Source organism: Luteimonas sp. MJ250, assembly GCF_039548455.1.
Lineage (GTDB): Bacteria > Pseudomonadota > Gammaproteobacteria > Xanthomonadales > Xanthomonadaceae > Luteimonas.
This window is the reverse complement of sequence record NZ_JBCLVB010000011.1, coordinates 283,227-395,058: the sequence shown is the minus strand read 5'-3', so window position 1 is coordinate 395,058 and position 111,832 is coordinate 283,227. Positions and strand designations below refer to the sequence as shown.

Below are 111,832 nucleotides of genomic sequence, written 5' to 3'. Positions count from 1 at the left end.
CTGGCCAGGCGCAGCAGCAGCGCCTTTTCGACGGCGTCGGTTTCACTCGGCGCGGTGGCAGGGGCATGGGCGGACATCCCCGGATTATCACACCTGAGCGCCCCGGCTCCCCCACGCCTGCGTGCGCGTACGCGGGCGTTGTATGATCACGCGATACCGGTCACCGAACAGGCACCCGCCATGTCCGTCCGCGCCATCCTTGCCATCTCCCTGCTGTCCCTGACCTTCCAGGCCGGGGCTCGTGAAGCACGCATGGCCGGGGCCGGAGGCGACGGCTCGGGCTGCAGCGCCGACTACCCGGCCAGCGGCGCCCCGGATGTCGATCCCGCGCGTGCAAGCAGGCGTCCCGAGGCTGAAAAGCCGGTCACCCCCCACGGCGCCGACCCCGACGCGGCGCGGCCGCCGCGCTGGCACAGCTTCCTGCCGGGGATGTTCCGCTAGGCATGGCGTGATCAGGCGCCTGTTCCGGCGCCCGCCCGCCGAGATCGACCGGCGCAGCTGGCAGGACGTGCGCGAACGCGTGCCGTGGGTGGCCGCGCTGGACGACTCCCGCAGCGAACGCCTTCGCGCCCTGGCGGCACGCTTCCTGCACGAGAAGACCATCACCCCGCTCGGCGGGCTGGAGCTCGACCAGGTCGCCCGCACGATGCTGGCCGCGCTGTCCTGCCTGCCGCTGATGGAGTTCGGTGCCGAGGGCCTGCACGGCTGGTCGCAGCTGCTGGTCTACCCCGACGCGTTCCGGGTCGACCGCAGCCACGTCGATGCCGCCGGGGTGATGCACGAAGGCGAGGACGAATTGGCGGGCGAGGCCTGGGAGTACGGCCCGCTGGTGCTCTCATGGGCCGACATCCTCGCCGACCTCGACAATCCGCGCGACGGCTGCTGCGTGGCGGTGCACGAGATGGTGCACAAACTCGACGCGCTCGACGGCCTGCTCGACGGCACCCCGCCGCTGCCGCGCGCCTGGCAGCGCGAATGGGCGCGGGACTTCCAGCAGGCGTACGACGCGTTCGCGGCACGCGTGGATCGTGGCCTGCACACCGCGCTCGATCCCTACGCCGCCGAGGCGCCGGAGGAGTTCTTCGCGGTCTGCAGCGAGTACCACTTCAGCGATCCGGCGCTGCTCGAACGCGAGCAGCCGGTCGTGGCGACGCACCTGCGGAAGCTGTACGGTCCCTCGCCGTTCGCCGCCGGCTGAGCGCTACAGCCCGGGCGGCAGCCGCACCAGGAAGCGCGCGCCGCCAAGCTCCGGGGACGCCGTGACCTCGAGCTCGCCGCGATAGCCACGAACGATGTCCTGCACGATCGACAGCCCGATGCCGTGGCCCTGCACGCGCTCGTCGCCGCGCACGCCACGCTGCAGCACGTGCGCGATGCGTTCGGCCGGGATGCCCGGGCCGTCGTCGTCGACCGCCAGGATCAGGCCAGGGCGTCGCCGCGGCGCGCAGGCACCGACCTCGACGGTCAGCAGCACCCGCGACTTCGACCACTTGAACGCGTTTTCAAGCAGGTTGCCGAGCAGCTCCTGCAGGTCGCCTGATTCACCGTGGAAGCGGGCCGCGGGGTCGATCTCGAACTCGCACACGGTGCCCTTGCCGGCGTAGATCTTCTCCAGCCCGCGCACGATCTCCTCGGCGCAGGGCTCGATTTCAACCGGCGCGGCGAACAGCGCGTGGCCGGCCGAGGCCGCGCGGCCGAGCTGGTAGCCCACCAGCTCGTTCATCCGCCGAACCTGGGTTGCCACCTCGCCGCGAAGCTCGTCTTCGCTGGCATCGCTGTCCAGGCGCGTGCGCAGCACCGCCAGCGGCGTCTTCAGGCTGTGCGCAAGGTCGGCCATGGTGTTGCGCTGGTGCTCGAGGTTCTGGCGTTCGCTTTCCACCAGCGCGTTGATGCTCTCGGTGAGCGGTTCGAGCTCGCGCGGATGCAGTTCGCTCATGCGGTTGGCCTGGCCCAGCTGCACGCGCTTGAGTTCGGCTTCCACGCGCCGCAGCGGCAGCAGGCTCCAGCGCAGCACCAGCGCCTGCAGCAGCAGCAGGACCAGGCCGGCGATGCCGAGGTAGCCCCAAAGCGCGGCGCGGAACACCCGCACCTGCTGCGGCAGGGTGCCGGCGTCTTCCATGATGTAGATGGTGTACGGAAACTCGGCTTCGGCGCGCTGCTCCATGTCCCAGATGAAGCCCTTGCCGTAGCGCAGTACTTCGCGCGGGCTGCCGTCGGCACCGGTCATCGGCAACGGTCCCTCGAATTTTTCGACCCCGCCTGCAAGCAGCTCTGCGTCTGGCAGCTGCGGGCCCCGCGTCGATTCCGAGCCCCAGCTGCCCTGCGGCAGCACCACCTCGGCGTACAGGCCGCTGTCCGGCCGCTCGAAGCGCGGGTCGGCCTGGGTGTAGGGCGGGATCAGGTTGCCGCCTCGATCGAACTCGATGTCGCGGGCGTAGGAGGTCGCGTAGTTGCGCAGCCGGTCGTGCTGCAGCCGGCCGGCGACGTCGACGAAGGCGCGGTCAAGCGCGTAGCCGGCGGCGGCGAGGAAGGCGAGCAGGCCGAGGCTTGCGGCCAGCAGCTGGCGCGCCTGCAGCGAACGCGGGCGCCAGGCCAATCTACGATCCTTGCGCGCCTGCGCCACGCCGCCTCCCCTGCACGCCGGGCGCGCAGCGCGCGCCCGCCGGGCTCAGCCTTCGTTGCTGCGCGGAATCGCGAAGCGGTAGCCGCGGCCGCGCACGGTTTCGATCGGCTTCAGCGTACCGTCCGGGTCGAGCTTCTTGCGCAGGCGTCCGATGAAGACCTCCAGCACGTTGGAGTCGCGGTCGAAGTCCTGCTGGTAGATGTGCTCTGTGAGGTCGGCCTTCGAGACCAGCTCGCCGGCGTGCATCATCAGGTACTCGAGCACCTTGTATTCGTAGCTGGTCAGGTCGACGTTGCTGCCGTTGACGCTGACCGTCTGCGCGGCCAGGTCCAGCACCACCGCGCCGCACTCCAGCGTCGGCTTGCTCCAGCCCGCGGCTCGGCGCACCAGCGCATTGATGCGCGCCAGCAGCTCCTCGACGTGGAAGGGTTTGACCAGGTAGTCGTCGGCACCCTGCTTGAGGCCGTCGACCTTGTCCTGCCAGCTCGAGCGCGCGGTCAGGATCAGCACCGGGAACTGCTTGCCCTCGTCGCGCAGGGCCTTGATCAGCTCCATGCCCGACATCTTCGGCAGGCCAAGGTCGATGATGCCGACGTCGAACGGGACTTCGCGCCCCATGTAGAGACCCTCTTCGCCGTCCTGCGCGGCATCCACGGCATAGCCCTCGCGCTTCAGGCGCGCGGCCAGGGTCTCCCGCAGGGGAGCTTCGTCTTCGACCAGAAGGATGCGCATCGGTTTCTCCGGTATGTCCCGGCGCCGGTGTGTCGTCGCGGGAAGAGTTGCAGGCTAGGGTGCGAATTCAGTCGTCGTCGCCACGTGTAGGCGCAGGCCGCGGCGGGCGGCGCGGACGGGCGGATGGATCGTCCATGTAGACCCGGACCCGTCCGCCGTCATCCACCACCTTCACCCGGTTCAGGCTGCGGCCGTCGAACGAAACCGGCTCAGCGCTCAGCACCTGGCCACCGGTGCGCGCACGGACCCGGCGGACCGAATCGGCCAGCGAGTCCGGGCGGCGACCCGGCGCCGGCCGGCCGGACTGCTCGGCGGCGCGCGGTGGCGCAGCGCGGTCGCGCGCCTGTCGACGGCCGTCATCGGCATGCGCCGCGCCAGCCAGCATGAATGCGGCGGCCAGGCACAGCGTCGGCGACAGGTAACGAGCGGTCATGGAAACCATTTCCCAGAGAATACAGAAAGTTATGCGCGCCCACAGCGCGCGGCGGCGGGAGCGTTCAGGTGATTCTCGGAGCCGGGCGGTGAATTGCCACTTAACTTTTCCGGCGGGCGGCGGGCCCCGTTCATATCGGGCCTTTTGCAATCCGCCCGCGACTCAGTAGATCTCCGCCACGCAGCAGCGCAGCGAGCCCCCGGCGACCTCGATCGCATCCAGTGGAACCGCGCGAACCTCGAAGCCCGCGTCCGCCAGCGCGCCGCGGCTGGCCGGGTCCAGCGCATCGCAGGCCCGCCGGCTCATCCACACCACGTCATCCGACAGGCTGATGGCATTGCCCGCGAAAGCCGCCTGCCCGGCCGGGGGAAGCAGGATGGCGTGCGGCGCATACAGCGTGGCGATGGCTTCCACCACGGCGCGATCGGCGAATCCCGCAGGGCAGATGATTGCCGCGCGCCCGGCCAGCACCGCGAGCACGACGTTGGTGTGGTATTCGCCGGGCGCGAGCTCGAACAGCAGCGTGGCGCGCAGGCCCAGGGCCTCGTGCACCAGGCGCGCGCCCTCTTCGTCGCAGCGCTCGGACAGCCCGCACAGCCCGAGTCCGCAGGCGCGGTCGATGACCATCGCGCCGGTCAGTTCGCCGGGATGCGGCTGCGTGGACAGGTCGCGCACCGCGTAGCCGAGGACATCGCGGAAAAATCCGCGGATGTCGGCACGGCCCGCCTCGCGCCGTCGCACCGCGTGGCGCATGCGGCCCACCACCAGCGCACCGGGCACGGTGGCGAAGACATTGTTGGGGAACAGCGCATCCGGGGTTTCGGGGTCGCCCGGGAAGCACAGCGTTGGCAGCGTGGACGACAGCGCGCGCTGCAGCTCGCGGTGCTGCGCCGAGGCGCGCGCCGCGTCGAAGCCATCGGCCGCGGCCATGTAGCGATTGTCGGTGGCGGACTCGGCGGCATGGCCGAAGCCGTCAGGTGCGACCAGGAAGGCGGCGCGCGCGGTGGCCGGACCGAAGTCCGGGGCGCAGTCGCGGGCGAAGGCGAGGAAGCGGGCGGTGTCGCGGGTCAGCATGGACATGCTCTCGGGAGTCGGGGCGGGGCGCGCAGCGGGGTTTCAGGCCCCGGGCCGGCCATCGTCGGCAGTGACTGCGATCGCCTCCTCCACCAGCGACCAGTCGGCCCCGGGTCGGTGCGCACCCTCGCTCAGCACCTGGCGGAAGGCGCGGCCGCCGCGCTGGCCGTGGAACAGGCCGAGCAGGTGGCGGGTGATGTGCTTGAGCTGCGCCCCGCGTGCAAGCTGCGCCTCGACGTAGGGCCGCATCGAACGCAGCACGTCGGCCCGCGTTGAAAGCGCGCCGCCATACCAGGCGACGTCCAGCCGGTGCAGCAGCCACGGATCGTGATACGCGGCGCGGCCGAGCATGGCGCCGTCCACGTGCTCGAGATGGGAGGTCGCTTCGCCTTCGTCGGCAATGCCGCCGTTGACGATGATGGTCAGCTCCGGCCGCTCGCGCTTGAGCGCGTAGGCCCAGTCGTAGCGCAGCGGCGGCACCTCGCGGTTCTCCTTCGGCGACAGGCCCTTCAGCCAGGCATTGCGGGCATGGACCACGAAGCTGCGGCAGCCGGCGCCGGCCACGGTGTCGATGAAGGCGAGAAAGCGCGCGTAGTCGTGGTCGTCATCCACGCCCAGCCGGCACTTCACGGTCACCGGCACGTCGCAGGCGGCGATCATCGCGGCCACGCCGTCGGCGACCAGCGCCGGCTCGCGCATCAGGCAGGCGCCGAAGCGCCCGGCCTGGACCCGGTCGGACGGGCAGCCGCAGTTGAGATTGACCTCGTCGAAGCCGTGTTCGGCAGCGATGCGCGCGGCCTGCGCCAGCAGCGCCGGCTCGCTGCCGCCGAGCTGCAGCGCGACGGGATGTTCGACCGGGTCCATTGCCAGGAGCTTCGCCCGGTCGCCGTGGATCACGGCGTTGGCGTGCACCATCTCCGAGTACAGCCGCGCATGCGGCGCCAGCAGGCGGTGGAAGACGCGGCAATGGCTGTCGGTCCAGTCCATCATCGGCGCGACGGAGAGGCGGATGGAGGCCGCGTAGCGCGATTTATCGCGCAATTCCGGCGACTTGCCTGATTCCTGGTACTGCCCTGCTGCTTTCATCATTCGACCCTGCTGCCACCCCAGGCACCGGCGCCTGAGCTGGACCGCAACAGGGTACCGACGAACCGTTCAATGGCGATAGCCTGCAGGTCCGCTGCAACGGTTCTCGGATAGACTCGGGACAGCCGACGTGACAGGTCCTGTCCGTTTCCCGGGTTCCAGCGATGCACGCCGTTGTGACTTCGCTACGCGATGTACCCGCTCGCGATCCGGGAAACCACGGCTGCCGCACGCACTCTCCGCGCGGTGCCAACCCAACCCTTCCACACCACCTGGCCAGGCATGGCCGCGGGGCGTTCCCGACCGCGCGTGCATTCCAGCCGGGCAACAGCCGAACGAGGCATATGAACAATTCCGTCCTGCGCATGGGCGCCGTCGCCTACGCACCGAAAGTCGTCACCATCTGGGAAGGCTTCAAGGCCTGGTTCGGGGAAAACGACCTCGCCTTCGACTACGTGCTGTATTCGAACTACGAGGCCCTGGTCGAGGCCTTGATGCGCGGCGAGCTGGACTGCGCCTGGAACTCGCCGCTGGCCTTCGTGCGCGCGCAGCGCATGGCCCGCGCCCGCGGCCAGGACGTGGAAGCCATCGTCATGCGCGACACCGACATGGACCTGCAGTCGGTGCTGGTGGTGGCGGCCGGCAGCGACATCACCGATGTCCCGCAGCTCAGGGGCAGGATCGTCGGCTTCGGCGCGGTCGACTCGCCGCAGGCCACGCTGATCCCGCTGGATCACATGCGGCAGCGGGGACTGGTGAAGGAGCGCGACTACAGCGCGCGCCTGTTCGACGTGCTCGGCGGCAAGCACGGCGACCACATCGGCGGCGAGCGCGACGCGGCGCAGGCGATGGTGGCAGGCGACATCGACGCCGCGTGGATGATCGGCCAGAACTACCAGGCCTTCGCCCAGGAGGGCACGCTGCCCGCCGGCGCGACGCGGATCATCGCAACTACCGCCCCGTTCGACCACTGCAACATGACCACGGCCCCCGGCCTGGATCCATCGCTGGTGGCCCGCTTCCGCGAGCTGCTGCTGGGCATGTCCTGGGACGACCCCGAGGTCCGCCCGCTGCTGGAACTCGAAGGGCTCAAGGTCTGGCAGCCCGGCCGCACCAGCGGCTACGCGATCCTCGAGCGCGCGGTGACCGACGAAGGCTTCTACGACAATGCCGGCGCGATCACCGCGCAGGGCTACGACTACTGACCGGGGACCGCCATGAGCCATCTCGACCCGCTTGAATCCATCGTTGACACCGTCATCGCGCCGCGCGCCGCCGAGCTGGACCGCACGGCGAGCTTCCCGCGCGAGGCCATCGATGCCCTGGGCCAGGCCGGCCTGCTCGGCCTCATCAGCGCCACCGACGTCGGCGGCATGGGCCTGGGTCTGGCCGAAGCCACCCAGGTGGTGGAGCGCATCGCCCGCGACTGCCCGGCCACCGCCATGGTGGTGACCATGCATTACGCCGGTACCACGCTGGTGGAAAAGTACGGGCCTGAAGATGTCCGCCGCGACATCGCCGCCGGCCGCCACCTGACCACGCTGGCCTGGTCGGAGAGCGGCTCGCGCAGCCACTTCTGGGCGCCGGTCGGCACCGCCACCGCCGACGGCGATCATGTGCTGCTCAACGCCGGCAAGAGCATGGTCACCGCCGCCGGCGAAGCCGACTCCTACGTCTGGTCGTCGACGCCGGTGGCAGCCGAGGGCGCGAGCACGATCTGGCTGGTGGACCGCCGCCTTGACGGCCTCGGCTCACCCAGGCCTTTCGACGGCCTCGGCCTGCGCGCCAACGCCTCGGCGCCGGTGACGGCGAAGGACGTGCGGCTGCCGCTCGCACGCCGCATGGGCGAGGACGGCCAGGGCCAGGCGATCATGTTCGGCGACGAACTTCCGACCTTCGTCAACCTGATCGCCTCGGTGTCCATCGGGCTGATGGAGGGCGCACTCCAGCGCGCGGTGAAACACGTCACCGCCACCGGCTTCGCCGCCGGCGGCACGCTCGCAGACCTGCCGACGCTGCGCGCGCAGCTGGCACAGGCGCGCAACGCCGTCGACCAGGCCAAGGGCATCCGCGCGATGGCGCTGGCCAGTATCGACGGCGGCGCCGAGGACGCCTTCCTGCGCGTGCTGCAGGTCAAGGCCTGCGCCGCCGAGGCCGCGCTGTCGGTCACCGACACCGCGATGCGCGTCTGCGGCGGCGCCGCGTTCCGCAAGGACGTCGGCATCGAGCGCCTGTTCCGCGACTCGCGCGCAGCGGCGATCATGGCGCCGACCTCGGACGTACTGTTCGATCTCACCGGTCGCCTGATGTGCGGCATGCCGCTGATGGAATGACCGGCCACGGACAGAGCGCAGGCAATGAACGAAGACAGTGACGCCAGGCCGCAGCTCGATGGACGGCGTGTCAACGGACAGCGGGCGGTCGAAGGGCCGCCGGTCGACCTGGCCGCGCTCGGCTTCGACAGCGGCGCGCACCTGCTGGTCAAGCACGCGCTGCAGTCAGTGGCCGTGGGCGGCAATGTCACCGTTCGCGGCAGCGCGCCCGGCTGGCAGGCGCAGCTGGCGGCATGGTGCCGCAGCCAGGGGCACGCGGCCGCGGTGATCGAGCGCGAGCCGGCGCTGATGCGCGTGACCCGCGGCTCGGCGCAGACCGGACGCTGGCGCGACGCCATGGCCACCGGCCACAGCAGCCTCGACGAGGCCGGCGCGATCGCCCCGCATGCGCACGCGCGCTGGGGATTTGCCGCGCGGGGCGCATCGGTGGAAGCAAACGCACCCGCCTTCGACTTCCGCCTCTCCGAACGCGACCAGCTGTGGAACGAGTCGGCTGCGAATCTGTACCGGCAGGCGGTGGCCGCGCAGTGGCAGGCCGACGACATCGACTGGGACAACGCCCCCGAGCCACCCGCCGAGATCGAGGACGCGATCGTCCAGGTGATGACATTCCTGGTCGAAAACGAGAACGCCGCGCTGGTGATCCCGGCGCGCTTTCTGGGGCAGCTGCATCCGCACTACCGCGAGCTGCAGGCCGCGCTCGCGATCCAGATCGCGGACGAAGCCCGGCACATCGACGTGTTCACGCGCCGCATCCGGCGCCACGGCCGCGAGCCGGCGCTGTCCACCGCCGGGGGCCAGGCCTCGCTCAAGAGCCTGCTCGACGAGAAGGACTATTCGGTCGCAAGCTTCCTGCTGTCGGTGCTGGGCGAAGGCACGTTCGTTTCGCTGCTGAAGTTCATCCAGGCCGTGGCGCCCGATCCGCTGACGCGGCAGGTCGCGCGCTACGCGGCGATCGACGAAGCCCGGCACGTCGCGCTCGGCATGTCGCACCTGCTGTACCGCCTGCAGCGCGAACCCGACTTCATCCACCGCCTGGGGCAGGCGGTGGAGGCGCGGCATGACGCGCTGCAGGACACCGGCGGCCTGAACGAGGAAGTATTCGACGCGCTGGTGTTGATGGCGGCGGGCGAACTCACGCCCGAAGCGATCGCGCGCGGCGCGCAGCGCGTGCAGGCGCTGATGAAGGACATGGCCGACAGCCGCTACGCCAAACTGGTGCGGCTGGGCTTCGAGCCGGCGCGCGCGGAGTACCTGTCCAGCCTGCACACGCGGAATTTCATGTAGGTCCGCGCGGCGGCGACATCACTCGGCGCCAGGCAGCGGCCGGTCCCAGTGTGCGTAGCTCTGCTGGATGCCCTGGCGCAGGCGCTTGGCACGCTCGTCGCCGGGTTCGACCCCGAACCCGCGCGCGATCGCCTCCCAGCCGCCATCGCCACGGACCTGCCATGCTTCGATCACGCCGCGGCACGGACGCCCCGACACGCGGGCCAGTGCGCAGGCGTAATAGAGGTCGCCGGGCGTGCGCCCCTCGCCGAGCAACGTTTCCAGCAGCGGCCGCGGCGCGTCGAAATAGCGCTCCAGCTCATCGATGAAGGCCTCCGGGTAGCGCGCCGCGTAGGCGTTGATGTCCGCAAGCCGCGCGTCGACCACCGCGTCGCCGGTGCGCGGCGCCCACGCGGGAGCGGCTTCTGGGGCCGGGGCGGTGGCCTCGGCCGGGGCGGTGGCCTCGGCCGGGGCGGCATCCTGCGCCACCGCGGCTTCGCGCTCCGGGGCGGCAGGTTGCGCCTGGACGGCGCCGTGGGCCGCCATGGTGGCCGCCATCAGCAGGGCTGGCAGGAGGGAAGGCAACAGTACTGGCAGTCGATGGTTCACGCTGGAATCCTCGGTCAGGGCTGGCGGGCGGCGGGCAGCAGGAGATCGTGTTCGCGCCCCGGGAAGACGCGGCCGCGGAGATCGCGCACCTGCAGGACGCCGCCGTGCACCAGCGCATAGCGACGCAGGCCGCCCGTGCCCGGCTCGAGGCTGAGCATCGACCGCTCGAGCTGCCATTCGCCGGTTTCCTCGAAGCTGACGCTGCCATCCAGGGCCACGTACACCTCGACCAGTTCATAACGCTGCTCGCCACGGCGGCGCTCCAGCACCAGCCTGGTATCGATGGCTTCGCAGTCGGCGCAGGGCAGGCTGCCGCGCCATTCGACCGCGTCCTGCCCCGGGGCCAGCCCGGGCAGGCTGTCGTGGCCGGTGGCGGCATCCTCGCGCACGCAGGCGGACAGCAGGCCGGCGAGCAGTAGCGCGAAAGCGGAAGCGTGGGCGCGTGGCATGCGCTGATTGTGCAGCAGCACGGCCGCGCTCGCTGCCCGCGGCCCGGGCGGGAGGGTCAGGCGGCCACGATCAGGCGCAGCGCGGCCGGCAGCTCGCCGGCGGAGGCGAGCGTTCGCAGGCGCGGCGCGTGGGCGGTCGACACGTCGGCCTCGCGCTCGTGGACCCAGGTCAGGTGGTAGGGCACATGCACGCCCCAGCCGCCGAGCTCAAGCACCGGTGCGATGTCGGACCGCAGCGAATTGCCCACCATCACGAACTCCTCCGGCGCAATCGCGAACTCTTCAAGCAGCCGGCGATAGGTCGGCACGTCTTTCTCGCTGACGATCTCGATGCGCCGGAACAGGCTCGACATCCCGGAATCGCGCACCTTGGCCTCCTGGTGGAACAGGTCGCCCTTGGTGATCAGCACGACCGGAAGCCCGGAGGCCACCGTTTCAACGGCTTCGCGCACGCCGGGCAGCAGCTCCACCGGGTGGCGCAGCAGATCCTTGGCCAGCGCGACGATGCGGTGCAGGTCGGTGGCGGTGATGCGGCCTTCGGTGATGTCGATCGCGGCCTCGATCATCGACAGGGCCATGCCCTTCACGCCGTAGCCGAACACCGCGAGATTGGCCTTCTCCACCGCGTACAGGCGTTCGCTGCTGCGGGCTTCGCCGTTGACGTAGCCGGCGATGATGGCTTCGAAGTCAACCTGCGCACGGTCGAAATAGTCCTGGCTGCGCCAGAGGGTGTCGTCGGCGTCGAAGCCGACCATCTTGATGTTGGCCATGGGCCGATTATCCGGGAAAGGCGTGGCGGCGGGCGTCACCGCCGCCACGCACCGGCGACGGCGCGCCCCGTAGAGGCGCGCGCCGCACCGCGGCCGCTTATTCGCCGCCGGCCTTGGCGGCGTGCTCGCGGTATTCGTCGGCGGTCAGTTCACCGTCGGCGTCGGCATCGGCTTCGGCAAACACCGCTGCCAGTGCCGGCAACGCAGCCGATTCATCGCGCGAGATGGTGCCGTTGCCATCCGCATCGACGTCGGCCCAGCCGAGCTGGCGTGCCGCCGGCTGCGCGTCCACGGCCTGCGCGTCCTGCGCAGCGGTGGCCTGGGCATCGCCGGCAACGGCCGTCGGGTCAGCATCCGCCGCCTCGGTGGCGGCCTTCTGCGCATCGCGGACCTCGGGGGTCACTGCGCTCTGGGCAAGGGCCATCGGCATGGCCAGCGCAGCGCCGAGGGCGAGGATGGCGGTGAGCTGCGTGCGTGCATTGTTCATCAGGGGAATCTCCTTGCGGATGCGGGGGCATCCGTCTGTCTGTCGGGTCGGTGGCGCCCGGAGGGCCCGGGGCCACGGCGACACCCTGCCGCGGCAACCATTAACCCCGTGCCCCCCGCGATTCCGGCGTGGACACGGTCTTAACCACTTCGGGCGCGGCAGCGGTTATTGGCGGCGTGCACGCGGACATCGCCTGTCCGATACTGGCGATCCGCCCCCGTCCGGAGACCAACCCGATGAAACTGCACCGCCTTGCCGGCGCCGCCGTGCTTGCCCTGGCCATCACCGCCTGCAACGGCGAGGCGCGGCAGGCCACCGCGCCCGCGGACCTGGATGCACGCGCCACGGACTCCGTTGCTGCCACCGCGGAGCACCCTTTCGAAGTCGATGTCATCGCCGTGTTCGACGAACCCTGGGCCATGTCCTTCCTGCCCGACGGGCGCCTGCTGGTCACCGAGAAGCGGGGGCGCCTGCAGCTGGTCGATGTCGAGAGCGGTGCCACGCATGAGGTCACGGGCACTCCCGCGGTCGCCTATGGCGGCCAGGGCGGCTTCGGCGACGTGCTGCCGCATCCCGAATTCGCCGCGAACGGCATCGTCTATCTCAGCTATGCCGAGGCCGGCCGCGGCGATACGCGCGGCGCGGCGCTGGCGCGGTCGAAGCTCATCCTCGACGACGCCGGCGGCGGGCGGCTTGAAGGCCTCGAGGTGATCTGGCGCCAGGTGCCGAAGGTGTCCGGCGAGGGCCACTACGGCCATCGCATCGCCATCGACGGCGAAGGCACGCTGTGGCTGAGTTCGAGCGAGCGGCAGAAGTTCGATCCCGCCCAGGACATGGCTTCCAACATGGGCAAGATCCTGCGCCTCGCGCAAGACGGCACGCCGGCTGCCGGCAATCCATTCGCCGATGCCGGCGGCGTCGCCGCGGAGGTGTGGTCGCTGGGCCACCGCAACGTGCTTGGCCTCGCCTTCGATGGCGCCGGCCAGCTGTGGGACGTGGAGATGGGCCCCGCCGGCGGCGATGAACTCAATCTCGTCGAACGCGGCGGCAACTATGGTTACCCGACGGTCTCCGACGGCGACCACTACGACGGCCGGCCGATTCCCGACCACGCCACCCGGCCCGACTTCAACGCGCCGGCGGTGAGCTGGACGCCGGTGATCTCGCCCTCGAGCCTGGTGTTCTACAGCGGAAGCGTCTTCCCCGAGTGGCAGGGCAGCGCCTTCATCGGCGGCCTGTCGTCGCAATCGCTGGTGCGGGTCGAGGTCGAAGGCACCCGGGCACGCGAGGCCGAGCGCTTCGACATGGGGCAGCGCATCCGCGAGGTTGAGCAGGGTCCGGAAGGCGGCCTCTGGCTGCTTGAGGACGGCGCACAGGGTCGCCTGCTGAAGCTGCTCCCCGCCGCCGGCGGCTGATCAGGGAAGGACGACGCCGGAGGCGATCTCGCGGCCGTCCTCCAGCACGCGGAAGCCGCGGCTGCCATCGTCCGGCAGCCGCACGGTCTGTGTACAGACCATATGCACTTCGTTGCTGGTGCCCGGCTCGATGGCGGCGAGGCCACCGCGTTTGATACCGCACTGCGTGTTCGGCTCGTCGCCGTCGAAGTCCACTTCGCCGCGCCACGCTCCCGAGATCGCCACGGCACGGCCGCCGTCGGCGGTGGCCAACATGTCGAGCCGGACCGGGATCGAGCGCTTGGCCTGGTAGTCGAGGAGCGGTGGGGCCGGAGTCGCGGCGGCAGGCACCTGCGCCACGTCACCGCAGGCGGCGAGGGCAAGGGGCAACAGCAGCATCGCAACACGACGCGTGAAGGCCCCCGGCCCTGCCGAAGCGACAGTCCCCCAGCCCGCCGTCATGTTCATTGCACCTGCACGCATAGCTGCCATAGTACGGCGCCCCTGTTTGATCCGATACCCGATGACTGCCACTCCGTCCGCCGACCGTACCGATACCGATACCGACCTCGAACAGGCGATCGTCGGGCTCGAGGACGAAATGGCCGACCTCCAGCTCCGCCATCGCGATCTGTTCGCCTACGCCAACGCCTGGGCGGAGCGCCACGATGCGGTCATGCAGCTGGCCCCGCCGCACCTGCATGACGAAACCAGTGCGCGCCTGCGTCGCATCGCCATCCGCTGGGGACTGGCCGACGGCGTGCGCATGACCGCGCAGTTCCCGGCGCTGCGCAAGGCGTGATCGGGACGACCCGGCCGGCGCCGGGCTCGGCGCTCGGGGCTCAGAAATCGACTGCCTGCACGAAGTCGACCAGCAGCTGGCCGAAGATCTCGACCTGGCTCTGGATCTGCGCGGCGTGCTTGCCGTGCAGCACCTCGAAGTCGTAACGCAGGAACGGATCCATCTCGTCGTCCAGCGACATCCGCCCATAGCGGTAGCGGGTGTTGTAGACGTTGGCGACCTGCAGCGTGGTGCCATGTTCAAGATCAAGGCCGACCTGGAGCTGCAGCGAACCGCAACGCCCGTCGTCGCAGTCATAGAAATTGAGATAGGCGGTGAGATCGTTGATCTGGAACCTGATCATCGGATCGCCATGTTCGTCGGCCAGCAGCTCGGGCTGCAGCCCCGGCTCCATGCCCTGCAGCGTCGCCATGGCTTCTTCGCCGGTGACGCCGCGACCGGCATCGGCCAGCGCCGGCGCGGCGGCCAGTGCCAGCAGCGGTGCCAGCAGGCCCGCTCGCAATAGTTTCTTCATGGTGGTCCCCCCTCGGATGGTGCTGAATCCTAGCCTGAACGGGGCTCGGCGCGCGCGTGTCCGGGGCCATCGGCGGCGCCAACGGTGTCATAAGCGCGGCGCACCGCGTCCACGCCGTGCAGCCGCTCCAGGCGGCGGATGGTGAAGTGGCCGCGGGCCATGGCCTGGAAGTGGCGCATGAAAAGCGTATTGAGCGCGGCACCGCTCGCCGCGCCGACCACGGGCACCGCCTGCAGCGCGATCTTGTGGCCGAGGTTGACCGAGAACCGCGAAGCGATGGCCGACAGCAGCTGCACGATCAGCGGCCCGCCCTTGCCGACCAGGCCGTGCACCGCCACGTATTCGGCCGCCGCCGCCACCTGCTGCGCCAGCACTGCGCGCGCGGCGAAGTAGCCCGACTCGGCGCCATCGTCGGCGCTGGCGCGGCCACCCATGGTCAGCACTTCGAAACAGGCGAGCATGGTCGCCGGATCATCCAGCGGCTCGCCCTCGGCGCGCGCGATCCCGGCGATGGAACGCAGGATCAGGGTGGTGGTCAAAGGCAGCTCGACCGCGAGCCCGGCGAAGCCGAACGCACCGCCCACGGCGCCGCTGGTCGCCGCCGCGATGGTGTGACCGCGATTGCGCGGCGCAGACGAGGCCGCGTCCTTGCCCAGCGTCGCCACCGCCATGCGCAGGGACTGCCGCAACGCCGTGCGCACCAGCGCGTTCACCAGCCGCGTCATCGACGCCGGCAGGCGCTTTTCCATCACGTACTCGAGCGGTGCTCCCACCAGGTTGGCCAGCTGTGCCGCCAGCCCCGGGTTCTCAAGCAGCGCCCTGGCCTGCCGCAGTTCCGACAGCGCTGCGGCATCGAGCGCGGCGGGTGCAGCGGGTGCGGCGGGCGACAGGGTTGGGGTCGGCAACGGCGTGGTCATCGGCGCACGTTAGCGCAGGCGGCGTGGTCCCTGCGGCACGGACCCTGTCGCCGCGGGCAGCGCGCGTGCACTCGCGTCCGGCTTGACCCGGCTCAAGGCGCCGCCGCCGTCGCGCCGCCAAGCTGGGTTCCCTGCCAGCGTCGCGGAGCAACGCCCATGAGCCAGCGCCATGAAGTCGCCGCCACGAACCAGGCCGGGCTCCATGCCTGCTTCCTCGGCCCCTACGGCGAGAACGACCAGCTGCTCGAGTCGCTGCTGGTCGAGTTCCTGCGCGACCACGTCTACTGGCGGCGCAACCTGCATCCCGAGGACCTGCCGGCGATCCCGACGGGCGCCAACCGCCTTCCCGACTACGTCGCCTTCGAGTCGCGCCTGCGCCGCGAACTGCACCTGCTGTCGGCGGCGCTCAAGCGCAGCGTGCCCTTCCACAGCCCGCGCTACCTCGGCCACATGGTCAGCGACCTGCTGATCCCGGGCCTGGCGGCGCAGGTACTGGCACTGCCCTACAACCCCAACAACGTCAGCGCCGACGCCGCGCCGATCACCATCGACCTGGAACTCAAGGCCGGCCTGCAGCTGGCGGCGATGATCGGCTGGCCGGCCGACCCCGGGAACGACGATTGCGCCTTCGGCCACCTGACATCCGGCGGCACTCTGGCCAACGTGCAGGGCCTGCGCCTGGCGCTGGCGCTGAAGGCCTTCCCGGTGGCGCTGCGCGCGGCATCGGTGCCGCTGCCCGACCTGCCTGACGACGACTGGGACGCGTTCAACACCGGCCCCGCGGTGGCCACGTCGCTGTTCGCGCAGTGGTGTGCCTGGCGTGACGCCCTGCCGCCGCGCGAACGCGCCGCGTGGCAGCGACGGGTCGACGCCCGGCGCATCGAGACCATGGGCCTGCCCGGCTTCCTCGAGCAGCATCCGCAGCTGTCGACGCCCCGGGTGTTCGCTCCGGCCACCGCGCATTACTCCTGGAGCAAGGGCATGAAGATGCTCGGGCTCGGGCGCGCGCAGCTGGAGCTGATCCCCGGCCGGGCGATGCGCCTGGACGTCGACGCGCTGGAAGAGGCGCTTGACGATTGCCTGCGACGGCGACAGCCGGTGCTGATGGCGGTGGGCGTGCTCGGCAGCACCGAGTTCGGCACCATCGACCCGCTTGACCGCCTGGCCAGCGCACGCGAGCGCATGCAGGCGCGCGGACTTGGCCTGTCACTGCACCTGGACGCCGCCTGGGGTGGCTACCTGGCCTCGCTGTTCCGCGGCGCGGAGGGCGGATTTCGCTCGCTGGCCGAAGTGGGCGCCGGGTTCAGCACCTTCCCGCGGCCGGAAGTGCACGCCGCCTTCGCCGCGATCCCGCGCATGGACTCGGTCACCATCGACCCGCACAAACTCGGCTACCTGCCCTACGGTTCAGGCGCCTTCCTCTGCCGCGACCAGCGCGCGATCGGGCTGCTGGCGGAGGACGCCGACTACGTCTTCGACGGTGCAGCGGCCACCGACTTCTTCCAGCGCCACCGCCAGCTCGGCCGCTACATCCCCGAAGGCTCCAAGCCCGGCGCCAACGCCGCGGCGGTTTATGTCACCCATCGCGTGCTGCCGCTGGACCATGAAAACTTCGGCCGGCTGCCGGCGCAGGGCCTGCACGCGACCGAAGCGTTCATGGACGAGGCCCGCGGCTTCATCGCGCGTATTGCGCCGCTGGCCACCGCCATGGTGCCGTTCGCGCCCGACTGCAACCTGGTGTGCCTGGCGATGAACCCGCGCGGCAACCACGACGTCGCGCGCATGAACCGCTTCATGCGGGGCCTGCACGACACCCTGCGCGCCGATCCGGGGCAGCCGCTCCAGCGCGGCGAGTACTTCGGCTCGATGACCACGCTCCGGCCCGAGGCCATGGGCGCGGCCGACACCGCGCGCGTGCTGCAGGCGCTGGGACTCGCGCCCGGCGCGCTGGTCGACGGCGGCGACGACGACCGCATCGTCGTGCTGCGGCACACGCTGATGAACCCGTTCCTGCTCGATGCCGGCGCCGCCGGCGGCGGCTACATCCGCGGCTATTTCGACTATCTCGAGCGGCTGGTGTCCGCGGTGCTGGCGCCTGCCACGCGTGCGGAGTGCGCCTGAGGCGCCCCGATTGCGCGCCCGGGCAAAGCAGCTCGGCGCGGCTCAGCCGCCGCCGCGGTACTCGGCCACCACGTCCTGCGGCGACGGGTTCGCGCGGGCGCGGCCGTTGACGTAGACCACCGGGATCGGGCCGTTCATCACCGCCGTCACCCGGCGCGCGTCCTCGGCGCTCGCCAGATTGCTGTAGTTGGCGCTGCTGGAGCGGCGGTGCGGGATGCCCTGCGACTCGAGGTGCCGGACGATGGCATCCGCACGCTGGCCGGCATCTTCGGGACAGTTCGCCGGCGCAAACACGACCACGCCGCGCGACGGCAGTCCGTCGGGCATCGGGATCTCGACGAAGCCCCGCGGGCCGGCAGGCCCGGCGGACGCACCTCGCGACGCCACCTGGTCGACCACCGCGCCCAGCCCACCCTCGGGCTTGAGCGCATCCCAGAGCACGAAGGCACCGGCGGCGGCGACGACCATGGCAAGCGTCTTGACCGCGTTCATCCGCGCGGCGCCGGCCTCAGCCGCACTTCGAGTAGCCGCAGTTCAGGCAGGTCGCGCAGCCGTCCATGACCACGACCGCCTTGGTGCTGCACTTGTGGCACATGGTGGCCGACGGCGGGAAGCTGGTGCCGTCGCCGGTGACCGCCACGTCTTCGCCGCTGCGGTCGCGGCCCTGGTCGGCCAGGAGCTCGCCGATCGGGCCGGCCTCGGCGGCGGCTACGTCGGCGTCAGCGTTTTTTTTTGAGCGGGCCTCGTACTGGCGGCGCTTGTCTTCGATCAGCGCGCGCTGCTCCGGGCTCATGTCGGGGTCGTGGATCATGCCGATCGACTTCAGGTGGTCCTCGACGATCGCGCCGAGCTCGGCCACCAGCGACGGCATGTACACGCCGCCGGCCTTGAAGTAGCCGCCGCGCGGATCGAACACCGCCTTCATTTCCTCGACCAGGAAGGTCACGTCGCCGCCCTTGCGGAACACCGCCGACATGATGCGCGTGAGCGCGACGATCCACTGGAAGTGCTCCATCGACTTCGAGTTCACGAATATCTCGAACGGGCGGCGCTGCTCGTGCTCGCTGCCGGCGTTGAGCACGATGTCGTTGATGGTCACGTACATGGCGTGCTCGACCAGCGGCGACTTGATCTTGTAGGTGCTGCCGATCAGCACTTCCGGACGCTCGATGCGCTCGTGCATCTGGATGACTTCGGCCGACGGACGCGCCGCGGCGGGCTCCGGCCCGGCGGCGGCGGGCAGCGCGGCTGCGGCCTTGCGCCCGTCATCGGCGGTGGCGACGGAGTAACCGGTGATTTTCTTTTCGATCCTGACGGCCATGACGCTGTTCCCTGGTATTCGTTGATGCCCGCCTCCCAGCTGTGCTGCGGGGAGGCCGGCGGGTTACTTGCTGGTGGTCTTCCGCGGCGCCACCTTGCGGGCAGCTGCCTTCTTCACGGTGGCCTTCTTCACGGTGGTCTTCTTCACCGCGGCCTGCTTCGTGGCCGCCTTGCCGACGACGGCTTTCTTCGAAACCGTCTTCTTGGCCACCGAGGTCCTGGTCCCGGCCTTCTTTGCCACCGCCTTCTTCGCGGCGGCCTTTTTTACCGCCTTCTTCGCCGCCTTCTTGACCGAGCGCTTGCGCTTGAGCGCGGCCGCTTCGGCCTTTGCACCGGCGCTGGTGGCGGCCAGCGACTGCCTGGCCCCGGCGACGCGCTTGGCCACGGCCTTCTTCGCCGTGCCCGCCGTCTTCGCCACCGCGGTCTTCGCCTTGCCGGCCGTCCTGGTCACGGCCTTTTCGGCCTTGTCCGCGGCCTGCCTGGCCTTCGTCACCGCCGTCGATGCGCGCTTGGAGACCGCACTGCGCACCGTCTTCGCCTTGTCGGCGACGACCTCGGCGGCCGTACCGATCGTCGTCGCGACTCCATTGCCGTTGCTCATCGTTGCTCCCTCGTCGTCATGGTCGCGGGCGGGCGCCCGCAGGACGGAATGTAGCGCGCCCGGAACCTGCAGCGAGCCTTCATCAGAACTTGCCGTAGTAGCCTTCCTTCAGGGCGTCGAACAGGTTGGCCGCGGTGTGGGTCTCGCCGTCGTACTCGATCTCCTCGTTGCCCTTTACCTCCACCGTGCTGCCGTCCTCGAGCTCGAAGCGGTAGGTGGTGCCGGCCAGGTCGGACTCCTTGACCAGCACGCCCTGGAAGGCGGCCGGGTTGAAGCGGAAGGTCGTGCAGCCCTTCAGGCCCTGCGCGTGGGCGTAAAGGTAGATGTCCTTGAAATCCTCGTAGGCGAAGTCGGTCGGGACGTTCGCGGTCTTGGAGATCGATGAATCGACCCACTTCTGCGCGGCAGCCTGGACGTCGACGTGTGCCTTCGGGCTGATGTCGTCGGCGGAGATGAAGTACTCCGGCAGCTGCGTAGCGGGATCCTCGCTGAAGGGCATCGCGTCGGCGTTGACCAGGTGGCGATAGGCCAGCAGCTCGAACGAGAACACGTCCACCTTCTCCTTCGACTTCTTGCCTTCGCGGATCACGTTGCGGCTGTAGTGGTGCGCGAACGAGGGCTCGATGCCGTTGGAGGCGTTGTTGGCCAGCGACAGGCTGATGGTGCCGGTGGGCGCGATCGAACTGTGGTGGGTGAAGCGCGAGCCGCTCTCGGCCAGCTGCTCCACAAGCTCCGGCGCCACTTCAGCAACGCGCTGCATATAGCGCGAGTAGCGCGCGTGCAGCACCTTGCCGGGAACCTGCTGGCCGGGCTTCCAGCCGTCGGCGGCCATCTCCGGGCGCTTGCGCAGCATCTCGGCGGTGACCTCGAAGCGCTCCTCCATGATCGGCGCCGCGCCCTTTTCCCGCGCCAGCGCCAAGCCGGTTTCCCAGCCGGCAACCGCCATGTCGCGGGCGATGCGCTCGGTGAATTCGCAGCTCTCCTTCGAGCCGTATTTCATCTGCAGCATGGTCACGGTCGAACCCAGGCCGAGGAAGCCCATGCCGTGGCGGCGCTTGCGCATGATCTCGTCGCGCTGCTGCTTCAGCGGCAGGCCGTTGACCTCGACCACGTTGTCGAGCATGCGCGTGAACACACGCACGACCTCCTTGTACTCTTCCCAGTCGAATTCGGCCTGGTCGGTGAAGGGCTTGCGCACGAACCTGGTCAGGTTGATCGAGCCCAGCAGGCAGGCGCCATAGGGCGGCAGCGGCTGTTCGCCGCAGGGGTTGGTCGCGCGGATGGTCTCGCACCACCAGTTGTTGTTCATCTCGTTGACGCGGTCGATCAGGATGAATCCCGGCTCGGCGTAGTCATACGTCGAGACCATGATCATGTCCCACAGGTGGCGGGCACGCACCTTGCCGTAGATCCTGCAGGCGACCAGGCCGTCGTCACGGGTGATGTAGCCGTCATGCTGCGGCCAGTCGCGCCAGACCACCTGGCCGGCGTCATCGACGTCGACGTCCCCGGTTTCCTTGGCGTTGATCGGGAACACCAGCGGCCAGTCGGTATCGGACTTCACCGCTTCGATGAAATCGTCCGTGACCAGCAGCGACAGGTTGAACTGGCGCAGGCGCCCGTCCTCGCGCTTGGCGCGGATGAAGTCGCGCACGTCCGGATGGCTCACGTCGAAGGTGCCCATCTGCGCGCCGCGTCGGCCACCGGCCGAAGACACGGTGAAGCACATCTTGTCGTAGATATCCATGAAGGACATCGGGCCCGACGTATAGGCACCGGCGCCGGCGACGAACGCACCGCGCGGGCGCAGGGTCGAGAACTCGTAGCCGATGCCACAGCCGGCCTTGAGCGTCAGCCCGGCCTCGTGGACCTTCTCCAGGATGCCGTCCATCGAGTCGACGATGGTGCCGGACACCGTGCAGTTGATGGTGCTGGTGGCCGGCTTGTGCTCGAGCGCCCCGGCATTGGAGGTGATGCGCCCGGCCGGGATCGCGCCGCGGCGCAGCGCCCACAGGAAGCGCTCGTTCCAGTGCTTGCGCTGCTCCGCGGTCGTCTCGGCCTCGGCCAGGGCGCGGGCGACGCGCTGGCAGGTGCCGTCGATGTCGGCATCCAGCGGATCGCCCTGCTTGGTCTTCAGCCGGTACTTCTTGTCCCAGATATCCACCGACGCCGGCTGCATCGGGATGTCCTGGTCGGTGCCAGCCATCGTGTTCCTCACAGCCTCCAGGCGAACCGTACTCATGTTGCTTCTGTCTCCTCATGCTGCCCGGCCGCGCGCGAACCGGGTGTCTTCGTTCATGGCGTCGAGCGCGTGACCCGTGTGCGGGACCCGCCGACGGCGAATCCGCAGGCGCGCACCGCGCGCCCTGCGTCGTCATTGTTTCGTTGGCGGGTATCGAGTCCGCACATGCAAACCATCCCCTGGTTCCTGCGATCGCCTTGATCGCAAACAACTAGAACTGGGCCAAAACTGTCTGCCTGACCCCAACATGTAGTGGCGACAGGGCATTGACCGTAAGGGCTGGCGGGGGGCTAAGTCAATCGCTCTTTGAGGGCTGTCGCGGCAGCCCAGCAGTGTCGCGGTTCGCAGTCCAGGCTGAGACGCAGCGCACATCCGTCCAGCCTCGACCCACGGGGTCCGCCGCGCCACACTTCACGGTCCAAAGACCCCCGAACCCGCATAACGACAGACCGATGCAAGCACCCACCCGCACCACGCTCCTTGCCCTCGCCGCCGCCGCCGCCTTCGGTGGCGCCGCCGCGACCCTGATCCTGGACGGCCTGCAGGCTCCGGCTCGCGCCGAGCCCCTGTCCCCGGCCGCCGCGGTGCCGATGGCCGCTGGCCTGCCGGCCACCGTGGAAGGCCAGGCCCTGCCGTCGCTGGCACCGATGCTGCGCCGGGTCACCCCGGCCGTGGTCAGCGTGCACACCAAGCAGCGCGTGCGCATCAACAACCCGTTCGCGAACGACCCCTTCTTCCGGCGGATGTTCCCGGGCATTCCCGAAGAGCGGATCAACGAATCGCTGGGCTCGGGCGTGATCGTGGACGCTGTCCGCGGCTATGTGCTCACCAACCACCACGTGATCGAAGGTGCCGACGAAGTCTCGGTGACCCTGGCCGACGGCCGCACCCTGGCAGCGGAGTTCATCGGCTCCGACGCCGACACCGACGTGGCGCTGATGAAGATTCCGGTCGCGGGGAACGAAGGCGCGCTGCAGGCCATCGCGCTCGCCGACAGCAGCGCGCTGCAGGTGGGCGACTTCGTGGTCGCGGTCGGCAACCCCTTCGGCGTCGGCCAGACGGTGACCTCGGGCATCGTCTCCGCGGTCGGCCGCGCCAACGTGCCGGGCGTGGGCTACCAGAACTTCATCCAGACCGACGCCAGCATCAACCCGGGCAACTCCGGCGGCGCGCTGGTCAACCTGCGCGGCGAGCTGGTCGGCATCAACACCGCCAGCTTCAACCCGCGCGGCAGCATGGCCGGCAACATCGGCCTGGGCTTCGCCATCCCCGCCAACCTGGCGCGCGGCGTCATGCAGCAGCTCGCCGCCACCGGCGAAGTCCGCCGCGGGACGCTGGGCATCGACACCCAGGACCTCGACGATCGCCTGGCGGCCAGCCTCGGGCTTGCCGCCGGCAGCCGCGGTGCGGTGGTGACCCGCGTCCACGCGGATTCCGCCGCTGCCGCCGCCGGGCTCCGCACTGGCGACGTGATCGTGGCCGCCAACGGCGAGCGCATCGGCGACGGCGAGACCCTGCGCAACTTCCAGGGCCTGCAGCCGGCCGATGCCCGCATCACCCTCGACCTGCGCCGCGACGGCAAGGCCATGCAGGTGCAGGCCACCCTGCGCGAACAGCCACGCGCACTCGCCGGCCAACAGCTCGACCCGCGCCTGTCCGGCGCCAGCTTCGCCGAGCTGCCCGAGGCCCTGCGCCGCGGCGGCGTATCCGGCGTGCTGGTCGAGGAGGTCGAGCGCGGCAGTCGCGCGGCACGCAGCGGACTGCGCGCCGGCGACGTGGTGGTCGCCGCCGGTGGTGACCGCGCCGGCGACCTGTCGGCGCTGCGCGCGGCGCTGTCCAAAGCACCCTCGCAGCTCGTGCTGCGCATCCAGCGCGGCCGCGGCCAGGGCAACCTGTTGATGGAATGAGGTTTTTCCCCGAGACACCCCCCCAAGGAGAGCATGATGAGCCCGACCCACACCGAAAACCTGAAAGCCAACCTGTCCCAGGCCGGTAGCCACCTGAAGCAGGCGGCCTCGGATACCGCCGACGCCGTCCGCGGTGCCGCGGCTGCCGCCGGCGAAGAGGCCCGCCTGGGCAAAGCCAACCTCAAGGCCGACCTGGCCGACGGCGCCCTGGCCGGCCTTTCCGCGCTTGAAGAAGCCGCCGGCGCCGGCAGCGAGCAGGTCGATGTGCTGCTCGACAAGGGCCGCGACCTGATCGACAGCGCCGCCGACCTGATCCGCGAGCGCCCGATCGCCTCCTTCGGCGCCGCGTTCGCCGCCGGCTGGATCATCGCCAAACTGGCCCGCGGCAGCGGCAGGTAAGCGTGGAGCAACAACCGCCACCCGCATCGGGCCCCTCGTCCGGCCAAGCGCCGGGCAGGGGTGACGGCGCGCCGCCACCCGGCATCGCCGATGCGGTCCGTGAGCTGCGCGACAGCGGCGTGGCCGGCATGGGCGCTGCACGCGAGGCCGCCGGTGCGCTGCGTACCCTGGTCACCGCCGACGTGTCGCTGGCACGAAGCGCCGCGGGGCGCAGCGCGGTCTTTGCCGGCGTGGCGGTGGTGTTCGCAGCCTCGGCGTGGATGCTGTTGATGACCGCGCTGGTGGTGGCACTGAGCAATCAGCTCGGGCTGCCCTGGTGGCTGTCCCTGGCCTGCTGCGCAATCGCCAGCGGCCTCGCGGCATGGCTGGCGCTGCGCAAGGCCATGGCCTATTTCGAACATACCCGCATGAAAGCCACCCGCCGCCAGCTGGCGCGGCTGGGCATCGGCGAGCTGGCCGAGTTCATGCCGGACCCGGGCTCGGCGGACTGCGCCCACGATGCCGAGCATCGGGCGCGCCCGCGCGGCGACGGCGTGCCGGGCGATTCCACGGCCGCGGGAGTCACCCCGCCATGAGGAGCGCGGCATGAGCTTCGAAGAACTGCAGGCGAAGGTGGAGCGCGCGGAAGCCGCGCTGGAGGCGCGCGAACGCCAGACGGCGGCGGATTTCCGCGTCTTCGGCGGGATCTGGCGCTCGGGATGGACGCCGCCTCGCATCATCATCGCCGGCCTGGCCGGTGGCCTGCTGGCCGGCTGGGTGCGGCCCGGCCACGCAATCGCCGGCGCGCAGCCGGCGCGCTGGCTGCAGATGCTCGGCAGCGTGGCCGGGCTGGTCGGATCGGTCCAGGCGGCCTTCGCCGCCGGCGCGGCTGAAGAGGCTGCGGAGGACGCGGGGGCCGCGGCGCGGGACGCAAACCCGGCGCCGGAGCACGCTGCCACCGCTGCCGAAGCTCCCGCCGCGCCTTCCGGCCACCGGCACGCAGCGCCGCCCCCGGCCGCCGCCTCCCATACCGCGGAGCGCGCAAGAAGGCCCGATCCCGCCTGGGAGACCCCACCACGCCCGGCCGAAGCCGCGACCGAACTCTCCGAATCGCGCTGAGGCGAACTCCCATGGCGACGCGTGACACCCCCGCTTCAAGCGAAGCGCCCGCCGCGGCGGCCGGCACCGCCGGCGATGCCTTCCCGGCCGCACCCGACGAACCCGCGACCGAGGCACCGGTGCCGCGCCCGCGCGCACCGACGTCGGTCCTGGTGCTTGCCCTGCTGGCCGTCGGTTACACGCTCTGGGCGGCCCAGGGGGTGATCCTCCCGGTGCTGCTGGCCATGTTCCTGGCGCTGATCGGCAACCCGGTGATCCGCGCCCTGCGCAGGCTCTACCTGCCCCGCTTCCTCGCCGCGCTGCTGGTGCTGTGCGGAGGCATCGCGGGCACAGCGCTCCTCGGCCAGCAGCTGCTGGCACCGGCGATCGACTGGATGCAGGAAGCCCCGCGACAGATGCGCCAGCTCGGCAAGGAGCTCGGCGAGCTGGCCGAGCCCGTGCGCGAGGCCAACCGCGTCGCCGAGGACATCGCCCGCCAGGCCAGCGGCGACGGGCGCAAGGTCGAAGTCGTTCGCACCCAGGTCGACGACCCCTACGCAGCCCTGGCTCGGGCGCCGCGGATGGCGGGCAGCGTGCTGGCGGTGGTGCTGCTGACCTTCTTCTTCATGGTCTTCGGCGAGGACCTGCAGCGCCGCGCGATCGCCCTGCTGCCCACGCGCCAGCGGCAGCGGGTCACGGTTGAGATCATGCAGTCGATCGAGCGCGACGTGTCGCGCTACGTCTTCACCATCACCCTGATCAACGCGGGCGTGGGCGTGCTGCTTGCGGCCGTGCTGCACTGGGGCCTCGGCGTGGACATGCAGGAGGCGCTGCTCTGGGGCACGATCGCGATGCTGCTCAACTTCGCGCCCTACGTGGGCCCGGCGATCGGTGTGGTGGCGATGCTGCTGATGGGCTTCGTGACCTGGGACGACGTCGGGGCCTCGCTGCTGCCGGCGGCGATCTACCTCGGCCTGCACACGCTGGAAGGCCAGCTGGTGACGCCGCTGGTGCTTGGCCAGCGCATGCAGCTGTCGCCACTCGTCCTGATCCTGGCGCTGCTGGTGTTCGGCTGGCTGTGGGGCATCGTCGGCCTGCTGCTGGCGGTGCCGCTGCTGGTCTGCGTGAAGCGCGTGCTGGCGCGCATCGACGGACTGGAGGGCTGGGCGCGGCTGTTGGGGTAGGCCGCCGTACAATGGCGCCATGGCCTTCCCCGTCCGCGCCATCACCCTCGACCTTGACGACACCGTGTGGCCGTTCGCACCCATCGGCGTACGCATCGAACGCGTGCTCGACCAATGGATGCGGCGACACAGCCCGGCCACCGCGGACATGTTCCCGGCAGAGGCGATGCGCACGCTGCGCGAGCGCGTGGGTGCGGAGAATCCTTCGCTTGCCCACGACATGTCGGCGCTGCGGCGGATGACGCTTGAAGCGGCGCTGCGCGAGAGCGGCGGCGACGTGGCCATGGCCGACGCCGCATACGAGGCCTTCTTCGCCGAGCGCAACAAGGTCGAGTGCTATCCGGAGGCGATCCACGCGCTGGAGCGCATCAGCGCCAGGCTTCCGATCGCGGCGCTCAGCAACGGCAACGCCGACCTGGCGCGCATCGGCCTGGACCACCTCTTCAGCGCGCAGCTGAGCGCCTGCAGCTTCGGCAGTGCCAAGCCGGATCGCGCCATCTTCCTGGCCGCCTGCGCACAGCTGGGCGTGCCACCGGCCGAGGTGCTGCACGTCGGCGACCATCCCGAGGCAGACGTCGCCGGCGCCGCGCGCGCCGGGCTGCGCAGCTGCTGGATCAACCGCGCCGATGACCACGGCCGGCGCCTGCAATGGCGCCACGACGAGGTCGAGCCCGACCTTCATTTCGATTCCCTGGCCGGACTGGCCGACTGGCTCGATGCGGCCCTGCCCGCGCCGGGCGACCGCACAAGGAGCACCCACGCATGACCCTTCCCGCCTGCTACGCCCCCACCGCCGACGCCGCGCAGGCGCGGCCGCTGCATATCGTCGATCGCGACGGGTTCGCCGCGTGGCGCGCGATGCGGCCGGCCGCGGTCGGCGCCTGGCTGGACGCGCACGCCTTCGACGGCGCCGCATGCAGCTGCCTGGTGCTGCCGGCGGCCGACGGCATGCCGGCGGCCGCGGTGATCGGGGTCGGCGACAGGCTCGATCCCTGCGCCTACGCGCACGCGCCGCGCGCGCTGCCGGCCGGTGACTGGACGCCCGCCGGAGAGTTCGACAGCGATGCCCTGCACGCGCTGCAGCTGGGCTGGGGCCTGGGCAGCTACGCCTTCGACCGCTACCGCAAGCCGAAGCCGGTGCGCGCACGGTTGGCGCTGGACGCAAGCGATGCCGAAGCCTTGGACCTGCTCGCCGCCACCGCGCGCGTGCGCGACCTGGTCAACACGCCGACACAGGACATGGGTCCGGACCAGCTGGAAGGCATCGCCCGCGACATCGCCATGGCCCACGGCGCGGACTTCAGCGCGATCACCGGCGACGCCCTGCTCGAGCAGAACTTCCCCGCCATCCACGCCGTCGGCCGCGCCTCGCATCGCGCCCCGCGCCTGCTCGCGCTGCGCTGGGGCGATGACTCGCACCCGCACGTCGCCATCGTCGGCAAGGGCGTGTGCTTCGACACCGGCGGGCTCGACATCAAGCCCGCCGACGGCATGCGCAACATGAAGAAGGACATGGGCGGCGCCGCGCACGCGATCGCCCTGGCCGAGCTTGTGATGGCGCGGAAGCTTCCGCTGCGCATCACCCTGCTGGTGCCGGCGGTGGAGAACGCGATCGGCCCCGATGCCTTCCGTCCGGGCGAGGTCATCGCCACGCGCACCGGCGTCAGCGTCGAGATCGACAACACCGACGCCGAAGGCCGGGTCATCCTGGGCGATGCGCTGGCCTATGCCGGCGAACAGGCACCGGACCTGATCCTCGACTTCGCCACCCTCACCGGCGCCGCGCGCATCGCGCTGGGCCCCGACCTGCCGGCGCTCTTCAGCAACGACGACGCGCTCGCGCAGGCCTGGCTCGACGCCGGCATGCAGGTGCGCGATCCGCTGTGGCGCATGCCGCTGTGGCGTCCGTACCTGCGCTACCTCACCAGCAAGGTCGCCGACATGGCCAACGCCGGCTCGAAGATGGCCGGCAGCGTCACCGCGGCGCTGTATCTGGAGCGCTTCGTGCCCAAGGGCACGCCCTGGGCGCACCTCGACACCTACGCCTGGAACGACAGCGACCGCCCCGGCCGCCCCGCCGGCGGCGAGGCCCTGGGCCTGCGCGCCGCCTACGCGATGCTGAAGCACCGCTCAGGCTAGCTCTTCCCCGCATCGATCCCCGAGTCCTTGAGCGCGCGTCCTTGTGGGAGCGGCTACAGCCAGCCCTTCTGCCGCGCCAGACGGTAGGCCTCGATGCGGTTGCCGACGCCAAGCTTGCCGATGGCCTCCGACAGATAGTTGCGCACGGTGCCCTGCGAGAGGCCGAGCGCGGCGGCAGTCTCGCCGGCGGACTGGCCTTCGCCGGCGAGCCGCAGCACCTGGCGCTCGCGCTCGTTGAGCGGATCGACCTCCGACCAGGCCTCGAGCGCGAGCTGCGGATCGATCGCGCGACCACCGCCCTGCACCTTGCGCAGCGCCGCCGCCAGCTCTTCGGCCGGCGCATCCTTCAGCAGGTAGCCCTGCACGCCCGCATCCAGTGCGCGGCGCAGGTAGCCGGCACGCGCAAAGGTGGTGACGACAACCACCTTCGTCGCCAGGCCCTGGCGCTGGATCCGCTGCGCCAGCTCCAGGCCGGTAAGGCCCGGCATCTCGATGTCGGTCACCAGCAGGTCGGGGGCATGGCGCTGCAGCTCGCGCCAGGCTTCTTCACCGTCGCCGGCGGCACCGACGACCTCGATGTCGTCCTCCATCGCCAGCAGTGCCGCCAGCGCGCTGCGCAGCATGGCCTGGTCCTCGGCGAGCACGATGCGGATCATTGCCCGCCGTCCGTCACGCGTGGTTCGTCGTCGCAATCGCCTTCACTGTCTTCGTCGTCATTGGCCGCCAGCGGCAGCCAGACCTCGACGACAGTGCCGCGGCCCCGGACGGAATCGATGACCAGCCGGCCGCCCAGCGCCTCGACCCGCTCGCGCATCCCACCCAGGCCGTTGCCCGGCGCGAACGCGCCGCCGCGGCCGTCGTCGCTGATGCGCAGCACCACGCCATCGCTGCCTTCGGCGCGCAGCGCGATCTCCGCGCTGCGTGCGTGGGCGTGGCGCTGGATGTTGGTCACCGCCTCGCGCAGCACCAGCGCAAGCGTGGTTTCCACTCGCGATGGCAATGCGCCGCCAGCCAGGCCGCTTTCGTCCCAGTCGTGGCGAAGGGCCACGCCGTCGCACTCGAGCAGCAGCTTGGCCGAAGCCAGCTCGGCGGCGATGCCCGCCGCTCGGATGCCGCTGACCGCAGAACGCACCTGTGCCAGCGCCTCGCGCGCGACCCGGCTGACGGCATCGATTTCGCTGCGCGCCGCCACCGGATCGCGCTCGACCAGGCGCGCGGCCAGGTCGGACTTCAGCGCCACCAGCGACAGCGTGTGCCCGAGCAGGTCGTGCAGGTCGCGACCGATGCGTTCGCGCTCCGCCAGCGCGGCCAGCCGGCGGACCTCGTCGTGCGAAAGCCGCAGCGCGGCATCGGTGCGCCGGTTGGCCATGTCGACGTGGACCAGGGTGCCCACGATCAGCGTCACCAGCGGCAGCCAGGCCAGGGACTGCCACGGATAGCCCAGCCACAGCGCGTAGGCGATGAACACGGTGTTGAGCGCTGCCAGCAGCAGCACGTACCGCGGAAGCGCGCGCGCGCGCTCGCTGCGCACCATCACGCAGCCGAACACGAAATAGCTCAGGCCCGACGGATACCAGGGCGCCAGCACCATGGCCAACGCCACCATGCCCAACGCGTAGCGCCCACCCTGGCGCTCCGGCCGCACCAGCGCCAGCGCATACAGCAGTACGAACAGCGGATAGGACAGCAGGGTCAGCGCGACCCAGCGCGCGCTGTAGCCGCCGGGCATGAACGCCGGGGTGACGAACACCCAGGCCGTCCACATCAGATGCACCCATTCGGTCCACGGGGAGTGCCCCTGCCGCATCGCCGCCGCCAGCACCGAGTCCGGCGCCGGCGCCAGCCAGGCACGCCATCGGCTGGGTATCACACGAGGCATGGCGGTCGACTCCATGGATCGATGATGCACCACTCAGCGCAGCTCGACGTCGTCGATGCGCAGCTCGAATGCGCCCGCGGGCTGGCCAGCCGTGATCGCGATCGCGCGCAGCGTGGCCAGGTCGGCGCCGGTGAAGGCGGCGAGCGGGATCCGCACCTCGCGCCACGCCGCTCCGGCGGTGAAGGACTGCGTCGCCGGCATGCCCTGCATCGTGGGACCCGAGAACAGCATGGCCTGGTAGCTGCGGCCGTCGCCGCGGGCCTGGAACACGAGCTCGCTGCGCATCGACGCGTCGACCGGCTGCATCGGCTGCGCGCCGGGATGGAACATCGTGCCGGCCCAGGGGTAGGCGAAGCCGGGCCGGATCTCGCCGCTGACGCGCAGCGCGCCTCGCGAGCCACCCGCTCCATCCGCGACCCATTCCTGCGTCGCCACGGACTTGCCAGCGGCCATGGCGTCGGTGGTCACCTGCCAGCCGTGGCCGAAGCGCACGCCGGTGCCGCCGTCCTCGAAATCGGCGACCAACGCACCGCCGGCGATCACCGGCGCGGTCGCGGCAGCAGTCGCCTCGACCCGCGGGCGAGCCACCGCGTATCCGTTTTTCCAGACGCCGACGCTCGCGCGCGTGGCCTGGATGTCGGTCGTCGGATCGCCATCCACCAGCAGCAGGTCGGCGCGCATGCCCGGGGCGATGCGGCCGCGGTCGCCGAGGCCGAAGCGCCGCGCCGGCAGCGCGGTCGCGGCGGCAAGCGCTTCGACCGGCGACAGGCCCGCGCGCACCAGCAGCGCCAGCTCGCCATGCATGCTGATGCCGTGAGCAGTGCCGGGATTGCCGGCGTCGGTGCCGGCAAGGATGTCGACGCCGGCGGCGTTCAGCGCGGCGACGCTGCGCAGCGCATTGTCCAGCGCCTGCGGACGCGGCGGCCCGGGGAAGGCCGATTCGAGCGCCGCACGCTGGTCGAGGCCCGCCCACGGCGCCAGCCGTGCATCGGATGCGAGCGCGGCGCCGCTGCCGTTGCCCGAAAATCCCGCGATCACCGACAGCGTGGGCACGACGAAGCTGCCCGCGGCCTTCGCCGCGGCGACAAAGCCGGGCGAAGCGGCCACGTCGTGGAAGACATGCACCAGGCCGTCCGCGCCCGAATCCACGGCATGCAGCGCATCGGCTTGGCTTGCGGCGTGGACCACCCCGAGGCGCCCATGGGCCTGCGCTGCGGCAATCGCATCCGCCACCTGCGCCGGCGTGATCGTCGGCAGCCGCTGCGTGTCCGAATGCGTGCTGAAGTCCTCGACGATCAGCTTGATGTAGTCCGAACCCTCGGCCACCCGCGCGGCGACGAAGGCCGCGGCGTCGCCATCGGCGGCAAGCGTTGGCACCGCGACGCCGAACTGGGTCCCGTGGCCACCCTCGGTGGTGACGGTGGCGCCGGCGGTCCACAGGTCGGCCTGGCCGGTTTCGCCCAGCGACTCGCGCTGCGCGCGCAGCCCCGGAATTCGGTTCCAGTCGCCGAACATGTCCAGCTCGGTGGTGACGCCGAAGCGCAGTGCGTCGCGCTGCGCCTCGCCCCAGCTGTGGGTATGGGCATCGATGAAACCCGGCAGCAGGGTCCGGCCGGCACCGTCGACGACGTCGATGCCCTCGGGAAGGACGATGTCGGCGCCCACCGCCTCGATGCGTCCGTCACGGACGATCACGTTCGCAGCCGGCAGCACGCGGTCGCCGTCGAACACGCGCACGCCCGAGATGGCGAAGACCGCGCCTTCGCCGCCCGATGGCAGCGCGCCGACCCTGTCCGCGGGCGATGGAGCCGACGGCGTCGACGTGGGCGACGACGGCTGCGCGAAGGCGACGGCGGCGGCGATCGCGGCGGCGATGGCGCCCGCAGCGATGGATTCAGGCCAGCGTTTCATGGTGTGGTTCTCCCGGGACGAAGATGGACTCAACCGGCGCGCGCAAGCCGCGCGCGGGCAAGGACGAAGAAGCCGATGCCGACCACCGCGAGCACGCCGAGGTGCATCACCACCGGCTGGCCCGCGTCCATGCCCACGACCTTCAGCGCCAGCTGGCCGTGATGGTAGGAAGGCCACAGCGGCGCCAGCCGCGTGAACACGTCGGGCAGCATCGACAGCGGCATCCACAGGCCCGACAGGAACGACATCGGCAGGTAGACCAGGTTGACCACCGCCGGCGCGCCCGAGCCGTTGGCGACGGTGCCGATGAACAGGCCGATGGCGCAGAACGGCAGCGCGCCGGCGACGTGCACCACGAACAGCAGCCCCCACTGCGCCGGCTGCAGCTGCACGCCGGCCAGTGCGAAGGCGAGCAGCGCCAGCAGCAGCGCAAGGATCGCCGAGAACAGCAGCGCCATCGCCATCTTCGCCAGCAGGTAGGCGCCGGGCGGCATCGGCAGTGCGCGCTTGAGTGCGAGGAAACCCTGCTCGCGCTCCATCGCCACCGTGACGCCGAAGCCGAACATCGCCGCGCCCATCACGCCGAACACGCCATAGGTGGCCAGCAGGTACTGCGCGGCACCGCCGTTGCCACGGTTCATGGCGACGCCGAAGAGCAGGTAGAACATCAGCGGGAACAGCAGGGTCGGCAGCGCGAAGATCGGCGTGCGCAGCAGGCGCAGGAATTCGTACTTCGCCTCCAGCAGGTAGCTGCGCAGCAGCGGGTGCCGGCGGACCGCGATGGGGGCGTGGGCAGGCATGTTCATCATGCGGCCTCCTTCAGGGGCGTTTCGCGGGTGAGCTCGAGGAAAGCCTCGGCCAATCCGGCGCGGCTGACGTCGAGATCCGACAGCGCCGGATCGGCGTCGAGCAGGCGGCGCACGATGTCCTCGGCGGCATCGGCCACCACCTCCAGGCGCTCGCCCTCGCGATATGCCGCGCGAACCCGCGGCCAGTGCGCCACCTCCGCGGCATCGACCGTGGTCACGCAGCGGATGCGACGCTGGTCGACGCGGGCGCGCACTTCGTCAAGGCTGCCGCTGGCGACGACGCGGCCACCGGCCAGCACCACCACGCGATCGGCCAGGGCCTCGGCTTCTTCCAGGTAATGCGTGGTCAGCAGGACCGATGCGCCCTCGGCAACCAGGTCGCGCAATCCGCGCCACAGCCCCTGCCGGGCCTCGATGTCGAGACCGGTTGTGGGTTCGTCGAGGAACAGCACCTGCGGCCGGCCGCAGATCGCGAGCGCGAACTGCACGCGCCGCTGCTGTCCGCCGGACAGCTTTCCATAGCGGCGCTTGAGCAGCCCGTCCAGGCCGGCGATGGCGACGCAGTCCACGACGCTGCGCGGATCCGGGTAGTAGCTGCGGGTCAGGTCGAGCAGCTCGGCGACGGTGAGCGTGTCGGCGATCGCGCCGGACTGCAGCATCACGCCGATGCCCTGGCGCGCGACCAGTTCCTGCGGTGCACGGCCGAACAGCCGCGCCGAGCCGGCATCGGGCTCCAGCAGGCCGAGCAGCAGCGAGATCGCCGTGGTCTTGCCCGCGCCATTGGCGCCGAGCAGCGCGAGCACCTGGCCGCCGCGCAGCTCCAGGTCCACGCCGTCCAGCGCTGCAACCTTGCCGTAATGCTTGCGGGCACCTTCCAGGCTGGCCAACGGTGTGTCCAAGCGGTGGTCCATGTGTCGTCGTCCTCCGGTATAGGCACAGACTCGGAGATGGCGGCAGCCGGCGGCAGTCCATGCGATCACCCATCGGACATGACAGGCGTCAGGTGACGGCGCAGGCCGGATGCCGTCACACTCGGCCCCCTGCCACCGTCGGGGAATCCATGAACACGAAAGCAGACCTGCTGCGGGAGCTCCGCATCGACCGCCAGCCCACGCCACCGCCTTCGCGCCGCGGGCTGTGGATCGGACTTGCCGTTGCCGCGGTCGTGCTGCTTGCCGCGGGCCTGGCCTGGATGCTGCTTGGCGGCGACCGTGGCATCGAAGTGAAAACGGCCACGGCGGTCGCCACCGGCGGTGGCAGCGCGGCCACCTCGGTGCTCGATGCCAGCGGCTACGTCGTCGCGCGGCGCATGGCCACGGTGTCTTCGAAGATCACCGGACGCGTGCGCGAGGTGCTGATCGAGGAAGGCATGGCGGTGGAGGAAGGCCAGGTCATGGCCACCCTGGACCCGATCGATGCCGACGCCCAGAACGACCTCGCGCGCGCGCAGCTCGCAGCGTCGCGCAGCCAGGCCGGCGGCATCCGCGCGCAGCTGGCCGAAGCGGAAGCCAATGCCAGGCGCTTGGCCACCCTGGTCGGGCAGCAGCTGGTGTCGCGCGCCCAGTACGAACAGGCGGTGGCGCAGCGCGACACTCTCCGCGCGCAACTCGACACCGCGCAGCGCAACACCCGCGTCGCCGGCGAGCAGCTGCGCATCAGCGACATCGGCGTCGACAACACCATCGTGCGCGCGCCTTTTGCCGGCGTGGTGATCGCCAAGGCCGCACAGCCGGGCGAGATCGTCTCGCCGCTGTCCGCCGGCGGCGGCTTCACCCGCACCGGCATCGGCACCATCGTCGACATGGACTCACTGGAGGTCGAGGTCGACGTCGGCGAGGCCTATATCGGCCGCGTGCAGGCGAAGATGCCGGTCGAGGCCACGCTCAACGCCTACCAGGACTGGAAGATCCCGGCGGAAGTGATCGCGATCATCCCCACCGCCGACCGCGGCAAGGCCACCGTCAAGGTGCGCGTGGCGCTGAAGGAAAAGGATCCGCGCATCGTGCCCGACATGGGCGTGACGGTGAGCTTCCTGGAGCGCGCGCCGGAGCAGGCCGACGACGACGCGCCGCGCGGCGTGCGCGTGCCGGCGGCGGCCGTGGCCACGCGCGACGGCGGCGATGTCGTTTTCGTCGTGGCCGGCAGCGGCGACGATGCCGTGGCCGAGCGGCGCAGCGTCAGCACCGGCGGCGGCGGCGGTGCCCAGCGCACCGTGCTGTCCGGGATCGCACCGGGCGAAACCGTGGTGCTCGACCCGCCGGAAGACCTGGCCGACGGTGACAAGGTCATCGCGGCCGGCCCTTAGAAGCCCCTCAGCCCGACATCTGCAATCGACACACCCACGCACCTGCAGGAGCGAAGCACATCTCTTTGGGAGCGCGATTGCTCTGGCTTCAATCGCTCTATAGCCACTCCTGCAAGGCCTTCGGGTCCACCAATCCACTGCATCCACCGGAGCACCGTCATGACCACCCTGGTATCGATCCGAAACCTCAGCAAGTCCTACCAGCGCGGCCCGGAGAAGGTCGACGTGCTGCACGGCCTGGACCTGGACATCGCCACCGGTGATTTCGTCGCGCTGATGGGCCCCTCGGGTTCGGGCAAGACCACGCTCCTGAACCTCATCGGCGGCCTGGACGCGCCCACCAGCGGCGAGATCGAGATTGCCGGGCAGCGCATCGATCGCATGGGTGCGGGCCAACTGGCGACCTGGCGCAGCCAGAACGTCGGCTACGTATTCCAGTTCTACAACCTGATGCCCGCGCTCAGCGCGCAGAAGAACGTGGAGCTGCCGCTGCTGCTGACGAAGCTCGGCGGCGCGCAGCGCAAGCGCAACGCGCAGATCGCGCTGGAGCTGGTGGGCCTGTCGGACCGCACCTCGCACAAGCCGTCCGAACTGTCGGGCGGCCAGCAGCAGCGCGTGGCGATCGCGCGCGCCATCGTCTCCGACCCGACGCTGCTGATCTGCGACGAGCCCACCGGCGACCTCGACCGGCAGTCGGCCGAGGAGATCCTGGGCCTGCTGCAGGAGCTCAACCGCGAACACGGCAAGACCATCGTGATGGTGACGCACGACCCCAAGGCGGCCGAGCACGCCAGCCACACCCTGCATCTGGACAAGGGCGTGCTGGTCGAACAGCAGTCGCACGCGGCGTGAGCCGCGCCGGGAACCGGAGGAGGCCGAGATGAAATATTTCCACCTGGTCTGGGCGGCGCTGTTCCGGCGCAAGACCCGCACCTTCCTGACGCTGGCCTCGATCGTGGCCGCATTCCTGCTGTTCGGCCTGCTCGACGGCATCCGCACCAGCTTCGCCCAGCTCGGGCAGAACGCCGACGGCGCGCAGCGCTTGCAGACGGCGTCGAAACTGTCCTTCATCGAGACCCTGCCGCTGTCACTGCAGTCGCGCATCGTGGCCATCGACAACATCGAGGCCGTGACCCACGCGAACTGGTTCGGCGGCACCTACCAGGGGCCGCGCAACCAGCTGTTCACGCTCGCCGTGGCCTCGAACTATCTCGAGCTCTATCCCGAGGTCGAGGTCGAACCCGCGCAGCTCGAGGCCTGGAAGCGCAACCGCACCGGCATGCTCGTTGGTGAAACCATGATGGAACGCTTCGACTGGGAGGTCGGGCAGCGCGTCCCGCTGCAGTCGGCCATCTATCCCAACAGCGACGGCACGCTGGACTGGGCCTTCGACATCGTCGGCGTGCTGCGCACGAAGGACGGCGAGAGCGGCGGCTTCACCGGCGCGATGATGCTGATGCACTACGACTACTTCGAGGAGTCCACGCCCTACGTCGACGGCGACGTCGGCTGGTACATCAGCCGCGTGTCCGACGTGCGCCGCAGCGACGCGGCGGCCAAGGCGATCGACGCGCTGTCGGCGAACTCGCCGCACGAGACCAAGACCATGAACGAGCAGGCGGCGATGGCGTCCCAGCTCAAGCAGATGGCCGACATCGGCCTGATCGTGGGCTCGATCATGGGCGCGGTGTTCTTCACCCTGCTGCTGCTCACCGGCAACACCATGGCGCAGGCGGTGCGCGAACGCACCTCCGAGCTTGCGGTGCTGAAGACGATCGGCTTTTCCAGCACCAGCGTGCTGGCGATGGTGCTGGCCGAGTCGATGCTGATGGTGGTGATCGGCGGCGCGCTCGGCCTGGGCCTGGCGTCGGTGATCGGCAAGGCCGCCACCGCCGCCAGCGGCGGCGTGGTCAACCTGCCGCCCGTGGGCCTGGAGAGCTGGCTGCTGGGGCTGGGGCTGATGCTCGCCATCGGCCTGCTGGTGGGCGCGCTGCCGGCGATCCGCGCCATGCGCCTGAACATCGTCGACGCCCTTGCGGGCCGCTAGGAGCACGCCATGAAGAAGCTCAAGCCTTTCCTGCGCGGCACCGTCCTGGTGCTGCTGCTGGTCGCCTTCCTCGCAGCCTGGATCCTGCTGCCGTGGCCGGCCCTGCTCGCGGTCGCCGTGGCCTTCGCGCTGTGGATGCTGTCCACGCGCAGCGGCCGGCAGGCAGCGTCGGTCACCCGGGTCGGCGTCAGCACCCTGTCCCAGCGCCTGGGTTCGTCGTCGGTGGTGATCATCGGCATCGCCGGCGTGGTCGGCGTGCTGGTGGCGCTGCTGGCGATGGCCGAGGGCTACCAGCACACGGTGTCGAGCAGCGGCGACGAAGACACCGCAATCGTGCTTCGCGGCGGCTCGGCGGCCGAGCTGATGTCGGTGATGTCGCGCGACGCGATCACCGCGATCGAGCGCGCGCCGGAAATCGCCCGCGACGCCGAGGGCCGGCCGCTGGCTTCGCCGGAGCTCGTGGTCGCGGCCAACCTGCCGATCCGCGGCGGCGAGGCCGACGCCGACGGCAGCGTGCAGCTGCGCGGCGTGGGCGACATGGCCTGGGCCGTGCGTCCGAACGTGCAGCTGGTGGAAGGCCGGCGCTTCGAGACCGGCAAGCGCGAGCTGGTGGTCGGGACCGGCGCACGCCGCCAGTTCCTCGGCCTGGACCCGGGCAGCGAGGCCCGCCTGGGCAACCAGTCCTGGACGGTGGTGGGCGTGTTCGAGTCCGGCGATGCGATGGCCTCGGAAATGTGGGCCGACGCCGAAGTCGTCGCCACCACCTATCGCCGCGGCAGCAGCCGGGCCTCGGTCTTCGCACGCCTCACCGATGCGTCGGCATTCAACGCCTTCAAGGCCACGCTCGCCGCCGATCCGCGGCTGCAGGTCGAGGCCCAGACCACGCTGGAGTACTTCCAGGCGCAGTCGGAAGGCATCGCCAAGGTGCTGCGCATCATCGGCATCGTGGTCGGCTCGATCATGGCCATCGGCGCGGTGTTCGGCGCGCTCAACACCATGTTCGCAAGCGTCGCATCGCGCGCGCGCGAGATCGCGACCCTGCGCGCGATCGGCTTCCGCGGCATCCCGGTGGTGGTGGCGGTGATGCTGGAGACCATGCTGCTGGCGGCGATCGGCGGCGCGCTTGGCGGGCTGCTGGCGTGGCTGGTGTTCAACGGCTACACCGCATCCACGCTTGCCGGCGGCATGTCCCAACTCACCTTCGAGTTCAAGGTGTCGCCCGAGCTGCTGTGGCAGGGCCTGAAGTGGGCGCTGGCGATCGGCTTCATCGGCGGCCTGTTCCCGGCGCTGCGCGCGGCGACCATGCCGGTGACCGACGCCCTGCGCGCGGCCTGAGCAGGCGCGCGGTGCGCGAATCAGGCCTGCTGGGCCACGATCCGCCGCCGCGCGCGGATGAAGCCGTCGGCCGCGAATACCGCCAGGCCCAGCCAGATGACCGCAAAGCCGATCGCGCGGTCGCGACCGAAGGGCTCGCCCAGCACCAGCACGCCGCACAGCAGCTGCAGCGTCGGCGCCAGGTACTGCAGCACGCCCACCGTGGTCAGCGACACCTGCCGTACCGCGTAGGCGAAGCCGATCAGCGGCAGCGCGGTCAGCGCGCCGCCAAGCACCAGCAGCAGGTTGCTGCCAACGCCCCAGTCCAGGGACACAAAGCCTCCGCTGCCCTGCGTTTCAAGCCACGCCAGGGCCAGCGCCGCGGGCACCAGCAGGTACAGGTTTTCAACGCCAAGCCCCGCCACCGCATCGACCGCGGCATAGCGGCGGATCAGGCCATAGATCGCGAACGAGCCGGCCAGGAGCAGCGCGATCCAAGGGAAACTGCCGTAGTTGAAGGTCAGCCAGAGCACGCCGCAGGCCGCCAGCGCCACCGCCACCCATTGCGCCGGCGCCAGGCGCTCGCGCAGGAAAACCACCCCGATCACCACGTTGAGCAGCGGATTGATGAAATAGCCGAGGCTGGCTTCCACCACATGCCCGGCGTTGACCGCCCACACGTACAGGCTCCAGTTGAAGCCGATCAGGAGCCCCGAGGCGAGCAGCATGCCCGCCAGGCGCGGCTGCGACAGCACCGCGCGCAGCCAGCCGCGGCCACGGGTCAGCGTGAGGAACGCCGCCACCAGCACCGCCGACCACAGCGCGCGGTGCAGCACCACGTGCATCGACGGCACGGATTTGAGCAGGTGCCAGTACAGCGGCATCAGGCCCCAGATCACGAAGGCTCCGACCGCCATCCACAGGCCGCGGGTGTGCGCGCTGGCGCTCACCGGCGCGGTTCCGGCGCGTCGGCCGCCGCTGCCCGCGGCATCGCCATGTCCGGCACGGGTGCGTCCGGCAGCGACTGCTCGGCGGCGACCGCCAGTCCGGCCGCGACCACCGGCGTTGCTGCCGCGGCCGGGCGCGCGCTGCGCATGCGCCGGCGCGCGCTGGCCAGGGTGATCGCGACCACGCCGGCCAGGATCACCGCCATCGCGCCAAGGTCATGCGCGCTGAAGCGCTCGCCAGCCAGCCACGCGCCAAGCGCCACCGCGATCAGCGGATTGACGTAGGCATAGCTGCTGGCAAGGCTGGCGCGTACGTTCTGCAGCAGCCAGGCGTAGGCGGAGAACGCCAGGATCGAACCGAATACCGTCAGGTAGGCCACCGAGAACGTGCCGCGCAGCGTCGGCGCCTCCGTGAAGCGCTCGCCCAGCAGCCAGCCCGCGGCCACCATCAGCACGCCACCGCAGAGCATCTGCCCGGCCGCGGTCATGAACGGCGAAGGCAGCGCGCGGCTGCGGCTCCACACCGAGCCGAAGGCCCAGGCCAGCGGTGCCACCAGCAGCGCGATCAGGCCCTGCGGCGAAGCGGTGAGCGAGCTGCCGGCGTTGAGCCAGAGCACGCCGGCAAAGCCGACTGCGAGGCCGATGAGCTCGATCCGGGTAGGCCGCTCGCCGCGCAGCGCCGCGAACAGGCCCATCCACAGCGGGCACGAGGCCACCGCCACCGCGGCAAGCCCCGACGACACCGTCTGCTGCGCGATGCAGACCATGCCGTTGCCCAGGCCGAGCAGCAGCGTGCCCATGATCGCAAGGTCGCGCCACTGCGCGCGGGTGGGCGCCGGCATGCCGCGCAGGCGCAGAACGGCGTACAGCAGCGCACCCGCGGCCACGAAGCGCATCCCCGCCATCAGCAGCGGCGGATAGCCGCCCTCGAGCGCGAAGCGGATGCCGAGATAGGTCGAGCCCCAGACCAGATAGACCGCGCCCAGCGCGAGGACGACCGCCATCGCGCCGGGCGGCGTGCGGGCGGGAGCGGAGAACGGCGAAGCAGCACCCATTGCGGCACCCGGGCGGGAAAATTGCGGAGTGGAAGAGCGGCAGGCGTCGACCGATCTGCCGGCTGGTGATTCTACGCCGCGCCAAGGCCTCGCGGATCGCGGCCATGGCCGCTCCCACACCAGGCGCAGCTACAGCTGCTCCTGCAGGGGGTGCGATTCGACGGGTGCGATGCGCCGGGGGCGATCCGCCGGCGCGCGCGGTACCGCGGGTTCGGCCGGGCCTCCCTCAGCGCGCCCAGCGCCCAGGGCCGGTGGACTCGGGCAGCACCGCCGACGACAGCTGGCGGTCGGCGTCGAGCAGGCGCACGGCGTCGGCCAGGATCGCGGCGGACTCGCGCAGCAGCGGGTCCGGGCGCTTCTCGGCGGCGTCCTCGCGCGCGGTGTCGGCGGCGATGTCGCGCTCGTTCGCGGTCAGGCCATCGTCGGCCGAAAGCTCGGCCAGCGGATCCAGGTCGAGGCCCAGGCGCTTGCGCTCTTCCTGGCGGTCCTTGCGCTTGGCGGCCTGGCGGTCGCGCTCGGTGCGGCGTTCGGCCTCGTTGAGCGAGATGTAGTCCTTGTCGGCCTCGGCGCGGAACTCGGCCACGTCCTCCTTCCACCACTGGAACTCGCGGTCGGTCGCCACGCGACCGCCATGCAGCTCATCCAGCCGCGGCAGCAGCGGCGCGAAGTTGCCGTAGCGGGTGTGCGGCACGGCCGAAATCCGGGTCCAGGGCAGCGCATTGTCGTAGGTGCTCTCGCCGAACTCGGTGGCGTTGATCGTCGCCGGGAAGCGGATGTCGGGCACCACGCCCTTGTTCTGGGTGCTGCTGCCGCCGGGCAGGAAGAACTGCGCGATGGTCATCTTGACCTGCCCATGGCGCGTGCCCTCGTTGGCGGGCCAGCGGTCGAGGTCGAACAGGTTCTGCACCGTGCCCTTGCCAAAGGTGGTCTCGCCGATCACCAGGCCGCGGCCATAGTCCTGGATGGCACCGGCGACGATCTCGGACGCCGAGGCCGAAGCGCGGTTGACCAGCACCGCCAGCGGACCGTCCCAGGAGACGCCGGCCTTGCGGTCGGCTTCCACCGCAACCCGTCCACCGGATTCGCGCACCTGCACCACCGGGCCGGTATCGATGAAGAGGCCGGTGAGCTCGACCGCCTCGTTGAGCGAGCCGCCGCCGTTGTTGCGCAGGTCGAGCACGATGCCGTCCATGCCCTGCTCGCGGAACTCGCCGAGGATCCGGGCGACGTCGCGCGTGGCCGAGGCGTAGTCGCCATTGCGGCTGCGCCGGCCCTCGAAGTCCTGGTAGAACGCCGGCAGTTCGATCACGCCGATGCGCTTGGCATCGCCGGCCGGGCCCGCCGGGATCTCGATCAGCTTGGACTTGGCGGCCTGCTCTTCCAGGCGGATCTTGGCGCGGGTCAGGGTGATGCGCACCGGCTCGCTGTCGAGCAGCGCCTCCACCGGCACCACGTCCAGGCGCACCTGGGTGCCGGCACTGCCCTTGATCTTCTCGACCACGTCGTCGATGCGCCAGCCGATCACGTCGTCCATCGGCCCGCTCGTGCCCTGGCCGACGCCGACGATGCGGTCTCCGGGGGTGAACTTGTTGCTGGTCGCGGCGGGACCGCCGGCGATCAGCTCGCGGATCACCACCACGTCGTCCTGCTTCTGCAGCTGCGCACCGATGCCCTCCAGCGACAGCGACATGCTCTGGTTGAACAGGCCGGCAGTGCGCGGGTTGAAGTAGTCGGTATGCGGATCGATGGACGCGGTGTAGGCGTTGAGGAAGGTCTGGAACGCGTCCTCGTTGTTCAGCTGCTCGACGCTGGTGGAAATGTTGGCGTAGCGCTTGTCCAGCGTCGCGCGGATTTCGGCGGGCTCCTTGCCGGCAAGCTTCAGGCGCAGCCAGTCGTTGCGCACCGACTTCTTCCACAGCGCGTCGAGTTCGGCGCGGTCGGCAGCCCAGGGCGCGTCCTCGCGATCGTAGTACCAGCGCTCCTCGCCCTCGAAATCGAAGATGTCCTGTTCCAGCAGGCCGCGCGCGTACTCCACGCGCTCAGCCACGCGCTGCTTGTAGAGCGCGTACATCTCCATCGCCGGACCGGTGTCGCCCTGGCGGACCGCGGGGCCCATCTGCGCCTCGTAGCGCTGGAAGCGCGCAACGTCCGGGGCGTCGAAAAACAGCTTGTTGCCGTCCAGCGCCTCGAGGTAGCGCTTGAAGATCTCCTGCGACAGCGTGGCGTCGAGCCCGCGCGGGCGGTAGGCATAGCGGCTGTCGGACAGCAGCCCGTAGACCAGCCTGGACGTGGTCTCGTGGTCCCCGGTCGGCGCCGCCGGGATGGCGTCGCCGTCGGCGCGCGCCATCAGCGCCAGGGGCATGGCCAGCGCCAGGGCAACGGCGGTGACGGACAGGGCTTGGCGTGCTTTCATGCGGTCGGCTCGATGCTCACGTGGGGAGGTGCGTCGCTACCCCGCACCGTGCCGGCCAGAACAGGAACCGGACAGTGCTGGAAGTCGCGTATTGACGCCCGAAACCACTCTAACCGCGGCCGCGGGGTTGGGTGTGAACAATTCGCCACGCGGCACCGGTCCGATGCCGCGGCCGCTCAGCTGGCGAAGCCCGCGTCCGCTGCCTGGCGGTCGGCGTGATACGAGGAGCGCACCAGCGGGCCCGACGCGACGTGGGTGAAGCCCAGCGCCATGCCGTAGTCCTCGAAGGCCTTGAACTCCTCCGGCGTCCAGTAGCGCAACACCGGGTGGTGATGCGCGCTGGGCTGCAGGTACTGGCCGATGGTGATCATCTCGACGTCGTGCGCGCGCAGGTCGCGCAGCGTGGCTTCAACCTGCTCCTGCGTCTCGCCGAGGCCGAGCATGATGCCGGATTTGGAAGCGACCTCCGGGTGCTGGGCCTTGAAGCGCTGCAGCAGGGTCAGTGACCACTGGTAGTCGGCGCCCGGGCGGACGTTGCGGTACAGGTCCGGCACGGTCTCGACGTTGTGGTTGAAGACGTCCGGCGGGTTGGCGGCCAGGATCTCCAGCGCGCGGTCCATGCGGCCCTTGCCGCGGAAGTCCGGAGTCAGGATCTCGATCTTCGTGCCCGGCGTGGCCTCGCGGATGGCCGCGATGCAATCGACGAAGTGCTGGGCCCCACCGTCGCGCAGGTCGTCGCGGTCGACCGAGGTCACCACCACGTACTTCAGCCCCATGTCGGCGACGGTCTCGGCCAGGCGGCGCGGCTCGTCGGCATCGGGCGGCTTCGGCCGGCCGTGGGCGACGTCGCAGAAGCTGCAGCGGCGGGTGCAGACCTCTCCAAGGATCATGAAGGTCGCCGTGCCGTGGCCGAAGCACTCATGGATGTTCGGGCAGCTCGCGTCCTCGCAGACCGTGACCAGGCGGTTCTTGCGCAGCTTCGACTTCAGCGCCGCGACGGCGCCGTTGGACGGGATCCGCACCCGGATCCACGACGGCTTGCGCAGCACCGGCGCATCCACGAACGCCACCGGCGAGCGCCCGATCTTGTCGCCCGCCACCTGCTTCACCCCCGGCACCAGCGAAGGCGGCGGCTCGCTGCTGACGACTGCGAGCGGGATGGACTTGGCGGCGGAGGTGTCGGTCATGTTTTTTTGGCCACGGATTCACGCGAATGAACGCGGATAAAGCTGAAAAGCCCAGTTGATTGCGCTCTTGCCTGATCCGCGCCTATCCGCGTAAATCCGTGGCAAAAACTCCTTCTTCCGCGATCTCGACAGCCGCCAAACCAAACTGCGCGGCAAGCGCCGCAACCAGCGCGGGCCGGGCGGCGTCGAGGCTTGCGGGACCGCCACATTCTACCACCGAGGTCGTTTCCAGCCCGGCGTAGCCGCAGGGGTTGATGCGCTGGAAGGGGTCGCGATCCATGGCGATGTTGAACGCCAGGCCGTGGAAGGTGCAGCCGCGGCGCACGCGGATCCCGAGCGCGGCGATCTTGGCGCCGCTGTCCACGTAGACGCCCGGCGCGCCCTCGCGGCGCTGCGCATGGATGCCCCAAACGGCCAGGGTGTCGATGATCGCCTGCTCGATGCGGCAGACGTACTCGCGCACGCCGATGCCCAGGCGCCTGAGGTCGAGCAGCGGATACGCGACCAGCTGGCCGGGGCCGTGATAGGTCACCTGGCCGCCGCGGTCGACCTTGAGCACCGGGATGTCGCCCGGCGCCAGCACGTGCTCGGGCTTGCCGGCCTGGCCGAGGGTGAACACAGGGTCGTGCTCGACCAGCCACAGCGCGTCGGGAGTGTCGTCGCCGCGGGCGTCGGTGAAGGCCTGCATCGCGCGCCAGACCGGCTCGTAGGCGCGGCGGCCGAGGTCGTGGACCAGCAGCGCGCGCGTGCCGGCTACAGCGTCCACTTCACCTCTGGATGCTCGCGCAGCGCGGCGTGCGCGCTGTCGTACTCTTCGCGCGAGTTGGCGCGGAAGCTGATCCGCACCGAAACGTAGCGGCCGCCGCTGGAGGGCCTGGCGGTGAGCGTCTCATGGACCACGGCCAGGCCCGCTGCGCGCAGCAGGTTCGGGACCTCGACTTCCAGCCTGGCGGAGGCCGGACCCATGGCGGTGATCTCGAAATCACCCGGGAACTGGAAGCCGTGTTCAGGATTGTCGGACTTGATTTCCATTGCCCGATTATGGGGCCGGCGCCGGGCGATCCCAACGCCAGCGCCGCAACACCGTGGCCCGGTACCGAAACGCAGGGCGTCCGCTGGCAGGCGCGGGCCGCGTTTGACGATGGAAGGAATCCATATCCGCAAGGAGCTCCGCCATGCCCCGTACCGTTCTCGCTGCCGCCCTCGCCGCCTGCCTGCTCGCCGCGCCCGCCGTTGTCCTGGCCCAGTCCCAGCCCTCCGACGTGCCGGTCTGCGCACGCAGCCTCGGCACGATCGCGGTGATGGAGCCCAGCGGCCAGAACTGGTGGACCGGCCAACGGTTGGCGTCGCCGGCGGCGCTGATCAAGGTCTATGTGAACCGGTCGCGCTGTTTCACCCTCGTCGATCGCGGCCAGGGCATGCAGGCGATGCAGGCCGAGCGCGCGTTGGCGTCCTCGGGCGAGCTGCGCGGCGGCTCCAATATCGGCAAGGGGCAGATCCGCGCCGCGGATTACGTGCTGGTGCCCGACGTGATATCGCAGAACCGCAACGCCGGCGGCACCGATATCGGCGGCCTGGTCGGTGGCCTGCTCGGCAACCGGCGCGCCGCGGCGGTGGTCGGCGGCATCAACCTCAAGCGCAGCAGCGCCGACGTGGTGCTCACCGTCACCGACGCGCGCTCGTCGGAGCAGGTCGCCATGACCGAAGGCCACGCCACCAAGACCGATGTCGGCTGGCGCGGCGGTGGCGGCCATATCGCCGGTGCCCTGGTCGCGGGCGGTGCCTCCGGCTACGCCAACACCGAGATCGGCCAGGTGGTGGCCCAGGCGTACATCCAGGCGTATTCGGACCTGGTGGCGCAGCTCGGCGGGCTGCCGTCCGACGCATCCGCGGCCAACGCCACGCAGGCGGTGAGCATGACCCGGCCCGGGCGGCTGCTGAAGGCCGCCGACGGCCGCGGCGGCGCGGTGCGCGATCTGGATCCAGGGATGATGCTCTATCCCACCGGGCTCAAGGACGGGACGATGTGGGAGGTCGAGGACGAACTCGGCAACCGCGGCTGGGTCAACTCCACCCAGCTCTCGCTTGCCCGCTGACGCTCAGAGCGACTGCCACCACATCAGCAGTTCGTGCCACAGGCGCTTGAAGAACCCGGCTTCCGGGACTTCTTCCAGCGCCACCAGCGGCGCCTCGGCCACCAGCTTGCCGTCAAGCATCACCCGCACCTTGCCCACGGCCTGGCCAAGCGCGATCGGCGCCACCAGGGTGCGCGGCACGTCCATGCTCGGCTGCAGCTTCGCGTACTGGCCGCGCTGCATGCTGACCAGCAGCGGCTCGGCCACGCCGAGATCGAGTTCATTGGCCTGGCCCTTCCAGACCTTCTGCGTCGCCACCGGCTTGCCGGCGGCATACAGCTCGTGGGTCTCGAAGAAGCGGAAGCCCCAGTTCAGCAGCGCCTGCGAATCGGTGGCGCGCTGCGCTTCGCTGGTGGAGCCCATCACCACCGAGATCAGGCGCTGGTCGCCGCGCTTGGCCGAGGCCATCAGGCAGTAGCCGGCGCCCGAGTGATGGCCGGTCTTGATGCCGTCCACGCTCTGGTCGCGCCACAGCAGGATGTTGCGGTTGCGCTGGGTGATCGGCCCGACCGTGAATTCCTTGATCGCGTTGAAGGCGTAGTGCTCGGGGAAGTCACGCGCCAGCGCACGGCCCAGCAACGCCAGGTCGCGCGCGGTCGAATAGTGCTCCGGCGCCGAGAGGCCATGGGAATTGACGAAGTGCGAGTTCTCCATGCCGATGCGCGCGGCATAGGCGTTCATCAGCGAGGCGAACGCGTCCTCGGAGCCGGCGATATGCTCGGCCAGGGCGATCGCGGCGTCGTTGCCGGACTGCACCGTCATGCCCTTTTCCATGTCGAGCAGCTTGGCGGTCTTGTTGACCTCGAAGCCGCTGTAGCTGCCGTCGGTGCCGGCGCCGCCGGTGCGCCAGGCATTGACGCTCATCATCACGTCGTCGTCGGCGCCGACCTTGCCCGCCGCCATCTCGGCCGCGATCACGTAGCTGGTCATCACCTTGGTGATGCTGGCCGGCTCGACGCGCTCATCAACACTGTCGCCGGCCAGGATCTGGCCGGTGGCGAAGTCCATCAGCGCCCACGCCGTGCCGGTGATGGCAGGTGCCTCGGGCACCGGCAACGCCTCGCTCAGCGCGGCGGGCGCAGCGGGAGCGGGAGCGGGAGCGGGCACAGCGGGCGCGGGATCCTGGGCAAAGGCGAGGCCGAGCGTGGCGACGGATACAGCGGCGAACAGCGCGACGCGGACGGCGTGGGCTTTCATCAGGCGTGGGACTCCGGGGATTTCGGGCCATCGGCAGGCGGACGGCAGACGGCGGGGACAGACGCTCATTTTAACCGTGCGCGTCAGCCATGCACGTTCCGCATCACTCGCGGACCGGATGCGGCGCACCGAAGCCCAGGCTGGCGACGCGCGCGCCAAGCTCGGCGACGCCCGCGGGCGCCACCGGCCCCACGCGCAGGCGCCACACGGGCTTGCCCGCGGCCGTGCCGTCATGCAGGCGTGCGCCGCCGATCCCGGCACCGCGCAGCAGGGCGAGCGCACGCTCGGCGTTGTCGCGGGAGCCGAAGGCCGCGACCTGCAGGAGCACGCCCGCAGCCGATGTGGTCGGGAGCGGCGAAGACGGATCGTTCGCCCCGACAGCAGCCGGGGTGACCTTCACCGGCGCCACGGCGGGCGGGACCACGGTGACGGCGCCGGCGTCCACCGCGGAGGAGGCCGCCACGGCCGCACCGGCGGCGGCCGAGCCGTAGGGATCGGGCTTTCCCGGCCGCCCGGTCGCGACGCGCGCGCGGCGGGACTTCATCCAGGCGTCGAACTCGTCTGCGGTCATCGCGCGCCCGTCCTGGCGCATGTCGAACCGCCAGTCGCCATCTGCGGAAGCGGGCGCGGCGACCGGTGCGACCACCGCGGCGGAAGGCGTCACGGCGCGCGCTTCCGCGGCAGCGGGACCGGGGGCCACCGCCTGCGATGCCGGCAGCGCTGCGACCAGCCCGTCCAGCCCGCTCGGCGGCATGGGCTGCGGGCGACCGGTGGCCACGCGCACCCCGGGCGGCAGCCCGGTGGCCGGGTCGACCGCGGCGACGCGAGTATCGGGTTCGTGGCGCGCGTTCTCGCCGGCATCCAGCGCGCGCACCTCGACCCGCGCGGTGCCGCGCGGATGCACGCCGATCTTGACCGCGGCGGCGTAGCTCAGGTCGACCACGCGGCCTTCGTGGAAAGGCCCGCGGTCGTTCACGCGCACCACCACCGACTGGCCGTTGTCGAGGTTGGTCACCCGCGCGAAGCTCGGCAGCGGCAGCGACTTGTGGGCCGCGGTGAACGCGTACATGTCGTAGACCTCCTGGTTGGAGGTCCGGCGGCCGTGGAACTTCTGGCCGTAATAGGAGGCCTGTCCGGTCTCGACGAAGCCCGTGGCGTCTTCGAGCACCCGGTAGGACTTGCCCTGCACCTTGTACGGCGAGCGGTTGCCGTAGCGCGAACGCTCGAGGGCCACGACATCCGGCTCCGGAATCGCGTCCACGTCGGGAACGTAGTCCGGCGTCGTGTCCGCGACGCCCGGCTTGTACAGGCCGCCGGCCACGTAGTCGCCGCGCGTCGACGGGTCTTCCTGCGCCGGGGCATAGGGCGAAACCCGCGGACCCTTGCCATCAGCCGTGGCCGGAGCCGGCTCTTCCGGAGGCGCGTGCTTGCTGGGCGAGCCCGCGCAGCCGGCCAGCAGGGCGGCGGCGGCGGCGGCGGTCCACCAGCACGCGAGTCTCGCGCGCCGGCTGCTCATTGCGGTTCGCGCCCCGCGATCGCCTGCGCCAGCTGGTGCACGGCCAGCGAATACATCGGCGAGCGGTTGTAGCGGCTGATGACGTAGAAATTGCGGTAGCCAAGCCAGTATTCGGGGCCGCTGGCGCCATCGAACGAAAGCAGCGTCGCACCCTCGGCCACCGGCTGCCCGGGCAGCGGGCGATAGCCGCGTTCGGCGAGTTCGGACAGGCGATGCGCCGGCTCCAGGCCCTCGGGCTTGAAATCGGCCGCACCGCCGTCGCGGCTGGCGCGCGCCACCACCGGTGCACCGCGCTCCCAGCCGTGGATCACGAAGTAGTTGGCGATGGAAGCGAACACGTCGGGCTTGTGCGTAAGCAGGTCGCGGCGGCCATCGCCGTCACCGTCCTTCGCCCACAGGCGATAGCTGGAAGGCATGAACTGGCCCATGCCCATGGCGCCGGCATAGCTGCCCTTGAGCGCGGCGATGTCGAGCTGCGGCTCTTCGGCGTTGAGCGCGAACAGCTGCGCCAGCTCGCCGGCGAAAAACGGCGCGCGCTTGGGGAAGCCGAAGGCCAGCGTGTACAGCGCATCGACCACGCGATGGTTGCCGGTGATGCGGCCATAGCTGGTCTCGACGCCGATGATCGCGACGATGTACTCGGCCGGCACGCCGGTCTCCGCGGCAACGCGGTCCAGCGCTTCGCGGTTCTCCGCGTAGAAGGCCTTGCCGCCGCTGATGCGGGCATCGTTGATGAAGATCGGGCGGTAATCGCGCCAGGGACGCACGGCCTCGGCCGGGCGCGACATCGCATCGATGATCGACTGCTTGTGCGCGGCGCCGGCAAGCACGTCGCGGATGCGCTGGCGGTCGACGCCATAGGTCTCAGCGGTGTAGTCGACGAAGGCGGCGATGCGCTGCGCTTGCGGGATCGCCGGGTCGGTCACCGACGGCGGCGCGACGGGGCGTTCCGGCGGCTGCGGCACCGCGGGCAGCGGCGCCGGTCCGGCAGGCACCGGGCTGGCTGTGGCGGGCGTCGATGCCGCGACTGCGGACGCGGCGTCGGCGGCGGTCTCGGCCGGAGTCGCGCAGGCGAACAGCGCGAGCGACACCAGCGAGGCGGATACGAGTGCTAGGGGGCGTTTGACCATCGGTCGCGAGGTTATCACGCTGCCCGGCGGGCATGCCCTGTCGCCACGTGAACGGCCGCTGCCGGCGAGGGGCTCAACGCTTGCGCACCGGGCGATGCGCGCCGACCGCCATCACCACGCCCATGCCCGCGAGCAGCGACACCGCCGCGGTGCCACCGAAGCTCAGCAGCGGCATCGGCACGCCGACCACCGGCAGCAGTCCGGAAATCATGCCGCCGTTGACCAGCACATAGACGAACAGCGACAGGCCGAGCGCGCCGACCAGCAGGCGACCGAAGCCGTCGCGCGAGTCTGCCGCGATCCACAGGCAACGGCCCACCACCACCATGTACAGCGAGAGCACGGTCACCACGCCGACCCAGCCGAACTCTTCCGACAGCACCGCGAAGATGAAGTCGGTGGTGTGCTCGGGCACGTAGTTCAGGTGCGACTGCGAACCCTCGCCCCAGCCCTGGCCACGCAGGCCGCCGGAACCGATGGCGATCTTCGACTGGATGATGTTCCAGCCCGCGCCCAGGGGATCCGACTCGGGGTCGAGGAAGGTGAGGATGCGGTCCTTCTGGTAGGGCCGCAGCATCCAGAACCAGGCCGCTGGCGCCGCCGCCGCCGCCGCCGCGCCGGCGGCCACGAACCACCACCACGACATCCCGGCCAGGTAGATCACGAACACGCCGCTGGCCGCGACCAGCATCGCGGTGCCGAAGTCCGGCTGCAGCAGGATCAGCCCCGTGGGCAGCGCCACCAGCAGCATCGCCACCACCGTGGCCACGAAGCCCGCCGGCTGCGGGCGCGCGTTGAGGTACCAGGCCACCATCATCGGCAGGCTGAGCTTGAGCAACTCCGCAGGTTGGAAATAGAACACGCCGAGGTTGAGCCAGTGCGCGCCACTGCGCCCGGTGCCGAGGAACAGCACCGCCACCAGCGGCAGCAGCGACAGCAGGTACGCGGCCGGCGATGCATCGCGCAGGCGCAGCGGCGGCACCCGCGACAGCAGCCACAGCACGCCCAGGCCGACGCCGTAGCGCGCAGCCTGGGACGTCACCAGGGCGGGGTTCTGGCCCCCGGCGCTGTGCAGCACCGCCAGACCGATGCCCATCAGCGCCAGCAGTGCACCCAGCAGGATCCAGTCCAGGGTGCGCACGAAGCGCAGCACCAGGTCCAGCAGGAAGCGGAGGATCTCGTTCATGGCCGTGGCTCCACGGCCGCGCCCGGGGGGGCGACGTCGAATGCCGGGGGATCGACTGCCACCGGTTCCAGCAGCTGCGCCCCCGGGCCCGGGAACGCGCTGCCGACCACGTCTTCGAACAGGTCGACCGGCGGCACGGTGACGCCATCGGCCACGGCGATGGGCTCCGGCACCGCGCCCAGCAGCCATGCATCGAAGATCTTCCGCGCGATCGGTGCCGCGGTGGAGCCGCCGTAGCCGCCGTGTTCGACCACCACCACCAGGGCGATGGTCGGGTGCTCCGCAGGCGCGTAGCCCGCGAACAGCGCCTGGTGGCGGAGGTGGTAGGGCAAGGTACGGGGATCCAGGCTGACGTTGCCGCGGCGGCTGACCCGCTGCGCGGTGCCGGTCTTGCCGGCCATCCGGTACGGCGCGCCGCGGGCCATGGCCGTCGCCGTGCCGCGGCCGTGGATGGTCGCCTCCATGCCCTCCTGCACCGCGCGCACGTGCGCCGGGCTGTCGCTGATGCGCGCGGCCGGAGCGCCCGCCAGCGGCGCCCAGGGCAGGTCGTAGCCGCTGCGTCGCTCGGCCGCCAGGCGCAGCGGATGCAGGGCGCCGCCATTGGCGATCGCGGCGGTCCCACGCGCCATCTGCAGCGCCGTGGCCACCCAGTAGCCCTGGCCGATGCCGGCGATCACCGTCTCGCCGGGGTACCAGGGCTCGCGGCTGTTGCCCAGCTTCCATTCGCGCGAAGGCACGATCCCCGAGGTCTCACCGGTCAGGTCGATGCCGGTGGGCTCGCCGAAACCATAGCGGTGCATGTACTCCGCCAGGCGGTCGATGCCCATATCGTAGGCGAGCTTGTAGTAGTAATAATTGATCGAGCGCGAGATCGAGTCGCGCAGGTCGACCCAGCCGGCGCCGCGCCCGGCGTCGCGGTAGCCGCGGCTCTGCCCGGGGATGAAGAACTCGCCGGTGGAGAACACCCGGCTTTCCGGCGTGCGCAGGCCGCTGTCGAGGCCGGCCAGTGCCATGAAGGGCTTCACGATCGAGCCCGGCGGTCCGCCGCCCAGCACGTTGCGGTTGAACAGCGGACGCGCCGGGTCGTCCATCAGCCGGCGGTAATCGGTGGTGGAAATGCCGTTCACGAACAGGTTGGGGTCGTAGCTGGGCAGGCTGACCATCGCCAGCACCTGGCCCGTGGCCGGGTCCACCGCCACCGCCGAACCCTGCATCTCGCCGAAGGCCAGCACCATCGCGCGCTGCAGCTCGACGTCCAGCGACAGCTTCAGGTCGGCGCCCGCGGTCGCGGGCACCAGGCCGACCCTGCGCAGGGCCCGGCCCTCGACGTTGGTTTCGACCTGCTCATAGCCGACCCCGCCGCGCAGGGCTTCGTCGTAATACCGCTCCAGGCCGGTGCGCCCGGTATGGGTGAACACCGCATGGGCTTCACCGAAGCGCTCGATGTCGCTTTCGTCGGTGCGCCCGACGTAGCCGACCACGTGCGCCAGCAGATCGCCATAGGGGTAGCGACGGTTGAGGTAGGGCACCAGTTCGACGCCCGGGAAGCGCCAGCGCTCGACCGCGAAGCGTGCCGCCTCCTCGTCGCTGATGCGCAGCTTCAGCGGAATCGCACGGAAGGAGCGGGTGGACCTGCGCGCGGCCTCGAAGCGCTCGATGTCCTCGGGCGCGAGCTCCACCAGCTCCGACAGCGCATCCACCAGCGCGGGGATGTCGCCGGCCTCCTCGGGGGTCACGTCGAGGCGGTAGGCCGGCACGTTGTCGGCCAGGATCCGGCCTTCTCGGTCCAGGATCAGGCCGCGTCCGGGCACCACCGGCCGCGGCTTGATGCGGTTGGCGTGCGAACGCCTGGCGTAATCGTCGTGATCGAGCACCTGCAGCTTGAAGTACCAGCCGGCCAGCCCTCCCAGCGCCAGCACGACCACGGCAAAGCCGATCAGGGCACGCCCGCGGAACAGGCGCGCCTCGGCCTCGGCGTTGCGAAGCCGGCGGCCTCGCGGACCCGACATCACCGGTGCGCGCCGCGGCGGATCCGCAGCGCGTCAAGCAGCACGAACAGCGGTGCCCACAGCAGCATGCCCGGCAGCGGCGCCCACCAGTACGCCAACGGCAGCACCGGCTCGCCCAGGCCGAGATGGATCACGGTGCTGATCACGCGGTCGTTGAGCAGCAGGCCACCGATCGCCAGCGCCTGCTGTGGCATCGGGAAGAAGCGCAGCTGGGTCCGGAAGCGCTGCAGGATGAAGGTCATCACCACCAGCCGCAGGGCCTGTTCGCCGAGCAGGCCACCGAAGGCGAGATCGGCCAACAGGCCAGCGCCGAAGGCGAAGCCCAGGCCGACGCGCTCGCTGTCCTCGATCACCCAGTAGGCCAGCACCAGCGCCAGCCAGTAGGGGCGCAGCGGCTGCAGCAGGGCGGGCATCGGCAGCAGGCCGAGCAGCAGGGCCAGCAGTACGCTCACCGGCAAAACCCAGCCGCGATCACGCCCGCTCATCGCGCGGCTCCGGGAGCCGGGGAGGCGTCGGCCGGCGCGTCAGCGGCCGAAGGCGCGACATCGGCCGGCGGCGCGTCGGCGGCCGGCGGCGCGGCATCGGCTTCGGGGCCTGCGCCGGCTTCCGACTCCGACGGCGCCCTGTCCGGCAGCAAGGGTTGCTCCCGAAGCAGCAGCACGTCGCGGCCGCGGTCCAGCTGGGCCGCGGCATCGACGTCGCCGACCAGGAACGCGCGGCTGTCATCGGGGCGCAGCGCCGCGATCCGGCCCACCGGGAAGCCCGGCGGGAAGCGGCCGCCCAGCCCGGACGTGATCACGACGTCACCGGTGCGCACGTCGCTCGACAGCGGCACGTTGCGCAGCTCCAGCACGTCGCTGCGGCCGGTGCCGTAGACGATCAGGCGCACGCCGGTGCGCGCCACCGCCACCGGCACGGCGTGGTCGGGATCGGTCAGCAGCAGCACGACGGCGGTGGTCGGCGTGGCCTCGATCACCTGCCCGACCAGGCCGCCGGCATCGATCACCGCCTGCCCGCGGCGCACGCCGGCGCGGGTACCGGCGTTGAGCATCAGCCGCTGCCGGGTGGGGTCCAGGTCGACGTCGAGGATGGGCGCGAGCTGCACGTCCTGGCTGCCGCGCTCGGCGGCGCCAAGCAGGCCACGCAGGCGCGCGTTCTCCTCGGCTTCGACCTGCAGGCGCGCCTGGCGCGCGGCGCCCAGCAGCAGCTCGTTGCGCAGGTGGCGGTTCTCTTCGGACAGGCGGGTCCGGCTGGCGGCATCGTCGCGAACGCTTTCGCCCAGGCGCGCGGGCAATCCTGCCAGCCACCACACCGGCTGCACGGCCACGCTGGCATGCCCGCGCGCCTGGGCCAACCAGTCGCCGCGGTGGTCGAGCACGAGCAGCGTCACCGACAGTGCGAGGTAGGCCAGCAGCTTCAGCGTGCCGGCGACGTCACTGGATCGGGGGGCGGCGGGACCGGCGTAGTGGGACACTGTCTGGGTCGCGGTCGGTCAGGTCACTCCGACGCGAAGAACTCGTTGCCGTGCATGTCCAGGAGCTCCAGCGCACGGCCACCGCCGCGGGCCACGCAGGTCAACGGATCCTCGGCCACCTGGACGTGCAGGCCGGTCTCCTCGCTCAGCAGGCGGTCGATGTCGCGCAGCAGGGCGCCGCCACCGGTGAGCACGATGCCGCGCTCGGCGACGTCGGCGCTGAGTTCCGGCGGGGTCTGCTCCAGGGCCTGGCGCACCGCGGCCACGATGCCCATCAACGGCTCGCGCAGCGCGTCGAGCACTTCGCTGGAGCTGATCTTGACCATCTTCGGCACGCCTTCGGCCAGGTGACGGCCGGAAATCTCGGTCTCCAGGTTTTTCTCCTGCGGGTATGCGCAGCCGAGTTCGATCTTGACCCGCTCGGCCGTGGCCTCGCCGATCAGCATGCCGTGGTTGCGGCGCACGTAGTTGATGATCGACTCGTCGAAGCGGTCGCCGCCGATGCGCGCGGACTGCGAATAGACGATGCCGTTGAGCGCGATCACCGCGACTTCCGTGGTGCCGCCGCCGATGTCGACCACCATCGAGCCGCGCGCCTCGGTCACCGGCATCCCGGCGCCGATCGCGGCGGCCATTGGCTCTTCGATCAGCGAGACGTCGCGGGCACCGGCCTCCATCGCCGAATCCTTGATGGCGCGCTTCTCCACCTGGGTGGACCCGGCCGGGACGCAGATCAGCACCCGCGGGCTGGGCCGCAGGAAGCGGCCCTTGTGCACCTTGCGGATGAAGTACTTGAGCATTTCCTCGGTATAGGTGAAGTCGGCGATCACGCCGTCCTTCATCGGCCGATGGGTGGTGAGGTGGCCTGGCGTGCGGCCGAGCATCTGCTTGGCCTCGCTGCCGACCGCGGCGACCGCCCTCGGGCCGCCGTTGCGGTCCTGGCGGATGGCCACCACCGACGGCTCGTTGAGCACGATGCCCTGGCCGCGGACGAAAATGAGGGTGTTGGCCGTGCCCAGGTCGATGGACAGGTCATTGGAGAACATGCCGCGGAACTTCTTGAACATCGGGGGCGCGCGTCCGTCAGGAGGGGGCGGGAACGGGGGAATTCCCGGAGAAAACCGGATCATCAAGCGTAGCAACCACCCCCTGCCCCGGCAAGGAAAAACGCCCCGGCCGACGCCGTGCGGCTTGGCCCGGCGGGACGGCGGGGCTAACCTGTGCGGCGGCCTGGCCCCGAAGGGGTCGCGCCGACGTCGCCGCCGGTCCGCGGCATTGCGCGATATCCCCGAAAAACGCCGTCCCGCAGGGCCGGCAACAGCCCCCCGGAGCATTTCCCCGATGCCTGCACTGATCTGCGGTTCCCTGGCCTACGACACCATCATGGTGTTCCCCGACCAGTTCAAGAACCACATCCTGCCGGACAAGGTGCACATCCTGAACGTCTCGTTCCTGGTGCCGCGGATGCGCCGCGAGTTCGGCGGCTGCGCCGGCAACATCGCCTACAACCTCAAGCTGCTGGGTGGCGACCCGATCCCGATGGCGACCGTCGGCCAGGACTTCGGACCCTATCGCGAGTACTTCGCCGAGCTCGGGATCCCGCTCGGCCACGTCAGGGAAATCCCGGAGCTGTTCACGCCGCAGGCGTTCATCACCACCGACCTCGACAACAACCAGATCACCGCCTTCCACCCCGGCGCGATGATGCGCTCGTACGAGAACCACGTCCGTGACGTACCCGGCGTGACCATCGGCATCGTCAGCCCGGACGGCTACGAGGGCATGATCCAGAACTCGAAGGAATTCGCCGAGGCCGGCATCCCCTTCATCTTCGATCCGGGCCAGGCGATGCCGCTGTTCAACGGCGAGGAGCTGCGCGCCTTCATCGAACAGGCCGACTACGTCACCGTCAACGACTACGAGTCGAACCTGCTGCAGGAACGCACCGGCTGGGACGAGGTGACCATCGCCGGCAAGGTCAAGGCCTACATCACCACGCGCGGTCCCCGGGGCGTGGTGATCTACGCCAACGGCAAGACCCATGACGTGCCGCCTGCGCACGAGACCCGGGTCACCGACCCGACCGGCTGTGGCGACGCATTCCGCGCCGGCCTGCTGTTCGGCATCGAGAAAGGCTACGACTGGGAAACCATCGGCCGCATCGGCAACCTGATGGGGGCGCTGAAGGTCGAGCACCCCGGCACGCAGAACCAGCGCTTCGACTACGACGAGTTCGCGGCGCAGTTCAGGCAGCAGTTCGGCTACGCGCTTTGACCAAGCGGCTGGTCGTGGCAGCCGTGCTGGCGGTGGCCGCGCTGGCGGCGACCACATGGCAGCCGGCGCAGGCCGCGGCCCCTGGGTCGCGCTACCTGCAGCTCGAGGCCGACCGCACCCTGGACGGCGGCCCCAGGCTGCTGCTCGAAGCCACGCTCGACATGCCCCGCGCCGCGTGGATCTACCTGCAGTCCGACGGTGTCCATGCGCCGCTTGACGCGGCACAGGCCAACGCCTTTATCACCGTTGACGGCAGGCCGGTATCCAACGACAGCATCATCGACTGGCGCGGTTCGCGCGCGCCGAACCAGCACGCCTTCAACGCGATCGGCGCAGTGCGTGCCGGTCCCGGCCCGGTGCACGTCGCGCTGCACGCCCGCGCTGCAGGCGGCAAGGCCGTGGTCAAGGCCGGGGCCAATCTGTCGATCCTTGTCGAACCCGCGGCCCGCGTGGTCGAGATGCGGATGGAAGACGCGTCGCCCTGGCTGGACTTCGATACGCGCGATACGCCCGAGGGCACGCCGATCCCGGAACGCGGCCGCAGCACCCTGCTCAGCGCGGCGGCAGGCAACTCGTCCGGGCCGGTCGTTGCGATGGGGTCAGGGCACAGCTACGTCTCGCAGTCTCCAGGCGATGCGATGTGGGGGCTGTTCTTGAACGGCCGCGAATCGCCGCTGGACTCGGCCACCTGGTCCATCAACGACCTGTTCGCGCTCGGCGCCGAGGTGCAGGCGCCGATGTTCGTCCAGGCGCTGTACCCGGATCCGCCGGCCAACAGCGACGTACAGCTGGTTGCTACCGAATCGCCCTATTACCGGCCGATGATGGCCAGCACCAACGCCGCCCGCTATCGCGTGGGCCGTGGCGCACGCCTGGTGACGCTGGCCGGCGGCATGCGCGTGGTCGGCCGCGGCCTGACGCGGAAACACGATTACCAGGCGAACGGCCACCATCGCCGCTACGCCTACACCTGCATCGGCACCAACGGGTTCCGGCCGGAAAAGTGCCCGCCGCTGGGCCGCGACGTGGTCGTCGGAAAGGGCCGTGCCTGCATTCCGCAGGGGCACAACGGTGTGGTGATGTTCTCCGCCAAGACCCGCATCCAGGGCGACGAAAACGACCCCGGCGGCACCGTGTCGCTGCGTCTGCGCATCAACGGCAAGGAGGTCGGCGCGGCCAGCGAACAGACGCTGGGGCCGCTGCCGCACTCGGTCAGCACCCGCACCATCGGCGCAAGCTACCTGGCGGCCGGCAAGCGGGCGCTGCCCGAGGGTTGCCATGACGTCGAGGCCGTCGGCCGCGCGACCGGCGACTTCCGCAACATCTCGCTCAACGTCGACCTGCCCTTGCTCTGGTTCGACTGAAGGCCGCCACGTGCGGCCGTGGCGTCAGTTCCAGGCCGGCAGCTTGCCGCGGTCCAGCCCGCCCACCTCGAACACCGCCGTGCGCGTACCGCCGGCCTTGACCGGGTACTCCACGCTCAGCCGCCCGGCGGCGTCGATCATCTTCCACAGCGCTTTCTCATCATCGATGAACATGGCGATGGCCTCGTCGGTATCGGGCCGGTTGGCCGCCATCTTCTTCGGCGCCGCATCGTCCACGGTGACCGTGACCCGGCAGGCGCCGTAGCAGTCGAAGTCGCCGGCCTGCATCACCAGGTAGCTGCTGCGGCCCCAGTCCGGGTGGTCGCGGAAGATCAGGCGCACGGGCTTGGCGCCGCTGCCGTCGCTGTCCACGCCTTCGCGCGAAAAGATCGCGGCGGAGAGCTGGTTGCCGCCCTTCACCGGTTCGGTGTTGTAGGCCCAGAGCGCTTCAAGCCGGGCCTCTTCGCGGACCTGGTTGCCCTTGGCCCGCGCCTCTTCGTGCAGCGGGCGGATGCGCTCGGCCGCGGCCGTGTCCGGGTAGCGCGCCAGCAGCACGTCGCCCTGGGCGCCGGCCAGCACCCAGTTCTCCGCGGCATAGGCGGTGTCGAAGTCGGCTGCGGCCTGTTCCGCCGCGACCTCGTTGGCCTGCACCTGCGAAGCGACCCGGGCTTCGGCCTGCGCGGCCGGGTCCTGGCAAGCGGCCAGCGCCAGGAGTGCGGCGGAGAGGACCACCGCGACCATGGCGGGACGTCGTGCGCTGGCGGGACGGAACGTGCTCATGTGGAACCCTCGTCTGGCGGTTGAGCGTTGAACGGCGGCACCGGACAGGAACGTGCGCAGATGGTGGCCAGCGCCTGGGCTCCGGTCAGCCGCCAGTGGGTGCCGGGCGCGTGGGGTCGCCGTCCGCGGCCGGCATCGCCGGCGCGTCCTCGGCTTGCGGCTGCGGCTGCGGCGCGGGCTCGGCCGGCTCCACTGCCGCGGGCGCCACCGGCGTGCCCGTGCCCGGCGCCGGCTTCGCTTCGGCAATCACACGCTCCACCGAACCGGTGGTGATCGGGTGGTAGCCCGGGCGCGCGGCGGCCAGCTGCTCCTTGGCGAATGCCAGGCCGGCCTCGGTGGCGACCAGCGCCTGGTAGGTCGGCATGATCAGCTTGCGGCGGCCGATGGTGCGCAGGAAGTCGGCGATCGCCGGGTAGGCCTGCACGTAGCCGCTGCGCACCGCCAGCGGGTACCAGCGCTGCGCGATCTCGCCGTTGGGGGTGCCGGTGAAGGTATAGGCGGTGTCGAGCTGCGACAGCTGCTCGGTCGAGAGCGTCTCCGGCATGCCTTCCAGGAAATGCACCCACTCCTGCGTGCTCCACGCGTCGGTGATCACCGCCGGCGGCACCGTGCCGCTGCCCAGCCAGCCCAGGCGCGCGCTGTCGACCACGCCGAAGTTGCGCGACAGCACCTGCGGCGCGGTGGCCGGGATCCCGGGCTCGTACAGCCAGGCGTCGAATTCCTCGCGGGTCACCTTGCCGGGATACTTGCCGAGCAGGTGCTCGTCGGCGTACTCGACGAAGCGCGAGGTGGGGATGGACTGGAACGCGAAGTGATCGAAATAGCCGCGCAGGAAGGCGTCGAACTCGGCACGGCCGAAGCGCTCCTCCAGGAACTGCAGGAACCACGCGCCCTTGTCGTAGGACACCGCGCTGAGCGAGTCGTCCGGATCCTTGACCACGCCCGGGCGCACCGCCAGCGCCTGCTCCTCGGCGCTCATGTCGGCGATCTCGGCCTTCAGCCCGTTGCGCGAGATCACGTACTCCATGTCGGCGCGCTCCTTGCCGAACAGCGCCTCGATGATGCGGTTCTCGACGTAGCTGGTGAAGCCCTCGTTGAGCCAGCCGTCCTTGGCGCTGGAGTTGGTCACCAGGTTGCCCGACCAGCTGTGCGCCAGCTCGTGCGCGATCAGCGACACCAGCGACTTGTCGCCGACGATCACGGTGGGCGTGGCGAAGGTCAGGCGCGGGTTTTCCATGCCGCCGTAGGGGAACGACGGCGGCAGCACCAGGATGTCGTAGCGCTCCCAGCGGTAGGGGCCGTAGAGCGACTCGGCGGTGGCGATCATCTTCTCGGTGTCTTCGAACTCGGCCACCGCGCGGTCGACCGCGGCCGGCTCGGCCCAGACGCCGGAGCGCGCCGAGATCGGCTTGAACACCAGGTCGCCGGCGGCGATCGCCATCAGGTACGAGGGAATGCGCTGCGGCATGCTGAAGCTGTAGTCGCCGTCGCGTGGCGCCGCCGGATCGTTGTCGGCGCTCATCAGCACCATCACGTCGGCAGGCGAGGTGACGTGCGCGCTGTAGGTGTAGCGCACGCGCGGCGTGTCCTGCAGCGGCACCCACGAGCGCGCGTGGATCGCCTGCGACTGGCTGAACATGAAGGGCGTGGCCTTGCCCTGGGTCATCGCAGCGTCGAGCCACTGCAGGCCCGAGGCCTCGGGCACGGTGCGGTAGGCCACGCGGATGTGCGCGTTGCGCCCGGGCGCCTGGATGGTGAGCTTGCTGCCGAGCAGGTCGTCACGACCGGCCAGCGCGTATTCGAGCGGCTGCCAGGCACCGCCTTCGCCCTCGCCTTCCACGCGTTCGATGGTGAGGTCGCGGGTGTCGAGCACGAGCTCGGTGGCCGCCTCGTCGCGCCAGTCAAGCGTGTACGTCGCCGTGCCGCTGATGGTGCGGGCGTCGAAATCAAGCGCCAGGTCGAGCGCCAGGTCGTCGATGGCGACCTTGTCGGGCTCGGCGTAGGAGTGCTCGTCGTAGTCGTCGCCGCTGGCGGCGGCCTGCGGCTTGGGCGCCGGCGGCGCATCGGTGGGGGTCGGTTCGCGCTTGCAGGCAACAAGGGCGAACAGGACCAGCGCCGCGATGGCGGCCAGGCGGAGGGTGCGGCTCAGGGTCATGGACGGGGGTCCGGTGGTTGGAACAGCCCCCGATTCTAGCCGGTGGCCACTCCGGGTGCCCGCAGCGCGCCGCCAGGCACGCGACGGCCTGCTTAAGGGTCCGGCCGCGAGTCCGGCCTCAGGCCTTGTAGCCGTCGTGGATGGCGACGATCCCGCCCGACAGGTTGCGGTAGCGGCAGCGCGCGAAGCCCGCGGCCTCCATCATCGACTTGAGCTCTTCCTGCGGCGGATGCTTGCGGATCGACTCGGCCAGGTACTGGTAGCTGTCGGCGTCGCTGGCGAACAGCCGGCCCAGGCGCGGCAGCACCTTGAAGGAGTGGAAGTCGTACGCGGGCTTGAACCAGTCCGGCACCTCGGAGAACTCGAGCACGCGTGCCTGCCCGCCTACTTTCAGCACGCGCAGCATCTCGCGCAGGCCGGCGTCCTTGTCGGTCACGTTGCGCAGCCCGAAGGCGATCGTGACCAGGTCGAAGCTGGCGTCCGGAAACGGCAGCGACTGCGCGTTGCACTGCACATAGCTGAAGCCGCGCACGTGGCCGCGGTCGACCATGCGGTCGCGGCCCACGCGCAGCATGTTGCCGTTGATGTCGCCGAGCACAAGCTCACCGGTCTCGCCCACGCGCGGGCGCAACAGCGCGGCCACGTCGCCGGTGCCGCCGGCGAGGTCGAGCACGCGGTCGCCGCGACTGACCTGCGCGGTGGCGGTGAAATAGCGCTTCCACAGCCGGTGGATGCCGAACGACATCAGGTCGTTCATCAGGTCGTAGCTGCCGGCCACCGACGAGAACACCTCGCCGACGAGCTTCTGCTTTTCGGCCACCGGCACATCGCGGAAGCCGAAGTGGGTGGTGTCGGGGCGGGGGTCGCGGTCGGTCATGGGGCGATTATCGCATCGTGGCGGCACCGGCGCGTGCGCGTCGCGGACCGCACGCCCCGCGGCGTGGCACGATGCCGGCCCTCCCCGCCCGCCTGGAGCCCCAACATGATCGCCACCCCGGACTACCGCGCCCTGCTCGACACCGCCATCGCCGAAGCCCGCCAGGGCCTGGCCGAGGGCGGGATCCCGATCGGCGCCGCCCTGTACCACGCCGACGGCCGCCTGCTCGGCTGCGGCCACAACCGCCGCGTGCAGGAAGACGATCCGTCCATCCACGGCGAGACCGACGCCTTCCGCAAGGCCGGCCGCCAGCGCTCCTACCGCGACACGATCATGGTCACCACGCTGGCGCCGTGCTGGTACTGCAGCGGGCTGGTGCGGCAGTTCAACATCGGCACGGTGGTGGTGGGCGAGGCGGTGAACTTCGCAGGCGGGGTTGAATGGCTGCGGGACAGCGGCACCAAGGTAGTGGTGCTGGATGACCAGCGCTGCGTCGAGATGATGGGCGAGTGGATCGAGGCGAATCCGGGGTTGTGGAACGAGGATATCGGGGAGGAGTGAGGCCGCGCCGCGGCTTTTCTCAGCGCCCCTCGATCGTGAACACCCCGAATGCCACGCCCAGATCCACGCCCTCGCCGGTGCCGGCCAGGGCGAGCGAGACTTCGCCCTTGGTCATCACCTGTGCCTTGCTGGACTTCACCACGCCGGCGTGGGCTTCGCCCGAGACGTAGGTGCCAAGCACCTGGCTGATCGAGTCCACGCCGGAGAACTGGCCGCGGCCGCCGCGGATCTCGGACTTGCCGACGGTCAGGCCACCGCCGCGGGCTTCGATGGTCACGGCGCGCGACTGGCCGTTGTCGCAGCTGACCCGGCCGCTGCCCAAGCCGGTCTTGTAGAACACGGACCAGCCGGACATGTCGAAATCCAGGCGGCAGGACACGTCGCCGGCGGCGGCGGGCGCGGCGGCCAGCAGCAGCACGAGCGCGGCGCCGGTGATCGAAAGGGGACGGTGCATGGTGGCCTCGCGGAAGCAGTCCGGGGGACCAGTCTGCCAGCCGGACATGCCCGGATGCGCGCCGCCTGCTGAATGCCGCCCTCCCCCGCCCCCGCGCGGTCGCGGGAGCGGGATGCGTCCTGCCGGCGCGCGCTTACAGGATGTAGCGGCTCAGGTCCTGGTCCTGCACCAGCTCGCCAAGCTGCGCATCGACGTAGGCGCGGTCGATGCTGACGACGCCGCCGCGATCCGGCGCCTCGAAGCTCAGGCTGTCCAGCAGCCGCTCGAGCACGGTGTGCAGGCGACGCGCGCCAATGTTCTCCTGGCGCTCGTTGACGTCCGCAGCGATCTCGGCCAGGCGGTCGATTGCGTCATCGGTGAACGCGAGCTCCAGGCCTTCGGTCCTCATCAGCTCGACGTACTGCTTGGTCAGCGCCGCCTTCGGCTCGGTGAGGATGCGCACGAAGTCGTCCTTCAGCAGCGCCGAGAGCTCCACGCGAATCGGAAAGCGGCCCTGCATCTCCGGAATCAGGTCGCTGGGCTTGGCCAGGTGGAACGCGCCGGATGCGATGAACAGGATGTGGTCGGTCTTCACCGGGCCGTACTTGGTGCTGACGGTGGAGCCTTCCACCAGCGGCAGCAGGTCGCGCTGCACCCCCTCGCGGCTGACGTCGGCGCCCATGCCCTCGCTGCGCTTGGCGACCTTGTCGATTTCGTCGATGAAGACAATGCCGTGCTGCTCGCAGGCCTCGATCGCAGCCGCGCGCACTTCGTCCTCGTTGACCAGCTTGCCGGCCTCTTCCTCGACCAGCAGCGGGCGCGCGGCATGGATCGCCATGCTGCGCCTGTTGGTCTTGCCGCTGCCGAGATTGGCGAACATCTGCCGCAGCTGCTGGCCCATCTCTTCCATGCCGGGCGGGGTCATGATGTCGACACCGCCGCCGGCGGCGAGGTCGAGTTCGATCTCGCGCTTGTCGAGCTCGCCGGCGCGCAGCTGGCGACGCAGCTTCTGCCGGGTCTCGGACTCCTGCGACGACGGTTCGGCACCGATGTCGACGGTGGTGCTGCCCTGGGCGCCGGCGCCGAAGCCGAAACCTGTCGACTGCGACTGCTCGCGCTTCGGCAGCAACGCATCGAGAATCCGGTCCTCGGCGCGCTCTTCGGCCTGCGTGCGCATCTTCTGCTTGGCCTGCTCGCGGTAGAGCTTGACCGCGGTGTCGGCCAGGTCGCGGATGATCTGCTCGACGTCCTTGCCGACGTAGCCGACCTCGGTGAAGCGCGTGGCCTCCACCTTCACGAAGGGCGCGTTGGCCAGGGTCGCCAGACGCCGCGCGATCTCTGTCTTGCCGACGCCGGTGGGGCCGATCATCAGGATGTTCTTGGGCATCACTTCGTTGCGCAGCTCGTCGCCAAGCTGGGCGCGGCGCCAGCGGTTGCGCAGCGCAATGGCGACCGCGCGCTTGGCTTCCTGCTGGCCGACGATGTGGCGGTCGAGCTCCTGCACGATTTCGCGCGGGGTCATGCTTGCGTGCGAGGTGTCGATCTTCATGGCCATGCTCAGAGTTCCTCCACCACGACGTTGCGGTTGGTGTAGATGCAGATGTCGCCAGCAATGTTGAGCGCCTCGACGGCGACCGAGCGCGCGTCCATCTGCGTATGTGCCAGCAGCGCGCGCGCTGCCGACAGCGCGAAGGGGCCGCCCGACCCGATCGCGATCAACCCGTCCTCGGGCTCGATCACGTCGCCGGTGCCGCTGATGATCAGCGAGGTGTCCCTGTCGGCCACCGCGAGCAGCGCCTCGAGCTTCCCGAAGCGGCGCTCGGTGCGCCAGTCCTTGGCAAGCTCGACCGCGGCCCGGGTGAGCTGGCCGTGCTTTTCGAGCTTGGATTCGAACAGTTCGAACAGGGTGAAGGCGTCGGCGGCGGCGCCGGCGAAGCCGGCGAGGATCTGGCCGTCCTTGCCAAGGCGACGCACCTTGCGCGCGTTCGACTTCATCACCGTGTTGCCAAGGGTGACCTGGCCGTCGCCGGCGATGGCGACGCGGCCCTCGCGGCGAACCGAAACGATGGTGGTGGCGTGGAACACGTTGGGATTCTGGCTGGGATCCATTTGGCCTCCGGCGGTTGAATCCTTGACATGGGGACACGGCCTCCACGCATCAACCGCCGCCGGTGGTCGGTTCGGCGACGGGAGCCCCGGTCAGTCGAGTCGTACCGTCGCGCGCGACCGCGAGTTCAGCCGGTCCACCAGCCACAGCAGGCTGCCGCGCCAGAAGCCGTGCTTCGGAACAATGTCGCGCGTCGCTCAGCGCGCGCTCCCATCCTCGTCCACTTCCGTGGCGGGCAGCGCGAGGAAGCGCGCGGCGTTGTCATGGAAGATCGCGCGTTTCTGCGCCGGGGTGAGGAACGCAGCGCTGTCCACCCCCTCCACCGCCAGCGTGATCGCCTCCGGCCAGGCCATCTGGTCCGAGCCGAACACCAGCCGGTCGCCGAGTCCGGCGGTCATCAGCGCCTGCAGGTAATCGTGGAATTCCTGGCGCGGGATGATCCAGTTGATCACCGACACGTCGGCGTGCAACTGTGGGTACACGTACATCAGCGCCTTGGTCTCCTGCAGGTAGGGCCAGCCTGCGTGCATCAACCAGACGCGCAGCTTCGGATGGCGCTTGAGCATCGGCTCCAGCTTCTTCGGATTGCCGAGCTCGACGCTGAATTCCGGGCAGCAGCCGTAGGGCGTGCGAGGCGGACCCAGCCCGGTGTGGCCGCACTGGTCGTTTCCCCGGTAGCGGGGTTCGGCGCGCCCGGCGCGGCCGGCCCGACGTGGAGGTGGACGTCGATGATCGGACCGTCATAGGGTTGCGCGGGCACGGGCGCGGCGATGAGCAGCAGGAACGCAAGCAGCGTCAGGCGCATGGCGGGAGTTCCGGTGCGGGCCATGTGTACTACGTGGGGAGGCGCGCGCGACGGCCAGCGGACCGGCGTGCCGCCTACTCCTTCGCGCGCCGCTTCGCCCGCGGATGCGCGTCGTCGTACACCTTCGCCAGGTGCTGGAAGTCCAGGTGCGTATAGATCTGCGTGGTGGCGATGTCGGCGTGCCCCAGCAGCTCCTGCACGCCGCGCAGGTCGCCCGACGATTCCAGCATGTGGCTGGCGAAGGAGTGCCGCAGCAGGTGCGGATGCACGCGCTTGAACAGGCCCTGGCGCTGCGCAAGCAGCCGCAACCTCAGCTGCACTGCGCGCGCGCCGATGGGCGCGCCACCGCGGCCCGGAAATACCGGCGCGTCGGAGGCCGGGCGCGCGCCCGCGGCGCCCTCTGCACGCCAGTCGGCCAGCGCCCTGCAGGCATGCGAGCCCACCGGCACGGTGCGCTGCCGGCTGCCCTTGCCGAGCACGGTCACCAGGCCCTGGTCGAGGTCGATGTCACGCCAGCGCAGGAGGCGCAGCTCGGACAGGCGCAAGCCCGATGAATAGAACAGCTCGAGCAAAGCACGGTCGCGAAGACCCAGCGGCGCGTCGGTGGGCACTTCCACCAGGGCCATGGCCTCATCGACATCGAGCACCTGAGGCAGCTTGCGCGGCGCACGCGGAGCCCGCACGCCGGTGGCCGGATTTGCGGCCATGCGACCGTGCTTCAGCAACCACTGGTAGAAGCTGCGACAGCCCGACAGCCGCCGCTGCAGGCTCTTCGGCGCCAGTCCGCGGCGGTGCTCGGCGGCGACGAAGGCGCGCATCGCGGCGGTGTCGAGCGCCAGCAGATCGTGGCCCGAAGCCGCGGCCCAGCCGGCCAGCGCGCCCAGGTCGCGCCGGTAGGCATCGAGCGTATGCGGCGACATGCGGCGCTCGACTTCGAGATGGGCCAGGTAATCGGCGACCGCCGGATGCGGTCCGGCAGCCACGGCACTCTCCCCACCCGCCCCGGCCATGCCTCTTCCTCCCTTGGCGTCTTCGCGGCTTCGCGAGACTAATCGCGCTGGCGCAGCAGCGCCGCCGCGAAGGCTTCGCCCATCATCCGCAGGAACAGCGTCCCCATGCCCGGATAGAACCGGTTGGGATCCCGGCTGCCGACCGCGACCAGGCCCACGCCCTTGATCGGCAGCAATGCGGTGGAGGCGACCTCGTCGACGCGCGCGGCGTACAGCAGCGCCTGCTTGTCCGGGTGCAGCCTGCCGCACAGCGGTTCGCCATCGCGGATGCAGTCGGCAAAGGGCTGCAGGCTGCGGTCGTCACGGGGAATCACCTGCAGCCACTCCTCGTCGTGCAGGCCGGGAAGCGGCTCGAACAGCACCACGCGCACCAGGTCGCCGCTGAAGTCCTCGGCGAGCGTCGCGACCATGGCTCGGACCACGCCGGCGGCGCTGCCGGGGCGCATCAACGCCAGGGTCAGCTGGTGGGTGCGCACGGCCAGCCGCTCGTTCTCCTGCGACACCGCGTAGAGGTCCTGCAGGCGGCGCGAGAGCTCGCGGTTCTTGTCGCGCAGCACCTCCAGCTGGTAGCTGGCCAGCGACGCCGCCGGCCCGTCCTCGCGCGGGACCACCATGCTGATCGCCAGGTCCGGAAACTGCTGCAGGAACTTCGGATGCCGGCGCAGCCAGGCCGCGACGTCGTGGGCGCCGAGCTTCTCGACGGTGTCGTTCATGCGTTGAATACCCCTTCGTAGACAAATGCCGCCGGTCCGGCCATGCGCAGGCCGCCGTCGGCACCATGGTAAATGCGAAGCGTGCCGCCGGGCAGCGCGACATCCACGCCGGCCGCCGCGTCCACGCGCCCGCGCCGCGCCAGCACTGCCACCGCGGCACAGGCGCCGCTGCCGCAGGCCAGCGTCTCGCCGACGCCGCGCTCGAACACGCGCAGGCGGATGCGGTCGCGGGCGATGACCTCGGCGAAGCCGACGTTGCAGGACTCCGGGAACGCCGCGTGCCGCTGCAGCGCGCGGCCCAGCTCCGCCACCGGCGCGGCCTCGACGTCGTCGACCTCGAGCACGGCGTGCGGGTTGCCCATCGAGACCGCGCCGACGCGCAACGCCCGGCCTTCGACGTTGATCGCGTAGGCATCGGCCGCGGCGGCGAAACCGGCCACCGGGATCGCCGCGGGCGCGAACACCGGTGCGCCCATCGCGATGTCGAACATGCCGCCGCCGAGCGCGCGCGCGCGGTGGCTGGCCACGGGGCTGTCGAGAACGAAGTCGCTGGCGGCGGCGCCGTCGCGCACCAGCCAGGCAGCCACGCAGCGCGCGCCGTTGCCGCACTGCTGCGAGGGTGAGCCATCGGCGTTCCAGATGGCGTAGGACGCCACCGCGCCCGTGCTGCGCGGATCGGCGATGGTCAGGATCTGGTCGCAGCCGACGCCGCGGTGGCGGTCGGCGAGCAGCCGGCACAGCGGGGCATCCGGCGGTGGCCGGCCGTCACGCAGGTCGAGGACCACGAAGTCGTTGCCGGCGCCGTGCATCTTGCTGAAGCGCAGCGCGGCCGGTGCGGCCGCGGCCACCACGGGATCAGGCGCCGTCATCACCATCGTTGCCGGAAGTCCCGGCGGCCGGGTCGTCGCCCTCGCCATCGACGCCGGCCTCGACCTCGGGATCAGGATCGGGATCGATATCTGCGTCCGCGTCGAGGTCGGCATCCGCATCGCCGTCCACCGGCACGCCGTCGATGCTTTCCACGGCGTCAGCGTCGGCTTCGGCAGCGCGTTCAGCCGGCCAATCCTCGTCTTCCGGCGCCGGTGGCGGCAACAGCGGACCCTTGTTGCCGCAGGCGGACAGCACGAGCACGGACGACAGCAGGGCGAGCGGCAGCAGGGCGCGGATGTTCATGGCCGCAGTCTAGCGCGGCGGCGGTTCCGGCCGCATCCACAGCCACGCACCAACCGCGGCCATGCAGGCGATCGGCAGCGCGATCGCCCACCAGCGCGCGTAGCCGGTCAGCCAGGCCAGGACGAGCAGGATCGCGGCCGAGGCCGCCATGGCACCCGTGGCCATCCATTTCGAGCGCCGGGCGACAGCGCCGTACTCCTGCCAGTCCCGGATCATCGGCCCGAATCGCGGGTGCGCCAGCAGCCAGCGGTGCAGGCGCTCGGAGCCCTGCGCCGCCGCCCAGGCCGAGAGCAGGATGAAGGGCACCGTGGGCAGGCCCGGCAGCACCACGCCGAGCAGCCCGAGGCCGAGCGCGGCGTAGGCCAGCAGCCACCACGCCCAGCGGAAGCGCGCGCGGCGCGCGCCAGGCGGCCGGGCCGGGGTCGGGGCCGGCGTTGGCGTTGGCGTTGGCGTGCGGGGATTCTCATCCATCCCGTCATCATGCCTTTGGCAGCACCTGGGCGCCCGCTGTTGCAGGAGCGGCCTTTGTGTGAGCGGCTATAGCCGCTCCCACAACAGCAGGGATGGCAGGCATAGCGTCGCTGCGGGCATGTCCCACAACAGCACGGACGGGCGGTCGCAGCTGTAGCTGCTCCTACAGTGCCGGGGCGGGGTTGGCGGGGGATGCCGCAGCCGGGTTGGCGGGCGCAGTGGCGGCGACGCCCAGCTGGTCAAGCATGAAGGCGTACATCTCGGCCAGCTCGCGGTAGCGGCGGAAGCGGCCGGACTTGCCGCCGTGGCCGGCGTCCATGTTGGTGCGGAACAGCACCGGCGCGTCCGAGGTGTTGAGGTCGCGCAGGCGCGCGACGTACTTCGCCGGCTCCCAGTACTGCACCTGCGAATCCCACAGGCCGGTGCCGATGAACATCGCCGGATAGGGCTTCGCCTCAAGGTTGTCGTACGGCGAGTAGCGGATCATGTAGTCGTAGTCGGCCATGCGCTCCGGGTTGCCCCACTCGTCGTACTCGTTGGTGGTGAGCGGGATGGTCCGGTCGAGCATGGTGGTGACCACGTCCACGAACGGCACCTGCGACAGGATCAGCCGGTACTTCTCCGGCGCCATGTTGGCGATCGCGCCCACCAGCAGCCCGCCGGCGCTGCCGCCATAGGCGGCGACGCGATCCTTCGCCGCCCAGCCCTCGGCCACCAGATGGTCGGTGACGTCGATGAAGTCGGTGAAGGTGTTGATCTTGTTCTTCAGCTTGCCGTCGTCGTACCACTTGCGGCCCATCTCCTGGCCGCCGCGGATGTGGGCGATGGCGTAGACCATGCCGCGGTCCAGCAGGCTGGTGGTGGTCAGGCTGTAGCCCGGGTCCATCGACATGCCGTAGCTGCCGTAGGCGTACTGCAGGAGCGCCGCGGTGCCGTCCTTTTCGAAGCCCTTGCGGTAGACCAGCGACACCGGGATGCGGGTGCCGTCGCGGGCGGTGGCCCAGCTGCGCTCGGTCACGTACTTCGAGGGGTCGTAGCCGATCACCGGCTGCTGCTTGAGCAGGCGGCGCTCGCCGGTGGCGACGTTGAGCTCGTAGGTGGTGCCCGGCGTGGTCATCGAGGTGTAGCCGTAGCGCAGCCACTGCGTATCCGGCTCGGCGTTGACGGAGAGCCCCATCGAATACGCCGGCTCGTCGGCGGCCACGTACTCGTCGCCGCCACCGGCCTTCAGCACGCGCACCCGCTCCAGGGCATTGGAGCGCTCAGCGATCGCGGTGAAGCCGTCGAACAGCTCGTAGCCTTCCAGCAGCACGTCGTCGCGGTGCGCGATCCACTCCTTCCACTCCGCGCGCGACGTGGCGCCTGTGGGCGCGGTGGCGATGCGGTAGTTCGGCGCCTTGCTGCCGTCGGCGTCGGGGGCGTTGGTGAGGATCACCCAGCGGCCATCGAAGTGGTCGGCGTCGTATTCGACGTCGCGCTCGCGCGGCGCCAGCACGGTGAACTCGCCCGGGTCGGCGGCCGGGGTGCAGCGCAGCTCGCTGGACACCGTGCTGCCGACGCCGATGCAGATGAAGCGGTCGTCGCGGGTGCGATCCAGGCCCATGTAGAAACTGTCGTCCTTCTCTTCGTACACCAGCACGTCGTCGGCGACGGGCGTGCCGAGCACGTGCTTCTTCACGCGCACGGTCAGCAGGGTGTCCGGGTCGTTCTCGACGTAGAAGAGCGTGCGGTTGTCGTCGGCCCAGACCATGTCGGCGGACAGGCCGGCGATGGATTCCGGGAAGTCCTTGCCGGTCTCGAGATCACGGAAGCGGATCGTGTACTGGCGACGGCCGACGCTGTCATCGGCCCAGGCCAGGATGCGGTTGTCGGGGCTGACTTCGTACACGCCGACCGAGAAGTAGTCCTTGCCCTCGGCCATGGCGTTGACGTCGAGCAGCACCTGCTCCGCTGCGAAGTCGCCGGCCTCGTTCAGACGCATGATGTCCGCGGCGCCCAGGCCTTCGGCGTCCCTGCGACGGGCGTGCACGGGGTAGTCCTTGCCGGTCTCGTAGCGCGAGTAGTACCACCAGCCGCGCTCGCGGTAGGGCACGCTGGCATCGTCCTGCTTGATGCGGGCGATGAACTCGTCGTACAGCGCGTCCTCGACCGGCTCCAGCGGCGCCACCACCTGGTCGACGTAAGCGTTTTCGGCCTCGAGGTAGGCCAGCATGGCCTTGTCCTCACGGGCGTCGTCGCGCAGCCAGTAGTACTCGTCCTGGCGCACGGCGCCGTGCGGGGCGCGGACCTCGTGGGCGCGCTTCTCGACGTCGGGCGGCGTGGGCGTGGCGGCGTGGCTGGTGAGGGTCATGAGCAGGAGGCCGGCAAGTGCGATGGGCTTCATTGGATGGGGTCCACGGAGGGCGGATGCAACAGAGGCGCCCTGCGGCGCCCCCGGGATCGTTGCTGGCGGGATCAGTCGGCGTCGCGGCCGATCTGCTGCCAGAGGAAGGTCAGGTACAGCGCGTCCATGTGCGCGGCCTGCCTGTTGTTGGCCGCGCCGCCGTGTCCGCCCTCGATGTTTTCGTAATAGCGCACGTCCTTGCCGGACTCCGACATCAGCGCATGCATCTTGCGCGCGTGGCCCGGGTGCACGCGGTCATCGCGCGTCGAGGTCAGGATCAGCGTCGGCGGATAGTCCTTCGCGGCGTCGAACAGGTGATAGGGCGAGAACGTCTTGATGAACTCCCACTCCTCCGGGATGTCCGGGTTGCCGTACTCGGCCATCCACGACGCGCCCGCGAGCAGCTTGTGGTAGCGCTGCATGTCCAGCAGCGGCACCTGGATCACCACCGCACCGAACAGCTCCGGGTACCGGGTGAGCATGTTGCCGGTGAGCAGCCCGCCGTTGCTGCCGCCGCGGATGCCGAGGTGCGCGGGCGAGGTGATCTTGCGCGCGATCATGTCCTCGGCCACCGCGGCGAAGTCCTCGTAGGCCTTGTGGCGCTTGGCCTTGAGGGCGGCCTGGTGCCAGCGCGGGCCGTACTCGCCGCCGCCGCGGATGTTGGCCACGGCATAGGTGCCGCCCTTCTCCAGCCAGCCCTTGCCGACGCCGCCGGAATAGCCGGGAGTCAGCGAGATCTCGAAGCCGCCGTAGCCGTACAGGAGCGTCGGGTTGCTGCCGTCGGCCTTCGCGTCCTTCGGGCGCACCAGGAAGTAGGGCACGCGCGTGCCGTCCTTCGAAGTGGCGAAGTGCTGCTCGACCACGTGCCTGGAGGCATCGAAGAATGCGGGCTGGGTCTTCAGCACCTCCGGCGGCGCCGCGCCGGGCGCGGCACTGGCCAGCATCAGCGTAGTCGGGGTCAGGTAGTCGGTGACCGTCATCCACAGCGCGTCGGATTCGTCGCTGTCCACCGCCTGGGCGCTGACGGTGCCGAACTCGGGCACGCCGGCCAGCTCGCTGCGCGTCCAGCCGTCGGCGCCCGGGGTGAGCACCACGAGCCGGTTCTTGACGTCCTCCAGCACGTTCAGCACCAGATGGTTCTTCGTGAACGAAGAGCCGGCCAGCGAGGTGGTGTCGGTGGGTTCGAACAGCACCTCGAACTCGCGCTTGCCGGCCATGAAGTCGTCGAACTTCGCGACCAGCATCGAGCCGGCCTTGTAGGTCTTGCCCCCGACCTCCCAGGGCTCGCGCAGCTCGAGGCCGAGCCATTCGCGCTGCACGGACTTCTGCGCCGAGTTCGGCGCGTCGACTTTGGTCAAGGTGCCGTCGGCGCCGCGCAGGTAGAGCTCGTCGTTGTAGAAGGCCAGGGTGCGGCTGACGAAGTCGCGCTCGAAGCCCGGCGTGTGGTCGCGGCCGGCCGCGATGTACATGTCATCGGGCTTGCCCTCGTAGACCACCGTGGCCGAGTCGATCGGCGTGCCGCGGGTCCACTGCTTGACGATGCGCGGGTAGCCCGAGCTGGTCAGGCTGCCATCGCCGAAGTCCGTGTAGGCATAGACGGTGTCGCGGTCGATCCACACCAGCGCGCCTTTGGCTTCGTCGCGGAAGAAGCCGTCCTCGACCCAGGTCCGGGTGGACAGGTCGAACTCGCGGGTGACGTCGGCATCGGCACCGCCGCGCGACAGCGCGACCAGGCAGCGCGCGTATTCCGGACGCAGGCAGTTGGCGCCATGCCAGACCCAGTTCTCGCCCTCGGCCTTGTTGAGCGCGTCGAGGTCGAGCACGGTCTCCCACTTCGGCTGCGGCTTGCGGTATTCCTCGAGCGTGGTGCGGCGCCAGAGGCCGCGCTCGTGCTTGCTGTCCTTCCAGAAGTTGTAATACCAGTCGCCCTGCTTGTAGACGCCCGGGATCTTGTCGTCGGAGTCGTAGATGGCCAGCAGATCGGCTTCCAGCGCCTTGAAGCCGGGGGTGTCGGCCAGCTCGGCCTCGGCTTTCGCGTTCTGGCCGCGGACCCAGGCGAGCTGCTTTTCGCCTTCGACGTCCTCGAGCCACTGGTACGGATCGGTCACTTCGGCGTCCTCCTGTGCGGTCGCGCCGAAGGAGGCAACGGCAAGCGCGGCGAACAGGCAGGCATGGGGCAGCTTGGACATGCGACAGGCTCCGGCGGGTGGGCCGGCAACGCTAGCACAGGCCGCGGAGCGCGGCCCCGGGCCGAAGGTCTTGCTCAGCCGCGGCGACGAGCCACGGCCAGTGCCAGCCAGGCCGTAACGGGAAGCCCGGCCAGCCACAGCGGCACCCAGCCGAAGCTGGCGCTGTCGCCGCGCGCCTGCGGCAGCGAGAGCATGGCCACCAGGGCCAGGAACATCAGCGCCAGCACTCCGCGCGCCACCCAGTCCGGGCCGGCAGGCACGGCGGCGGCAGGGCGGGCGGAGTGGAACCGGTGGCGTGTGCGTGGTGTCATGATGGCTCTCCAGACTGTGGAGCCAAGCCTGCAACCGCCCCATCTCAAGGACTGCGACCCCGGCATTGACGCCGCCTTCGCCGGCCCGCTGGCAGCCTGCCGCGGCACCACGGACTACGTGATGACCCAGCATTCAAGACGCGTTCCCTTCCAGCCCGCTTCTTCCATCCGCGCCGTGTGCGCCCTTGTGCTGTGCCTGCTGCTGGCCGCCTGTGCCAGCGGGCCCGAGGGCAGCCGGCCCGGCGGCCGCGACGCGCGCATGCCGCCACTCGAACTGCTGATGGGCGACTGGTACGTGGCAGCGCGGGTGCCATGGTTCGGCGAACGCGGACAGGTTGCTTCCACCACCCACCTGGCGATGGCCGGCGAGGACCGGATCGAACTCGGCCGCCACTGGCGCGCGGGCTTCGACCAGCCGCTGGAATCCGCCAGCTCCACCGCCCGCCGCGACGGCCATGGCGACCGCATCTGGAAAGTGCGCGCCTACGGCGTCCTGCCCACGCGGCTGCGCATGCTGGAAATGGCCACCGACGGCAGCTGGCTGCTGATCGATTCACCCGGGCGCGACCACGCCTGGATCCTGACCCGGGCGCGGCAGGTGGAGGACGAGGCCTATCTCGAACTCGAGCGCCGGATCCGCAGCCACGGGGTCAATACCGACAGGCTGCGCCGCGTACCCCAGGTTCCGGAACAGGAGGGACGGCTCGGTTTCGAGCCTGCCGCCAGCCCGACGCCGGGCTCCTGAGGCGGTGGACCGGCTTCAGCGCTCGTAGTTCGACAGCGCCAGCTCGAGCAGCGACTTGGCCTGTTCGCGCAGCGACGGCGGCTCGAGGATCTCGGCGTCGCTGCCGTAGTGCAGCACGTCCATCAGCAGCTCGCGCGCGGCGCTGTACGGCACCTTCAATTCGTAACGGCCGTCGGCAAGGTGGCGACCCTGCTGCTGCGAGTGCCAGTGTTCGTCGGCGACCCAGCGCGCGGCCCTGGCGCTGAAGAGGATGGTCGCCACGCCCTTGGGCGCGCCCGAGAAAATGCCGTAGCTGCCGCCGAGGTGGCGGTCGAGCTCGCCCTCGTCGACATCGATCGCGGCGTCCTGCAGCCCGCGGGCGTGGGTGATGCGGTCGACCGAGAAGCTGCGCAGGCCGTCGCGCTCGTGGTCCCAGGCGTCGAGGTACCAGTTGTCGCGGTAGTGGGTGATGCGCTGCGGCGACACGGTGCGCCGGGTCTTCTCGTCGGTCGAGCGAGCACGGTATTCGAAGGCCAGGCGCTTGCGCTCGAGCACCGCCGAGCACACCGCGCGGAAGGCCTGTTCATCCAGGCGCCGGGTGCGGTGCGGGATCACGCGCACGCGCTCCATCGGCCACTGCTTGCCGCTGGCGTGCTCGCTCAGCAGCTTCTCGATGCGCGACTGCAGCGGTGCCAGCGCCGAGGACAGCACGCCGCCGCCGCTGCGCGACAGGAGCTGCTGCGCGGCCAGCAGCGCGTGCAGCTCCTCGGAGCTCAGCCACAGGCCGGGCAGTTCGAAGCGGCCGCTCTCTTCGGCGTCGTAGCGGATGCCGGCATCGTCGCCCACGATCGGCGCCATCAGCGCGTCGCGCAGGAAGGCGACGTCGCGGTAGACCGTGGCACGCGAACAGTCCAGCTCGTCCTGCAGGCGCGCGACCGTGACCGGATAGCGCGCGGAGCCGAGGATGCGGTGCAGCGAGAGGATGCGTTCGTAGCGGTCCATGGCGCGATTATGGCCCGGCCGCGTCGAGATGGGCGCGCACCGCGCCGGCGACGTCCCGGGCCTGGCCGCGCAGCTCGGGCATGGCGATGCTTTCCCAGAGGTCGCCCACCCGTAGCGCCCCCAGGGTCCAGAGCCCCGGCACCGGCGCGCCGTCGGAGCCGAGGGGAGCGCCGTCGGGCGCGGTTGCGGCACCGATGCGATGCGGTCCGGGGCGCAGCACCCCGCGCACGCACAGGCGCGCCAGCAACCCGTCGCCGACGTCGATCCTCTTGTCCACGCCGAGCGCATTCACCAGCACGTCGGCCTCCAAGCGCTCCTGGCCATCGCCACCACGGGGACGCCAGGCGATGCCGGGCCGGGGCCCGCCTTCGAACGCCACCAGCCGGCCGGCCAGCCTTTGCAGCTGCCCGGACGCCGTGGCTGCGTCCAGCTGGCGCGCGACCTCTGGAGCGATGCGGTGGCGGTGCACGTCCCAGTGGCGCACCAGATGGCGCAGGAAGCGCTGCTGACCGAGAGCATCCAGGCTGGTCCACAGCGCCTGCACGTGGGGCCTCAGCGCATCCATCACCGCCTGCCAGGGTCGACCCTGCGCCTGCTCGCGCGCGGCCATGCGGCGGACTGCGCGCAGCCTGGCGCGCAGGCCAGGCTCCGCCAGGAGGCCGGCCACGTCGACTTCGGCAGGCGGTGCCGGCTCCGCATGCGGCAGCGGCATCAGCCCGCTTCGGGACAGCGAAGTGATCCGCCCACGGTGGCCGTTGGCGCCCAGGCCCAGGACCACGTCGACCATGCTCAGCCCGGCACCGAGGATGCAGACATCGGCATCCGGCGGGATCGCCGCGACCGCGGCATAGTCCCAGGCCTCGACCACGGCCAGGTCGCTGGCGCTCCCGTCCGCCTGCGGCAGCCTCGCGGGGCGGTTGCCCACTGCCAGCACCACCGCCCGCGCCTGCAGCCGCCCTCCCGACGCCAATACCACTTCGAACCCGTCCTCCAGCGGCACCACGTCCACGGCGGCATCGGTGATCCGGCACAAGCGTTCCAGCCCCGGGCGACCTTCAGCCAGCGCAGCCAGGTAGCGCGCATAGACCATGCGCGGCATGAACCGCGCGCCGAGCGTGGCCCGATCCTGCCCGGCATGCTCGGGCAGGCCCTCCAGGAAGCTGACGAAATCCTCCGGCCTGTCGCCGAACGCGCTCATGCCGGCGGCGCGCACGTTCAGCAGATGCTCCGGGGACCGGGTGGAATACGCGACGCCTTCGGCCATCGCCGGACGCGCTTCGACCAGGGCCACTGTGTACGGGCATGCACCGTCGCCAAGCAGGTGGGTCGCGACCAGCGCGCCGCTGGCGCCACCGCCGACCACGACGACGTCGAAACGGGAAGTGTCTGGGCTGGGCAAGCGGTGCCTCGCAGGGCGGAAACAGGCCGCCAGTATCCCACCCGCGCGTGACGCGCATCCATGCCCTCGTCCGCCAGCGATGGCACCCTGTACCGTCGACATTGCACACCCACGGCCTGCGGATATCCTGACCTCCTGCGCGCCGGCTCCCGACGGGGGTGGCAATGCGCGTCCCCGGGGCCCGAGAAAATGGAATGCCTTTGAACCTGCTGGCGAGCATCGCCGCGATGACCACGCCTCCGCCGCGCGGCCCGGGAGCGCGGCGTCCATGACCCCGGACATGCTGCTCACCTTCCTGGTGCTCGCAGGCGCCATCGCGCTGTTCATCAGCGAAAAGATGCCGCCGGAAGTAGTGGCGATGCTGGTGCTGGCCGCCCTGCTCACCCTGCGCCTGGTCAGCACCGAGGAGGCGCTGTCGGGCTTCAGCAGCCCGGCCACGGTCACCGTGGCTGCGATGTTCGTGCTCAGCGCCGGGCTGCAGCGGAGCGGGTCGCTCAACCGGCTTGGCGAGACCATCGCGCGTATCCGCTGGGGCTGGCTGCTCGCACTGGTGATGATGCTGCTGAGCGCCCTGGTATCGGCGTTCATCAACAACACCGCGGCGGTCGCCGTGTTCCTGCCGCTGATCATCGCCGCGGCGGTGGCCAACAAGCTGCCGCCGTCGAAGTTCCTGATCCCGCTGTCATACGCGGCCCAGTTCGGCGGCGTGTGCACCCTGATCGGCACCTCCACCAACCTGCTGGTCGACTCCATGGCGCGGCAGGCGGGGCACGAAGGCTTCACCATCTTCGAGTTCAGCCAGCTCGGCATCATCTTCGTCGTGGTGGGCACGGTGTACCTGATGATCGCGCGCCAGTTCCTGCTGCCCGACCTCGGCGTTCCGCAGCAGGCCGACAGCGGGCATGCCGGACGCTACGTGGCCGAGCTGCTGGTGCCGGAGAAGTCCGGCGCCATCGGCAAGCGCGGCAGCGAACTGCTGCCCGACGACAGCGGCGACGTGGTGGTGCTGGAAATCTTCCGCGGTCGCGCCGCGGTGCCATCGCCACGGGGCACCGGGATCGAAGCCGGTGACCGCCTGCTGGTACGCGGCAACTGGACCGACATCGAGGCCGCGCGGCGCAAGCTCAAACTCCGCCACGACGACGTGGCCGGCGACCTCGAGGGCGACGACGAGGACGGACGCGTGCACGCCGAAGCCATGGTGGCGCCAAGCTCGCACCTCATCGGACACACCCTGGCCAGCCTGCGCTTCGCCCACACCTACCACGCCCGCGTGCAGGGCCTGCACCGCCACCGCCTGTCCACCAGGCAGCCGCTTGATCACGTGCCGCTCGCGGTCGGTGATGTGCTGTTGCTTGATGCGCCGGAAAGCGCGCTCGACCTGATGCGCGCCGACCCCGGCCTGGTGGTGCTGGGCGAGCGCGAACAGACGCGCACGTCCATTCGCCGCTCGCTGCTGGCGCTCGGGATCCTGGTGGCGGTGGTGGCGGTGGCCGCGGCCGGACTGATGAGCATCGTCGCATCGGCGATCATCGGCTGCTGCATGCTGCTGTTGCTGCGCGTGCTGGAACCGGAAGATGCGTACGCCGCCATCGACTGGCGCGTGGTGCTGCTGCTGGCCGGCGTCCTGCCGCTGGGCATCGCCCTGCAGAACAGCGGCGCGGCGGCTCTGCTCGCAAACTTCTCGATCGGCCTGTTCGGCGGCTTCGGACCGGTGGCGACCCTGGCGGTGATCTACGTGCTGACCTCGGTCCTGACCGAGACCATGAGCAACAACGCCTCGGCGGCGGTGGTGGTGCCGATCGCGATCGCCACCGCCGAATCGCTCGGCCTCGACAGCAAGCCCTTCCTGGTCGCGGTGGCCTTTGCCGCATCGACCAGCTTCGCCACGCCCATCAGCTACCAGACCAACACCATGGTCTACGCCGCCGGCGGCTACCGCTTCCGCGATTTCGTCAAGGTCGGCCTGCCCTTGAACATCATTTTCATCGTGATGGCGGTGGTGCTGATCCCGCGCTATTTCCCCTTCAGCGCTTGAGCCTGCCGTGACCGACCTGCCGCCACCATCGGATCCGCCGCACCCGCCCCTTGCGGTCATTTTTTCCACCACCCTCTCCGGCGCCGGCTACGGCCTGCTTGCCTGGACGGGGCTGACCATCGCCCTGCTGGCTCTGCGCGGCGGCCTGTCACCGGCGCTTGAAGGCGTACAGCTCGCCGGTCTCGGCCTGGGCCTGCTGCTGTCGACGATCGGCCTGCCCTGCTCGCTGGCCCAGGTGGGCGAATCCGGCCGCAGATTCAGCCGGTGGCGCAGCTTGTTGCTGTCGCGCGAGGGCGTGCTGGCAGTGGCCACGGCGCCGTTGGCGATGGCCGCGATGGCGCTGCTGCTGTGGATGCCGACTGGCGCCACGCGCGCCGCCTGGCTGGCCTGCCTTGGGCTGCTGCTGGCGGTGATGGCGCTGGGCACCGTGGCCTGCACGGCCATGGTCTACGCCTCGCTGAAGCCGGTTCCGGCCTGGCGCCACCCGCTGGTGCTGCCGGTCTACCTGCTGTTCGCGCTGCTGACCGGGCTGGCCCTGCAGCTGGTGACCATGGCGGCGATGCTGCGTGGCCAGGGTCCGGCCGGCATGCTGCCGACGCTGGTGCTGTTCGGGCTGGTGCTGGCGGTGCTCAAGTGGCTGTACTGGCGCGCCATCGATCGCGACATGGAGGTACCCGGGCTCGACGCCCCAAGGCTGCGATGGGCCGCGCTGGCAGGACTGGTCGCACTGCCGCTGCTGGCCACGCTGCTGATGGCGCTCGGCTGGATCCCGGCGCTGGCGGCCACCCTGCTGGCGGCGCTGGGGCTCCTGGCGGGCGCGTTCGTCGAACGCTGGCTGTTCTTCGCCCAGGCCCCCCACGTCGTCAGCGCCTGTTGCTGAACCCGAGCGTGGGCGCTGCCTTGGAACGGCCGCCGATGCCCGCGATAATGCCGTGTAACCGTTTCCACCGGACTCCCGATCCATGCTCGCGGCCCTCTGGCTGGCGCTCGCCGCCCCGCCCGTGTTCATCCAGCCCTTGCCGGAATCTCCCGGCGAGCCGGCGATGATCGCCCTCGCGGCGGGCCGCGCCGACCTGCGCCGTCCCTGCTATCGCCTGGTCTGCGAGGACGCCGCCTGGCAGGCGCCGACGCGGTTCACGCGCATCCAGCAGCCGAAGACGCCCGGCAGCGTCGACCCGCTGGTGCCGATGCGCCTGCCGGCGATCGCCGCGCGCCGCTATCCGCTGTACTCGCCGGCGTCACGCCGCGACTGGCGGGTGACCCACGGCAGCCACTCGCGCTTCACCGCGGGTTTCGGCTACGAGGCCGTGCGCACGCCCGACACCAACGTCAAGCTCGAATTCGGCACCGGCTACCGCCTGCAGCCCTACGCCGACTACGGCACCGCCGGCGAAGGCCTGATCGCCCGCGGCAGGCTCGAGCTGCGCCAGAGCATCGCCGACCGCGCCCTGCTGACCCAGAACCTGCTGGTCGAAACCGGCAGGTTCAACACCACCACCCGACAGGTGATCGGCCTGGACCTCAAGCTGGTGGACCAGTGGACGCTGCAGTCGAACTTCGAGCTGCGGCATGACAGTGCGGGGAATGGCGGGACGGGAGCGACGGACACCGAAGGCTCCGTGCAGGTCCGGTACCGGTTCTGACCACCCCCAACGGGGGCGGATGGGGCAAGCTCGCGGAACTGCTCGCTACGAAGCGGGCAAGAACTCCCCCGCTCCCCCGGCCATCAGCTTCCCCGCCACTTCGCGTCCCAGCGCGTCCGGCTCCGACGCCGGCCCCAGGGCCTCCGCCCGCACCGCACGCCCGTCGTTCGCCGATCCGACCAGCGCCTGCAGTTTCAATGCATCGCCATCGAGCTGCGCGATCGCCGCCACCGGCACGTGGCAGCTGCCGTGCAGCGCCAGGTTCAAGGCCCGCTCCGCCCCGGCGCAGATGCGCGTCGGCCCATGGTCGAGCACGCGGCACAGCGCCATCACCTTCTCATCGTCGCCGCGGCATTCGATCGCGATCACGCCCTGCGCCGGCGCCGGCAGCCACTCCGGCGCGTCCAGGCGCGCGCGGATGCGTCCGCCCAGGCCCAGCCGATCCAGTCCCGCACAGGCCAGCACGATCGCGTCGTATTCGCCGGCATCGAGCTTCGCCAGCCGCGTGTTGACGTTGCCGCGCAGGTCGCGGATCTCCAGGTCCGGCCGCAGCGCGCGCAGCTGCGCCTGCCGACGCAGCGACGAAGTCCCGACGCAGGCGCCCGGCGGCAGCGCGTCGAAGGTCGCGAACTGGCTGCTGATGAAGGCATCGGCGTGGTCGGCGCGTTCGAGGAAGGCCGGCAGCGCGAACGGCGCGTCGACCTCCATCGGCACGTCCTTGAGCGAATGCACCGCGCAGTCGGCGTCTCCGCGCAGCATCGCCAGCTCGAGCTCCTTCAGGAACAGGCCCTTGCCGCCGATCGCCGCTAGCGAGCGGTCCAGCACCTCGTCGCCGCGGGTGGACATGGGCACCAGTTCGACCGTGAGGCCGGGGTGGGCGGCGCGCAGCAGGTCGGCGACGTGTTCGCTCTGCCAGAGGGCGAGCGGGCTTTTGCGGGTGGCGATGCGGAGCGTGGTCATGGGGGCATTATCGCCCGCGGACGATGCGGAGGACCCGGAATGGTTCGTTGGCGCTTGCGGTACGATCACCTGCGCACGCCCGCAAACGGTCGACGTGCCACGGGGCGTCAAGTGTCGACAGGGATTTTCAAACTCGCTCACCGCAACCGGATCGTCGCCAAGCGGGCTATCGCGGCCCTCGATCGTGTGCTCCCGCGCCCGCTGGGGCGGCGGCTCCGACGGCTGACGGAGATCCTGGCCTTCCGGTTCACGCCGCATTACCAGGGCGACACGCTGCCCCCGATCTTTCATTACTGGTCGGAGCGCCATGTGCGGCCGATGCTGCAGGCACGCGGCTACGAGTCACCCGAGGACTTCTATCTCAAGTACGTGCTGGCGGAAGCCGGGCGTTTGCCGGAGCCGCTGCACATCGTGAGTCTGGGCACGGGCGCGTGTGCGCTGGAGATCGGGCTCGCGGTCACGCTCAGGGAACGCGGTGTGGACTTCCGCCTGACGTGTGTCGACATCAACCGCGGCCTGCTGGACGCCGGACGGCACGCGGCGACGGCGGCCGGCGTCGGCGCTGCCATGCGGTTCAAGGCCACCGACGCCGGCCAAGCGCTCGCGGCCCTCGACGTGGACGCAGACGTCATCATCGCCAACCAGATCTTCCATCACCTGGAGGATCTCGAGGACACAGTGGCGGGAATAGCCCGGTGCCTGGCCTCCCGCGGCGGGGAGGGCGTCCTGCTCACGTCCGACATCGTCGGCAGGAACGGCCACCTGCTCTGGCCTTCGGTGGACCGCGTCGTGCAGGAGCGCTGGAGCGAACTGCCGAAAGACAGGCGTTTCGATCGTTTCACCAACAGCGCACCAACGCACTATCGCGCCGAGAACCACGCTGCGTACTCGAATGAAGGCGTGCGTGCACAGGACATCACGCGGGTCCTGCTGGACCACCTTGATTTCGAGCTGTTCCTCACGTACGCGGGCAGCATCATTCCCTTTGTCGAGCGGCGGATCGGCTTCAATTTCGATCCCGCATCGGACGCCGATCGGGGCTTCATCGACCGCGTGGCGGACGAAGACTGCGCCGCGATCATGGGCGGCGATTACCCGGCCAGCAACATGTTGGCCGCGCTGCGGGGAAGGGGGCGCGTGGTCGCACGCGATTTCCATCCGGTGACCCCGCAAGCGCATGCGTCCATGATTGCGAGAGAGATTGCCGCGTCCGCGCATTGACCCGCGCAGGGCATTGACCCGCGCAGGACCTGAAGCTACCGCAGCATCTCGCGAAGCTGCGTCGATCCATATAATGGCGGATTCCCTGAACCCGCCCGCCACGCCGCCGCCCTTGGCCGCCCGCCCGACCGAGTCAATCCAATGCGTATCCTGATCCTGGGCTCCGGTGTGATCGGAGTGACCAGCGCGTGGTATCTGCGTCAACAGGGGCACGACGTCGTCGTCATCGACCGCGCGTCCGGGCCCGCCATGGAAACCAGCTTTGCCAATGCCGGCCAGGTCTCGCCCGGCTACGCCTCGCCCTGGCCCGCGCCGGGCATTCCGCTGAAAGCGGTGGGCTGGCTGCTGTCGCGGCACGCGCCGCTGGCGATCCGGCCGACCGCGGACCCGGCGCAATACCGCTGGATGTGGCAGATGCTGCGCAACTGCACCCATCACCGCTACGCCATCAGCAAGGCGCGGATGGTGCGGCTGGCCGAGTACAGCCGTACCTGCCTGGAGGAGCTGCGCCGCGACACCGGCATCGCGTACGAGGAGCGCACGCTCGGCACCACGCAGCTGTTCCGCACCCAGGCGCAGCTTGATGGTGCCGCCAAGGACATCGCGATCCTGCGCGATTACGGCGTGCCCTACGAACTCCTCGACCGCGCGGGAATCGTCCGCGTCGAGCCGGCGCTGGCCAGGGTTGCCGACACGCTGGCCGGCGCGCTGCGCCTGCCGGGCGATGAAACCGGCGACGGCCACCTGTTCACCACCCGGCTGGCGGCGATGGCCGAGGCCGCAGGCGTCGAGTTCCGCTACGGGCAGGACGTCGAAGCCCTGCTCGGCGACGGTGATCGCATCGCCGGCGTGCGCGTCCAGGGCCGGACCGAAACCGCCGACCGCTACGTGCTCGCACTGGGCGCGTGGTCGCCGCGCCTGCTGGCGCCGCTCGGCATCCGCCTGCCGGTGTACCCGCTCAAGGGCTATTCGCTGACGATCCCGATCACGCATCCCGGGATGGCGCCGCACTCGACGGTGCTCGACGAAAGCTACAAGGTCGCGATCACCCGCTTCGACGAGCGCATCCGCGTCGGCGGCATGGCCGAGGTCGGCGGCTATGACCTGTCGCTGCCGCAGCGCCGCCGCGACACCCTGGAGATGGTGGTGAAGAGCCTGTATCCCGACGGCGGTGACCTCGCCAAGGCCAGTTTCTGGAGCGGCCTGCGCCCGTCCACGCCCGACGGCCCGCCCGTGGTGGGCCCCACCCGGTACAGCAACCTGCTGCTCAACACCGGCCACGGCACCCTGGGCTGGACGATGGCCTGCGGCTCGGGTCGCTACCTGGCCGACCTGGTCGACGGCCGCACGCCTGCAATCGACGGCGAAGGCCTCGACATCTCCCGCTACGGGCGCCCCTGGCCCGCCGCGCCCACGGGGCTGCGCTGATGCGCCCTGCGCGCGCCACCATCGACCTCGACGCCCTGCGCCACAACTACCGCCACGCGCGAACCCTCGGCGGCGGCAAGGCGCTGGCCGTGGTCAAGGCCGACGCCTACGGGCACGGCGCCGTGGCCTGCGCGCGCGCGCTCGACGGCGAAGCCGACGGATTCGGCGTGGCCTGCATCGAGGAGGCGATCGAGCTGCGCGAGGCCGGCATCCGCGCGCCCATCCTGCTGCTGGAAGGCTTCTTCGACGCCGACGAGCTGCCGCTGATCGAACGGCATGCGCTGTGGACGGTCGTGGCCTCGCCCTGGCAGGTTGACGTGCTCGAGCGCCATCCGCTGCGGCAGCCGCTGCCGGTCTGGCTGAAGCTCGACTCCGGCATGCACCGCCTCGGCCTCGCCCCCGGGGACTATCCCGTTGCATGGCGGCGCCTGCGCGCACTGCCATGGGTGGGCGAGATGGTCGCGATGAGCCACTTCTCGCGCGCCGATGAGCTCGGCCAGGCCAGCACGCCCGCGCAGCTGGCCACCTTCAACGCGACGCTGGCGCGGCTTCCACCCGGCGCCACCACCAGCCTTGCCAACTCCGCCGCGTTGATGGCCTGGCCGGAGGCGCGCGGTGGCTGGGTGCGCCCAGGCCTGATGCTCTATGGCTCGCACATGCTCGACGCGCCGTGCGCGGAGGCCGAGCCGCTGCGCGCGGTGATGGCGCTGGCGTCCAAGGTCATCGCGGTGCGCGAGCTCGCCGCGGGCGAACCGATCGGCTACGCAGGCACCTTCACCACCTCGCGACCGACGCGCGTGGGGGTGGTGGCGATCGGCTATGCCGACGGCTATCCGCAGTACGCGACCTCGGGCACCCCGGTGATCATCGACGGCCAGCCGGGCGAGCTGATCGGGCGCGTCTCGATGGACATGCTGACCGTGGACCTGACCGACCACCCCGGCGCCGGCATCGGCAGCGATATCGAACTGTGGGGCGCGTGCCTGCCGGTCGCCGAAGTCGCGGCGCGCAGCGGGAACAGTCCGTACCGGCTGCTGACGGGGCTGAAGCGGGCGACGCGGCAGACGGTGGAGCGCTCCTGACCCCGCCGCGCAAGGGCCCAGCCTGGCGCCGCCGAAAACCTGCGGCCGCTCAGCGCTCGCGAAGCATCTCGCGCAGCGGCGCCACGCAGCGCCGGCTGACTTCCAGCGGCTGCGCGCCGTGGCGGAGGATGGCGCGGACGTGGCCTTCGGGGTCGCGGCGGAGTTCGACCAGCTCATGGCGCGCGACCAGGCAGTTGCGGTGGATGCGCAGGAAACGGTCGCCGAACTCCTCTTCCAGCGACTTCAGCGACTCCTCGATCAGGTCCTCGCCGCGGGCGTGGTGCACCACCACGTACTTCTCATCGGCCTGCAGGTAGTGGATGTCCTCGATCGGGATCAGGCGCAGGCTGCCGCGCAGGCGCGCGCAGAGGTGGGTGCGGCGCTTGCCGCCACCGTCGCCGCGGCTGCGCTCGATGCCCGCCGCAAACGTGCGCACGCGTTCGATGGCCGCCTGCAGGCGCTCGGGGCGCACGGGCTTGACGAGGTAATCGACGGCGGCGGCATCGAAGGCCGACAGCGCGTGGGCGTCGTAGGCAGTGCAGAACACCACGGCGGGGCGCGGCTCGAAGGCGGCCAGGTGGCGCGCGGCCTCGAGGCCGTCGATGCCGGGCATGGCGATGTCGAGCAGGACGAAGTCGGGTTCGTGCTCGGCGCAGGCCTGCAGCGCGGCGCGGCCGTCCCCGGCTTCGGCGACCACTTCGATGTCGGCGTGCGCGGCCAGCAGGCTGCGCAGGCGCTCGCGGGCCAGCGGCTCGTCGTCGGCGATGACCACTTTCATGGCGTCCTCCTCCCCCCCGCTCCCAGCGACAGCTCGCCCAGCGGCAGCTGCAGCTCGCAGGCATAGTAGCCCGCGTCCCAGCCGCAGGTCATGCGCGCGCGCGGGCCGAAGGCGTAGCCCAGGCGGTGCACGATGCTGCGCTGCGCGTGTCCCGCGCCGTGTACCCCCGGCGCATCCGGCGGCAGCGATGGATTGCGCACGATGATCCGCAGCATATCGTCGTCCGCGACCAGCGTGATCCCCACCGTGCCGCCCTCCGGCAGCCGCGAGATGCCGTGCAGCACCGCGTTCTCGAGCAGCGGCTGCAGCACCAGCCTCGGCATCGGCAGGTCCCAGGGCAGCGGCTCTTCGCGCCGCCACTCCACGCGCAGGCGCTCGCCCAGGCGCAGCTGCTCGATGCGCAGGTAGTGTTCGACCAGCCGCACTTCCTCGGCCAGCGAGGAGTCGCCCTCTCCGGCACCGAGCGCAGCGCGGAACAGGTCGGACAGATCGAGCACCGCGCGTTCGGCGACCTCCGGGTCGCGCTTCAGCAGGGTGGCGATCATGTTCATGCTGTTGAACAGGAAGTGCGGGCGGATGCGCGCCTGCAGCGCGTCGGCCTCGGCGCGCGCATGCGCCGCCAGCTGCGCCTGCCAGCGGTCGATGACGTAGAAGTAGCGCAGCGCCAGCGCGGTGATCAGCGTGACCACCCCGGCCGACCCGGTGACGAAGCGCATCGCCGAGGGCCAAGCCCCCGCTTCGCCGACGCTGGCGAACAGCGCATGCACCACCGCCGCCACGACGCCGGCGACGACCGCGGCAAGCGCCACGGCGACCAGCGCACCGGTGCGCCGTGGCAGTCGCGACAGCGCGCGCCGGGACACGCACAGCAGCACCGACACCGACAGCGCCAGCCACAGCGCGAAACCGCTGGTGGACAGCACTCGCGCGACGTCCCAACGGCTGCCGGCATCGGGCACCAGCACCACAACGACAACTACCAGCTGGGCGATGCCGAGCATCGCCGCCAGCCGCGGCAGCCGGCACAGGTCGGGCAGCCACGGCTCGTCGGCGCGCGCGTTGCCCACGGGCCTCAGCCCGCCGCGAACCGCCGCCCCAGCCAGTCACCGAGGTCGCGGATCTCCTCGGCGCAGACCGAATGCGGCATGGGATAGGCGTGCCAGTCGACCTTGAAGCCCAGTTCGCGCAGCAGCGCCGCGCTCTGCTGGCCGGCCTGGAACGGCACCACCGGATCCTGGCTGCCGTGGCCCACGAACACCGGCTGCTTTTCGGCACCGGCGGCCAGCGCGTCGCGGGCCTTGTTCGCGGACGGAACGTAGGTGGACAGTGCCACCAGTCCGGCAAGCGGTTCGGCGCTGCGCAGGCCTGCAGCGAGGGCAACCGCGCCGCCCTGCGAGAACCCGGCCAGCACCACGCGCGAACGCGGCACGCCGCGCTCGACCTCGCGCGCGATGAGCGCTTCGACCTGGACCATCGATTCGGCCACGCCGGTTTCGTCGGCGCGGTTGGCCAGGTCGATGTCGACGATGTCGTACCAGGCGCGCATCGGCACGCGGTTGTTGATGGTCACCGGGCGTACCGGCGCATGCGGGAACACGAAGCGCAGCGCCGGCCAGTCCGGGCGCACCAGTTCGGGCACGATCGGCACGAAGTCGCCGCCGTCGGCGCCGAGGCCGTGCAGCCAGATGATGCTCCAGGCCGGGTTGGGTCCGGTCTCGCGCTCGATGCAGTCCAGCAGCATGGCAAGCCTCAATACGGTTGGCGCGCCATTATGCATGGCGCTGCCACGGCGGCCCCGCGGGGCCGCCACCGCGGGCGATCAGGCCGCTGCGTCGGGACGCGTCGCGCGCAGCTCGGTCGCGCGCACCAGCACCTGCGGCGGCGCCAATTCTTCTGGGGTGGCGAAGATGCGTCGCCTGCGCAGCCACTGGCCGGCCGCGTACGAGGCACCCAGGGCGACGATCGGAATCGCCAGCACCAGGCCCAGGATGACCGGCGACATCCACGCCGCCAACGCCGGTGAAACCATCCAGGCGGCCACGCCGGCCACCACGCCGGCAAGCGTCAAGCCCCCGTACAGGCGCAGCAGCTCGCGCAGCGGCAGCGTGCCGTCGTCGCGGCGCTGCGATTCCCATCCCGAGTCCTTGCCGGCCAGCACCCCGGCCACGCCGCGCGACTGCACGTACATGGTCACCGGCGCCATCAGCGCAGCCAGAAGCGTTTCCAGAAGCATGCCGACGAAGGTCCGCCACGCGCCGCCACAGCCGCGGCGCATGGCCGGGTCAATCATCGTGGCGAAGTAACCCATCAGCTTCGGCGACAGCAGCATCGTCATCGTCACCACGAACACGGCGATGAAACGGTTGGCGTCCTGCTCGCGCCAGTAGGCCGTGGGCGTGAAGCCCTCCAGCGAGAACTGGCCCCAGGAAAAGCCCGCATGCAGCAGCGGGATCGAGACGCCCACGATCATCAGCATCGCCCACATCGGGGCGGTGAAATAGTGGCCGATGCCGATCAGGAGGTGCCAGCGGCTGACCCAGTGCAGGCCGCGCGCGGGCAGCACCGCGCCGTGCTGCAGGTTGCCCTGGCACCAGCGGCGGTCGCGCACCAGCATGTCGGTCAGCGAAGGCGGCCCCTCTTCGTAGCTGCCGCCCAGGCCCGGGATCATGTGCAGCGCCCAGCCGCCGCGGCGCATCAGCGCCGCCTCGACGAAGTCATGGCTGAGCACGGTGCCGGCGAAGGGCTTGACCCCGCGCAGCTCGGGCAGGCCCGCGCACTCCGCAAAGGCGCGGGTGCGCACCATCGCGTTGTGGCCCCAGTAGTTGCTCTCGGCGCCGTGCCACCAGGCCACGCCATAGGCGATCACCGGCCCGTACACGCGGCCGGCGAACTGCTGCATGCGCGCGAACAGGGTGTTGCCGTTGACGATCACCGGCAGGGTCTGGATCAGCGCGACGTCGTCGTGGCGCTCCATCGCCGCGGCCAGGCGCACCAGGGTGCCGCCATCCATCACGCTGTCGGCGTCGAGGATCAGGAACTGCGGCCAGGCGCCGCCCCAGCGCCGCACCCAGTCGGCGATGTTGCCGGCCTTGCGCTCGCTGTTGTCGTCGCGCAGGCGGTAGTACGCCCGCGCACCTGGCCCCAGGCGTTCGCACAGGGCGCGGAACGTCGCCGCTTCTTCCGCCTGGATGGCGGCGTTGCGCGTATCGCTGAGCACGAAGAAGTCGAAGCGCTCGAGCTGCCCGGTGGCCGCCAGCGACTCGTGCATGGCCTGGACGCCGGCCATCAGCCGCGCGGGATCCTCGTTGTAGATCGGCACCAGCAGCGCGGTACGCGTGGCGAGCGCCGGCAGCGGGCCGCGCGCGCTCATGCCCATGCGCAGCGGCCGCCGCTGCAGCAGCAGCACGAAGCCGGCGATCGCGCCCACGAAGGCCTGCACGATCCAGGCGAACAGGCCGACGAACAGCACCAGCATCGTGCCCTCGAGCGGATCGATGCCGTCGCCGCGCAGCAGCCACCACAGCTGGTAGGTGGCGATGGCGGTCAGCAGCACGGCGGCGGCGATCACGGCGAAGCGGCGCCAGGCCATGTTCGGCGGCGTGGTCGGGCGCAGCGGGTTGCTGATCGTGCCGCGGTCGAGCGCCTGCACCGGCATGTCCAGCGGCGCCTCGGGCGGCAGCGGTGGCAGCGCGGGATGCGGTGCGACCGCACCGCCCGGCACGGCTGCGGAAGGGCTCACGGCGTCCATCGCGACAGCCAGGTTTCGGTCAGGCGCCCGCTGTCGCCTTCAAGCCACAGCCGCATTTCAACCGCCGCTGCATCGCCGGGTTCGAGTTCGAAACCCACCCGCCAGCCGCTGCCGTGGGGGTTGCGGTAGGCCACCGCGTTGCTCAGCGCGCCGGCGCTGGCGCTGGCCTGGGCACGCACGCCGCCATCGCTCTCCGGCAGTGCCCCGCCTGCGAAGTCGATCAGGTACTGGCGGCCCGGCGCGCGGTCCAGCGCACCGCTGCGGCTGGCCACCACGCGCGCCAGGCGCGGGTTCCAGCCGTGACCGGCGGCCCAGTGCAGCCGGTAGCGCCAGCGGTGTTCGCGGCCCGCAGCCAAGGGGGCGGCCGGACGCCAGAAAGCGACGATGTTGTCGGCGTACTCGTTGGCGGTGGGGATCTCGACCAGGTGGACCTCACCCTCGCCCCAGGGGTCGAGCGGCTCGACCCAGCAGCTGGCGCGCTTTTCGTAGCCGGCCTCGAGGTCCTGGTAGTCCTCGAAGCGGCGCTTGCGCTGCATCAGGCCGAAGCCGCGCGGATCGTGATCCTGGAAGCCGCTGTGCTCGACCGTGCGCGGATTGCGCAAGGGGCGCCAGGCCTGTTCTCCGCTGCCGGTGAGCAGGGCCAGGCCGTCCGAGTCATGCACCGCCGGACGCGGATCGTCGATGCGCGCGCGATCATGGGCATCGAATTCGTACATGCTGGTCAGCGGTGCGATGCCGGCGGCGGCCAGGTCCGTGCGCGGATACAGGCGCGCGTCGACGTCGAACACGGTGTCGTCACCGGGCGTGATCGCGAAACGGTACGCGCCGGCCACGCTTGGCGAATCCAGCAGCGCGTGCACCACGACCTGCCCGGCAGCGCCTGCGGGCGTCTCCAGCCAGAAGGCGCGGAACAGCGGGAACTCCTCGGCTCCCGGATCGCCGCTGCCCAGCGCCAGGCCGCGCGCCGACAGCCCGTAACCAAGGCCGCGCGCGACGGCGCGGAAATAGCTCGCGCCAAGGAAGGACGCGATTTCGTCCAGCGCATCGCCGGCCTGCCCGGTGGCGTGCAGGCGGAAGCCGGCAAAGCCCAGGTCCGTGCCGGCGGGCGGCGGCGGCGCGCCGTGGTCGAAGCGGAACAACGAGGGCGAGTACGCGAACGGCCGGCTGCGCCCGCCTTCGACCACGTGCATCTCCACCCGGTCGCGGAACATGTAGCCGCGGTGGAAGAACTGCGCCTCGAAGCCACGTCCCTGCCCATGCCACAGCGCCTGCTCCGGCCGGTAACGATAGTCGCGGTAGCGGTCATAGCCGATAGCGTCGAGCGCGGCCGGCAGCTCGCGCGAAGGCGCGCGGTACGCCGCGGCAGCGAGGGCCGCGGCCAGCGCCGGCACCGTGCGGTCGTCGAACGCGGCGCCATCGTCGGTGGCGGCGAAGACGTGGCCGGGCAGCGTGACGGCCACCGGCAGGGCCAGGCCTGCCAGCAGGAGTTCTCGTCGATGCAAAGGTGGTCGCCGGGGAGAGGGGATGGCGCCGGAATATAGCCTGCAAGCCGTGCCCGTCTTCACGCATAGCTAACGCTTCGCAGCTTGCACGCGGACGCGTTGACGGCCTGGCAACCTGCCGCATGCAATGCTCGCCCGGCTATCTGTCTCCCGGAACCGCGATGCCGACGACCAGCCCTCTTGTGTGGGAAGCCACGATCGCGCTGATCATCGGCCTGCTTGTCTTCGACTATTTTTTCCACGTGCGCAAGGCGCACGCCCCGACTCTGCGCGAAGCCACGATCTGGTCGGCGCTCTACGTCGGAATCGCGCTGCTGTTCGGAGTCGCGGTGTGGACCTGGGGCGGTGCCGACATGGGCGCCGAATACTTCTCCGGCTACATCACCGAGAAGGCACTGTCGATCGACAACGTCTTCGTGTTCCTGGTGATCATGTCCAGCTTCAAGGTGCCGCGCGAGGACCAGCAGAAGGTGCTGCTGTTCGGCATCACCTTCGCGCTGATCGCACGCACGGTGTTCATCCTGCTGGGCGCGGCGCTGATCGAGCACTTCTCGTGGGTGTTCTACCTGTTCGGCCTGGTGTTGCTGGTCACCGCCGGCAACCTGCTCGCGCCCGACGACCACGACGACGACAAGCCCAACATCGTGGTGCGCCTGGTGCGGAAGATGTTCCACTCCAGCCCCCACTACGACGGCGACAAGCTGTTCACCACCTACCAGGGCAGGCGCGCGCTGACGCCGATGCTGCTGGTGATGCTGGCGATCGGCGGTACCGACATCCTGTTCGCGTTCGACTCGATCCCGGCGATCTTCGGCCTGACCCAGAACATCTTCATCGTGTTCACCGCCACCGCGTTCTCGCTGCTGGGCCTGCGCCAGCTGTACTTCCTGATCGGAGGGCTGCTCGAACGCCTGGTCTATCTGTCAATCGGCCTGGCGGCCGTGCTCGGCTTCATCGGCGTCAAGCTGGTGCTGCACGCCCTGCACGAGAACAACCTGCCCTTCATCAACGACGGCGAGCCGGTGCCGGTGATCGAGATCGGCACCTGGACCTCGCTGGTGGTGATCGTGGCGATCCTGCTGGTGACGGTGGTGGCGTCGCTGACCAGTCCCAAGGGCAAGGCGAAGGTGGCGGTCTCGGCGCTTCGGCAGGAGATCGCCGACTACCTGCTGCTTTCGCCCGACAGCGCGCCAGCGGCGCGGCGCGGCGCGTTCGACGACCTCCGCGCAAGCCAGGCGCGCGTCGACGCGCTGGAGCCACGCTTCAAGGCGATGGTGAAGCGGCCCGACGTGCTGCAGCATGACCTGCGGCGCGCGCACGAGGCGCATGCCGCAGCGACCGGGACGCCGCTGCGGTCGAGCAGACTCGACCTGCCGCCCACGCCGGAGGACGACGGCGACGGCGACAGCGGCCACTGAGGCGCCTCCCCAAGGCGCAGCGGCGCACATTTCCTTGTGAGCAGGCTGCACCCTTGTGGGGCAGCTACAGCAGCGTTGGCCCGGTGCTGCGCCCTTGCTGGATCGCGGCTATAGCCGCTCCCACAATCGCCGCTGTCGCCGCTTCCCCACATGGGCGTCCGGGTGCGCTGCCGGACCCCTGTGGGGAATCAGCCCTGCGGCGTTGCCGCCGGTCGTGCGCTGTCTTCGAGCCAGCCACCGCCAAGCACGCGGTACAGCGTGACGCGATTGGCCTGTTCGGCCAGGCGCGTGGCGACCAGCGCCTGCTGCGCGCTGTACAGCGTGCGCTGGGCGTCGAGTTGCGACAGGTAGCTGTCGAAGCCGGCGTCGAAGCGCGCGCGCGCCAGCGACTCGGCACGGGTGGCGGCATCGACCAGGTCCTGCTGCGCGGCAACCTGCGCCGCCAGCGTCTGCGACAGCACCAGCGCATCGGCAACTTCGCGGAAGCCGGACTGGATGGCCTGCTCGTACTGCGCAAGCGCGATGTCGCGATCGGCCGTGGCCATGCCCAGCGCCGCGCGCAGCCGGCCACCCTGGAAGATCGGCAGGTTGATGCGCGGAATGAAGCTCCAAAGCTTCGTGCCGCTATCGAACAGCCCCGACAGTTCGTCGCTGGCCGAACCGATGCTTCCGGTCAGCGTAATCGACGGAAAGAACGCCGCGCGTGCCGCGCCTATATTCGCGCTGGCGGCCGACAGCCGGTGCTCGGCCGCGATCACGTCGGGGCGACGCAGCAGCACCTCGGCGTCGAGCCCGGCCGGAACCGCGGACAGGCCGCTGACCGGACCCACCCTGGCATCGGGCAGCAGCGACGCGTCCACCTGCGCACCGGCCAGCAGGTTCAGCGCGTTGCGGTCCTGTGCCACCTGGCCGGTCAGGCGCTCGACATCGACACGCGCGCCGGCGACCTGGGTGCGCACCTGCTCCAGCTCCAACGCCGAGGTGGCGCCGTACTCGAAGCGCTTGCTGCTCAGGTCCAGCGTCTGCCGGTAGGTGTCCAGCGCGGCCTCGGCCAGCCGCAGCTGCTCCTGGTCGGCGGCAAGCGCCAGCCAGGTGCCCGCGACCTCGGCCACCAGCGACAGCTGTGCCGCGCGCTGCGCTTCTTCCGTGGCGAGGTACTGCTGCAGCGCCGACTCACTGAGGTTGCGCACGCGGCCGAACAGGTCGAGTTCGAATGCCGCAAGGCCGATGCCCGCGGTGTACTGCTCGGTGACCGGGATGTCGCCGCCCACGCGCTCGAGCATTGCTTCCGCGCCGATCGACGGCAGCCGGTCGGCGCGCTGGATCCGGTACTGCGACCGCGCACGCTCGACGTTGAGGATGGCCACGCGCAGGTCGCGGTTGTTGTCCAGCGCCAGCGCAACGACGCCTTCGAGCCGGGGGTCGGCGAAGAAGTCGCGCCAGCCGATGTCGACCATCGGCAGCGCCGCCGCCCCGTCGATGACACCGGTGCCGGGAGCAACGGCATCCGCTCCGGCCGTCACTTCGGGCATCGGCCAGGCAGCGGGGATGCCGGCCTGCGCTTCGGGCGTGGCGGGTACGAGGGTGGCGCAGCCGCTGGCGGCGAGAACCGCCGCCAGCGCCAGCGCGAGGCGTGCGTGCTTATTCATGGTCGATGGCTCCTGCGGAGGCGGGCCGTGCGTCGGCCGTGGCGCGCTGGCCGCCGAACAGCTTCTGGATCACCACGAAGAACAGCGGGATGAAGAACACGCCCAGCAGCGTACCCACCACCATGCCGCCGACCACGCCGGTACCGATCGCGCGCTGCGCGCCCGAGCCTGCGCCCGTTGCGATAGCCAGGGGCAGCACGCCGAGGCCGAAGGCGAGCGAGGTCATGATGATCGGGCGCAAGCGGTCGCGGACGGCCTGCATGGTCGCGGCGATCAACTCCATGCCACTTTCCACGTTGGCCTTGGCGAACTCCACGATCAGGATCGCGTTCTTGCTGGTCAATCCCACCGTGGTCAGCATCGCCACCTGGAAATAGACGTCACGCTCCATGCCCATCAGGGTGTTGGCCAGCACCGCGCCGAGGATGCCCAGCGGTGCGACGAGCAGCACCGCCGTCGGCACATTCCAGCTTTCATACAGCGCCGCCAGGCACAGGAAGATGATCAGCAGCGACAGCGTGTACAGCAGCGGCGTCTGCGAACCGGATTCACGCTCCTGGTAGGAAACGGCCGTCCATTCGACGGCGAAGCCGGCCGGCAACTGCGCGGCCAGACGCTCGATTTCGTCCATGGCCTCGCCCGAGGACAGGCCTGGCGCGGCCTCGCCCTGGATCTCCACCGACGGCACGCCGTCGTAGCGCTCCAGGCGCGGCGAACCGTAGTCCCAGTGCGAACTGCCGAAGGCGCTGAACGGCACCATCTCGCCCGCGCTGTTTTTCACCGACCACAGGTTGAAATCCTCCGGGGTCATGCGGAACGGTGCATCGGCCTGGATGTAGACGCGCTTGATGCGGCCACGGTCGATGAAATCGTCGATGTACTGGCCGCCCCAGGCCGCCGCGAGGGTTGCGTTGATCATGTCCTGCGACAGCCCGAGCGCACCCGCCCTGGCCACGTCCACATCGATGCGCAGCTGCGGCGTGTCCTCTTGGCCATTGGGGCGCACGTTGGCGAGCAGCGGGCTTTCTCCGGCCAGCCCGAGCAGCTGGTTGCGCGCGGCAATCAACGCGTCATGGCCCTGGGCGCCCGTGTCCTGGAGATAGAACGAATAGCCGGTGGCAATGCCCAGTTCGGGCATGGCCGGGGGAGCAATCACGAAGATGAAGGCGTCCTTGATCCCGCTGAGTGCGGCATTGCCACGCGCAGCGACTGCCTCGGCGCTGAGTTCGGCGCTGCCGCGCTCACTCCAGTCCTTGAGCTTGACGAAGGCGATGCCGGTGTTCTGGCCCATGCCCGCGAAGCTGAAGCCCTGCACCGCAAACACCGACTCGACCGCGTCCGTCTCGTTCTCGAGGAAGTGCTTTTCAAGCGCAGCGATCGACTCCAGCGTGCGCTCCTGGGTGGCACCGACCGGCGTCTGCACCATCACCATCAGCACGCCCTGGTCTTCGTTGGGCAGGAAAGAACTGGGCATGCGGGCAAACAGCAGACCCATGACCAGCGCCAGGGCCGCGAACACGGCCATGAAGCGCCAGGGGCGGTTGAGGATGCCGCGCACGCCGCGCTGGTACTTGCCGCTGGTCTTCTCGAAGCCACGGTTGAACCAGCCGAAGAAGCGCGCGAACCAGCCGGTCCCGCTGTCGTGGTGCTCGCCCTTCTTCAGCGGCTTGAGCATGGTCGCGCACAGCGCCGGGGTCAGCACGATGGCAACGATCACCGATAGCGTCATCGCCGAGACGATGGTCACGGTGAACTGCCGGTAGATCACGCCGGTCGAGCCGGACATGAAGGCCATCGGCACGAACACCGCCGACAGCACCACGCCGATGCCGACCAGGGCGCCGGTGATCTGGTCCATCGACTTGCGCGTGGCCTCGAGCGGCGACAGGCCCTCTTCGGACATGATGCGCTCGACGTTCTCCACCACCACGATGGCGTCGTCGACCAGCAGGCCGATCGCCAGCACCATCGCGAACATCGTCAGCATGTTCACCGAGAAGCCCAGCGCGGCGAGCACGCCGAAGGTGCCCAGCAGCACCACCGGCACCGCGATCGTGGGGATCAGGGTGGCGCGGAAGTTCTGCAGGAACAGGTACATCACCAGGAACACCAGCACGATGGCCTCGAGCAGGGTCACGACCACGCCCTTGATCGATACCTGCACGAAGGGCGTGGTGTCGAAGGGAACCACAACCTTCATGCCGGGCGGGAAGTAAGGCTCGATCTCCGCCAGGGCGTTCTTCACGCCCTCGGCGGTGTCCAGTGCGTTGGCGCCGGTGGCCAGCGAAATCGCGACGCCGGTGGCCTGCTGGCCGTTGTAGCGGGAGTCGAACTCGTAACTCTCGGTGCCCATCTCGACGCGCGCGATGTCGCCCAGGCGCAGCGCCGAGCCGTCGGGGTTGCTGCGCACGATGATGTCGCGGAACTGCTCCGGCGTCTGCAGCCGGTCCTGGGCGTTGATGGTGGCGTTGATCTGCTGGCCGTCGATTGCCGGCGCACCACCGAGCGAACCGATGGCGACCTGGGCGTTCTGCGCCTGGATCGCGGCCGTGACTTCGGGGATCGACAGCGCGTAGGTGTGCAGCTTGTTCGGGTCCAGCCAGATGCGCATGGCGTACTTGCCGCCGAACACCTGGATGGTGCCGACGCCCGGGACGCGGCTGAGCGGGTCGACGACGTTGGCACCGACGTAGTCGGCGATGTCGACCTTGTCCATGCTGCCGTCTTCAGACACGAAGCCGACCACCTGCAGGAAGCTCGACGTCGACTTGCTGACGTTCACGCCCTGGCGCTGCACCTCCTGCGGCAGCAGCGGCATGGCCAGCTGCAGCTTGTTCTGCACCTGCACCTGGGCGATGTCGCCGTCGGTGCCGGTTTCGAAGGTCACGGTGATGGTCGCCATGCCGTTGGACGACGACTGCGAGGAGAAGTACATCAGGCCGTCGAGGCCCTTCATGTTCTGCTCGATGATCTGGGTCACCGAGTCCTCGACCACCTTGGCCGACGCGCCCGGATACATTGCCCGGATCTCGACGCTCGGCGGTGCCACGGTGGGATACATCGAGACCGGCAGGCTGAAGATCGACAGCGCGCCGGCGAGCATGATGATGATCGCGATGACCCACGCGAAGATGGGTCGGTCAATGAAGAAACGTGCCATGGCGGTCTCCGTTACTCCTGCGCGGCCGGCGCGGGCCCGGTGGCGGCGTCGGCCGCGTCGGTCGTGGCGGTGTCCGCCGCATCAGCGGCATCGTTGGCCGGGTCGCGCGCAGCGGCTTCGTTGCCGGCGCCGGGCAGTCGCGGCGCACGCGCCTCCTCCGTCATTTCGACCGCCGCACCCGGCGCGACCTTCTGCAGGCCCTCGACGATCACGCGGTCGCCCGCGGCCAGGCCCGACTCGACCAGCCACTGGTCGCCGATGGTCTGGCTGACCACGACCGGACGCTGCTCGACCACGCCTTCGGCGTTGACCACCAGGGCGGACGTATCACCCTTGGGATCGCGGGCCACGCCCTGCTGTGGCACCAGCAGCGCGTTCTGGCGCACGCCGGCGCCGAGCTTCGCGCGCACGTACATGCCGGGCATCAGCACGTGGTCGGGGTTGGGCACCTCGACGCGCAGCGAGTAGCTGCCGGTGCTCGGATCCACGGCGACCTCGGAGAACTTGAGGCTGCCGGGATGTGTGAACGCACTGCCGTCCTCCATCAGGATCGCCACCGGCATGTCCTGGGTGCTCTCCAGGCGGCCGGCTTCCAAAGACCGGCGCAGCTCCAGCAGTTCGGTGCTGGACTGGGTGAGATCGACGTAGATCGGATCCAGCTGCTGCACCGTCGCCAGCGCCTGCGGCTGGTTCGCGGTGACCAGCGCGCCCTGGGTGACGCTGGACTTGCCGATGCGACCGCTGATCGGCGCGATGATCCGGGCATAGCCCAGGGTCACGTTGGCGGCGTCGAGCGCGGCGCGGGCGGCGCCGACATCGGCCTCGGCCTGCGCCAGCGCGGCGGTGGCGTTGTCGTGGTCCTGCTTGCTGACCGCTGACACCTTGACCAGCTCCGCGGTGCGGTTGGCGGTCAGGCGGGCGGCGGTGCGGGTGGCCTCGGCGCGCTTGAGCTGGGCGCGGGCACTGTTGGCCGCGGCGCGATAGCTGGCGTCGTCGATCTGGTACAGCGGCTCGCCGGCCTTGACCAGGCCGCCCTCGGTGAACAGGCGCTTGGCCACGATGCCGTTGACCTGCGGCCGGACCTCGGCCACCAGCCATGCATTGGTCCGCCCCGGGAGTTCGCGGGTGATGGTTACCGGACGGGTCTCGAGGGTGGCGACGGTGACTTCGGGCTTCGGGGGCTCTCCACCCTGCTGGCCGCCGCCACACGCAGCGAGCACTGCGGCAGCGAGGACGACAGCAATCGGGCGGGCACGGCGGAGGGTCGTGGTCATGTGGGGAGGGGCCTTGTGGGGATTCGAAAACATACGCCCAGCAACCGGAGTTCCGCGCTTGCGGCATCGGTGCTGGGCGTTTCAGGTGACGGGGTGTAATATACATACATGAATGTATGTTGGTCAACGGGCATAGACTGCCCGCCGGACAGGAGGCGTTAATGGCACGCAGGACCAAGGAGGACGCGCAGGCCACGCGCGAGGGCATCCTCGACGCGGCCGAGGAGTGCTTCCGCGAAAAGGGCCTGTCCGGCACCAGCCTGGAAGCCATCGCAGCACGCGCCAGCGTGACCCGCGGCGCGGTCTACTGGCACTTCAAGAACAAGGCCGAAGTGCTGGAGGCGATGATCAGCCGCGTCAGCCTGCCCTTCTTCCACGGACTGGAGCGCGTGTCGCGTCCCGACGGCATGACGCCGCTGCTGGACCTGCGCGAAATGCTGCGCCAGTCATTCGCCGACCTGGTGCACACGCCGCGGGTGCGCGCCACGCTCGAGGTGCTCGAACTGCGCTGCGAGATCCCGGCCGCCGACGACGCCCTGGCCACGCTGCGCAAGACCGGCATGCATCAGACCCTGTCGCGCATCAAGGCCGCCTTCCGCCGCGCGGAGGCGCTGGGCCAGCTGCGCGAGGACATGAGCGCTGACAGCTGCGCACGCACCCTGCACTTCATCATCGGCGGCGCCCTGCGCATGCACCTGGTGGATCCCGAGGAGATCGACCTGGAGCGCGACGGCCTGGCCGCGGTCGAACTGGCCCTGCGCGGCTGCGCACGCGATCCCTCGCAGCTCGACGCAGCGGGCTGATTCCTCCCGCTCGACGTGAGTGCCGCTCCCGGCGCAACGGGCGGCCGACCACAAAAAGGCCGCCGCACCTCGCGATGCGGCGGCCTCCCTGCACGTGACTCCGGCGCCGGACGGATCCGGCGCGCGGGCTGTGCGCTTACTCGCCCTGCTTGGGCACCGCGGCTTCGGTGGTGATGCGCAGCTGCACTTCGTCGCTGACGTAGGGCGCGTTCATGCCCAGGCCGAAGTCGGTGCGCTTGAGCGTGGCCACGGCATCGAAGCCGGCGGCCGGCTGGCTGGTCATCGGGTGGGTGTCGACCTTGTTGATGGTGGCGTCGAGCACCACCGGCTTGGTGATGTCCTTGATGGTCAGGTCACCGGTGATCCTGAGCTTGCCCTCGCCCGCGGATTCCACGGCGGTGCTCTTGAAGGTCGCCTGCGGATATTTGGCGGCATCGAAGAAATCGTCGCTGCGCAGGTGGTCGTCGAACGCCTTCACGTGCGAGGACAGACCGGCCAGCGGGAGGATGACCTCGACGCTCGATGCGGCCACGTTGTCGGCGTCATAGGTGATGGTGCCTTCGACCTGGCCGAAGTGGGCGATCGGGTTCGAGAAGCCGAGGTGGTTCCACTGCGCGACCACGTCGGTATGGGTCGGGTCGATGGTGTAGGTCACCGGCGCGGCAAAGGCGTAGGCCGACGCGGCGGCAAGGGCAAGGCCGAGGATGGTGCAGGGGATACGGTTGGACATGACAGGCTCCTGGATGAGGTGTGCTTCGCGGATGGTGGTGGGGCTCGAGAGGACCGAAGGACACGGGTCATCAACCGAGGACGACAGTCTATCGTTCTGTATTCGTGCCTAGTTGCTTAAAAATGAAACAAATGATCACAAAACTAGAACAGCAACCAGTTTGAACCATGCGCAATAGAGCGCAGCGTCCGGCCTCAATGCCTACAAAAACAGAACAATGATTGATAATTGATGCTGTTTATTCCAAACATCGAATCAATCACACTGTCTCTCCACCGCGCAGAGTCGCATTCGCAACGGAGTCCGCATCATGATCACCTACCGCCCCGCCAACGAACGTGGACATGCCCGGCATGGCTGGCTCGAGTCCTGGCACAGCTTCTCCTTCGCAGGTTACAACGATCCCGACCACGTGCACTGGGGTCCGCTGCGCGTGATCAACGAGGACCGGGTGCAGGCCGGCCAGGGGTTCGGCTCCCATAGCCACCGCGACATGGAGATCATCAGCTACGTGATCGACGGCGCGCTGGCGCACAAGGATTCGATGGGCAACAGCGCGACGATCGTGCCCGGCGAGGTGCAGCGCATGAGCGCCGGCAGCGGCGTGACCCACTCCGAGTACAACCACGATCAGGAAGGCCTGACCCACTTCCTGCAGATCTGGATCATCCCCGACACCCAGGGCATCGCGCCCGGCTACGAGCAGAAGACCTATGCCGAGGCCGAGAAGCGCGGCCGCCTGCGCCTGGTCGGCAGCCGCGACGGCAGTGAAGGTTCGGTCACCATCCATCAGGATGCGAGCATGTATGCGGGCCTGTTCGACGGCAACGAGTCGGCGACGCTCGACATCGCCGCCGGGCGCCTGGCGTATATGCACGTGGTGCGCGGTGCGGCAGTGGTCAACGGCCGCGCCGTCTCCGCCGGCGACGCGCTGCTGTACGCCGACGAGCCGCGGGTGGAGATCACCAGCGGAGACAATGCCGAGATCCTCGTGTTCGACCTGCCACGCCTTCAGTAAGGGAACAGCGCCATGCAAATCGTCAATTCCGACCATCGCTGGGGCCCGGTCAGCATGTTGCTGCACTGGGGCATCGTGGCCCTGATCGGCTGGATGGCCTGGCTGGGCCTGACCATGGTCGACCTGCCGCCGACGCCGGCGAAGATCAACGCCTATGCACTGCACAAGTCGCTGGGCCTGACCTTGCTGGCGCTGGTGATCGTGCGCGTGGCCTGGCGGCTGTTCGCCGGTGCGCCGCGTCCGGTCCCGGGCACCCCGACCTGGCAGGAGCGCATCGCAAACCTCACCCACATCGCGCTGTACGTGCTGCTGTTCGCGATCCCGCTGAGCGGCTGGGTGTTCAACTCCGCCTCCGGGTATCCGCTGCAGTGGTTCAAGCAGTTCAACCTGCCGGCAATCACCGGGCGCAGCGAAGAGCTGGCCGCGACCGCCATCCAAGTGCACGAATACGGCTTCTGGCTGCTGATCCTGCTGGTGCTGGCCCACGCCGGCGCCGCGTTTTACCACCATATTTTCCAGGGCGACGACACCCTGCGCCGCATGCTGCCCTCGCTGCGCCGCGCCGACGCCACTCCCGACCCGACTTCGGAGCACTGACATGAGCACCCGCATCCTTCGCAACCGCCTGCTTCCCCTCGCCCTTGCCGCCACGCTCACCGCGATCGCGGCCCCGGCCGCCGCCGCCGACTACGTCCAGTCTTCGGGCGCGCTGAGCTTCGCCAGCGAATACCAGGGCGAGACTTTCGTCGGACTGTTCCCCGACTTCAGGACCACGCTGAGCTTCGACCCCGCGGCGCCGCAGGACGCGAAGCTGGACGTCACCATTCCGCTGGCCACGGCCGACACGAAGAACGGCGACCGTGACGGCACGCTGAAAACCGCCGATTTCTTCAACGTCGCGAAGTTCGCCACCGCCCGCTACACCGCCAGCGGCTTCCGCAGCCTGGGCGACCACCGCTACGTCGCCGACGGCACGCTGGAGCTGCGCGGAGTAAAAAGGCCGGTGGCGCTGACGATCACCTGGACCCCGGGCCGGCAGCCGGTGCTGGTCGGCAATGCCACGGTCAAGCGCCTGGACTTCGGCGTCGGCGCCGGTGACTGGGGCGACGTATCGATCATCCCCGACGACGTCGCCATCTCCACCAAGGTCACGTTCGCACCCGCGCCCTGATCCGTGCGCCTTTTCCCTTGCGGGAGTGCTCACGACATCGGTTCGGGCTCGCGCATGCGGCCGATCTTCGGCGGCAGCGGGATGAACTCGTCATTGTCCAGGTCCGGCAGCTTCATCCGCCCCGCTGCCCAGTCGGCGCGCGCCTGCTCGATGCGCTCCTTCGACGAGGACACGAAGTTCCAGTCGATGTAGCGCGGCCCCACGGGCTCGCCGCCCAGGGCCATGACCACCGCATCACCGAGCGCGGCGATGGTCGCAGCCTTGCCGGGCACAAGGACCGCCATGCTCCCGGCCTCGACGCGCTGGCCGGCCACGTCCACCGCGCCCTTGGCAACGTAGACCGCGCGCTCGCTGTATTCCGCGGGCAGCGATGCCCGCGACCCCGCGCGCAGCTGCCAGTGCACGTAGAACTGCGGCGAATCGGCCTGCACCGGCGACCGCACGCCCGCCAGCCGGCCCGCGATCAGGCGCCCGACGATGCCATCGCCGTCGAACACCGGCAGCGCGTCGCTGGGGTAATGCCAGAAGCCCGGATCCATTTCCTCCCGCGCATCGGGCAGCGCCACCCAGGCCTGGATGCCGTCGATCGGCCCGCCTTCGCGGCGCAGGCGCTCGAAGCGTTCGGAGTGGGTGATGCCGCGGCCGGCGGTCATCCAGTTGACCTCGCCCGGGCGGATGCCCTGCTCGGAGCCGACGCTGTCGCGGTGCATGATCTCGCCGTCGAACAGGTAGGTGATGGTCGAAAGGCCGATGTGCGGGTGCGGTCGCACGTCCGCCTCGGGCGGCAGGCCCGGCGCGAGGTCCTTCGGGCCCATGCGGTCGAAGAAGATGTAGGGGCCGACCATGCGGCGCTTGGCGAAGGGCAGCACGCGGCCGACCTCGAAGCTGCCGAGGTCGCGGGCGCGCTGCTGGATGACGAGTTCGATCATCGACTGGCTCCGGTCTGATGGAAACGGGTTCGCGGATCACGTCGACTATCGCACCGGACGCGTGCGGGCGCGTCGTCCCGGGTATCGCTGCCCATGACCTACCGTCCGCGAAACCGCGAGCCGCGGGAACCATGGCGGCACGAAACTTCGACTTCGGACCAGCCCCGGGTTTCAGGCCGGTTCGGCTTCCAGCCGATAGGCGGGATAGTCGGTGTATCCGGCCGCGCCGCCGCCGTAGAAGGTGTCGTTGTCGCCATCGGCGAGCGGCCAGTCGTTGCGCAGCCGCTCCACCAGGTCGGGGTTGGCGATGAAGGGCCGGCCGAAGGCGACCAGGTCGGCGAGGCCGGCGGCAAGGTCGGATTGGGCGCCTTCGCGCGTGTAGTTGCCCGCCAGGATCAGCGTGGTTCCGGCGCAGGCCTCGCGGTACTCGCGCAGGAAGCCTTCGCCGGCATTGTCGATGATCGCGCCGCGGTTGCTGAGGTGCACGTAGGCGAGGTCGCGCGTAGCGAGTTCGCGGGCCAGCGCAAGCGCCGTATCCGCCTCGCCGTCAAACGCCGGCATGTCGAACACGCGGTTGAACGGCGACAGCCGGATGCCGACGCGATGGCTGCCGATGGCCGCAGCGACGGCGTCGACGGTTTCGAGCACGAAGCGCAGGCGGTTGGCGATGTCGGCGCCGCCGTAGCGGTCGTCGCGCACGTTCAGTCCACCGTTGATGAACTGCTCGAACAGGTAGCCGTTGGCGCCGTGGATCTCGACGCCGTCGAAGCCGGCCTCGATCGCGTTGCGCGCCGCGGCGACAAAGTCCGCGGTGATGCCCGCCAGCTCGTCGGCGGCCAGCGCGCGCGGGGTGCTGGTCGGCATCTGCCCCGGCGTTCCGTCCTCGCGGTAGACGAACGCCTGTACGCCTTCGGCCGCCTTGGCCACCGAGCTCACCGGCGCGCGTTCGCCCGGCTGCAGCGAACGGTGCGCGACGCGGCCCACGTGCCAGAGCTGCGCGAAGATCGTGCCGCGCTCGGCGTGCACCGCCGCTGTGACGGCCTTCCAGCCCTGCACCTGGGCCTTGGAATGCAGGCCGGGAGTGAAGAGGTAGCCGCGCGCCTGCTCCGAAACCTGCGCGCCTTCGGTGACGATCAGCCCGGCACCCGCGCGCTGCGCGTAGTAGGTCGCGGTGAGCGCGTCGGGCACCGTGCTGGCGGCGCGGGAGCGGGTCATGGGAGCCATGACGATGCGGTTGCGCAGGCCGAGGCCGCGCAGGTCGAAGCGGTCGAAAAGAGTGCTCATGGCGGGGGTCCGGTGTTCCAGTGACGTATGCGTCCAATCTACGTCGCCGGCACCCGCGGCGGGTGCCCTGCAGTGGAACGATGGATTCCGGACGCGCCGTGCCGCGGCGCCTTGAAGGGCCGCGCCACGGCGCTGCGCATCAGGCGCGCGCGAACACCAGGCTGCCGTTGGTGCCGCCGAAGCCGAAGCTGTTGGAGATCACCGTATCGAGCTTCGCATCGCGGCTTTCGCGCACGATCGGATAGCCCTCGGCACGCGGGTCGAGCTGGTCGATGTGCGCCGAACCGGCGATGAAGCCGTCGCGCATCATCAGCAGGCTGTAGATCGCCTCGTGCACGCTGGCCGCGCCGAGCGAATGCCCGGTGAGCGCCTTGGTCGACGACAGCGGCGGCATCGCGTCGCCGAAAGCGGTGCGGACCGCTTCGAGTTCGACGATGTCGCCCAGCGGCGTCGAGGTCCCGTGGGTGTTCAGGTAATCCACCGGCGCGTGCACCGACGCCAGCGCATTCTTCATGCAGCGCACCGCGCCCTCGCCGCTCGGCGCGACCATGTCGGCGCCATCGGAGGTCACGCCATAGCCGACCAGTTCGGCGTGGATGGTCGCGCCGCGCGCCTTCGCGTGCTCGTACTCCTCGAGCACCAGCATGCCGCCGCCACCGGCGATGACGAAGCCGTCGCGGCCGGCGTCGTAGGGACGCGAGGCCACGGCGGGCGTGTCGTTGTAGCCCGAGGACAGCGCGCCCATGGCGTCGAACATGACGCTCATCGCCCAGTGCTCTTCCTCGCCGCCGCCGGCGACGACCACGTCCTGGGCCCCGTGGCGGATCAGGTCCGCGCCGGCACCGATGCAGTGCGCCGAAGTGGCGCAGGCCGCCGAGATCGAATAGCTCAGTCCGAGGATGCCGAAGGCGGTGGCCAGCGTGGCCGACACCGTCGAGCACATCGTGCGCGGCACCATGTACGGGCCGACCTTGCGCACGCCCTTGGCCCGCAACAGGTCGGCGGTGGCGACCTGCCACTCGGCCGAGCCGCCGCCGGAACCGGCGATCACGCCCACGCGCGGGTTGCTCACCTCTTCGGCCGACAGCCCCGCGTGCGCGATCGCGTCGCGCATCGCCACCCAGGCGTAGGCCGCGGCGTCGCCCATGAAGCGCTTGCGCTTGCGGTCGATCTCGGCGTCGAGGTCGATCACCGGCACGCCGGCGACCTGGCTGCGCAGGCCGAGCTCCGCATACGCCGGCGCCGCAGTGATCCCGCTGCGGCCCTCGCGCAGTGCACGCGAGACGTCATCAAGCTTGTTGCCAAGGCAGGACACGATGCCCATGCCGGTCACGACTACGCGACGCATCAGTTGTCCTCCAGGTCCTTGAACAGGCCGACCCGCATGCTGCGGACGACGTAGATTTCCTTGTCGTCGACGAAGGTGCGGCCGTCGGCGATCACCAGCGGCACCTTGCCGCGCATCACGCGCTTGATGTCGATCTCGTAGCGCACGCGCTTCGCGCTGGGAAGCACCTGACCGGAGAACTTGAGTTCGCCGCAGCCCAGCGCCCTGCCGCGGCCGGGTTCACCCAGCCAGGGCAAGTAGAAGCCGGCGAGCTGGAACATGGCGTCAAGGCCGAGGCAACCGGGCATCACCGGATCGCCAAGGAAGTGGCATTCGAAAAACCACATGGACGGGTCTATGTCGAGTTCGGCAACGATCACACCCTTGCCGTAGGCACCGCCCTCGCTCGCGATGTGGGTGATGCGATCCATCATCAGCATCGGCGGGGCCGGCAGGCGGGCATTGCCTTCGCCGAACATTTCACCGCGACCACAGGCCAGAAGTTGCTCACGGTCGATGGAAGAAGGACGCGTCATGGGACTCCCGGGTCAGTGCGGCGCAGGCGCCGGAAAGGCCGACATTGTGCACCACGCAGGCGGCGGCGCACCTGATCCCGGTCAGCAATCCGGTGGCGGCGACGCCGGGAGTTTGGATCCGTGTGCGTATGGTGCGGTTTTCTGGTGGGCCCACCAGGATTCGAACCTGGAACCAAGGGATTCGCGTATCCCGAAGGTTTCCCTCCGGCGCGGACTATCTCTTCACCCTTCGCTTTCGCGGGTGGGGTGCGGGACGCTCGAGCCTGTGATCAAGGGCACTGCAGCCCCCAGGTAGTCTCTGCACCTTCCGGCGGTGTACCGCCGGCTTGGCTCAGGGTTGCCACCGTCCACGCCTGGGCGCGCCGCTGAGGTTTCCCTGAATTCATCCCGTTCCCGTCCGCGCATTCCTGCGCGGCGGCACCTTTTCGATGAGTCCCCTGCTCTAACCGTTGAGCTATAGGCCCGTGGGAACGATCTTACCTACTGCAGCGCACGAGCGCGCGCCCAGAAAAAAGAATCGCGCAACCGCGGCCAGACGACGAGGACTGGCCACGACTGCGCGACACGATCCCGCGACGGAACCCGTCGCAAGGTTCGTTGCAGTGGACGGCTTACATGCCGTCGGTGTTGTTCTCGCCATCGGCCGCCGCGTTGGCTTCCTCGGCCGCGTCCTGCGCCTGCTCGGCCGCATCGGCAGCCTTTTCGGCAGCGTCGGCGAGGTCATCGCGGCGGGTCATTTCGTCGCCCGTGTCCACCTGGCCGGCAATGTGCGCGGAGGCATCGGCTGCGGCATCGGCAGCATCGGCCGCGGCCTGCGCCGACTGCGCGGCGGCCATGTCGCCGGTGTTGGAGGCGTGCTGCGCGGCTTCCTGGGCTTCGGTGGCCGACTCGGCGGCTTCCTGGGCGGAATTGGCGGCCTGGTCGGTGTTGCTGCAGGCGGCCAGTGCGGTGGCGAAACCGAGGGCGAGAAGGGTCTTTGCGGTATTCATGAAGGGATCTCCTGTTCGGGCGCCGTGGTGCGCCGTGGCGGTCACATTGCATGTGCCGATGTAGCGATCATGCGAAGGCGACCGCATGCTCGCGGATGCCATTCATATTCCCGCCCACGAAAAAGCCCCGCGAGTGGCGGGGCCTTTCCTGGATCAGCCTGTCCCGGTGCTCACTCGATATCGAGGAAGCTCCGCAGCTGCTCCGAACGGCTCGGATGACGCAGCTTGCGCAGCGCCTTGGCCTCGATCTGGCGGATGCGCTCGCGGGTGACATCGAACTGCTTGCCGACTTCCTCGAGGGTGTGGTCGGTGTTCATGTCGATGCCGAAGCGCATGCGCAGCACCTTGGCCTCCCTCGGGGTGAGGCCGGCCAGCACGTCGTGCACGGTCTCGGAGAGGTTGGTGTTGGTGGTCGCGTCGATCGGGGACTCCACGTTGGTGTCCTCGATGAAGTCGCCCAGGTGCGAGTCCTCGTCGTCGCCGATCGGCGTCTCCATCGAGATCGGCTCCTTGGCGATCTTCATCACCTTGCGGATCTTGTCCTCGGGCATCTCCATCTCCTTGGCCAGCTCTTCCGGCGTGGCCTCGCGGCCGAACTGCTGGAGCATCTGGCGGGAAATGCGGTTCAACTTGTTGATCGTCTCGATCATGTGCACCGGAATGCGGATGGTGCGCGCCTGGTCGGCGATCGAGCGGGTGATGGCCTGGCGGATCCACCAGGTGGCATAGGTCGAGAACTTGTAGCCGCGGCGGTACTCGAACTTGTCGACCGCCTTCATCAGGCCGATGTTGCCCTCCTGGATCAGGTCCAGGAACTGCAGGCCGCGGTTGGTGTACTTCTTCGCGATCGAGATCACCAGGCGCAGGTTGGCCTCGACCATTTCCTTCTTGGCCTTGCGCGCCTTGGCTTCGCCGATGGCCATGGTGCGATTGATCTCGCGCAGGTCGGCCAGCGTCACCATCATGCCCTTCTCGATGGCGATGGTCGCTTCCTGGCCGGCGACGATCTGGTCCTTGACGTCACGCAGGCCGCTGGCCCACTTCTGCTTGCGCTTGAGCAGCTCGTCGACCCACTCGAGGTTGGTCTGGTTGCCGTCCCACGCACGGATGAAGTCCTTGCGCGGCATCCGGGCGACGCGCGTAGACAGGTCGAGGATGCGGCGTTCGTGGTCCTTGATCTCGCCGACCACGTCGCGCAGCTGGCGGACCAGGACATCGGTCAGCGGCAGCGGCAGCTTGAGGCTGGTGAAGGTCTCGGCCATTTCTTCGCGGAGCTTGAGCGCCGCCTTGGCGGTGGGACCACCCTTGGCCACGGCCTTTTCGAACTTGGCGTAGTTGGCGGCCATCTCTTCCATGCGGCGTGCGACCTCGGCCGGGTCGGGACCGGTGGGACCGGTCTCCTCGGCAGCGGCGTCGTCCTTCTCGTCTTCTTCGTCCGCGTCGGCATCGTCGTCGGAGGCCTTGGCATCCGGGGCTTCGTTGCTGGCGGCCGGCGCCGCGGGGGCCGGCGGCGCTGCAGGCGGCGGCACCGAATCGTCGAGGCCGTCGGTGAAGCCGACCACGATTTCGGGCAGGCGCTTCTTGCCGGCCTTGTGCAGTTCGTAGTCCCCGAGCAGGTGCGCGATCGTGCCCGGGAAGGTCGCCAGGGCGGCGGCCATCTGGTTCAGGCCTTCCTCGATGCGCTTGGCGATCGCGATCTCGCCTTCGCGGGTCAGCAGCTCGACCGTGCCCATCTCGCGCATGTACATGCGCACAGGGTCGGTGGTGCGGCCGCCCTCGCCGTCGAGTGCCGTCAGCGTGGCGGCGGCCTCCTCGGCGGCGGTGTCATCGACCTCGCGGCCACCGCTGGACTCGCCGGCCAGCAACAGCGTCTCGGCATCCGGGGTGGTTTCATGCACCTGGATGCCCATGCTGTTGATCATGCCGATGATGTCTTCGAGCTGCTCCGCATCGACGAGATCGTCGGGCAGGTGGTCGTTGACTTCGGCATAGGTGAGGTAGCCCTGCTCGAGACCCTTGGAGATCAGGATCTTGATGTCGGACTGCGGGGCTGGACGCTCGATCGCCATGTGGCGCGCACCGTAGAAAATGGGAACCCGTAATTATACCATTCCGCGCGAGGGCTCATGACCGCAGCAGGAAGGTGGTTGGCCCGTCATTGACCAGGCTTACCGTCATATGGGCCCCGAAGCGGCCAGTTTCCACCCCCCCGGCATGAAGTCGGCGGCATTCCTTGACCAGGGCGCTGAACATGGGTTCAGCTTCGGCCGGCGCTGCAGCGGTACTGAAGCCCGGCCGGAGCCCGGAGCGGGTGTCGGCAACCAGCGTGAACTGGCTTACCAGCAGCAGCCCGCCGCCGGTATCGGCCAACGAACGGTTCATGCGCCCGGCATCGTCGCCGAAGACCCGATAGGCGAGCAGCCGCGGCGCCATCTTCGCGATCTGCAGCGCACCGTCTCCGGGCTCGATGCCGGCCAGCACCAGCAGGCCCGCGCCGATGGCACCGACTTCTTCGCCGTCCACCTCGACGCTGGCCCGGGTCACGCGCTGCAGCAGCAGGAGCATCGATCGGCATCCTCGTGATGGTGGGTCCGGCGGATAGACTCTAGCGATGACCGAGCTGTCCGCAAGCCTGCTGCACGCCGCCGCTTCCGCCATCGGGCGCCTGCCATGGCCGGTGCAACGGGCGCTGGGCGACGCGCTGGGCTGGCTGGCGCGCATGCTGCGTACGCGCGAGAGCGTGGTGGCGCTGCGCAACCTGGAGCTGGCCATGCCCGCCCTGGACCACGCCGCGCGCGAGCGGCTGCACCACGAGGTGATGCGCACCACCGGCCGGCAGATGATCGAGACCCTGCGCCTGTGGACCCGGCCGCACGCCGAGAACCTGGGGCTGATCCGCGAGGCCCATGGCGAAGCGCTGTTCGATGCCGCGATGGCCACCGGGCGCGGGGTGATCGTGGCCGCGCCGCACCACGGCAACTGGGAGCTGCTCAACCAGTGGCTGGCCGCGCGCACGCCGCTGGCGATCCTGTACAAGCCGCCGGAGTCGGCGATCGGCGAGGCCTTCCTGCGCCGCGTGCGCGCCGACACCGACGCCGGCCGCATCACCCAGGTCCGCGCCGAGGGCCCGGGCATCCGCCAGCTGTTCAGGACGCTCAAGGATGGCGGCGTGGTCGGGATCCTGCCCGACCAGCAGCCCAAGGCCGGCGACGGCGCGTTTGCGCCCTTCTTCGGCGTGGAGGCGCTGACCATGACCCTGCTCTCGCGCCTGGCCGAACGCAGCGGCGCGACGGTGTTGTTCGCCTGCTGCGAGCGCCTGGAAGGCCGTGACCTGGCCTATGCGCTGCGCATCGACCCGGCACCGGCCGGCATCCACGACCGTGACACCACGGCATCCGTTGCCGCGCTCAATGCCGGCGT

General features: G+C 70.1%; 104 protein-coding genes and 2 pseudogenes (2 of these 106 only partly in view). 36 read left to right on the top strand and 70 right to left on the bottom strand.

Annotated elements, in window-relative coordinates:
* Positions 1-77, bottom strand: the beginning of a protein-coding gene (locus tag WCE37_RS08485; RefSeq protein ID WP_343278966.1) for a biotin--[acetyl-CoA-carboxylase] ligase. It extends 964 nt beyond the left edge of the window; 77 of the gene's 1,041 nt are visible here — the first part of the coding sequence; it begins with the start codon at positions 75-77; its stop codon lies off the left edge, out of view.
* 103 nt (positions 78-180) lie between these two features.
* On the opposite strand from WCE37_RS08485, the gene WCE37_RS08480 reads away from it, so the two are divergent.
* Positions 181-441, top strand: a complete 261-nt coding sequence (locus WCE37_RS08480; RefSeq protein ID WP_343278965.1) for a hypothetical protein — start codon at positions 181-183, stop codon at positions 439-441.
* A gap of 7 nt (positions 442-448) precedes the next feature.
* Entirely contained in the window at positions 449-1,198 is a 750-nt protein-coding gene (locus WCE37_RS08475) for a M90 family metallopeptidase (RefSeq protein ID WP_343278964.1), read from the top strand.
* A 3-nt stretch (positions 1,199-1,201) separates the two neighbouring features.
* Here WCE37_RS08475 and WCE37_RS08470 read toward each other — a convergent pair whose 3' ends face one another.
* From WCE37_RS08470 to dusA, 5 genes are all read right to left on the bottom strand, one after another.
* Complete coding sequence (locus tag WCE37_RS08470; protein ID WP_343278963.1) at positions 1,202-2,596, bottom strand: ATP-binding protein; 1,395 nt, start codon at positions 2,594-2,596, stop codon at positions 1,202-1,204.
* A gap of 72 nt (positions 2,597-2,668) precedes the next feature.
* The gene (locus tag WCE37_RS08465; protein ID WP_343254904.1) at positions 2,669-3,355 is read right to left on the bottom strand and encodes a response regulator transcription factor; all 687 of its coding nucleotides are present in this window, start codon (positions 3,353-3,355) and stop codon (positions 2,669-2,671) included.
* Positions 3,356-3,422: 67 nt separating this feature from the next.
* Positions 3,423-3,788, bottom strand: a complete 366-nt coding sequence (locus WCE37_RS08460) for a hypothetical protein (protein WP_343278962.1) — start codon at positions 3,786-3,788, stop codon at positions 3,423-3,425.
* A 162-nt stretch (positions 3,789-3,950) separates the two neighbouring features.
* The gene (locus WCE37_RS08455) at positions 3,951-4,868 is read right to left on the bottom strand and encodes an arginine deiminase-related protein (RefSeq protein ID WP_343278961.1); all 918 of its coding nucleotides are present in this window, start codon (positions 4,866-4,868) and stop codon (positions 3,951-3,953) included.
* A 36-nt stretch (positions 4,869-4,904) separates the two neighbouring features.
* Positions 4,905-5,948, bottom strand: coding sequence for a tRNA dihydrouridine(20/20a) synthase DusA (dusA, locus tag WCE37_RS08450; protein WP_343279177.1), 1,044 nt, complete (start codon positions 5,946-5,948; stop codon positions 4,905-4,907).
* Between the two features lie 344 nt (positions 5,949-6,292).
* Here dusA and WCE37_RS08445 point away from each other — a divergent pair, with 344 nt between their 5' ends.
* Genes WCE37_RS08445 through WCE37_RS08435 form a run of 3 tightly spaced genes read left to right on the top strand, consistent with a single transcriptional unit; the run spans position 6,293 to position 9,568 of the window.
* Positions 6,293-7,153 carry a phosphate/phosphite/phosphonate ABC transporter substrate-binding protein gene (locus tag WCE37_RS08445; RefSeq protein ID WP_343278960.1) on the top strand — a complete coding sequence of 287 codons (861 nt, stop codon included), beginning with the start codon at positions 6,293-6,295 and terminating at the stop codon, positions 7,151-7,153.
* A gap of 12 nt (positions 7,154-7,165) precedes the next feature.
* Positions 7,166-8,281, top strand: coding sequence for an acyl-CoA dehydrogenase family protein (locus WCE37_RS08440; RefSeq protein ID WP_343278959.1), 1,116 nt, complete (start codon positions 7,166-7,168; stop codon positions 8,279-8,281).
* Positions 8,282-8,305: 24 nt separating this feature from the next.
* Complete coding sequence (locus tag WCE37_RS08435; RefSeq protein WP_343278958.1) at positions 8,306-9,568, top strand: ferritin-like domain-containing protein; 1,263 nt, start codon at positions 8,306-8,308, stop codon at positions 9,566-9,568.
* A gap of 18 nt (positions 9,569-9,586) precedes the next feature.
* Here the strand turns inward: WCE37_RS08435 and WCE37_RS08430 are convergent, their stop codons facing one another.
* From WCE37_RS08430 to WCE37_RS08415, 4 genes are all read right to left on the bottom strand, one after another.
* Positions 9,587-10,156 carry a hypothetical protein gene (locus WCE37_RS08430; protein ID WP_343278957.1) on the bottom strand — a complete coding sequence of 190 codons (570 nt, stop codon included), beginning with the start codon at positions 10,154-10,156 and terminating at the stop codon, positions 9,587-9,589.
* 14 nt (positions 10,157-10,170) lie between these two features.
* Positions 10,171-10,605, bottom strand: a complete 435-nt coding sequence (locus WCE37_RS08425; protein WP_343278956.1) for a copper resistance protein NlpE N-terminal domain-containing protein — start codon at positions 10,603-10,605, stop codon at positions 10,171-10,173.
* A gap of 56 nt (positions 10,606-10,661) precedes the next feature.
* Positions 10,662-11,375, bottom strand: coding sequence for an HAD family hydrolase (locus WCE37_RS08420; RefSeq protein ID WP_343278955.1), 714 nt, complete (start codon positions 11,373-11,375; stop codon positions 10,662-10,664).
* 97 nt (positions 11,376-11,472) lie between these two features.
* Positions 11,473-11,862 (bottom strand): EF-hand domain-containing protein, encoded by a 390-nt coding sequence (locus WCE37_RS08415; RefSeq protein WP_343278953.1) that lies wholly within the window; start codon positions 11,860-11,862, stop codon positions 11,473-11,475.
* Between the two features lie 236 nt (positions 11,863-12,098).
* On the opposite strand from WCE37_RS08415, the gene WCE37_RS08410 reads away from it, so the two are divergent.
* Complete coding sequence (locus WCE37_RS08410) at positions 12,099-13,277, top strand: PQQ-dependent sugar dehydrogenase (protein ID WP_343278952.1); 1,179 nt, start codon at positions 12,099-12,101, stop codon at positions 13,275-13,277.
* On the opposite strand, the gene WCE37_RS08405 is transcribed toward WCE37_RS08410, so the two are convergent.
* A complete protein-coding gene (locus WCE37_RS08405; protein ID WP_343278951.1) occupies positions 13,278-13,655 on the bottom strand; it encodes a hypothetical protein in 378 nt (125 codons plus the stop codon).
* A 124-nt stretch (positions 13,656-13,779) separates the two neighbouring features.
* On the opposite strand from WCE37_RS08405, the gene WCE37_RS08400 reads away from it, so the two are divergent.
* Complete coding sequence (locus WCE37_RS08400) at positions 13,780-14,058, top strand: hypothetical protein (RefSeq protein ID WP_343255160.1); 279 nt, start codon at positions 13,780-13,782, stop codon at positions 14,056-14,058.
* 40 nt (positions 14,059-14,098) lie between these two features.
* Here the strand turns inward: WCE37_RS08400 and WCE37_RS08395 are convergent, their stop codons facing one another.
* Together WCE37_RS08395 and WCE37_RS08390 are read right to left on the bottom strand one after the other, a co-directional pair.
* Positions 14,099-14,572, bottom strand: coding sequence for a YbjN domain-containing protein (locus WCE37_RS08395; RefSeq protein WP_343278950.1), 474 nt, complete (start codon positions 14,570-14,572; stop codon positions 14,099-14,101).
* 29 nt (positions 14,573-14,601) lie between these two features.
* Positions 14,602-15,489, bottom strand: a complete 888-nt coding sequence (locus tag WCE37_RS08390) for an EcsC family protein (RefSeq protein ID WP_343278949.1) — start codon at positions 15,487-15,489, stop codon at positions 14,602-14,604.
* Positions 15,490-15,645: 156 nt separating this feature from the next.
* Here WCE37_RS08390 and WCE37_RS08385 point away from each other — a divergent pair, with 156 nt between their 5' ends.
* Positions 15,646-17,610: a pyridoxal-dependent decarboxylase gene (locus WCE37_RS08385; RefSeq protein WP_343278948.1), complete on the top strand. Its 1,965-nt coding sequence runs from the start codon at positions 15,646-15,648 to the stop codon at positions 17,608-17,610.
* A 42-nt stretch (positions 17,611-17,652) separates the two neighbouring features.
* On the opposite strand, the gene WCE37_RS08380 is transcribed toward WCE37_RS08385, so the two are convergent.
* The 4 genes from WCE37_RS08380 to WCE37_RS08365 all read right to left on the bottom strand — a co-directional run bounded on the left by WCE37_RS08380 (position 17,653) and on the right by WCE37_RS08365 (position 21,773).
* Positions 17,653-18,102 (bottom strand): hypothetical protein, encoded by a 450-nt coding sequence (locus WCE37_RS08380; RefSeq protein WP_343255156.1) that lies wholly within the window; start codon positions 18,100-18,102, stop codon positions 17,653-17,655.
* A gap of 16 nt (positions 18,103-18,118) precedes the next feature.
* Positions 18,119-18,931, bottom strand: a complete 813-nt coding sequence (locus WCE37_RS08375; RefSeq protein WP_343278947.1) for an NrdJb — start codon at positions 18,929-18,931, stop codon at positions 18,119-18,121.
* A 63-nt stretch (positions 18,932-18,994) separates the two neighbouring features.
* Positions 18,995-19,531: a hypothetical protein gene (locus tag WCE37_RS08370; protein WP_343278946.1), complete on the bottom strand. Its 537-nt coding sequence runs from the start codon at positions 19,529-19,531 to the stop codon at positions 18,995-18,997.
* Positions 19,532-19,613: 82 nt separating this feature from the next.
* Complete coding sequence (locus WCE37_RS08365) at positions 19,614-21,773, bottom strand: adenosylcobalamin-dependent ribonucleoside-diphosphate reductase (RefSeq protein WP_343278945.1); 2,160 nt, start codon at positions 21,771-21,773, stop codon at positions 19,614-19,616.
* 452 nt (positions 21,774-22,225) lie between these two features.
* Between WCE37_RS08365 and WCE37_RS08360 the strand changes: the two genes are divergently transcribed.
* Genes WCE37_RS08360 through WCE37_RS08330 form a run of 7 tightly spaced genes read left to right on the top strand, consistent with a single transcriptional unit; the run spans position 22,226 to position 28,479 of the window.
* On the top strand, positions 22,226-23,680 hold the full coding sequence (locus WCE37_RS08360; protein ID WP_343278944.1) for a Do family serine endopeptidase: 1,455 nt from the start codon (positions 22,226-22,228) through the stop codon (positions 23,678-23,680).
* Positions 23,681-23,716: 36 nt separating this feature from the next.
* Positions 23,717-24,079 carry a hypothetical protein gene (locus WCE37_RS08355; protein ID WP_343278943.1) on the top strand — a complete coding sequence of 121 codons (363 nt, stop codon included), beginning with the start codon at positions 23,717-23,719 and terminating at the stop codon, positions 24,077-24,079.
* Positions 24,080-24,081: 2 nt separating this feature from the next.
* Entirely contained in the window at positions 24,082-24,654 is a 573-nt protein-coding gene (locus WCE37_RS08350; RefSeq protein ID WP_343255150.1) for a phage holin family protein, read from the top strand.
* 10 nt (positions 24,655-24,664) lie between these two features.
* Positions 24,665-25,177: a protein sip-5 gene (locus tag WCE37_RS08345; RefSeq protein WP_343255149.1), complete on the top strand. Its 513-nt coding sequence runs from the start codon at positions 24,665-24,667 to the stop codon at positions 25,175-25,177.
* Between the two features lie 11 nt (positions 25,178-25,188).
* On the top strand, positions 25,189-26,340 hold the full coding sequence (locus WCE37_RS08340) for an AI-2E family transporter (RefSeq protein WP_343278942.1): 1,152 nt from the start codon (positions 25,189-25,191) through the stop codon (positions 26,338-26,340).
* Positions 26,341-26,359: 19 nt separating this feature from the next.
* Positions 26,360-27,106: an HAD-IA family hydrolase gene (locus tag WCE37_RS08335; protein ID WP_343278941.1), complete on the top strand. Its 747-nt coding sequence runs from the start codon at positions 26,360-26,362 to the stop codon at positions 27,104-27,106.
* Positions 27,103-28,479, top strand: coding sequence for a leucyl aminopeptidase family protein (locus WCE37_RS08330; protein WP_343278940.1), 1,377 nt, complete (start codon positions 27,103-27,105; stop codon positions 28,477-28,479). The genes WCE37_RS08335 and WCE37_RS08330 overlap by 4 nt, the downstream gene beginning before the upstream one ends.
* 53 nt (positions 28,480-28,532) lie before the next feature.
* On the opposite strand, the gene WCE37_RS08325 is transcribed toward WCE37_RS08330, so the two are convergent.
* From WCE37_RS08325 to WCE37_RS08305, 5 genes are read right to left on the bottom strand one after another with little or no spacing between them, the layout of a single operon-like run.
* Complete coding sequence (locus tag WCE37_RS08325; RefSeq protein WP_343278939.1) at positions 28,533-29,135, bottom strand: response regulator transcription factor; 603 nt, start codon at positions 29,133-29,135, stop codon at positions 28,533-28,535.
* Positions 29,132-30,358, bottom strand: coding sequence for a sensor histidine kinase (locus WCE37_RS08320; protein WP_343278938.1), 1,227 nt, complete (start codon positions 30,356-30,358; stop codon positions 29,132-29,134). Before WCE37_RS08320 ends, WCE37_RS08325 begins: the two co-directional genes overlap by 4 nt.
* Before the next feature lie 33 nt (positions 30,359-30,391).
* Positions 30,392-32,269 carry a CIA30 family protein gene (locus WCE37_RS08315; protein ID WP_343278937.1) on the bottom strand — a complete coding sequence of 626 codons (1,878 nt, stop codon included), beginning with the start codon at positions 32,267-32,269 and terminating at the stop codon, positions 30,392-30,394.
* Between the two features lie 29 nt (positions 32,270-32,298).
* Positions 32,299-33,075, bottom strand: coding sequence for an ABC transporter permease (locus tag WCE37_RS08310; RefSeq protein ID WP_343278936.1), 777 nt, complete (start codon positions 33,073-33,075; stop codon positions 32,299-32,301).
* Complete coding sequence (locus WCE37_RS08305; RefSeq protein ID WP_343278935.1) at positions 33,075-33,989, bottom strand: ABC transporter ATP-binding protein; 915 nt, start codon at positions 33,987-33,989, stop codon at positions 33,075-33,077. Before WCE37_RS08305 ends, WCE37_RS08310 begins: the two co-directional genes overlap by 1 nt.
* A gap of 149 nt (positions 33,990-34,138) precedes the next feature.
* Here WCE37_RS08305 and WCE37_RS08300 point away from each other — a divergent pair, with 149 nt between their 5' ends.
* The 4 genes from WCE37_RS08300 to WCE37_RS08285 all read left to right on the top strand — a co-directional run bounded on the left by WCE37_RS08300 (position 34,139) and on the right by WCE37_RS08285 (position 38,765).
* The gene (locus WCE37_RS08300) at positions 34,139-35,383 is read left to right on the top strand and encodes an efflux RND transporter periplasmic adaptor subunit (protein ID WP_343278934.1); all 1,245 of its coding nucleotides are present in this window, start codon (positions 34,139-34,141) and stop codon (positions 35,381-35,383) included.
* 159 nt (positions 35,384-35,542) lie between these two features.
* The gene (locus tag WCE37_RS08295; RefSeq protein ID WP_343278933.1) at positions 35,543-36,235 is read left to right on the top strand and encodes an ABC transporter ATP-binding protein; all 693 of its coding nucleotides are present in this window, start codon (positions 35,543-35,545) and stop codon (positions 36,233-36,235) included.
* Positions 36,236-36,263: 28 nt separating this feature from the next.
* Positions 36,264-37,430, top strand: a complete 1,167-nt coding sequence (locus WCE37_RS08290) for an ABC transporter permease (protein WP_343278932.1) — start codon at positions 36,264-36,266, stop codon at positions 37,428-37,430.
* Between the two features lie 9 nt (positions 37,431-37,439).
* Positions 37,440-38,765 (top strand): ABC transporter permease, encoded by a 1,326-nt coding sequence (locus WCE37_RS08285; RefSeq protein ID WP_343278931.1) that lies wholly within the window; start codon positions 37,440-37,442, stop codon positions 38,763-38,765.
* A 20-nt stretch (positions 38,766-38,785) separates the two neighbouring features.
* Here the strand turns inward: WCE37_RS08285 and rarD are convergent, their stop codons facing one another.
* The 6 genes and pseudogenes from rarD to WCE37_RS08255 all read right to left on the bottom strand — a co-directional run bounded on the left by rarD (position 38,786) and on the right by WCE37_RS08255 (position 45,378).
* Positions 38,786-39,661: an EamA family transporter RarD gene (rarD, locus tag WCE37_RS08280; RefSeq protein WP_343279176.1), complete on the bottom strand. Its 876-nt coding sequence runs from the start codon at positions 39,659-39,661 to the stop codon at positions 38,786-38,788.
* 182 nt (positions 39,662-39,843) lie between these two features.
* Positions 39,844-40,746, bottom strand: a pseudogene (gene yedA / locus WCE37_RS08275) (drug/metabolite exporter YedA); the annotation flags it as partial.
* Between the two features lie 226 nt (positions 40,747-40,972).
* A complete protein-coding gene (locus tag WCE37_RS08270; protein WP_343278930.1) occupies positions 40,973-43,159 on the bottom strand; it encodes a carboxy terminal-processing peptidase in 2,187 nt (728 codons plus the stop codon).
* 176 nt (positions 43,160-43,335) lie between these two features.
* Positions 43,336-44,346, bottom strand: coding sequence for a lipoyl synthase (gene lipA, locus WCE37_RS08265; protein ID WP_343278929.1), 1,011 nt, complete (start codon positions 44,344-44,346; stop codon positions 43,336-43,338).
* 82 nt (positions 44,347-44,428) lie between these two features.
* Positions 44,429-45,112 (bottom strand): lipoyl(octanoyl) transferase LipB, encoded by a 684-nt coding sequence (gene lipB, locus WCE37_RS08260; protein ID WP_343278928.1) that lies wholly within the window; start codon positions 45,110-45,112, stop codon positions 44,429-44,431.
* The gene (locus tag WCE37_RS08255) at positions 45,100-45,378 is read right to left on the bottom strand and encodes a DUF493 family protein (protein WP_343278927.1); all 279 of its coding nucleotides are present in this window, start codon (positions 45,376-45,378) and stop codon (positions 45,100-45,102) included. Before WCE37_RS08255 ends, lipB begins: the two co-directional genes overlap by 13 nt.
* Positions 45,379-45,521: 143 nt before the next feature.
* Between WCE37_RS08255 and WCE37_RS08250 the strand changes: the two genes are divergently transcribed.
* Positions 45,522-46,442, top strand: coding sequence for a CsgG/HfaB family protein (locus WCE37_RS08250; RefSeq protein ID WP_343278926.1), 921 nt, complete (start codon positions 45,522-45,524; stop codon positions 46,440-46,442).
* Between the two features lie 3 nt (positions 46,443-46,445).
* On the opposite strand, the gene WCE37_RS08245 is transcribed toward WCE37_RS08250, so the two are convergent.
* The 8 genes from WCE37_RS08245 to WCE37_RS08210 form a co-directional block, all read right to left on the bottom strand.
* Positions 46,446-47,678: a D-alanyl-D-alanine carboxypeptidase family protein gene (locus WCE37_RS08245; protein ID WP_343278925.1), complete on the bottom strand. Its 1,233-nt coding sequence runs from the start codon at positions 47,676-47,678 to the stop codon at positions 46,446-46,448.
* A 103-nt stretch (positions 47,679-47,781) separates the two neighbouring features.
* Entirely contained in the window at positions 47,782-49,194 is a 1,413-nt protein-coding gene (locus WCE37_RS08240; protein WP_343278924.1) for a septal ring lytic transglycosylase RlpA family protein, read from the bottom strand.
* A complete protein-coding gene (mltB, locus tag WCE37_RS08235) occupies positions 49,191-50,324 on the bottom strand; it encodes a lytic murein transglycosylase B (protein ID WP_343278923.1) in 1,134 nt (377 codons plus the stop codon). The genes WCE37_RS08240 and mltB overlap by 4 nt, the downstream gene beginning before the upstream one ends.
* Positions 50,325-50,397: 73 nt before the next feature.
* Entirely contained in the window at positions 50,398-51,510 is a 1,113-nt protein-coding gene (gene rodA / locus WCE37_RS08230) for a rod shape-determining protein RodA (protein WP_343278922.1), read from the bottom strand.
* Positions 51,507-53,519: a penicillin-binding protein 2 gene (gene mrdA, locus WCE37_RS08225; RefSeq protein ID WP_343278921.1), complete on the bottom strand. Its 2,013-nt coding sequence runs from the start codon at positions 53,517-53,519 to the stop codon at positions 51,507-51,509. The genes rodA and mrdA overlap by 4 nt, the downstream gene beginning before the upstream one ends.
* The gene (gene mreD, locus WCE37_RS08220) at positions 53,519-54,004 is read right to left on the bottom strand and encodes a rod shape-determining protein MreD (protein WP_343255122.1); all 486 of its coding nucleotides are present in this window, start codon (positions 54,002-54,004) and stop codon (positions 53,519-53,521) included. Before mreD ends, mrdA begins: the two co-directional genes overlap by 1 nt.
* Positions 54,001-54,993, bottom strand: coding sequence for a rod shape-determining protein MreC (mreC, locus tag WCE37_RS08215; protein WP_343278920.1), 993 nt, complete (start codon positions 54,991-54,993; stop codon positions 54,001-54,003). Before mreC ends, mreD begins: the two co-directional genes overlap by 4 nt.
* 23 nt (positions 54,994-55,016) lie before the next feature.
* Positions 55,017-56,060, bottom strand: coding sequence for a rod shape-determining protein (locus WCE37_RS08210; RefSeq protein ID WP_343255120.1), 1,044 nt, complete (start codon positions 56,058-56,060; stop codon positions 55,017-55,019).
* A 274-nt stretch (positions 56,061-56,334) separates the two neighbouring features.
* On the opposite strand from WCE37_RS08210, the gene WCE37_RS08205 reads away from it, so the two are divergent.
* Together WCE37_RS08205 and WCE37_RS08200 are read left to right on the top strand one after the other, a co-directional pair.
* The gene (locus WCE37_RS08205; RefSeq protein ID WP_343278919.1) at positions 56,335-57,267 is read left to right on the top strand and encodes a carbohydrate kinase family protein; all 933 of its coding nucleotides are present in this window, start codon (positions 56,335-56,337) and stop codon (positions 57,265-57,267) included.
* Positions 57,264-58,631, top strand: a complete 1,368-nt coding sequence (locus WCE37_RS08200; RefSeq protein ID WP_343278918.1) for a hypothetical protein — start codon at positions 57,264-57,266, stop codon at positions 58,629-58,631. Before WCE37_RS08205 ends, WCE37_RS08200 begins: the two co-directional genes overlap by 4 nt.
* Before the next feature lie 24 nt (positions 58,632-58,655).
* Here the strand turns inward: WCE37_RS08200 and WCE37_RS08195 are convergent, their stop codons facing one another.
* The 3 genes and pseudogenes from WCE37_RS08195 to ubiE form a co-directional block, all read right to left on the bottom strand.
* Positions 58,656-59,372 (bottom strand): hypothetical protein, encoded by a 717-nt coding sequence (locus WCE37_RS08195; RefSeq protein ID WP_343279175.1) that lies wholly within the window; start codon positions 59,370-59,372, stop codon positions 58,656-58,658.
* A 265-nt stretch (positions 59,373-59,637) separates the two neighbouring features.
* Positions 59,638-61,566 (bottom strand): annotated as a pseudogene (locus tag WCE37_RS08190) (M1 family metallopeptidase); the annotation flags it as partial.
* A gap of 118 nt (positions 61,567-61,684) precedes the next feature.
* Positions 61,685-62,443, bottom strand: coding sequence for a bifunctional demethylmenaquinone methyltransferase/2-methoxy-6-polyprenyl-1,4-benzoquinol methylase UbiE (gene ubiE / locus WCE37_RS08185; RefSeq protein WP_343255116.1), 759 nt, complete (start codon positions 62,441-62,443; stop codon positions 61,685-61,687).
* Between the two features lie 105 nt (positions 62,444-62,548).
* Here ubiE and WCE37_RS08180 point away from each other — a divergent pair, with 105 nt between their 5' ends.
* The gene (locus WCE37_RS08180) at positions 62,549-63,004 is read left to right on the top strand and encodes a nucleoside deaminase (protein ID WP_343278917.1); all 456 of its coding nucleotides are present in this window, start codon (positions 62,549-62,551) and stop codon (positions 63,002-63,004) included.
* A 19-nt stretch (positions 63,005-63,023) separates the two neighbouring features.
* On the opposite strand, the gene WCE37_RS08175 is transcribed toward WCE37_RS08180, so the two are convergent.
* From WCE37_RS08175 to WCE37_RS08120, 12 genes are all read right to left on the bottom strand, one after another.
* On the bottom strand, positions 63,024-63,458 hold the full coding sequence (locus WCE37_RS08175; protein WP_343278916.1) for a hypothetical protein: 435 nt from the start codon (positions 63,456-63,458) through the stop codon (positions 63,024-63,026).
* A gap of 133 nt (positions 63,459-63,591) precedes the next feature.
* The gene (gene hslU, locus WCE37_RS08170; protein ID WP_343278915.1) at positions 63,592-64,992 is read right to left on the bottom strand and encodes an ATP-dependent protease ATPase subunit HslU; all 1,401 of its coding nucleotides are present in this window, start codon (positions 64,990-64,992) and stop codon (positions 63,592-63,594) included.
* A gap of 2 nt (positions 64,993-64,994) precedes the next feature.
* Complete coding sequence (gene hslV, locus WCE37_RS08165; protein WP_343278914.1) at positions 64,995-65,546, bottom strand: ATP-dependent protease subunit HslV; 552 nt, start codon at positions 65,544-65,546, stop codon at positions 64,995-64,997.
* 195 nt (positions 65,547-65,741) lie between these two features.
* On the bottom strand, positions 65,742-66,188 hold the full coding sequence (locus tag WCE37_RS08160; RefSeq protein ID WP_343279174.1) for an amidohydrolase family protein: 447 nt from the start codon (positions 66,186-66,188) through the stop codon (positions 65,742-65,744).
* 235 nt (positions 66,189-66,423) lie between these two features.
* Entirely contained in the window at positions 66,424-67,332 is a 909-nt protein-coding gene (xerC, locus tag WCE37_RS08155; protein ID WP_343278913.1) for a tyrosine recombinase XerC, read from the bottom strand.
* A 65-nt stretch (positions 67,333-67,397) separates the two neighbouring features.
* Positions 67,398-68,072, bottom strand: coding sequence for a DUF484 family protein (locus tag WCE37_RS08150; RefSeq protein ID WP_343278912.1), 675 nt, complete (start codon positions 68,070-68,072; stop codon positions 67,398-67,400).
* On the bottom strand, positions 68,069-68,941 hold the full coding sequence (gene dapF, locus WCE37_RS08145) for a diaminopimelate epimerase (protein ID WP_343278911.1): 873 nt from the start codon (positions 68,939-68,941) through the stop codon (positions 68,069-68,071). The genes WCE37_RS08150 and dapF overlap by 4 nt, the downstream gene beginning before the upstream one ends.
* A complete protein-coding gene (locus WCE37_RS08140; RefSeq protein WP_343278910.1) occupies positions 68,928-69,245 on the bottom strand; it encodes a lipoprotein in 318 nt (105 codons plus the stop codon). Before WCE37_RS08140 ends, dapF begins: the two co-directional genes overlap by 14 nt.
* Positions 69,246-69,254: 9 nt before the next feature.
* On the bottom strand, positions 69,255-69,716 hold the full coding sequence (locus WCE37_RS08135; RefSeq protein WP_343278909.1) for a YbaN family protein: 462 nt from the start codon (positions 69,714-69,716) through the stop codon (positions 69,255-69,257).
* Between the two features lie 163 nt (positions 69,717-69,879).
* A complete protein-coding gene (locus WCE37_RS08130; RefSeq protein WP_343278908.1) occupies positions 69,880-72,099 on the bottom strand; it encodes a S9 family peptidase in 2,220 nt (739 codons plus the stop codon).
* A 71-nt stretch (positions 72,100-72,170) separates the two neighbouring features.
* Complete coding sequence (locus WCE37_RS08125) at positions 72,171-74,288, bottom strand: prolyl oligopeptidase family serine peptidase (RefSeq protein ID WP_343278907.1); 2,118 nt, start codon at positions 74,286-74,288, stop codon at positions 72,171-72,173.
* A 74-nt stretch (positions 74,289-74,362) separates the two neighbouring features.
* Positions 74,363-74,599 (bottom strand): hypothetical protein, encoded by a 237-nt coding sequence (locus WCE37_RS08120; RefSeq protein ID WP_343278906.1) that lies wholly within the window; start codon positions 74,597-74,599, stop codon positions 74,363-74,365.
* 1 nt (position 74,600) lies between these two features.
* Here WCE37_RS08120 and WCE37_RS08115 point away from each other — a divergent pair, with 1 nt between their 5' ends.
* Complete coding sequence (locus WCE37_RS08115; protein ID WP_343278905.1) at positions 74,601-75,344, top strand: lipocalin family protein; 744 nt, start codon at positions 74,601-74,603, stop codon at positions 75,342-75,344.
* Between the two features lie 15 nt (positions 75,345-75,359).
* Here the strand turns inward: WCE37_RS08115 and WCE37_RS08110 are convergent, their stop codons facing one another.
* Positions 75,360-76,325, bottom strand: coding sequence for a YafY family protein (locus WCE37_RS08110; protein WP_343278904.1), 966 nt, complete (start codon positions 76,323-76,325; stop codon positions 75,360-75,362).
* A gap of 7 nt (positions 76,326-76,332) precedes the next feature.
* Positions 76,333-77,724, bottom strand: a complete 1,392-nt coding sequence (locus WCE37_RS08105; RefSeq protein ID WP_343278903.1) for an FAD/NAD(P)-binding protein — start codon at positions 77,722-77,724, stop codon at positions 76,333-76,335.
* A gap of 268 nt (positions 77,725-77,992) precedes the next feature.
* Between WCE37_RS08105 and WCE37_RS08100 the strand changes: the two genes are divergently transcribed.
* The 3 genes from WCE37_RS08100 to WCE37_RS08090 all read left to right on the top strand — a co-directional run bounded on the left by WCE37_RS08100 (position 77,993) and on the right by WCE37_RS08090 (position 81,405).
* The gene (locus WCE37_RS08100) at positions 77,993-79,762 is read left to right on the top strand and encodes an SLC13 family permease (protein ID WP_343278902.1); all 1,770 of its coding nucleotides are present in this window, start codon (positions 77,993-77,995) and stop codon (positions 79,760-79,762) included.
* Between the two features lie 7 nt (positions 79,763-79,769).
* Positions 79,770-80,642 (top strand): hypothetical protein, encoded by an 873-nt coding sequence (locus WCE37_RS08095; protein ID WP_343278901.1) that lies wholly within the window; start codon positions 79,770-79,772, stop codon positions 80,640-80,642.
* An 82-nt stretch (positions 80,643-80,724) separates the two neighbouring features.
* Complete coding sequence (locus tag WCE37_RS08090) at positions 80,725-81,405, top strand: DUF481 domain-containing protein (protein ID WP_343278900.1); 681 nt, start codon at positions 80,725-80,727, stop codon at positions 81,403-81,405.
* A 45-nt stretch (positions 81,406-81,450) separates the two neighbouring features.
* Here WCE37_RS08090 and hemC read toward each other — a convergent pair whose 3' ends face one another.
* The gene (gene hemC, locus WCE37_RS08085; protein WP_343278899.1) at positions 81,451-82,365 is read right to left on the bottom strand and encodes a hydroxymethylbilane synthase; all 915 of its coding nucleotides are present in this window, start codon (positions 82,363-82,365) and stop codon (positions 81,451-81,453) included.
* Positions 82,366-82,476: 111 nt separating this feature from the next.
* Between hemC and WCE37_RS08080 the strand changes: the two genes are divergently transcribed.
* The 3 genes from WCE37_RS08080 (at position 82,477) to alr (ending at position 86,096) form a co-directional block, all read left to right on the top strand.
* On the top strand, positions 82,477-83,586 hold the full coding sequence (locus WCE37_RS08080; RefSeq protein WP_343278898.1) for a class I SAM-dependent methyltransferase: 1,110 nt from the start codon (positions 82,477-82,479) through the stop codon (positions 83,584-83,586).
* 141 nt (positions 83,587-83,727) lie between these two features.
* Positions 83,728-85,014: a D-amino acid dehydrogenase gene (locus tag WCE37_RS08075; RefSeq protein ID WP_343278897.1), complete on the top strand. Its 1,287-nt coding sequence runs from the start codon at positions 83,728-83,730 to the stop codon at positions 85,012-85,014.
* On the top strand, positions 85,014-86,096 hold the full coding sequence (gene alr, locus WCE37_RS08070) for an alanine racemase (protein WP_343278896.1): 1,083 nt from the start codon (positions 85,014-85,016) through the stop codon (positions 86,094-86,096). The genes WCE37_RS08075 and alr overlap by 1 nt, the downstream gene beginning before the upstream one ends.
* A 49-nt stretch (positions 86,097-86,145) precedes the next feature.
* On the opposite strand, the gene WCE37_RS08065 is transcribed toward alr, so the two are convergent.
* The 5 genes from WCE37_RS08065 to WCE37_RS08045 all read right to left on the bottom strand — a co-directional run bounded on the left by WCE37_RS08065 (position 86,146) and on the right by WCE37_RS08045 (position 92,124).
* Positions 86,146-86,874, bottom strand: a complete 729-nt coding sequence (locus tag WCE37_RS08065) for a LytTR family DNA-binding domain-containing protein (protein WP_343278895.1) — start codon at positions 86,872-86,874, stop codon at positions 86,146-86,148.
* The gene (locus WCE37_RS08060; RefSeq protein WP_343279173.1) at positions 86,871-87,875 is read right to left on the bottom strand and encodes a histidine kinase; all 1,005 of its coding nucleotides are present in this window, start codon (positions 87,873-87,875) and stop codon (positions 86,871-86,873) included. Before WCE37_RS08060 ends, WCE37_RS08065 begins: the two co-directional genes overlap by 4 nt.
* Before the next feature lie 71 nt (positions 87,876-87,946).
* Entirely contained in the window at positions 87,947-88,615 is a 669-nt protein-coding gene (locus WCE37_RS08055) for a dienelactone hydrolase family protein (RefSeq protein WP_343278894.1), read from the bottom strand.
* 78 nt (positions 88,616-88,693) lie between these two features.
* Complete coding sequence (gene mdoH, locus WCE37_RS08050; RefSeq protein WP_343278893.1) at positions 88,694-90,622, bottom strand: glucans biosynthesis glucosyltransferase MdoH; 1,929 nt, start codon at positions 90,620-90,622, stop codon at positions 88,694-88,696.
* The gene (locus tag WCE37_RS08045) at positions 90,610-92,124 is read right to left on the bottom strand and encodes a glucan biosynthesis protein G (RefSeq protein WP_343278892.1); all 1,515 of its coding nucleotides are present in this window, start codon (positions 92,122-92,124) and stop codon (positions 90,610-90,612) included. Before WCE37_RS08045 ends, mdoH begins: the two co-directional genes overlap by 13 nt.
* Positions 92,125-92,285: 161 nt before the next feature.
* On the opposite strand from WCE37_RS08045, the gene WCE37_RS08040 reads away from it, so the two are divergent.
* A complete protein-coding gene (locus WCE37_RS08040; protein WP_343278891.1) occupies positions 92,286-93,542 on the top strand; it encodes a TerC family protein in 1,257 nt (418 codons plus the stop codon).
* A 188-nt stretch (positions 93,543-93,730) separates the two neighbouring features.
* On the opposite strand, the gene WCE37_RS08035 is transcribed toward WCE37_RS08040, so the two are convergent.
* Genes WCE37_RS08035 through WCE37_RS08025 form a run of 3 tightly spaced genes read right to left on the bottom strand, consistent with a single transcriptional unit; the run spans position 93,731 to position 99,625 of the window.
* On the bottom strand, positions 93,731-95,191 hold the full coding sequence (locus WCE37_RS08035) for an efflux transporter outer membrane subunit (protein ID WP_343278890.1): 1,461 nt from the start codon (positions 95,189-95,191) through the stop codon (positions 93,731-93,733).
* On the bottom strand, positions 95,184-98,351 hold the full coding sequence (locus tag WCE37_RS08030) for an efflux RND transporter permease subunit (protein WP_343278889.1): 3,168 nt from the start codon (positions 98,349-98,351) through the stop codon (positions 95,184-95,186). Before WCE37_RS08030 ends, WCE37_RS08035 begins: the two co-directional genes overlap by 8 nt.
* A gap of 11 nt (positions 98,352-98,362) precedes the next feature.
* Positions 98,363-99,625 carry an efflux RND transporter periplasmic adaptor subunit gene (locus tag WCE37_RS08025; RefSeq protein ID WP_343278888.1) on the bottom strand — a complete coding sequence of 421 codons (1,263 nt, stop codon included), beginning with the start codon at positions 99,623-99,625 and terminating at the stop codon, positions 98,363-98,365.
* Between the two features lie 161 nt (positions 99,626-99,786).
* Here WCE37_RS08025 and WCE37_RS08020 point away from each other — a divergent pair, with 161 nt between their 5' ends.
* Complete coding sequence (locus WCE37_RS08020; protein WP_343278887.1) at positions 99,787-100,428, top strand: TetR family transcriptional regulator; 642 nt, start codon at positions 99,787-99,789, stop codon at positions 100,426-100,428.
* A gap of 136 nt (positions 100,429-100,564) precedes the next feature.
* Here the strand turns inward: WCE37_RS08020 and WCE37_RS08015 are convergent, their stop codons facing one another.
* On the bottom strand, positions 100,565-101,158 hold the full coding sequence (locus tag WCE37_RS08015; protein ID WP_343278886.1) for a YceI family protein: 594 nt from the start codon (positions 101,156-101,158) through the stop codon (positions 100,565-100,567).
* Between the two features lie 310 nt (positions 101,159-101,468).
* On the opposite strand from WCE37_RS08015, the gene WCE37_RS08010 reads away from it, so the two are divergent.
* Genes WCE37_RS08010 through WCE37_RS08000 form a run of 3 tightly spaced genes read left to right on the top strand, consistent with a single transcriptional unit; the run spans position 101,469 to position 103,347 of the window.
* Positions 101,469-102,176 carry a pirin family protein gene (locus WCE37_RS08010; RefSeq protein ID WP_343278885.1) on the top strand — a complete coding sequence of 236 codons (708 nt, stop codon included), beginning with the start codon at positions 101,469-101,471 and terminating at the stop codon, positions 102,174-102,176.
* Between the two features lie 12 nt (positions 102,177-102,188).
* Positions 102,189-102,773: a cytochrome b gene (locus WCE37_RS08005; protein ID WP_343278884.1), complete on the top strand. Its 585-nt coding sequence runs from the start codon at positions 102,189-102,191 to the stop codon at positions 102,771-102,773.
* Between the two features lies 1 nt (position 102,774).
* Positions 102,775-103,347 carry a YceI family protein gene (locus WCE37_RS08000; RefSeq protein ID WP_343278883.1) on the top strand — a complete coding sequence of 191 codons (573 nt, stop codon included), beginning with the start codon at positions 102,775-102,777 and terminating at the stop codon, positions 103,345-103,347.
* 29 nt (positions 103,348-103,376) lie between these two features.
* Here WCE37_RS08000 and WCE37_RS07995 read toward each other — a convergent pair whose 3' ends face one another.
* The 7 genes from WCE37_RS07995 to dtd all read right to left on the bottom strand — a co-directional run bounded on the left by WCE37_RS07995 (position 103,377) and on the right by dtd (position 110,977).
* Positions 103,377-104,276: a pirin family protein gene (locus tag WCE37_RS07995; RefSeq protein ID WP_343278882.1), complete on the bottom strand. Its 900-nt coding sequence runs from the start codon at positions 104,274-104,276 to the stop codon at positions 103,377-103,379.
* A 171-nt stretch (positions 104,277-104,447) separates the two neighbouring features.
* Positions 104,448-105,560: an alkene reductase gene (locus WCE37_RS07990; RefSeq protein ID WP_343278881.1), complete on the bottom strand. Its 1,113-nt coding sequence runs from the start codon at positions 105,558-105,560 to the stop codon at positions 104,448-104,450.
* A gap of 139 nt (positions 105,561-105,699) precedes the next feature.
* Positions 105,700-106,908 (bottom strand): beta-ketoacyl-ACP synthase I, encoded by a 1,209-nt coding sequence (gene fabB / locus WCE37_RS07985; RefSeq protein ID WP_343278880.1) that lies wholly within the window; start codon positions 106,906-106,908, stop codon positions 105,700-105,702.
* A complete protein-coding gene (gene fabA, locus WCE37_RS07980) occupies positions 106,908-107,423 on the bottom strand; it encodes a bifunctional 3-hydroxydecanoyl-ACP dehydratase/trans-2-decenoyl-ACP isomerase (protein ID WP_343278879.1) in 516 nt (171 codons plus the stop codon). Before fabA ends, fabB begins: the two co-directional genes overlap by 1 nt.
* Before the next feature lie 611 nt (positions 107,424-108,034).
* Positions 108,035-108,412 (bottom strand): hypothetical protein, encoded by a 378-nt coding sequence (locus WCE37_RS07975; protein WP_343255075.1) that lies wholly within the window; start codon positions 108,410-108,412, stop codon positions 108,035-108,037.
* Positions 108,413-108,582: 170 nt separating this feature from the next.
* Positions 108,583-110,481 carry an RNA polymerase sigma factor RpoD gene (gene rpoD / locus WCE37_RS07970; RefSeq protein WP_343278878.1) on the bottom strand — a complete coding sequence of 633 codons (1,899 nt, stop codon included), beginning with the start codon at positions 110,479-110,481 and terminating at the stop codon, positions 108,583-108,585.
* Between the two features lie 55 nt (positions 110,482-110,536).
* On the bottom strand, positions 110,537-110,977 hold the full coding sequence (gene dtd, locus WCE37_RS07965) for a D-aminoacyl-tRNA deacylase (RefSeq protein WP_343278877.1): 441 nt from the start codon (positions 110,975-110,977) through the stop codon (positions 110,537-110,539).
* 46 nt (positions 110,978-111,023) lie between these two features.
* On the opposite strand from dtd, the gene WCE37_RS07960 reads away from it, so the two are divergent.
* On the top strand, positions 111,024-111,832 hold the 5' portion of the coding sequence (locus WCE37_RS07960) for a lauroyl acyltransferase (protein ID WP_343278876.1). It continues 118 nt past the right edge of the window; 809 of the gene's 927 nt are visible here — the first part of the coding sequence; its start codon is at positions 111,024-111,026; the stop codon falls past the right edge of the window.

Bases quoted from the DNA above. Each gene is read 5' to 3' on its own strand.
- hemC (WP_343278899.1), bottom strand. From the start codon at position 82,365: ATGACCACGCTCCGCATCGCCACCCGCAAAAGCCCGCTCGCCCTCTGG.
- WCE37_RS08005 (WP_343278884.1), top strand. From the start codon at position 102,189: ATGCAAATCGTCAATTCCGACCATCGCTGGGGCCCGGTCAGCATGTTG.
- rarD (WP_343279176.1), bottom strand. From the start codon at position 39,661: ATGGCGGTCGGAGCCTTCGTGATCTGGGGCCTGATGCCGCTGTACTGG.
- WCE37_RS08040 (WP_343278891.1), top strand. From the start codon at position 92,286: ATGCCGACGACCAGCCCTCTTGTGTGGGAAGCCACGATCGCGCTGATC.
- WCE37_RS08245 (WP_343278925.1), bottom strand. From the start codon at position 47,678: ATGAAAGCCCACGCCGTCCGCGTCGCGCTGTTCGCCGCTGTATCCGTC.
- WCE37_RS08370 (WP_343278946.1), bottom strand. From the start codon at position 19,531: ATGAGCAACGGCAATGGAGTCGCGACGACGATCGGTACGGCCGCCGAG.
- ubiE (WP_343255116.1), bottom strand. From the start codon at position 62,443: ATGACCGACCGCGACCCCCGCCCCGACACCACCCACTTCGGCTTCCGC.
- WCE37_RS08010 (WP_343278885.1), top strand. From the start codon at position 101,469: ATGATCACCTACCGCCCCGCCAACGAACGTGGACATGCCCGGCATGGC.
- WCE37_RS08075 (WP_343278897.1), top strand. From the start codon at position 83,728: ATGCGTATCCTGATCCTGGGCTCCGGTGTGATCGGAGTGACCAGCGCG.
- WCE37_RS08135 (WP_343278909.1), bottom strand. From the start codon at position 69,716: ATGGATGAGAATCCCCGCACGCCAACGCCAACGCCAACGCCGGCCCCG.
- WCE37_RS08175 (WP_343278916.1), bottom strand. From the start codon at position 63,458: ATGCACCGTCCCCTTTCGATCACCGGCGCCGCGCTCGTGCTGCTGCTG.
- WCE37_RS08285 (WP_343278931.1), top strand. From the start codon at position 37,440: ATGAAGAAGCTCAAGCCTTTCCTGCGCGGCACCGTCCTGGTGCTGCTG.
- WCE37_RS08270 (WP_343278930.1), bottom strand. From the start codon at position 43,159: ATGAAAGCACGCCAAGCCCTGTCCGTCACCGCCGTTGCCCTGGCGCTG.
- dtd (WP_343278877.1), bottom strand. From the start codon at position 110,977: ATGCTCCTGCTGCTGCAGCGCGTGACCCGGGCCAGCGTCGAGGTGGAC.
- WCE37_RS08330 (WP_343278940.1), top strand. From the start codon at position 27,103: ATGACCCTTCCCGCCTGCTACGCCCCCACCGCCGACGCCGCGCAGGCG.
- WCE37_RS08380 (WP_343255156.1), bottom strand. From the start codon at position 18,102: ATGAACGCGGTCAAGACGCTTGCCATGGTCGTCGCCGCCGCCGGTGCC.
- hslV (WP_343278914.1), bottom strand. From the start codon at position 65,546: ATGGATCCCAGCCAGAATCCCAACGTGTTCCACGCCACCACCATCGTT.
- WCE37_RS07995 (WP_343278882.1), bottom strand. From the start codon at position 104,276: ATGATCGAACTCGTCATCCAGCAGCGCGCCCGCGACCTCGGCAGCTTC.
- WCE37_RS08205 (WP_343278919.1), top strand. From the start codon at position 56,335: ATGCCTGCACTGATCTGCGGTTCCCTGGCCTACGACACCATCATGGTG.
- mreD (WP_343255122.1), bottom strand. From the start codon at position 54,004: ATGAGCGGGCGTGATCGCGGCTGGGTTTTGCCGGTGAGCGTACTGCTG.
- WCE37_RS08480 (WP_343278965.1), top strand. From the start codon at position 181: ATGTCCGTCCGCGCCATCCTTGCCATCTCCCTGCTGTCCCTGACCTTC.
- WCE37_RS08390 (WP_343278949.1), bottom strand. From the start codon at position 15,489: ATGACCACGCCGTTGCCGACCCCAACCCTGTCGCCCGCCGCACCCGCT.
- WCE37_RS08060 (WP_343279173.1), bottom strand. From the start codon at position 87,875: ATGCTCGGCATCGCCCAGCTGGTAGTTGTCGTTGTGGTGCTGGTGCCC.
- WCE37_RS08090 (WP_343278900.1), top strand. From the start codon at position 80,725: ATGCTCGCGGCCCTCTGGCTGGCGCTCGCCGCCCCGCCCGTGTTCATC.
- WCE37_RS08300 (WP_343278934.1), top strand. From the start codon at position 34,139: ATGAACACGAAAGCAGACCTGCTGCGGGAGCTCCGCATCGACCGCCAG.
- WCE37_RS08400 (WP_343255160.1), top strand. From the start codon at position 13,780: ATGACTGCCACTCCGTCCGCCGACCGTACCGATACCGATACCGACCTC.
- WCE37_RS08415 (WP_343278953.1), bottom strand. From the start codon at position 11,862: ATGAACAATGCACGCACGCAGCTCACCGCCATCCTCGCCCTCGGCGCT.
- WCE37_RS08440 (WP_343278959.1), top strand. From the start codon at position 7,166: ATGAGCCATCTCGACCCGCTTGAATCCATCGTTGACACCGTCATCGCG.
- WCE37_RS08435 (WP_343278958.1), top strand. From the start codon at position 8,306: ATGAACGAAGACAGTGACGCCAGGCCGCAGCTCGATGGACGGCGTGTC.
- WCE37_RS08345 (WP_343255149.1), top strand. From the start codon at position 24,665: ATGAGCTTCGAAGAACTGCAGGCGAAGGTGGAGCGCGCGGAAGCCGCG.
- mltB (WP_343278923.1), bottom strand. From the start codon at position 50,324: ATGGTCAAACGCCCCCTAGCACTCGTATCCGCCTCGCTGGTGTCGCTC.
- WCE37_RS08100 (WP_343278902.1), top strand. From the start codon at position 77,993: ATGACCCCGGACATGCTGCTCACCTTCCTGGTGCTCGCAGGCGCCATC.
- WCE37_RS08290 (WP_343278932.1), top strand. From the start codon at position 36,264: ATGAAATATTTCCACCTGGTCTGGGCGGCGCTGTTCCGGCGCAAGACC.
- WCE37_RS08065 (WP_343278895.1), bottom strand. From the start codon at position 86,874: ATGAAAGTGGTCATCGCCGACGACGAGCCGCTGGCCCGCGAGCGCCTG.
- WCE37_RS08425 (WP_343278956.1), bottom strand. From the start codon at position 10,605: ATGCCACGCGCCCACGCTTCCGCTTTCGCGCTACTGCTCGCCGGCCTG.
- WCE37_RS08255 (WP_343278927.1), bottom strand. From the start codon at position 45,378: ATGGAAATCAAGTCCGACAATCCTGAACACGGCTTCCAGTTCCCGGGT.
- WCE37_RS08360 (WP_343278944.1), top strand. From the start codon at position 22,226: ATGCAAGCACCCACCCGCACCACGCTCCTTGCCCTCGCCGCCGCCGCC.
- WCE37_RS08035 (WP_343278890.1), bottom strand. From the start codon at position 95,191: ATGAATAAGCACGCACGCCTCGCGCTGGCGCTGGCGGCGGTTCTCGCC.
- mrdA (WP_343278921.1), bottom strand. From the start codon at position 53,519: ATGTCGGGTCCGCGAGGCCGCCGGCTTCGCAACGCCGAGGCCGAGGCG.
- WCE37_RS08420 (WP_343278955.1), bottom strand. From the start codon at position 11,375: ATGGCCAACATCAAGATGGTCGGCTTCGACGCCGACGACACCCTCTGG.
- WCE37_RS08140 (WP_343278910.1), bottom strand. From the start codon at position 69,245: ATGAACATCCGCGCCCTGCTGCCGCTCGCCCTGCTGTCGTCCGTGCTC.
- WCE37_RS08110 (WP_343278904.1), bottom strand. From the start codon at position 76,325: ATGGACCGCTACGAACGCATCCTCTCGCTGCACCGCATCCTCGGCTCC.
- WCE37_RS08020 (WP_343278887.1), top strand. From the start codon at position 99,787: ATGGCACGCAGGACCAAGGAGGACGCGCAGGCCACGCGCGAGGGCATC.
- WCE37_RS08055 (WP_343278894.1), bottom strand. From the start codon at position 88,615: ATGCTGCTGGACTGCATCGAGCGCGAGACCGGACCCAACCCGGCCTGG.
- WCE37_RS08115 (WP_343278905.1), top strand. From the start codon at position 74,601: ATGGCTCTCCAGACTGTGGAGCCAAGCCTGCAACCGCCCCATCTCAAG.
- WCE37_RS08340 (WP_343278942.1), top strand. From the start codon at position 25,189: ATGGCGACGCGTGACACCCCCGCTTCAAGCGAAGCGCCCGCCGCGGCG.
- fabA (WP_343278879.1), bottom strand. From the start codon at position 107,423: ATGACGCGTCCTTCTTCCATCGACCGTGAGCAACTTCTGGCCTGTGGT.
- dapF (WP_343278911.1), bottom strand. From the start codon at position 68,941: ATGACGGCGCCTGATCCCGTGGTGGCCGCGGCCGCACCGGCCGCGCTG.
- lipA (WP_343278929.1), bottom strand. From the start codon at position 44,346: ATGACCGACACCTCCGCCGCCAAGTCCATCCCGCTCGCAGTCGTCAGC.
- WCE37_RS08210 (WP_343255120.1), bottom strand. From the start codon at position 56,060: ATGTTCAAGAAGTTCCGCGGCATGTTCTCCAATGACCTGTCCATCGAC.
- WCE37_RS08325 (WP_343278939.1), bottom strand. From the start codon at position 29,135: ATGATCCGCATCGTGCTCGCCGAGGACCAGGCCATGCTGCGCAGCGCG.
- WCE37_RS08365 (WP_343278945.1), bottom strand. From the start codon at position 21,773: ATGAGTACGGTTCGCCTGGAGGCTGTGAGGAACACGATGGCTGGCACC.
- dusA (WP_343279177.1), bottom strand. From the start codon at position 5,948: ATGAAAGCAGCAGGGCAGTACCAGGAATCAGGCAAGTCGCCGGAATTG.
- mdoH (WP_343278893.1), bottom strand. From the start codon at position 90,622: ATGGACGCCGTGAGCCCTTCCGCAGCCGTGCCGGGCGGTGCGGTCGCA.
- WCE37_RS08015 (WP_343278886.1), bottom strand. From the start codon at position 101,158: ATGTCCAACCGTATCCCCTGCACCATCCTCGGCCTTGCCCTTGCCGCC.
- WCE37_RS08125 (WP_343278907.1), bottom strand. From the start codon at position 74,288: ATGTCCAAGCTGCCCCATGCCTGCCTGTTCGCCGCGCTTGCCGTTGCC.
- WCE37_RS08120 (WP_343278906.1), bottom strand. From the start codon at position 74,599: ATGACACCACGCACACGCCACCGGTTCCACTCCGCCCGCCCTGCCGCC.
- rodA (WP_343278922.1), bottom strand. From the start codon at position 51,510: ATGAACGAGATCCTCCGCTTCCTGCTGGACCTGGTGCTGCGCTTCGTG.
- WCE37_RS08295 (WP_343278933.1), top strand. From the start codon at position 35,543: ATGACCACCCTGGTATCGATCCGAAACCTCAGCAAGTCCTACCAGCGC.
- WCE37_RS08320 (WP_343278938.1), bottom strand. From the start codon at position 30,358: ATGCCTCGTGTGATACCCAGCCGATGGCGTGCCTGGCTGGCGCCGGCG.
- WCE37_RS07975 (WP_343255075.1), bottom strand. From the start codon at position 108,412: ATGAATACCGCAAAGACCCTTCTCGCCCTCGGTTTCGCCACCGCACTG.
- WCE37_RS08405 (WP_343278951.1), bottom strand. From the start codon at position 13,655: ATGCTGCTGTTGCCCCTTGCCCTCGCCGCCTGCGGTGACGTGGCGCAG.
- WCE37_RS08250 (WP_343278926.1), top strand. From the start codon at position 45,522: ATGCCCCGTACCGTTCTCGCTGCCGCCCTCGCCGCCTGCCTGCTCGCC.
- WCE37_RS08460 (WP_343278962.1), bottom strand. From the start codon at position 3,788: ATGACCGCTCGTTACCTGTCGCCGACGCTGTGCCTGGCCGCCGCATTC.
- WCE37_RS08395 (WP_343278950.1), bottom strand. From the start codon at position 14,572: ATGAAGAAACTATTGCGAGCGGGCCTGCTGGCACCGCTGCTGGCACTG.
- WCE37_RS08310 (WP_343278936.1), bottom strand. From the start codon at position 33,075: ATGAACATGCCTGCCCACGCCCCCATCGCGGTCCGCCGGCACCCGCTG.
- WCE37_RS08355 (WP_343278943.1), top strand. From the start codon at position 23,717: ATGAGCCCGACCCACACCGAAAACCTGAAAGCCAACCTGTCCCAGGCC.
- hslU (WP_343278915.1), bottom strand. From the start codon at position 64,992: ATGGCCATGAAGATCGACACCTCGCACGCAAGCATGACCCCGCGCGAA.
- WCE37_RS08240 (WP_343278924.1), bottom strand. From the start codon at position 49,194: ATGAGCAGCCGGCGCGCGAGACTCGCGTGCTGGTGGACCGCCGCCGCC.
- WCE37_RS08455 (WP_343278961.1), bottom strand. From the start codon at position 4,868: ATGTCCATGCTGACCCGCGACACCGCCCGCTTCCTCGCCTTCGCCCGC.
- WCE37_RS08195 (WP_343279175.1), bottom strand. From the start codon at position 59,372: ATGGTCGCGGTGGTCCTCTCCGCCGCACTCCTGGCGCTGGCCGCTTGC.
- WCE37_RS08130 (WP_343278908.1), bottom strand. From the start codon at position 72,099: ATGAAGCCCATCGCACTTGCCGGCCTCCTGCTCATGACCCTCACCAGC.
- WCE37_RS07990 (WP_343278881.1), bottom strand. From the start codon at position 105,560: ATGAGCACTCTTTTCGACCGCTTCGACCTGCGCGGCCTCGGCCTGCGC.
- WCE37_RS08150 (WP_343278912.1), bottom strand. From the start codon at position 68,072: ATGAACGACACCGTCGAGAAGCTCGGCGCCCACGACGTCGCGGCCTGG.
- WCE37_RS08025 (WP_343278888.1), bottom strand. From the start codon at position 99,625: ATGACCACGACCCTCCGCCGTGCCCGCCCGATTGCTGTCGTCCTCGCT.
- rpoD (WP_343278878.1), bottom strand. From the start codon at position 110,481: ATGGCGATCGAGCGTCCAGCCCCGCAGTCCGACATCAAGATCCTGATC.
- WCE37_RS08445 (WP_343278960.1), top strand. From the start codon at position 6,293: ATGAACAATTCCGTCCTGCGCATGGGCGCCGTCGCCTACGCACCGAAA.
- WCE37_RS08410 (WP_343278952.1), top strand. From the start codon at position 12,099: ATGAAACTGCACCGCCTTGCCGGCGCCGCCGTGCTTGCCCTGGCCATC.
- fabB (WP_343278880.1), bottom strand. From the start codon at position 106,908: ATGCGTCGCGTAGTCGTGACCGGCATGGGCATCGTGTCCTGCCTTGGC.
- WCE37_RS08305 (WP_343278935.1), bottom strand. From the start codon at position 33,989: ATGGACCACCGCTTGGACACACCGTTGGCCAGCCTGGAAGGTGCCCGC.
- WCE37_RS08030 (WP_343278889.1), bottom strand. From the start codon at position 98,351: ATGGCACGTTTCTTCATTGACCGACCCATCTTCGCGTGGGTCATCGCG.
- WCE37_RS08465 (WP_343254904.1), bottom strand. From the start codon at position 3,355: ATGCGCATCCTTCTGGTCGAAGACGAAGCTCCCCTGCGGGAGACCCTG.
- WCE37_RS08315 (WP_343278937.1), bottom strand. From the start codon at position 32,269: ATGAAACGCTGGCCTGAATCCATCGCTGCGGGCGCCATCGCCGCCGCG.
- WCE37_RS08375 (WP_343278947.1), bottom strand. From the start codon at position 18,931: ATGGCCGTCAGGATCGAAAAGAAAATCACCGGTTACTCCGTCGCCACC.
- alr (WP_343278896.1), top strand. From the start codon at position 85,014: ATGCGCCCTGCGCGCGCCACCATCGACCTCGACGCCCTGCGCCACAAC.
- WCE37_RS08335 (WP_343278941.1), top strand. From the start codon at position 26,360: ATGGCCTTCCCCGTCCGCGCCATCACCCTCGACCTTGACGACACCGTG.
- WCE37_RS08180 (WP_343278917.1), top strand. From the start codon at position 62,549: ATGATCGCCACCCCGGACTACCGCGCCCTGCTCGACACCGCCATCGCC.
- WCE37_RS08385 (WP_343278948.1), top strand. From the start codon at position 15,646: ATGAGCCAGCGCCATGAAGTCGCCGCCACGAACCAGGCCGGGCTCCAT.
- WCE37_RS08000 (WP_343278883.1), top strand. From the start codon at position 102,775: ATGAGCACCCGCATCCTTCGCAACCGCCTGCTTCCCCTCGCCCTTGCC.